The sequence below is a fragment of the Streptomyces sp. NPDC085481 genome (assembly GCF_044541845.1).
In the GTDB taxonomy this organism is placed as follows: Bacteria; Actinomycetota; Actinomycetes; order Streptomycetales; family Streptomycetaceae; genus Streptomyces.
This window is the reverse complement of record NZ_JBITTJ010000001.1, coordinates 845,451-959,657: the sequence shown is the minus strand read 5'-3', so window position 1 is coordinate 959,657 and position 114,207 is coordinate 845,451. Positions and strand designations below refer to the sequence as shown.

At 71.4% G+C, this 114,207-nt stretch carries 100 protein-coding genes and 4 tRNA genes (1 of these 104 cut by a window edge); 72 read left to right on the top strand and 32 right to left on the bottom strand.

Translation table 11 applies throughout. From position 1 onward, the window contains the following. Window positions 1-36: 36 nt before the first annotated feature. A complete protein-coding gene (locus tag ACIGEZ_RS04450) occupies window positions 37-1,098 on the bottom strand; it encodes a mechanosensitive ion channel family protein (RefSeq protein ID WP_399825519.1) in 1,062 nt (353 codons plus the stop codon). A gap of 250 nt (window positions 1,099-1,348) precedes the next feature. Between ACIGEZ_RS04450 and ACIGEZ_RS04445 the strand changes: the two genes are divergently transcribed. After that, on the top strand, window positions 1,349-1,912 hold the full coding sequence (locus tag ACIGEZ_RS04445) for an HNH endonuclease (RefSeq protein ID WP_399825516.1): 564 nt from the start codon (window positions 1,349-1,351) through the stop codon (window positions 1,910-1,912). 28 nt (window positions 1,913-1,940) lie between these two features. On the opposite strand, the gene ACIGEZ_RS04440 is transcribed toward ACIGEZ_RS04445, so the two are convergent. Then, window positions 1,941-4,973 (bottom strand): beta-N-acetylglucosaminidase domain-containing protein, encoded by a 3,033-nt coding sequence (locus ACIGEZ_RS04440; protein WP_399825513.1) that lies wholly within the window; start codon window positions 4,971-4,973, stop codon window positions 1,941-1,943. A 174-nt stretch (window positions 4,974-5,147) separates the two neighbouring features. Here ACIGEZ_RS04440 and ACIGEZ_RS04435 point away from each other — a divergent pair, with 174 nt between their 5' ends. The 3 genes from ACIGEZ_RS04435 (at window position 5,148) to ACIGEZ_RS04425 (ending at window position 7,808) form a co-directional block, all read left to right on the top strand. Then, the gene (locus tag ACIGEZ_RS04435) at window positions 5,148-5,369 is read left to right on the top strand and encodes a hypothetical protein (RefSeq protein ID WP_399826214.1); all 222 of its coding nucleotides are present in this window, start codon (window positions 5,148-5,150) and stop codon (window positions 5,367-5,369) included. A gap of 106 nt (window positions 5,370-5,475) precedes the next feature. Continuing rightward, window positions 5,476-7,560 (top strand): 4-alpha-glucanotransferase, encoded by a 2,085-nt coding sequence (gene malQ, locus ACIGEZ_RS04430; protein WP_399825510.1) that lies wholly within the window; start codon window positions 5,476-5,478, stop codon window positions 7,558-7,560. A gap of 20 nt (window positions 7,561-7,580) precedes the next feature. Beyond that, entirely contained in the window at window positions 7,581-7,808 is a 228-nt protein-coding gene (locus ACIGEZ_RS04425; protein ID WP_399825508.1) for a hypothetical protein, read from the top strand. A gap of 89 nt (window positions 7,809-7,897) precedes the next feature. On the opposite strand, the gene ACIGEZ_RS04420 is transcribed toward ACIGEZ_RS04425, so the two are convergent. Beyond that, on the bottom strand, window positions 7,898-8,419 hold the full coding sequence (locus tag ACIGEZ_RS04420) for a MarR family winged helix-turn-helix transcriptional regulator (RefSeq protein WP_399825506.1): 522 nt from the start codon (window positions 8,417-8,419) through the stop codon (window positions 7,898-7,900). 125 nt (window positions 8,420-8,544) lie between these two features. Here ACIGEZ_RS04420 and ACIGEZ_RS04415 point away from each other — a divergent pair, with 125 nt between their 5' ends. From ACIGEZ_RS04415 to ACIGEZ_RS04395, 5 genes are all read left to right on the top strand, one after another. Beyond that, window positions 8,545-9,495 carry an EamA family transporter gene (locus ACIGEZ_RS04415; protein WP_399825504.1) on the top strand — a complete coding sequence of 317 codons (951 nt, stop codon included), beginning with the start codon at window positions 8,545-8,547 and terminating at the stop codon, window positions 9,493-9,495. Between the two features lie 5 nt (window positions 9,496-9,500). Beyond that, entirely contained in the window at window positions 9,501-10,472 is a 972-nt protein-coding gene (locus tag ACIGEZ_RS04410) for a DMT family transporter (RefSeq protein WP_399825501.1), read from the top strand. Between the two features lie 10 nt (window positions 10,473-10,482). After that, window positions 10,483-11,403 (top strand): LysR family transcriptional regulator, encoded by a 921-nt coding sequence (locus ACIGEZ_RS04405; RefSeq protein ID WP_399825499.1) that lies wholly within the window; start codon window positions 10,483-10,485, stop codon window positions 11,401-11,403. A 60-nt stretch (window positions 11,404-11,463) separates the two neighbouring features. Continuing rightward, complete coding sequence (gene alc, locus ACIGEZ_RS04400; RefSeq protein ID WP_399825496.1) at window positions 11,464-12,615, top strand: allantoicase; 1,152 nt, start codon at window positions 11,464-11,466, stop codon at window positions 12,613-12,615. Between the two features lie 67 nt (window positions 12,616-12,682). After that, a complete protein-coding gene (locus tag ACIGEZ_RS04395) occupies window positions 12,683-14,404 on the top strand; it encodes an FG-GAP-like repeat-containing protein (protein ID WP_399825493.1) in 1,722 nt (573 codons plus the stop codon). Between the two features lie 104 nt (window positions 14,405-14,508). On the opposite strand, the gene pepN (ACIGEZ_RS04390) is transcribed toward ACIGEZ_RS04395, so the two are convergent. The 4 genes from pepN (ACIGEZ_RS04390) to ACIGEZ_RS04375 all read right to left on the bottom strand — a co-directional run bounded on the left by pepN (ACIGEZ_RS04390) (window position 14,509) and on the right by ACIGEZ_RS04375 (window position 22,494). Beyond that, entirely contained in the window at window positions 14,509-17,085 is a 2,577-nt protein-coding gene (pepN, locus tag ACIGEZ_RS04390; protein WP_399825491.1) for an aminopeptidase N, read from the bottom strand. A 140-nt stretch (window positions 17,086-17,225) separates the two neighbouring features. After that, complete coding sequence (locus ACIGEZ_RS04385; protein ID WP_399825488.1) at window positions 17,226-18,242, bottom strand: aspartate-semialdehyde dehydrogenase; 1,017 nt, start codon at window positions 18,240-18,242, stop codon at window positions 17,226-17,228. A 194-nt stretch (window positions 18,243-18,436) separates the two neighbouring features. Continuing rightward, window positions 18,437-21,763, bottom strand: coding sequence for a S8 family serine peptidase (locus ACIGEZ_RS04380; protein WP_399825486.1), 3,327 nt, complete (start codon window positions 21,761-21,763; stop codon window positions 18,437-18,439). A 188-nt stretch (window positions 21,764-21,951) separates the two neighbouring features. Then, window positions 21,952-22,494 (bottom strand): CGNR zinc finger domain-containing protein, encoded by a 543-nt coding sequence (locus ACIGEZ_RS04375; RefSeq protein WP_399825484.1) that lies wholly within the window; start codon window positions 22,492-22,494, stop codon window positions 21,952-21,954. Window positions 22,495-22,639: 145 nt separating this feature from the next. Here ACIGEZ_RS04375 and ACIGEZ_RS04370 point away from each other — a divergent pair, with 145 nt between their 5' ends. From ACIGEZ_RS04370 to ACIGEZ_RS04355, 4 genes are all read left to right on the top strand, one after another. Beyond that, the gene (locus ACIGEZ_RS04370; protein WP_399825481.1) at window positions 22,640-23,527 is read left to right on the top strand and encodes a pyridoxamine 5'-phosphate oxidase family protein; all 888 of its coding nucleotides are present in this window, start codon (window positions 22,640-22,642) and stop codon (window positions 23,525-23,527) included. A 55-nt stretch (window positions 23,528-23,582) separates the two neighbouring features. Then, on the top strand, window positions 23,583-24,098 hold the full coding sequence (locus ACIGEZ_RS04365; protein WP_399825478.1) for an HPP family protein: 516 nt from the start codon (window positions 23,583-23,585) through the stop codon (window positions 24,096-24,098). Window positions 24,099-24,120: 22 nt separating this feature from the next. Next, window positions 24,121-24,588, top strand: a complete 468-nt coding sequence (locus ACIGEZ_RS04360) for an NUDIX hydrolase (protein ID WP_399825476.1) — start codon at window positions 24,121-24,123, stop codon at window positions 24,586-24,588. Between the two features lie 106 nt (window positions 24,589-24,694). Next, the gene (locus ACIGEZ_RS04355; protein ID WP_399825474.1) at window positions 24,695-25,837 is read left to right on the top strand and encodes a serine hydrolase domain-containing protein; all 1,143 of its coding nucleotides are present in this window, start codon (window positions 24,695-24,697) and stop codon (window positions 25,835-25,837) included. 4 nt (window positions 25,838-25,841) lie between these two features. Here ACIGEZ_RS04355 and ACIGEZ_RS04350 read toward each other — a convergent pair whose 3' ends face one another. Both ACIGEZ_RS04350 and pepN (ACIGEZ_RS04345) read right to left on the bottom strand, forming a co-directional pair. Further along, entirely contained in the window at window positions 25,842-26,672 is an 831-nt protein-coding gene (locus ACIGEZ_RS04350; RefSeq protein ID WP_399826212.1) for a hypothetical protein, read from the bottom strand. 192 nt (window positions 26,673-26,864) lie between these two features. After that, the gene (gene pepN / locus ACIGEZ_RS04345; RefSeq protein WP_399825472.1) at window positions 26,865-29,411 is read right to left on the bottom strand and encodes an aminopeptidase N; all 2,547 of its coding nucleotides are present in this window, start codon (window positions 29,409-29,411) and stop codon (window positions 26,865-26,867) included. Window positions 29,412-29,544: 133 nt separating this feature from the next. Here pepN (ACIGEZ_RS04345) and ACIGEZ_RS04340 point away from each other — a divergent pair, with 133 nt between their 5' ends. Then, the gene (locus ACIGEZ_RS04340; RefSeq protein WP_399825470.1) at window positions 29,545-30,180 is read left to right on the top strand and encodes a DsbA family protein; all 636 of its coding nucleotides are present in this window, start codon (window positions 29,545-29,547) and stop codon (window positions 30,178-30,180) included. Window positions 30,181-30,298: 118 nt separating this feature from the next. On the opposite strand, the gene ACIGEZ_RS04335 is transcribed toward ACIGEZ_RS04340, so the two are convergent. From ACIGEZ_RS04335 to ACIGEZ_RS04325, 3 genes are all read right to left on the bottom strand, one after another. After that, window positions 30,299-30,943 carry a superoxide dismutase gene (locus ACIGEZ_RS04335; RefSeq protein ID WP_399825467.1) on the bottom strand — a complete coding sequence of 215 codons (645 nt, stop codon included), beginning with the start codon at window positions 30,941-30,943 and terminating at the stop codon, window positions 30,299-30,301. A 275-nt stretch (window positions 30,944-31,218) separates the two neighbouring features. Next, on the bottom strand, window positions 31,219-32,637 hold the full coding sequence (locus ACIGEZ_RS04330; RefSeq protein WP_399825464.1) for an amino acid permease: 1,419 nt from the start codon (window positions 32,635-32,637) through the stop codon (window positions 31,219-31,221). A 116-nt stretch (window positions 32,638-32,753) separates the two neighbouring features. Next, the gene (locus ACIGEZ_RS04325) at window positions 32,754-34,157 is read right to left on the bottom strand and encodes an amino acid permease (protein WP_399825461.1); all 1,404 of its coding nucleotides are present in this window, start codon (window positions 34,155-34,157) and stop codon (window positions 32,754-32,756) included. 263 nt (window positions 34,158-34,420) lie between these two features. Here ACIGEZ_RS04325 and ACIGEZ_RS04320 point away from each other — a divergent pair, with 263 nt between their 5' ends. After that, entirely contained in the window at window positions 34,421-35,014 is a 594-nt protein-coding gene (locus ACIGEZ_RS04320; protein WP_399825458.1) for a biotin transporter BioY, read from the top strand. Window positions 35,015-35,018: 4 nt separating this feature from the next. On the opposite strand, the gene ACIGEZ_RS04315 is transcribed toward ACIGEZ_RS04320, so the two are convergent. Both ACIGEZ_RS04315 and ACIGEZ_RS04310 read right to left on the bottom strand, forming a co-directional pair. Further along, the gene (locus ACIGEZ_RS04315) at window positions 35,019-36,326 is read right to left on the bottom strand and encodes an FAD-binding oxidoreductase (protein ID WP_399825455.1); all 1,308 of its coding nucleotides are present in this window, start codon (window positions 36,324-36,326) and stop codon (window positions 35,019-35,021) included. A gap of 80 nt (window positions 36,327-36,406) precedes the next feature. Continuing rightward, window positions 36,407-37,870: an amino acid permease gene (locus ACIGEZ_RS04310; RefSeq protein WP_399825452.1), complete on the bottom strand. Its 1,464-nt coding sequence runs from the start codon at window positions 37,868-37,870 to the stop codon at window positions 36,407-36,409. Between the two features lie 194 nt (window positions 37,871-38,064). On the opposite strand from ACIGEZ_RS04310, the gene ACIGEZ_RS04305 reads away from it, so the two are divergent. Next, window positions 38,065-38,559, top strand: coding sequence for a ribose-5-phosphate isomerase (locus ACIGEZ_RS04305; RefSeq protein ID WP_399825449.1), 495 nt, complete (start codon window positions 38,065-38,067; stop codon window positions 38,557-38,559). Beyond that, window positions 38,559-39,368 (top strand): Fpg/Nei family DNA glycosylase, encoded by an 810-nt coding sequence (locus ACIGEZ_RS04300; protein WP_399825446.1) that lies wholly within the window; start codon window positions 38,559-38,561, stop codon window positions 39,366-39,368. The genes ACIGEZ_RS04305 and ACIGEZ_RS04300 overlap by 1 nt, the downstream gene beginning before the upstream one ends. Window positions 39,369-39,414: 46 nt before the next feature. On the opposite strand, the gene ACIGEZ_RS04295 is transcribed toward ACIGEZ_RS04300, so the two are convergent. Next, window positions 39,415-40,644 carry a GNAT family N-acetyltransferase gene (locus ACIGEZ_RS04295; RefSeq protein WP_399825444.1) on the bottom strand — a complete coding sequence of 410 codons (1,230 nt, stop codon included), beginning with the start codon at window positions 40,642-40,644 and terminating at the stop codon, window positions 39,415-39,417. A gap of 107 nt (window positions 40,645-40,751) precedes the next feature. Here ACIGEZ_RS04295 and ACIGEZ_RS04290 point away from each other — a divergent pair, with 107 nt between their 5' ends. From ACIGEZ_RS04290 to ACIGEZ_RS04280, 3 genes are all read left to right on the top strand, one after another. Further along, window positions 40,752-41,897 (top strand): PP2C family protein-serine/threonine phosphatase, encoded by a 1,146-nt coding sequence (locus tag ACIGEZ_RS04290; protein WP_399825442.1) that lies wholly within the window; start codon window positions 40,752-40,754, stop codon window positions 41,895-41,897. Between the two features lie 53 nt (window positions 41,898-41,950). Further along, window positions 41,951-42,406 (top strand): HD domain-containing protein, encoded by a 456-nt coding sequence (locus ACIGEZ_RS04285; RefSeq protein WP_399825440.1) that lies wholly within the window; start codon window positions 41,951-41,953, stop codon window positions 42,404-42,406. A 182-nt stretch (window positions 42,407-42,588) separates the two neighbouring features. Next, window positions 42,589-42,783 carry a hypothetical protein gene (locus ACIGEZ_RS04280; RefSeq protein ID WP_147978023.1) on the top strand — a complete coding sequence of 65 codons (195 nt, stop codon included), beginning with the start codon at window positions 42,589-42,591 and terminating at the stop codon, window positions 42,781-42,783. A gap of 21 nt (window positions 42,784-42,804) precedes the next feature. Here the strand turns inward: ACIGEZ_RS04280 and ACIGEZ_RS04275 are convergent, their stop codons facing one another. Both ACIGEZ_RS04275 and ACIGEZ_RS04270 read right to left on the bottom strand, forming a co-directional pair. Continuing rightward, window positions 42,805-43,203 carry an amphi-Trp domain-containing protein gene (locus ACIGEZ_RS04275; RefSeq protein WP_399825436.1) on the bottom strand — a complete coding sequence of 133 codons (399 nt, stop codon included), beginning with the start codon at window positions 43,201-43,203 and terminating at the stop codon, window positions 42,805-42,807. Between the two features lie 143 nt (window positions 43,204-43,346). Continuing rightward, a tRNA-Gly gene (locus tag ACIGEZ_RS04270) sits at window positions 43,347-43,420 on the bottom strand. A gap of 133 nt (window positions 43,421-43,553) precedes the next feature. Between ACIGEZ_RS04270 and ACIGEZ_RS04265 the strand changes: the two genes are divergently transcribed. The 5 genes from ACIGEZ_RS04265 (at window position 43,554) to clpX (ending at window position 48,214) form a co-directional block, all read left to right on the top strand. After that, window positions 43,554-43,630 (top strand) — tRNA-Pro (locus ACIGEZ_RS04265). Between the two features lie 147 nt (window positions 43,631-43,777). Beyond that, complete coding sequence (gene tig / locus ACIGEZ_RS04260; RefSeq protein WP_399825433.1) at window positions 43,778-45,157, top strand: trigger factor; 1,380 nt, start codon at window positions 43,778-43,780, stop codon at window positions 45,155-45,157. 261 nt (window positions 45,158-45,418) lie between these two features. Further along, the gene (locus ACIGEZ_RS04255; RefSeq protein WP_399825430.1) at window positions 45,419-46,036 is read left to right on the top strand and encodes an ATP-dependent Clp protease proteolytic subunit; all 618 of its coding nucleotides are present in this window, start codon (window positions 45,419-45,421) and stop codon (window positions 46,034-46,036) included. A gap of 63 nt (window positions 46,037-46,099) precedes the next feature. Further along, window positions 46,100-46,762 carry an ATP-dependent Clp protease proteolytic subunit gene (locus tag ACIGEZ_RS04250; protein ID WP_345488304.1) on the top strand — a complete coding sequence of 221 codons (663 nt, stop codon included), beginning with the start codon at window positions 46,100-46,102 and terminating at the stop codon, window positions 46,760-46,762. 168 nt (window positions 46,763-46,930) lie between these two features. Beyond that, the gene (gene clpX, locus ACIGEZ_RS04245) at window positions 46,931-48,214 is read left to right on the top strand and encodes an ATP-dependent Clp protease ATP-binding subunit ClpX (RefSeq protein ID WP_399825428.1); all 1,284 of its coding nucleotides are present in this window, start codon (window positions 46,931-46,933) and stop codon (window positions 48,212-48,214) included. A gap of 69 nt (window positions 48,215-48,283) precedes the next feature. Here clpX and ACIGEZ_RS04240 read toward each other — a convergent pair whose 3' ends face one another. After that, complete coding sequence (locus ACIGEZ_RS04240) at window positions 48,284-49,252, bottom strand: hypothetical protein (RefSeq protein WP_399825427.1); 969 nt, start codon at window positions 49,250-49,252, stop codon at window positions 48,284-48,286. A 138-nt stretch (window positions 49,253-49,390) separates the two neighbouring features. Between ACIGEZ_RS04240 and ACIGEZ_RS04235 the strand changes: the two genes are divergently transcribed. Then, window positions 49,391-52,012, top strand: a complete 2,622-nt coding sequence (locus ACIGEZ_RS04235) for a valine--tRNA ligase (RefSeq protein ID WP_399825425.1) — start codon at window positions 49,391-49,393, stop codon at window positions 52,010-52,012. A gap of 153 nt (window positions 52,013-52,165) precedes the next feature. Further along, window positions 52,166-53,308, top strand: a complete 1,143-nt coding sequence (locus ACIGEZ_RS04230) for a sensor histidine kinase (protein WP_399825422.1) — start codon at window positions 52,166-52,168, stop codon at window positions 53,306-53,308. A gap of 26 nt (window positions 53,309-53,334) precedes the next feature. Here ACIGEZ_RS04230 and ACIGEZ_RS04225 read toward each other — a convergent pair whose 3' ends face one another. Then, on the bottom strand, window positions 53,335-54,357 hold the full coding sequence (locus ACIGEZ_RS04225) for a rod shape-determining protein (RefSeq protein ID WP_399825420.1): 1,023 nt from the start codon (window positions 54,355-54,357) through the stop codon (window positions 53,335-53,337). A 100-nt stretch (window positions 54,358-54,457) separates the two neighbouring features. On the opposite strand from ACIGEZ_RS04225, the gene ACIGEZ_RS04220 reads away from it, so the two are divergent. The 15 genes from ACIGEZ_RS04220 to ACIGEZ_RS04150 all read left to right on the top strand — a co-directional run bounded on the left by ACIGEZ_RS04220 (window position 54,458) and on the right by ACIGEZ_RS04150 (window position 68,713). Beyond that, the gene (locus ACIGEZ_RS04220; protein WP_399825418.1) at window positions 54,458-55,969 is read left to right on the top strand and encodes a bifunctional folylpolyglutamate synthase/dihydrofolate synthase; all 1,512 of its coding nucleotides are present in this window, start codon (window positions 54,458-54,460) and stop codon (window positions 55,967-55,969) included. Window positions 55,970-55,973: 4 nt separating this feature from the next. Next, on the top strand, window positions 55,974-56,336 hold the full coding sequence (locus ACIGEZ_RS04215; protein WP_399825416.1) for a DUF4233 domain-containing protein: 363 nt from the start codon (window positions 55,974-55,976) through the stop codon (window positions 56,334-56,336). 65 nt (window positions 56,337-56,401) lie between these two features. Then, on the top strand, window positions 56,402-56,815 hold the full coding sequence (ndk, locus tag ACIGEZ_RS04210) for a nucleoside-diphosphate kinase (RefSeq protein ID WP_399825413.1): 414 nt from the start codon (window positions 56,402-56,404) through the stop codon (window positions 56,813-56,815). Between the two features lie 292 nt (window positions 56,816-57,107). After that, on the top strand, window positions 57,108-58,127 hold the full coding sequence (locus tag ACIGEZ_RS04205) for a rod shape-determining protein (RefSeq protein ID WP_046905593.1): 1,020 nt from the start codon (window positions 57,108-57,110) through the stop codon (window positions 58,125-58,127). 92 nt (window positions 58,128-58,219) lie between these two features. Beyond that, window positions 58,220-59,212, top strand: coding sequence for a rod shape-determining protein MreC (mreC, locus tag ACIGEZ_RS04200; RefSeq protein ID WP_399825411.1), 993 nt, complete (start codon window positions 58,220-58,222; stop codon window positions 59,210-59,212). Beyond that, window positions 59,209-59,877 (top strand): rod shape-determining protein MreD, encoded by a 669-nt coding sequence (mreD, locus tag ACIGEZ_RS04195; protein WP_399825409.1) that lies wholly within the window; start codon window positions 59,209-59,211, stop codon window positions 59,875-59,877. The genes mreC and mreD overlap by 4 nt, the downstream gene beginning before the upstream one ends. A 19-nt stretch (window positions 59,878-59,896) precedes the next feature. After that, window positions 59,897-62,167 carry a penicillin-binding protein 2 gene (mrdA, locus tag ACIGEZ_RS04190; RefSeq protein ID WP_399825406.1) on the top strand — a complete coding sequence of 757 codons (2,271 nt, stop codon included), beginning with the start codon at window positions 59,897-59,899 and terminating at the stop codon, window positions 62,165-62,167. 4 nt (window positions 62,168-62,171) lie between these two features. Beyond that, on the top strand, window positions 62,172-63,371 hold the full coding sequence (rodA, locus tag ACIGEZ_RS04185; protein ID WP_399825404.1) for a rod shape-determining protein RodA: 1,200 nt from the start codon (window positions 62,172-62,174) through the stop codon (window positions 63,369-63,371). A 42-nt stretch (window positions 63,372-63,413) separates the two neighbouring features. After that, the gene (locus ACIGEZ_RS04180) at window positions 63,414-64,928 is read left to right on the top strand and encodes a CHAD domain-containing protein (RefSeq protein ID WP_399825402.1); all 1,515 of its coding nucleotides are present in this window, start codon (window positions 63,414-63,416) and stop codon (window positions 64,926-64,928) included. Between the two features lie 52 nt (window positions 64,929-64,980). Beyond that, window positions 64,981-66,909, top strand: a complete 1,929-nt coding sequence (locus ACIGEZ_RS04175) for a TIGR03960 family B12-binding radical SAM protein (protein ID WP_399825399.1) — start codon at window positions 64,981-64,983, stop codon at window positions 66,907-66,909. Window positions 66,910-66,911: 2 nt separating this feature from the next. Beyond that, on the top strand, window positions 66,912-67,100 hold the full coding sequence (locus ACIGEZ_RS04170) for a hypothetical protein (protein WP_399825396.1): 189 nt from the start codon (window positions 66,912-66,914) through the stop codon (window positions 67,098-67,100). A gap of 166 nt (window positions 67,101-67,266) precedes the next feature. Continuing rightward, window positions 67,267-67,401, top strand: a complete 135-nt coding sequence (locus ACIGEZ_RS04165; RefSeq protein ID WP_399825394.1) for a hypothetical protein — start codon at window positions 67,267-67,269, stop codon at window positions 67,399-67,401. Continuing rightward, a complete protein-coding gene (locus tag ACIGEZ_RS04160) occupies window positions 67,398-68,228 on the top strand; it encodes a helix-turn-helix domain-containing protein (protein ID WP_399825392.1) in 831 nt (276 codons plus the stop codon). Before ACIGEZ_RS04165 ends, ACIGEZ_RS04160 begins: the two co-directional genes overlap by 4 nt. Before the next feature lie 93 nt (window positions 68,229-68,321). Beyond that, window positions 68,322-68,510, top strand: coding sequence for a hypothetical protein (locus ACIGEZ_RS04155; protein ID WP_399825389.1), 189 nt, complete (start codon window positions 68,322-68,324; stop codon window positions 68,508-68,510). Beyond that, on the top strand, window positions 68,510-68,713 hold the full coding sequence (locus ACIGEZ_RS04150) for a hypothetical protein (RefSeq protein WP_399825387.1): 204 nt from the start codon (window positions 68,510-68,512) through the stop codon (window positions 68,711-68,713). Before ACIGEZ_RS04155 ends, ACIGEZ_RS04150 begins: the two co-directional genes overlap by 1 nt. Before the next feature lie 146 nt (window positions 68,714-68,859). Here the strand turns inward: ACIGEZ_RS04150 and ACIGEZ_RS04145 are convergent, their stop codons facing one another. Then, window positions 68,860-69,039 (bottom strand): helix-turn-helix domain-containing protein, encoded by a 180-nt coding sequence (locus ACIGEZ_RS04145; RefSeq protein ID WP_399825385.1) that lies wholly within the window; start codon window positions 69,037-69,039, stop codon window positions 68,860-68,862. A gap of 300 nt (window positions 69,040-69,339) precedes the next feature. Then, window positions 69,340-70,914 carry a recombinase family protein gene (locus ACIGEZ_RS04140; RefSeq protein ID WP_399825383.1) on the bottom strand — a complete coding sequence of 525 codons (1,575 nt, stop codon included), beginning with the start codon at window positions 70,912-70,914 and terminating at the stop codon, window positions 69,340-69,342. Window positions 70,915-71,108: 194 nt separating this feature from the next. Between ACIGEZ_RS04140 and ACIGEZ_RS04135 the strand changes: the two genes are divergently transcribed. The 7 genes from ACIGEZ_RS04135 (at window position 71,109) to obgE (ending at window position 80,126) form a co-directional block, all read left to right on the top strand. Beyond that, window positions 71,109-71,744, top strand: coding sequence for a hypothetical protein (locus tag ACIGEZ_RS04135; protein ID WP_399825380.1), 636 nt, complete (start codon window positions 71,109-71,111; stop codon window positions 71,742-71,744). A 231-nt stretch (window positions 71,745-71,975) separates the two neighbouring features. Beyond that, window positions 71,976-72,767 carry a TIGR03936 family radical SAM-associated protein gene (locus ACIGEZ_RS04130; RefSeq protein ID WP_399825377.1) on the top strand — a complete coding sequence of 264 codons (792 nt, stop codon included), beginning with the start codon at window positions 71,976-71,978 and terminating at the stop codon, window positions 72,765-72,767. Window positions 72,768-73,002: 235 nt separating this feature from the next. Continuing rightward, window positions 73,003-76,779, top strand: a complete 3,777-nt coding sequence (locus ACIGEZ_RS04125; protein ID WP_399825376.1) for an Rne/Rng family ribonuclease — start codon at window positions 73,003-73,005, stop codon at window positions 76,777-76,779. Between the two features lie 90 nt (window positions 76,780-76,869). Beyond that, on the top strand, window positions 76,870-77,802 hold the full coding sequence (gene galU, locus ACIGEZ_RS04120; protein WP_399825374.1) for a UTP--glucose-1-phosphate uridylyltransferase GalU: 933 nt from the start codon (window positions 76,870-76,872) through the stop codon (window positions 77,800-77,802). A gap of 185 nt (window positions 77,803-77,987) precedes the next feature. Further along, a complete protein-coding gene (rplU, locus tag ACIGEZ_RS04115; RefSeq protein ID WP_399825371.1) occupies window positions 77,988-78,308 on the top strand; it encodes a 50S ribosomal protein L21 in 321 nt (106 codons plus the stop codon). 14 nt (window positions 78,309-78,322) lie between these two features. Then, entirely contained in the window at window positions 78,323-78,577 is a 255-nt protein-coding gene (gene rpmA / locus ACIGEZ_RS04110) for a 50S ribosomal protein L27 (protein WP_030494090.1), read from the top strand. A gap of 106 nt (window positions 78,578-78,683) precedes the next feature. Continuing rightward, window positions 78,684-80,126, top strand: a complete 1,443-nt coding sequence (gene obgE / locus ACIGEZ_RS04105; protein ID WP_399825369.1) for a GTPase ObgE — start codon at window positions 78,684-78,686, stop codon at window positions 80,124-80,126. A 92-nt stretch (window positions 80,127-80,218) separates the two neighbouring features. On the opposite strand, the gene ACIGEZ_RS04100 is transcribed toward obgE, so the two are convergent. The 8 genes from ACIGEZ_RS04100 to rfbB form a co-directional block, all read right to left on the bottom strand. After that, window positions 80,219-81,769, bottom strand: a complete 1,551-nt coding sequence (locus ACIGEZ_RS04100; RefSeq protein WP_399825367.1) for a hypothetical protein — start codon at window positions 81,767-81,769, stop codon at window positions 80,219-80,221. A gap of 61 nt (window positions 81,770-81,830) precedes the next feature. Next, on the bottom strand, window positions 81,831-84,098 hold the full coding sequence (locus tag ACIGEZ_RS04095) for a CDP-glycerol glycerophosphotransferase family protein (RefSeq protein WP_399825365.1): 2,268 nt from the start codon (window positions 84,096-84,098) through the stop codon (window positions 81,831-81,833). Window positions 84,099-84,146: 48 nt separating this feature from the next. After that, window positions 84,147-85,055, bottom strand: coding sequence for a glycosyltransferase family 2 protein (locus ACIGEZ_RS04090; protein WP_399825363.1), 909 nt, complete (start codon window positions 85,053-85,055; stop codon window positions 84,147-84,149). After that, window positions 85,052-85,786: a glycosyltransferase family 2 protein gene (locus ACIGEZ_RS04085; protein WP_399825360.1), complete on the bottom strand. Its 735-nt coding sequence runs from the start codon at window positions 85,784-85,786 to the stop codon at window positions 85,052-85,054. Before ACIGEZ_RS04085 ends, ACIGEZ_RS04090 begins: the two co-directional genes overlap by 4 nt. After that, on the bottom strand, window positions 85,783-86,175 hold the full coding sequence (locus ACIGEZ_RS04080; protein WP_399825358.1) for a DUF2304 domain-containing protein: 393 nt from the start codon (window positions 86,173-86,175) through the stop codon (window positions 85,783-85,785). Before ACIGEZ_RS04080 ends, ACIGEZ_RS04085 begins: the two co-directional genes overlap by 4 nt. A gap of 152 nt (window positions 86,176-86,327) precedes the next feature. Continuing rightward, window positions 86,328-87,596: a lipopolysaccharide biosynthesis protein gene (locus ACIGEZ_RS04075; RefSeq protein WP_399825355.1), complete on the bottom strand. Its 1,269-nt coding sequence runs from the start codon at window positions 87,594-87,596 to the stop codon at window positions 86,328-86,330. Further along, window positions 87,593-88,474: a dTDP-4-dehydrorhamnose reductase gene (gene rfbD, locus ACIGEZ_RS04070; RefSeq protein ID WP_399825353.1), complete on the bottom strand. Its 882-nt coding sequence runs from the start codon at window positions 88,472-88,474 to the stop codon at window positions 87,593-87,595. Before rfbD ends, ACIGEZ_RS04075 begins: the two co-directional genes overlap by 4 nt. Continuing rightward, window positions 88,471-89,460, bottom strand: a complete 990-nt coding sequence (gene rfbB / locus ACIGEZ_RS04065; protein ID WP_399825351.1) for a dTDP-glucose 4,6-dehydratase — start codon at window positions 89,458-89,460, stop codon at window positions 88,471-88,473. The genes rfbD and rfbB overlap by 4 nt, the downstream gene beginning before the upstream one ends. 103 nt (window positions 89,461-89,563) lie before the next feature. Between rfbB and rfbA the strand changes: the two genes are divergently transcribed. From rfbA to ACIGEZ_RS04025, 8 genes are all read left to right on the top strand, one after another. After that, a complete protein-coding gene (gene rfbA, locus ACIGEZ_RS04060; RefSeq protein ID WP_399825349.1) occupies window positions 89,564-90,433 on the top strand; it encodes a glucose-1-phosphate thymidylyltransferase RfbA in 870 nt (289 codons plus the stop codon). A gap of 33 nt (window positions 90,434-90,466) precedes the next feature. After that, window positions 90,467-91,072 (top strand): dTDP-4-dehydrorhamnose 3,5-epimerase, encoded by a 606-nt coding sequence (gene rfbC, locus ACIGEZ_RS04055; RefSeq protein ID WP_399825347.1) that lies wholly within the window; start codon window positions 90,467-90,469, stop codon window positions 91,070-91,072. Between the two features lie 157 nt (window positions 91,073-91,229). Next, a complete protein-coding gene (gene galE, locus ACIGEZ_RS04050) occupies window positions 91,230-92,234 on the top strand; it encodes a UDP-glucose 4-epimerase GalE (RefSeq protein ID WP_399825345.1) in 1,005 nt (334 codons plus the stop codon). A gap of 68 nt (window positions 92,235-92,302) precedes the next feature. Beyond that, entirely contained in the window at window positions 92,303-93,439 is a 1,137-nt protein-coding gene (gene proB / locus ACIGEZ_RS04045; protein ID WP_399825342.1) for a glutamate 5-kinase, read from the top strand. Window positions 93,440-93,610: 171 nt separating this feature from the next. Further along, complete coding sequence (locus tag ACIGEZ_RS04040) at window positions 93,611-94,090, top strand: hypothetical protein (protein ID WP_399825340.1); 480 nt, start codon at window positions 93,611-93,613, stop codon at window positions 94,088-94,090. Between the two features lie 87 nt (window positions 94,091-94,177). Next, window positions 94,178-95,461 (top strand): glutamate-5-semialdehyde dehydrogenase, encoded by a 1,284-nt coding sequence (locus tag ACIGEZ_RS04035; RefSeq protein ID WP_399825337.1) that lies wholly within the window; start codon window positions 94,178-94,180, stop codon window positions 95,459-95,461. 77 nt (window positions 95,462-95,538) lie between these two features. Next, the gene (locus ACIGEZ_RS04030) at window positions 95,539-96,120 is read left to right on the top strand and encodes a hypothetical protein (protein ID WP_399825335.1); all 582 of its coding nucleotides are present in this window, start codon (window positions 95,539-95,541) and stop codon (window positions 96,118-96,120) included. Window positions 96,121-96,221: 101 nt separating this feature from the next. Next, window positions 96,222-97,298 carry a hypothetical protein gene (locus ACIGEZ_RS04025; protein ID WP_399825333.1) on the top strand — a complete coding sequence of 359 codons (1,077 nt, stop codon included), beginning with the start codon at window positions 96,222-96,224 and terminating at the stop codon, window positions 97,296-97,298. 50 nt (window positions 97,299-97,348) lie between these two features. Here ACIGEZ_RS04025 and ACIGEZ_RS04020 read toward each other — a convergent pair whose 3' ends face one another. Continuing rightward, window positions 97,349-98,506 (bottom strand): M48 family metallopeptidase, encoded by a 1,158-nt coding sequence (locus tag ACIGEZ_RS04020; RefSeq protein WP_399825331.1) that lies wholly within the window; start codon window positions 98,504-98,506, stop codon window positions 97,349-97,351. 127 nt (window positions 98,507-98,633) lie between these two features. Between ACIGEZ_RS04020 and ACIGEZ_RS04015 the strand changes: the two genes are divergently transcribed. From ACIGEZ_RS04015 to ACIGEZ_RS03985, 7 genes are all read left to right on the top strand, one after another. Further along, window positions 98,634-98,936: a hypothetical protein gene (locus ACIGEZ_RS04015; RefSeq protein WP_399825328.1), complete on the top strand. Its 303-nt coding sequence runs from the start codon at window positions 98,634-98,636 to the stop codon at window positions 98,934-98,936. A gap of 83 nt (window positions 98,937-99,019) precedes the next feature. Beyond that, complete coding sequence (locus tag ACIGEZ_RS04010) at window positions 99,020-99,184, top strand: hypothetical protein (RefSeq protein WP_399825326.1); 165 nt, start codon at window positions 99,020-99,022, stop codon at window positions 99,182-99,184. Window positions 99,185-99,237: 53 nt separating this feature from the next. After that, on the top strand, window positions 99,238-99,858 hold the full coding sequence (nadD, locus tag ACIGEZ_RS04005) for a nicotinate-nucleotide adenylyltransferase (protein ID WP_399825324.1): 621 nt from the start codon (window positions 99,238-99,240) through the stop codon (window positions 99,856-99,858). Window positions 99,859-99,877: 19 nt separating this feature from the next. After that, window positions 99,878-101,581 (top strand): LCP family protein, encoded by a 1,704-nt coding sequence (locus ACIGEZ_RS04000; RefSeq protein WP_399825322.1) that lies wholly within the window; start codon window positions 99,878-99,880, stop codon window positions 101,579-101,581. A gap of 80 nt (window positions 101,582-101,661) precedes the next feature. Then, window positions 101,662-102,099, top strand: coding sequence for a ribosome silencing factor (gene rsfS, locus ACIGEZ_RS03995; protein ID WP_399825320.1), 438 nt, complete (start codon window positions 101,662-101,664; stop codon window positions 102,097-102,099). After that, window positions 102,096-102,749 (top strand): histidine phosphatase family protein, encoded by a 654-nt coding sequence (locus ACIGEZ_RS03990; protein WP_399826209.1) that lies wholly within the window; start codon window positions 102,096-102,098, stop codon window positions 102,747-102,749. The genes rsfS and ACIGEZ_RS03990 overlap by 4 nt, the downstream gene beginning before the upstream one ends. 95 nt (window positions 102,750-102,844) lie before the next feature. Beyond that, a tRNA-Ala gene (locus ACIGEZ_RS03985) sits at window positions 102,845-102,917 on the top strand. A 63-nt stretch (window positions 102,918-102,980) separates the two neighbouring features. Here the strand turns inward: ACIGEZ_RS03985 and ACIGEZ_RS03980 are convergent. Continuing rightward, the gene (locus ACIGEZ_RS03980) at window positions 102,981-103,844 is read right to left on the bottom strand and encodes a helix-turn-helix transcriptional regulator (protein ID WP_399825317.1); all 864 of its coding nucleotides are present in this window, start codon (window positions 103,842-103,844) and stop codon (window positions 102,981-102,983) included. A gap of 101 nt (window positions 103,845-103,945) precedes the next feature. Between ACIGEZ_RS03980 and ACIGEZ_RS03975 the strand changes: the two genes are divergently transcribed. Then, window positions 103,946-105,379, top strand: coding sequence for an MFS transporter (locus ACIGEZ_RS03975; RefSeq protein WP_399825315.1), 1,434 nt, complete (start codon window positions 103,946-103,948; stop codon window positions 105,377-105,379). 160 nt (window positions 105,380-105,539) lie between these two features. Then, window positions 105,540-105,773, top strand: a complete 234-nt coding sequence (locus ACIGEZ_RS03970) for a hypothetical protein (protein ID WP_399825312.1) — start codon at window positions 105,540-105,542, stop codon at window positions 105,771-105,773. On the opposite strand, the gene ACIGEZ_RS03965 is transcribed toward ACIGEZ_RS03970, so the two are convergent. Then, window positions 105,752-107,011 carry a glycosyltransferase 87 family protein gene (locus tag ACIGEZ_RS03965; protein ID WP_399825310.1) on the bottom strand — a complete coding sequence of 420 codons (1,260 nt, stop codon included), beginning with the start codon at window positions 107,009-107,011 and terminating at the stop codon, window positions 105,752-105,754. The two genes, ACIGEZ_RS03970 and ACIGEZ_RS03965, sit on opposite strands and share 22 nt — an antisense overlap. A 134-nt stretch (window positions 107,012-107,145) precedes the next feature. On the opposite strand from ACIGEZ_RS03965, the gene ACIGEZ_RS03960 reads away from it, so the two are divergent. From ACIGEZ_RS03960 to ACIGEZ_RS03935, 6 genes are all read left to right on the top strand, one after another. Continuing rightward, window positions 107,146-107,218: transfer RNA gene (locus tag ACIGEZ_RS03960), tRNA-Ala, on the top strand. Between the two features lie 289 nt (window positions 107,219-107,507). Further along, entirely contained in the window at window positions 107,508-110,375 is a 2,868-nt protein-coding gene (leuS, locus tag ACIGEZ_RS03955) for a leucine--tRNA ligase (RefSeq protein WP_399825307.1), read from the top strand. A gap of 119 nt (window positions 110,376-110,494) precedes the next feature. Beyond that, on the top strand, window positions 110,495-111,262 hold the full coding sequence (locus ACIGEZ_RS03950) for a hypothetical protein (RefSeq protein ID WP_399825304.1): 768 nt from the start codon (window positions 110,495-110,497) through the stop codon (window positions 111,260-111,262). A gap of 53 nt (window positions 111,263-111,315) precedes the next feature. Further along, the gene (locus ACIGEZ_RS03945) at window positions 111,316-112,161 is read left to right on the top strand and encodes a DegV family protein (RefSeq protein WP_399825302.1); all 846 of its coding nucleotides are present in this window, start codon (window positions 111,316-111,318) and stop codon (window positions 112,159-112,161) included. Window positions 112,162-112,544: 383 nt separating this feature from the next. Next, entirely contained in the window at window positions 112,545-113,276 is a 732-nt protein-coding gene (locus tag ACIGEZ_RS03940) for a helix-hairpin-helix domain-containing protein (protein WP_399825299.1), read from the top strand. Next, window positions 113,273-114,207, top strand: partial view of a ComEC/Rec2 family competence protein gene (locus ACIGEZ_RS03935; RefSeq protein ID WP_399825297.1) — the 5' end (the start) only. The gene runs 1,537 nt beyond the window's last position; 935 of the gene's 2,472 nt are visible here — the first part of the coding sequence; it begins with the start codon at window positions 113,273-113,275; the stop codon falls past the right edge of the window. Before ACIGEZ_RS03940 ends, ACIGEZ_RS03935 begins: the two co-directional genes overlap by 4 nt.

Sequence of the window (114,207 nt, the reverse complement as noted above, 5' to 3'; positions counted from 1 at the left end):
TACCTGAGCGGGCGTCCTGTCAAACCGTCCCGGCCGCTACTTACTGAGGTCGGGCTTCGGTAGTGGTGTCGCAGCCGCCGACTGCGGGGAGGACGGGGAGGCGAAGGCCGAGGGGGCCGACATGCCGGCGGTCGGGTCCGCCGGGGAGGCGTCCGCCTGGGCCGGGACGCCGCCCACGATGCGGATGCCGGCCGCGTCGAGGGCCCGCTTGATGCGCCAGCGCAGCTCCCGCTCCACGCCGAGCGCCTTGCCCGGCATCGTCTTCGCCGAGACCCGGACGGTCATCGAGTCGATCAGGACCTCGTTGAGGCCGAGGATCTCCACCGGGCCCCACAGCCGCTCGTTCCACGGCTCTTCCTTGGACATGGACTCGGTCGCCTCGGTGATCACCGACTGCACCCGGTCCAGGTCCTCCGTCGGCCGGACCGTGACGTCCACGCCGGCCGTGGCCCAGCCCTGGCTGAGGTTGCCGATCCGCTTGATCTCGCCGTTGCGGACGTACCAGATCTCGCCGTCGACGCCGCGCAGCTTCGTCACCCGCAGGCCCACCTCGATCACCTCGCCGGAGGCCACCCCCGCGTCGATCGAGTCGCCCACGCCGTACTGGTCCTCCAGGATCATGAAGACCCCGGAGAGGAAGTCGGTGACGAGGTTGCGCGCGCCGAAGCCGATCGCGACACCGGCCACACCCGCCGAGGCCAGCAGCGGCGCCAGGTCGATCTTGAAGGCGCCCAGGATCATCAGCCCGGCCGTGCCCAGGATGAGGAACGAGGCCACCGAGCGCAGCACCGAGCCGATCGCCTCCGAGCGCTGCCTGCGCCGCTCGGCGTTGACGAGCAGTCCGCCCAGGGCCGTGCCCTCCACCGCCTGCGCCGAGCGGTTCATCCGCTCTATCAGCTTGGTGAGGGCCCGCCTGATCAGCATCCGAAGCGTCAGCGCCACGACCAGGATCAGCAGGATCCGCAGACCGGTGTTCAGCCAGGTGGACCAGTTCTGTTCCACCCAACCGGCGGCGTTCGTCGCCGTCTCGGCGGCCTCGTCCAGCGTCACCGGAACGGTTTGCGGGTCGTCGGCGGTCGGCGGGGCGGACCAGAGCACGGGGGGACCTCCAGGCGTGGTGTACGCAGTTCGTCCACACTAACGGGGGACAGGGTGTCCCCCGGTTGTCGTGTGCACAGGGAAAGACGGACCACGGCCGGGGAAGACTCCCGGATGCGTGCCGATGTGTTCGAGAACACCCCAAGGCCGTTACCCCCACGTGGTGGCGTTCCGACCAGGCATGAGGAGAGACTGAGAGCAGTTTCGTCCCGGCGCGAGCCACGCGCCGCCGGCGTCATAGGAGGCATCCGTGCCGCATGTCCTGGTCCTCAACGCGTCGTACGAGCCACTCGGCGTCGTACCGCTCCGCCGCGCGCTCGTCCTCGTCCTGGAGAACAAGGCACTCTGCCTCGAGGAGTCCGGCGCCTTCCTGCACAGCGAGAGCCGCGTCCTGGCCGCACCCAGTGTGGTCCGGCTGAAGCGGTTCGTGCGGGTCCCCTACCGGGGGCCCGTTCCCTTGACCCGCAGAGCACTCTTCGCCCGCGACGGTGGGCGCTGCATGTACTGCGGCGGCGTCGCAACCAGCGTCGACCACGTCATTCCGCGCAGCCGCGGGGGGACGCACGCCTGGGAGAACGTCGTGGCGGCCTGCCGCCGCTGCAACCACGTCAAGGCCGACCGGCACCTGCGCGAGCTGGGCTGGCGGCTGCGGCACCAACCCGCCCCGCCGACCGGACTGGCCTGGCGGATCATCGGGACCGGCCACCGCGACCCGCGGTGGCTGCCCTACCTCCAGCCATACGGCGCGGACGACGCACTGGCCCGGATCGACGCGGTCGTCACCACCCCTCAGGGGGCGGTACCGACGGGTTGATCCGGGCCTTGCGCGTTCCACGCGAGGATCACGGGGAGCCGGGCGCCGCGCCCTGCTCCCCCTCCGGCGTGTCCGCCGTCGGGTCCTGCGGCCCGGTCGAGGGGTCCGGGGCGTCCACCGCGTACGTCTCCACCGACCACAGCGAGTAGCCGTACCGCGTCGCCCGCGCGTCGCCCTGCACCCGCAGGAAGCGGGTGTCCGCCGCGTCCATGCGGACCGACTCGCGCCCGCCCCTGCCGTCGCGGACCGTGGCGGCCGTGCGCCAGGTGCGGCCGTCGGCGGAGACCTGGACCCGGTAGCGGGTCGCGTACGCGTCCTGCCAGTGCAGGACCACCTGCCCTATCCGGGCCGGTTCGGCCAGCTCCACCTGCCACCAGGCGCCGTCCTCGACGGGCGAGGACCAGCGGGTCGCCGGGTCGCCGTCGGTCGCGAGGTGGGCCGGGAAGTCGGGCGTCTCGTCACCGGAGGACGAGGCCGTGCCCGTACGCGCCAGGTCCGGGCCCGCCGTGCGCGGGAACGCCCGTACCGTCAGGATCCGCTCCTCGCCCGCGAACGACACCGGCACGGCGTAGGAGCCGGCCGGCGTGTCCGGTGCGACCGACACCTCCAGGGGGACGGTCGCGCGGGTGCCCCGCGGCACCACGGCCTCCTTCGGGAGGCGCACCGAGACGCCCTTCGGCGGCCTCGCGGCCAGCGGCGCGCGTACCTCGCCCGCGCGCCGCCCCTCCAGGGTGACGTCCACCCGCTGGGCCGGGCCGCCGATCTCCGCGTCGGTCTCGGCGCGTGCCAGGGCGAGCGCGGCGCGCGGCTCGTCGGCGAACCACGGCACCAGGGACCGCACCCGCGCGGGCGCGCCGCTCCAGACGATCCGCAGGGCCGTCGCCCGCAGCCCCTTCAGGTCCGTCTGCGTCCAGCCCGAGGCCGCGAGCGGGCCGAGCGGGCGCCAGCCCTCGCCGGGCACGTACGCCTCGAGGGTGCCGCCCGGCGAGCCGCCGGGCTCGGTCATCACCGTCAGCATCTCCAGCGGCCGCGAGCGGTCCAGCCGGACGGTGTACGCGTCCTGCGCGCGGTCCGCCGTGAGGCCCGGGCCGCGGTCCCGGTCGGCCCCCGTCCAGGCCGCCGACTCGGTCACCGCGCGGGTGACGAAGGCGTCGAGGACTCCCTTGCCGACCGTCACCGGGCTCGACCTCAGCTCCTCGCGCTGCCGCTCCAGGGCCAGCTGGGCCCGCCAGGCCCCGGCGCCGTCGCCGCGCGCCTGGGCGAGGAGCATGTCGACGGCCGTCTCGCCCGCCAGGCCGTACCGCGACAGCTGGGCGAGCCACGGCCCCGCCTCGTCGCCGAGCGCGCCGCCGGCCGTGCCGGCGAGGCGCCCGGGTGCCTCGCGCATCACGGTGAACGCGGCCCGCAGCTCGCGCGCCGCCTTCTCCCGTACGGACTTGTCGGGGCTGGTCCGGCTCGCCCAGAAGGCGGCGGCCAGCGGCTTCAGATAGGCCGACTCGCCGCCGGGGTCGATGAGCGAGGAGGCGTCGTTCCCCGCGAGCGCCCACAGCGCCTCGCGGGCCGCCGGGTCGGGTCCTGCCAGCTCGTCGACGGCGGCCCGCCAGGACTCCTGCGGCCGGTAGCCCCGCGGGTTCCAGGCGAAGTCCGCGGCCGTGAAGAGGGGCACGCGGGAAGCGGCGGGCTGCTCCATGGCGTTGGCGAGGAAGGCGGCCGAACCGGCGGCGACGGCCGGCTCGCGCCCCATGGCGGGGCCGAGGAAGAGGCGGTCCTGGGCGTAGTCGTTGACCGGGTAGTTGTCCATCGTGACCAGCGGGTGGTCGAGGGCCTTGCGGGCCCCGGCCAGGTCGTGCCCGGTGATCTTGCGCGGCACCGCGCCGACACCGGTCCAGGCGACCTCCACCCGCGCGTCGAGGGCGTCGGCGAGGGCCGTGCGGTAGTCGGTGGCGCCGTCCTGGTAGTACTCGGTCGGCATCAGCGACAGCGGCGGCGCGTCCGGGTGACGCTCGGCCAGGTGCGCGGCGACGGCGTTCGCCACCCGCGCGTGAGCGCGGGCGCCGGCCCCGGGGCCGCGCCCGAAGGTGTCGGCGTCGTCGGAGCAGTGCCACTCGCTGTAGCTGACGTCCTGGAACTGGACCTGGAAGGCGCGCACTCCGAGCGCCCACATGGCGTCGATCTTCTTGGTGAGCGCCTTCAGGTCGTCGTCGGACGACAGGCACATGGACTGGGCGGGTGCCACGGCCCAGGCGAGCGTCACGTGGTTGGCGCGGGCCCGCGCGGCGAGCTCGCGGAACGCGGCCCGCTCGGCGGCCGGGTAGGGCTCGCGCCACAGGGTCTGGCGGTACGGGTCGTCGCCGGGCGCGTACAGGTAGCGGTTCTGCTTGGTGCGGCCCATGAAGTCGAGCTGAGCCAGCCGCTGTTCCCGGCTCCAGGGGCGCCCGTAGAAGCCCTCGGTCAGTCCGCGTACGGCGGTGCCGGGCCAGTCGCGTACGGCGACGCCCGGGACGCTTCCGTCGGTGCGGATCAGCTGACGCAGTGTCTGGACGGCGTGGAACAGGCCGTCTTCACCGGTGCCGTCGAGCGCGACCGTGTCCCGGCCCTGGAGCCGGCCGGCCGCGAGCCGGTAGCCGCCGTACGGCAGGTCGCCCTGCTCGCCGAGCCGCAGGGCGCGCAGAGCCTGGGGCGCGCCGGCGGCCGGGCCGACGCGGATCACCGCGCCGCGGCCGGGCAGCGCCTCGTGGACGCTCCGCACGCCGGCCGTCCGCAGCAGCTCGCGCAGTGCCCCGAGGGCGTACGGGTCGGCGTCCGGGTCGGCGAGCAGCGTGACTTCGGGGCCGAGGGGCACGGTGCCGCCCGTGGCGGTCAGGGACTGGGGGCGGGGCCACACCGCCGGGGTCGCGGTCGTCGGCGCCTCGGGGGTGGTGAGGGGGGAGTGGGGTGTGAGGGGGGAGTGGGGTGTCAGGGGTGCGGCCTGGGCGGTGCCCGGGACGGCGCCGCCGAGGAGTCCGCCGATGACCGCGGCGGCGACGGCGGTAGCGGTCCGCCTCCTGCGTCCGAGGTGCACGGGGGCTCCCTTCGGTCCCGTGGGTAACAACTGGATTACGAGCCCACCACCTGGGCCGACGGAGTGTCAATGCGGGTGGTCGAACTGTCTGGTTTGCCCGGTGGCCTTTCGGCGAGGTGGCACCGATTCGCCGAATTCCGCCGGTAAAACGGGGAGCGATGGGTAGGGCTCCCCCTGCTGTTCCAGCTGTCGAGACGAACCGGAGATCCCGTGACCGTGACCGACCACGCCTGCAAACAGATACGGATTCCGAGGCAGGGCCCGCTCACCAGCGAGCCGCCCCTCGCCGACGCCGCACCCCTCACCAGCGAACCGCCCCTGACCCAGGCGGCCCCGCTGACCAGCGAACCCACCGCCCCCGGCACGGCGGGCGGCACGGAGTCACCCGGAGTGTGAACCGCCCCGCCCCGCCCCACCCGCCGTAGCCCTCGGGGCCCTCGTAGTCCTCGGAGCCCCGGTGTCCGCAGAGTCCGCAGAGTCCGCAGAGTCCTTGGAGGGTCGAGTGACCCTGGCCCGTCTCGCCGCCCTGCACGGCGTCGCCACCGAGTACGCCCCCTCCGAGGGCGTCACGGTCACCGTGCCCGACGCCACGGTGGTGGCCGTCCTGCGCGCCCTGGGCGTCGACGCCGCCACCCCGGAGGGGGTCGCCGTCGCGCTCGAAGCGGCCGAGCGTGCGGTCCGGGAGCGGCTGCTGCCGCCCACCGTCGTCCACTGGCAGGACGGGCCGCCCCGGCCGCCCCGGGGGCTGCCGCCGGGCACCCGGCTGCGGGTCACGACCGAGGACGGACGGACCGTCACCGGGACCGACTGGAGCGGCCTTCCGCTTGGCGTGCACCGGCTGGCCGCCCACGCCCCCGACGGGCGCGGCTCCAGCAGCACCCTGATCGTGGCCCCCGCACGCGTGCCGGGCCCCGGGACCCGCGCCTACGGCCTGCTCGTCCAGCTCTACTCCCTGCTGTCCACGCGCTCCTGGGGCATGGGGGACCTCGGCGACCTGCGGGAGCTCGCCGACTGGGCCGGCCGGACGCACGGCGCCGGCTTCCTCCAGGTCAACCCGCTGCACGCGGCCGTCCCCGGCGCGCCCACCGACCCGTCCCCGTACCGCCCCTCCTCGCGCCGCTTCCCCGACCCCGTGCACCTGCGGATCGAGGACGTCCCCGAGTACGGGTACGTCGACCCCGCCCGCCGCGAGGAGCTCGACGGGATCCTCGCGGAGGCGGCCGAACTGCGCGAACGGGTCCTCGGCAAGGGCGCGCTGATCGACCGGGACGCCGTGTGGGAGGCCAAGCGGCGCGCCCTGGAGCTGGTGCACACCGTGGAGCTCGCCCCCGGCCGCCGCGCCGCCTACCGCGACTTCCTCGCCGAGCGCGGCCGCGCCCTGGAGGACCACGCGACCTACCATGCCCTCGCCGAACGGCACGGCCACCACTGGCGCAGCTGGCCCGAGGAGCTGCGCGACCCGCGCGGGGCCGAGGCCGCGGTCCGCGCCGACGCCGCCCTCGCCGCACGGGTCGACTTCCACTGCCGGCTCGCCTGGCTGACGGACGGTCAGCTCGCCGCCGCCTCGCGCACCGCCCGGGAGGCCGGGATGGCGGTCGGGATCGTCCACGACCTGGCCGTCGGCGTCCACCCGGACGGATCCGACGCCTGGGCCCAGCAGCACGTCTTCGCCGCCGGCATGTCGGTCGGCGCCCCGCCCGACGCCTTCAACGCCCGTGGCCAGGACTGGGGCCTGCCGCCCTGGCGCCCCGACGCGCTGGCCGCCGCGGGCTACGCCCCGTACCGCGGTCTGCTGCGCGAGCTGCTCCGGCACGCGGGGGCGCTGCGGATCGACCACGTCATGGGCCTGTTCCGGCTCTGGTGGGTGCCCGAGGGCGGCGGGCCGACCCAGGGCACGTACGTCGGTTACGACTCCGAGGCGATGCTCGCCGTGCTCGTCCTGGAGGCCCACCGCGCGGGGGCCGCCGTCATCGGCGAGGACCTGGGCACGGTCGAGCCGGGGGTACGGGAGGCGCTGGCCCGGCGCGGGGTGCTCGGCACCTCCGTGCTCTGGTTCGAGCGGGACTGGGCCGGCACCGGCCGCCCGCTGCCGCCCGAGGAGTGGCGGGCCGACTGCGTGGCCACCGCCACCACCCACGACCTGCCGCCCACCGCCGCCCGGCTCTCCGGCGACCATGTGACGCTGCGCCACCGGCTCGGGCTGCTCGCCGGCGACCTGGAGCGCGAGCGGAGCCGGGACTCCGCCGAGACCACCGAGTGGCTGGGCCTGCTCCAGCGGCTCGGGCTGCTCCCGGAGGGGCCGGGCGACGAGGCGGCCGAGATCAGGGCCTTCCACCGCTTCCTGGCCGCCACCCCGGCCCGGATGGTGGGGGTGTGGCTGCCGGACGGGGTGGGCGACCGCAGGCCGCAGAACCTGCCGGGGACCTGGGACCAGTACCCCAACTGGCGGCTGCCGGTCGCGGGGCCCGACGGGCAGCCGCTCACCCTGGAGGAACTGGCCGCCTCGCCCCGCGTCCACGACCTGCTGCGGCTGCTCGCGCAGGAGGTCGGAGCCCGTACGGCACCCCCGGGCGCGCGGGCCGTTTAGGTGTTCGCTACTTTTGCACCGTGGACAAGAAGAACGCCCTGCGCGCCGGCGCCGTCGCGGCCGGTACGACGCTGATGATGCTGCTCATGTCGTCCCCCGCGCTCGCGCTCACCCGCGACGACGGTGACGACCCGGCCCCCAAGCTGAGTGTCGGCGAGACCCTCGGCCTGTTCGTGGCCGCCCCGCTGGTGCTGTTCCTGGTGATCGCGGGCCTGGTCATGGTGCTCGACCGGTCCAAGAAGGCCTGAGGCCGCACCCTTTCTCTCCGAGGGCGCCGCACGGTACGAGGTACCGTGCGGCGCCTTCGCATGTCTTCAGGCCGCGTCCAGGGCAGGATTCATGCCGTCGTCGCGAGCAGCCTGCGCAGCAGCCCCGCCAGCTGCTCCGCCTCCTCGGGCGTGAGCGCCGCCTCCAGGGCCGCACGCTGCCGGTCGAGCCCGGCGGCGACGGCCTGGTCCACGAGGGTGCGGCCCTCGTCGGTGAGGGTGACCCGCAGTCCGCGCCGGTCGTTCGGGTCGGGGCTGCGGGTGAGCAGCCCGGCCCGCTCCAGCTTGTCGAGCCGGCCCGTCATCCCGCCGGTCGTGATCATCAGCGTGGCGGTCAGTTCGCGCGGTGACAGGGTGTACGGCTCCCCTGACCGGCGCAGCGTCGCGAGGACGTCGAACTCGCCGAGCGACATCCCCCCGTACGGCGCGTACGCCTTGTCCACCTTGCCGCGCATGGCGTTGGCGAGCCGGTAGATCCGGCCGAAGACGGCCATCGGCAGCGTGTCCAGATCCGGGCGCACGGCGGCCCACTGGTCGGTGATGGCGTCGACGGCGTCGTGGGCGGGGCCCGGGCCGGGGGTGTGCTTCTCCATGACCTCAGTCTCCCCTCTCTGCTGACTCGATGGCAAGAAAGCCACTTGCAAGTAAGTAGCTTAGTGGTAAGTTAATTACCGGCAAGCCAGTCAGGGCTCGCCACACACCTCAGGGGGAACCTGCCATGTCCCGCAAGGCCGCCACGGTCGCACTGACCGCCCTCGCCCCGACCTCCTGGGGCTCCACCTACTTCGTCACCACGGAGTTCCTGCCGCCCGACCGGCCGCTGTTCACCGGCCTGATGCGCGCGCTGCCCGCCGGACTGGTGCTCCTCGCCCTCACCCGCAAGCTGCCGCAGGGCGCCTGGTGGTGGAAGTCCGCCGTCCTCGGTGCCCTGAACATCGGAGCCTTCTTCCCGCTCCTCTTCCTGGCCGCCTACCGTCTGCCCGGCGGCGTCGCCGCCGTCGTCGGCTCGGTCGGACCGCTCTTCGTCGTCGGCCTGGCCGCCCTCTTCCTGGGCGACAGGCCCACCGTGAAGGTGCTGCTCACCGCGATCGCCGCCGCCTTCGGTGTCAGTCTCGTGGTGCTCAAGGCCGGAGCCGCGCTCGACGCGGTCGGTGTGGTCGCCGGACTGCTCTCCTCCCTGTCGATGTCCGCGGGCACCGTCTTCACCAAGCGCTGGGGTCGCCCCGAGGGGGTCGGCGCCCTCGCCCTGACCGGCTGGCAGCTCACTGCGGGCGGCCTGATCGTCCTGCCCATCGCCTTCCTCGCCGAGGGCGCCCCGCCCGCCCTCACCGGCACCAACCTGGCCGGCTACGCCTACCTCGCCTTCGGCAACACCGCGATCTCCTACTTCCTCTGGTTCCGGGGCATCGAGCGGCTCAGCGCCTCCTCCGTCACCCTCCTCGGCCCGCTCTCGCCCCTCGCCGCCGCCGTCATCGGCTGGGCGGCGCTCGGCCAGGCGCTCGGCCCGGTGCAGCTGATGGGCATGGCGATCGCCTTCGGTGCCACGCTGGTGGGTCAGCTGAACCCGCGTGCTCCCAAGGCTGCCGCGGACGGAAGATCGTTCAGCTCTACTGAAAGGAACAGTCAGGAAGTTTCGATGGACGTGGAGGGTTCCGGGGTGCGACGTTAAGGCCCATGAGCCTGATCGCCGCACGTCACCCGACCGCCACGGATACCGACACCGCCACCACCGACACCGCCACCACCGACACCGCCACCACCGAGAGGCCGGCACCCGCCAAGCGGGGCGCCGGCCTCGGCGTGTTCCTCGCCCTGCTCGCCACCGTCGTCTGGTCCGGCAGCTTCGTCGCCGCCCGCGCCCTGCACGACACCGTCCCGCCCGTCCAGGCCGCCTTCTGGCGCTGGATCGTGGCGATCCTGGTCGTCACCCCCTTCGCCGCCCGCGCCACCTGGCGGCAGCGACACCTGATCCGCCGTCACCTCGGCTTCGTCGTCCTCGCCTCGCTGCTCGGCATCACCGTCTACAACACCCTCGTCAACCAGGCCGGACTCACCACCTCCGCCGGCAACATGGGCATGATCATGGCCACCTCGCCGGTGATCATGGCGCTGTACGAGCGGTTCGGCGGCGCCCGGCTCGGGGCCCGGCGCGTGACGGGCATGGTGATCGCCTGCGCCGGCGTGCTGCTCCTGGTCGGCAAGGGGGCGCTGCCGGCCCGGCTCGGCGCCGGCGACCTGTGGATGTTCGCGGCGGCGCTCAGCTTCGCCTCGTACAGCGCCCTGCTCAAGCGGCGCCCGGACGGACTCGGCGGGGTCGTCTTCCTCTACACGACCTTCGTCGCCGGCGCCCTGATGCTGCTTCCGGTGTACGTGTCCGACCTCGCGGCCCACGGCGGCTTCGAGCCCACCGCCGGCACCGTCGGCCCGCTCGTCTACGTCGGCGTCCTCTCCTCCGCCGTCGCCTTCTTCGCCTGGAACAAGGCCATCGGCCTGATCGGCGCCGCCCGCGCCGGCATCGTCTACTACCTCCAGCCGGTCTGCGTCGCCCTCCTGTCGTACGCCCTGCTCGGCGAGCGGCTCGGTGCCCTCGGCGTGGCCTGCATGGCGCTCATCCTCGGCGGAGTGGCCCTGAGTTCGGCCCGGTAGGTTGCGCTCCATGACCGAGTGGGACATCAAGAAGCTCCAGATCCTCCGCACCCTCCGCGACCGCGGCACCGTCACCGCGACCGCCCAGGCGCTGCTCATGACCCCCTCGGCCGTCTCGCAGCAGCTCACCAACCTGGCCAGGCAGCTCGGCGTCCAGCTCCTGGAGGCGCACGGGCGGCGGGTGCGGCTCACCGACGCCGCGCACCTGGTGCTGCGCCACGCCGAGGCGGTCTTCGCCCAGTTGGAGCGGGCCGAGGCCGAACTCGACGGGTATCTGCGGGGCGAGGCGGGACGGGTGCGGGTCGCGGCGTTCTCCACCGCCGTGCCCGCGCTGCTCGTCCCCGCCGTCCAGGCGCTGCGCACCGCCCACCCCGGGCTCGACGTCCGGGTGCGGGAGGCCGAGGCGGCGGAGGCGTACGACCTGCTCACCGCGGGCGACGTCGACCTGGCCCTGTCGCTCGCCGCCCACGCGCCCACCGCCCGCGACCCCAAGTTCACCCGGGTCCCGCTGCTCGCCGACCCGCTCGACGTTGCCCTGCCCGCCGGGCATCCGCTCGCCGAGGCACCCGGCCTCCGGCTCGCCGACCTCTCCGCCGAGGCCTGGATCTTCGGCGGCTCCGGGCCCTGGTCGGAGATCACCACGGCCGCCTGCGAGGCCGCCGGATTCGTGCCCGAGCAGGCGCACAGCGCGGCCGGCTGGACCGCGATCCTCGCCATGGTCGAGGCCGGCATGGGCGTGGCCCTGGTGCCCCGGATGGCCGCCGCCGAGCGCCGTACCGGGGTGGTCATGCGGGTGCTCTCGGCCGACCAGCCGCGCCGCCACGTCGTCGCGGCGGTACGGCGCGGGGCGGAGGAGGGGCCGGCCGTGGCGCGGGTCCTGGCGGCGCTCCGGCAGGCCGCGGTGCAGCGCGAGACCGTTCAGCAGAGCTGAAAAGGACCGTCGAAAACATTCGATGGACCTGTGTGGTCTACCGGCGGCACAGTCGACGCCATGAGCCTCCACGACACCGCATCCGCCCTCGCCCAGGACCTCGACCCGCACACCAACGACGCCGCGCCCTACGCCGGCGGCGACCCCTACGCCGACTACCGCGCCGGCGACTTCCCCTTCACCGAGCTCGTCGACCTCGCCGACCGCCGCCTGGGCGCCGGAGTGGTCGCGGCGAACGACGAGTTCTTCGCCGAGCGCGAGAACCTGCTCGTCCGTGAGCGCGCCGTCTTCGACCCCGAGCACTTCGGCCACAAGGGAAAGATCATGGACGGCTGGGAGACCCGGCGCCGCCGGGGTGCCGACGCCGGCCACCCCTTCCCCGCCCCCGAGGACCACGACTGGGCGATCGTCCGCCTCGGCGCCCCCGGCGTCATCCGCGGCATCGTCGTCGACACCGCCCACTTCCGCGGCAACTACCCGCAGCGCGTCTCGATCCAGGCCGCAGCCGTCGAGGGCTCCCCGAGCCCCGCCGAACTCCTCGACGCCACGTGGGAGGAGCTGGTGCCGCCCACCCCCGTACGCGGCCACGCCGCCAACGGCTTCACCGTCGACGCCGGACGCCGCTACACCCACGTACGGCTCTGCCAGCACCCCGACGGCGGCATCGCCCGCCTCCGCGTGCACGGCGAGGTCGTCCCCGACCCCGAGTGGCTGGCCGTGCTCGGCACCCTCGACCTGGTCTCCGTACTCAACGGCGGCGTGTACGAGGACGCCTCCGACCGCTTCTACTCCTCGCCCACCCAGATCATCCTGCCCGGCACCTCCCGCAAGATGGACGACGGCTGGGAGAACCGCCGCCGCCGGGTCCGCGGCACCAACGACTGGGTGCGCTTCCGGCTCGCCGCCCAGGGCGCCGTCCGGGCGGTGGAGATCGACACCGCGTACCTCAAGGGCAATTCGGCGGGCTGGATCGCCCTCCAGGGCTGCAACGGTGATCCCTCGGGAAGCGCGGAGTGGTTCGAGATCATCCCGCGCACCCGGCTCCAGCCCGACACCCTGCACCGCTTCGTGCTCCCGGCCCAGGCCGTCGTCACCCACGTCCGCCTCGACGCCTTCCCCGACGGCGGCATCGCCCGGATGAGGCTGCACGGCAGCCTCACGGAGCAGGGAGCGGCCGGACTGCGGGCCACGTACGCCCGCCTGACCGCCTGAGGGACCGCCCGACCGCCTGACGGACCGCCTGACAGGTACACGGAAACGATCACTAGGCTCTCGGGACATGAGACTCCTGTCCCGAACAGTCGCCGCGCTCGCGCTGCTGGCCGCCGCGGTACTCGCGACCGCGGGGCCGGCCGCCGCCGACGTCGTCGACCCCGCCACCGCGCCGTCCGTGCGGACCATCTCGTACAACGTGTGCGGCGCGTCCACCTGCCGGAGCGCCCTCGACCTGCCGACCTGGACCGCCAAGGTCAAGGAGCAGACGCTCGCCTGGGACACCGACGCCCTGATGCTCCAGGAGCTCTGCTTCGGCCAGTGGGCCGCGCTGCGCGACGCACTGCCCGGCTACACCGGCGTCTGGACCTCCACCACGACCGCCACCGGCTGCGACAAGTGGTCCACCGACACCCGCTTCGGGCTCGGCATCTTCGTCAAGGCCCCGGCGGTCGACCGCTACGCGGCCAACCTGACCGTCCCGGCCGGCCAGGAGGCCCGCTCGGTGCTGTGCGCCCGCGGCCCCGTCGACGGCCGGACCACGCTGGTCTGCAACACCCACCTCGCCCAGTACATAGAGCCCGACAACGGCTCCGCCGAGGCCCTCTCCCACGTCGACACCTGGGCCGCCGGGCTCCCCGTCATCTTCGGCGGCGACCTCAACGCCGGTACGACGCCGGGGTACGACCCGGTGCTCAACCCGATCCGCGCCGGCCTCCCCGGCACCGGCCCGTTCGCCGAGGCCGACGAGAACGACCACGAATGGTTCGCCCAGGCCGGCTGCGAGGCCGCAGCCACCGAGTGCCACTCCGGAGAGCCGACCGTCAACATCGGCACCACGAACGCCAAGAAGTTCGACCACGTCTTCCTGAGCGCCCGCGACTTCCACACCGTCCGCGCCGACGCCCTCGAGCCCGAGCCGGAGGGTACGGCCCCGCTCTCCGACCACCTGCTGCTGCGCGCCGCCGCCTACCCCGAGCCCCGGCCCGGCACCACCGTCGGCGGCGACCTGACCGGCGACGGCCGGGCCGACTTCCTCGCCGTCAAGGACGACGGCAACCTGCGGCTCTACTCCGGCACCGGCGGCGGCGGGCTCGCCGGCCTGCGCCAGATCGGCACCGGCGGCTGGGCCGGCGCCGCCGTCAGCCACCGCGGCGACTGGACCGGCGACGGCCGCGAGGACGTCGTCGCCCGCATCGGCGACGAGCTGTGGGTCTACCCGAACAAGGGCAGCGGCGAGCTCGGCCCCCGGATCGCCATGGGCGGCCGCCCCACCGGCTGGACGAACGCCACCCCGCTCGCCGCGGGCGACGTGGACGGCGACGGCCTGCCCGACGTCCTCGCCCGCAGCGTCACCGGCCTGTGGCTGCACCGCGGCGGCCCGGCCGTCGACGGCCGGCCGACCTTCGCCGCCAAGGCCGCCCTGAAGATCGGCGACGCCGAGTGGGCCGGCTACGACGTGATCCTGCCCGGCGACGTGACCGGCGACGGCAAGGCCGACGTCTGGGGCCGCGACCGCGCCACCGGCAAGCTCCAGCAGTACGCGAGCCAGGGCAGCCAGCACCTCGCCGTTCCGGTCGAGCTCACCGGCGGCCCGTGGACCCTCGCCGACCGCCGCCTCGCCGTCTCGGCCGGCGACGTCACCGGCGACGGCCTCGCGGACCTGTGGACCACCCGTACCGCCGGCACCGCCGAGAACCTGGAGTTCCTCCCCGGCACCGCCGGCGGCCTCGGCACCCCGGTCACCATCGGCACCGGCGGCTGGCAGTGGCTCACCAACCTGGGCTGACCCGCTGACCCGCTGACCCGCTGACACGCCGAAGGGCCCCCGGACCGTCAGTGGTCCGGGGGCCCCTTCCGTGCGCGATCAGTACGCGATCAGGCCGTCCGCGATCAGGCCGCCGCGGCGTCCGCCGCCTGCGCCTTCAGGGCGCGCTCGACGCCCGCGCGGCACTCCGTCACCATGCGGCGCAGCGCCGGGGCCGGGTCGTGCTCGGCGATCCAGGCGTCCGTGGCGTCCAGGGTGGCCTGCGAGACCTGGAGCGTCGGGTAGAGGCCGACCACGATCTGCTGCACGATCTCGTGGCTGCGGGTCTCCGAGACGCGCTTGATCGAGGCGAAGTACTTCGCCGTGTACGGGGCGAGCAGCTCACGCTGGTCGGACTGCACGAAGCCGCCGATCACGGCCTCCTGCACCGCGTTCGCGAGCGTGTCGGACTCCACGACCGAGGCCCAGGCCGCGGCCTTGGCGGCCTCGGTCGGCCGGGCCGCACGGGCCGTCGCCGCGTGCCGCTCGCCCGCCGCCGTACGGTCCCGCTCCAGCTCCGCCGCGATCTCCGGCTCGTCGAACCGGCCGGTCGCCGCGAGCCGCTGCACGAACGCCCAGCGCAGCTCGGTGTCGACGGCCAGACCGTCGATGACCACGCCGCCGTCGAGCAGCCCGGCCAGCAGGTCGAGCTCCGCGTCCTCACGGGCGGTCGCCGCGAAGGCCCGCGCCCACGCCAGCTGGTGGTCGCTGCCCGGCGCCGCCGCCCGCAGCTGCTCCTGCGCCGCCGCGCCCCAGCGGGCCAGGCCCTCGGCCCGCCACTCCGGCGCCGCGTAGAGGTCGAGGGCGGCCTTGACCTGGCCCTGGAGCGACTGGACCACGCCGATGTCGGACTCCTTGGTGATGCCGGAGAGCACCAGGTCCAGGTAGTCGCGGGTGGCCAGCTCGCCGTCGCGGGTCATGTCCCAGGCCGAGGCCCAGCACAGCGCCCGCGGCAGCGACTCGGTGAAGTCGCCCAGGTGCGCGGTGACGTTCTTCAGCGACACCTCGTCCAGGCGGACCTTGGCGTACGACAGGTCGTCGTCGTTGAGCAGCACGACCGCGGGCCGCTGCTTGCCGGCGAGCTGCGGCACGGCCGTCAGTTCGGCGGCCTCGATGTCCAGCTCGACCCGCTCGGTGCGGACCAGCTTGCCGCCCGCGTCCAGGTCGTAGAAGCCGATCGCGATCCGGTGCGGGCGCAGGATCGAGACGCCCTTGGCGCCGGCCGGCAGCGCCGGGGCCTCCTGGCGGACGGCGAAGGCGGTGATGGCGCCGTTCTCGTCGGTCTCGATCTCGGGCCGCAGGATGTTGATGCCCGCGGTCTCCAGCCACGCCTTCGACCAGGCCTTCAGGTCACGCCCGGAGGTCTCCTCCAGGGCGCCGAGCAGGTCGGTCAGACGGGTGTTGCCGAAGGCGTGCGCCTTGAAGTACGCCTGGACGCCCTTGAAGAACTCGTCCTGGCCGACGTACGCCACCAGCTGCTTCAGGACGGAGGCGCCCTTGGCGTAGGTGATGCCGTCGAAGTTGACGAGCACGTCCTCGAGGTCGTTGATCTCGGCCATGATCGGGTGCGTGGACGGCAGCTGGTCCTGGCGGTAGGCCCAGGTCTTCTCCGCGTTGGCGAAGGTGGTCCAGGCGTTCGGCCAGCGGGTGCCCTCGACGGAGGCCTGGCAGGCGACCGACGTGTAGGTGGCGAACGACTCGTTCAGCCACAGGTCGTTCCACCACTCCATGGTGACGAGGTCGCCGAACCACATGTGGGCGAGCTCGTGCAGGATCGTCTCCGCCCGGCGCTCGTACGCCGCGTCCGTCACCTTCGACCGGAACACGTACTGGTCGCGGATGGTGACCGCGCCCGCGTTCTCCATCGCGCCGGCGTTGAACTCCGGCACGAACAGCTGGTCGTACTTCGCGAACGGGTAGTCGTACGCGAACTTCTCCTGGAACCAGCCGAAGCCCTGGCGCGTGACGTCGAAGATGTGGTCCGCGTCGAGGAACTCGGCCAGCGACGGACGGCAGTAGATGCCGAGCGGCACGACCTGGCCGTCGGAGCCCTCGTAGGTGGAGTGCACCGAGTGGTACGGGCCGACGATCAGCGCGGTGATGTACGTGGAGATCCGCGGGGTCGGCTCGAAGACCCACACGTCGTCCTTGGGCTCCGGCGTGGGGGAGTTGGAGATGACCGACCAGCCGGACGGGGCCTTCACGGTGAACTGGAAGGTCGCCTTCAGGTCCGGCTGCTCGAAGGAGGCGAAGACGCGGCGGGCGTCCGGCACCTCGAACTGCGTGTACAGATAGGCCTGGCCGTCGACCGGGTCGACGAAGCGGTGCAGGCCCTCACCGGTGTTGGTGTACGCGCAGTCCGCGACGACCTTCAGCTCGTTGCGCCCCTGCTCGAGGTGGGGCAGCGCGATCCGCGAGTCCCGGAAGACGGCGGCGACGTCGAGGGCGTGCCCGTTGAGCACGACCTCGTGCACGGCGGGGGCGACGAGATCGATGAAGGTCTCGGCACCGGCCTCGGCGGAATCGAAGTGGACGGTGGTGACGGACCGGTAGGTGCCGCCCTCCTGCGCACCGGTGAGGTCGAGGTCGACCTCGTACGCGTCCACGGACAGCAGCTTCGCCCGCTGCTGCGCCTCTTCACGGGTCAGGTTTGTGCCAGGCACCCGGTCAACTCCTCGGTTTCGTGACGTTTGGCCCATCCTTCCACGGGGCGTGTCGGCAGCGCACCGGACATTTCCCAGGGCGAACAGGCGAGGGGCGGCCGTCCCACGGACGGCCGCCCCCCGGCGCCTGGCCGGAGGCCTCAGCCCTGCAGCTCGGCCGCCACCAGCTCCGCGATCTGCACGGCGTTCAGGGCCGCGCCCTTGCGCAGGTTGTCGTTGGAGAGGAAGAGCGCCAGGCCGTGGTCGACGGTCTCGTCGACGCGGATGCGGCCCACGTAGGAGGCGTCCTTGCCGGCCGCCTGCAGCGGCGTGGGGATCTCGGAGAGCTCGACGCCCTCGGCGTCCTTGAGCAGCTCGTAGGCGCGCTCGACGCTGATGGGACGCTCGAAGCGGGCGTTGACCTGGAGCGAGTGGCCGGAGAAGACCGGGACGCGCACACAGGTGCCGGAGACCTTGAGGCCGGGGATCTCCAGGATCTTGCGGGACTCGTTGCGGAGCTTCTGCTCCTCGTCGGTCTCGTGGGTGCCGTCGTCGACCAGGTTGCCGGCCAGCGGCACCACGTTGAAGGCGATGGGGCGGCGGTAGACGTTCGGCTCGGGGAAGGCGACGGCCTCGCCGTCGAAGGCGAGCTGGTCGGCCTGCTCGGCGACGGCGCACGCCTGGGTGCGCAGCTCCGCGACGCCGGCCACGCCCGAGCCGGAGACGGCCTGGTAGGTGGTGGCGACGAGGGCGACGAGGCCGGCCTCCTGGTGGAGCGGCTTGAGGACCGGCATGGCGGCCATCGTGGTGCAGTTCGGGTTGGCGATGATGCCCTTGGGGCGGTCCTTGATCGCGTGCGGGTTGACCTCGGACACGACCAGCGGGACCTCGGGGTCGCGGCGCCAGGCGGAGGAGTTGTCGATCACGACGGCGCCCTGGGAGGCGACCTTCTCGGCGAGGGCCTTGGAGGTGGCGCCGCCGGCGGAGAAGAGCACGATGTCCAGGCCGGTGTAGTCGGCGGTGGACGCGTCCTCGACCGTCACGCCGTCGACGACGGTGCCGGCGGACCGGGCGGAGGCGAAGAGCCGCAGCTCGTCGACCGGGAAGTTGCGCTCGGCCAGAATGCTGCGCATGACTGTGCCGACCTGACCGGTGGCTCCGACGATTCCGACCTTCACGGGGACTCCTCCGTACGTTTGTGCAGGCTGCTGCCGTCCATGATGCGTATGTCCCGGCCCGCCTTGTCCAATCCATTGTCCGAGGATCGGGACGGTTCCCGGATGATCAAGCGGAGGACGACAGGGACGACCAGGGAGACGACGAAGGGGCGGGCACCGGTTTCGGTGCCCGCCCCGCCGTTCGTCCGACGGTGTTACGGGGTGACCTTGCCGATCACCACGCTGCCGGTGCCCGCGGCGGTGCCGCGCGCGTTCAGCAGCTGGACCTCGCCGAAGAACTGCCGGCCCTCGGGGGCGGCGGCGTTGACCACGACCTCGGCGGCGACCTGGGCGGACGCGCCGTTGGCCAGCTGGACCTGCTGCGACTCGTCGACCTTCACGGAGCCGAGCGCGGACGAGTAGTACACGTCCTTGTAGTCGTAGCTGGTGCCACCGGCCGCCTGCACCGAGTAGCCGTCGATGACGACGGTGTAGGTGCCCGCGGCGGGCTTGACCAGGGAGACGGACTCCTCGGAGTCGCCGTCGGCCGACTGGCCGACCTGGGTGTCGCCGAGCATGACCGTGAGGTCGAGGTCGGCGGTCAGGTCGGAGGTGTTGCCGATGGCGATGTCGAGGCGCTCCACGCCCTCACCGATGGTGATGGTCTTGGTCTGCTGCTCGTGGTGCTGGATGGTCGACTTCTCGGTCTTCTGCGAGCCGAGCGGGCCGCCCTTCAGCCGTCCGTCGAGCGCGGCGAAGCCGTTGGTGACCTTCCACTCCACGGCGGCCGGGGTGCCGATCCTGGCCTCGGGGACCGTCTGGACCGTCGGGTCGAAGTCGGCGCCGAGCACGGACACGTTCAGCTTGAACGGGTTGTCCAGGTCCGGCGAGGTACGGCGGGACTCGACGATGATCTCCCAGACGCCCGGGATCGGGTTCGCGTAGGAGCGCAGGTCAGGACGGCAGGTGTTCGCCGGGTTGTAGTGCGGGTAGCACTGGTTGGTCGCCGTGTCCTCCAGGGCCACGCCGTACGGGTGCTGGGTGATGAACCGGGTCTGGCTCTTCTCCTTCAGCCCGCTGAGCGAGACCTCGAGGGTCTTGGCGCCCTTCGGCACGGTGACGAAGTACGACTTGGCGCTGTTGCGCTGCGTCGAGCCGGTGGCGGTGAAGCCGTAGCCGGGCGCGGTCAGGGGGCTGGAGACGACCGAGGTGGCGAGGATCTGCTTGTCCACGCCCTCGGTGCGCTCGTCGTCGGCCTCCAGGATGACGCTGTGCACGCCGGCGGTCTTCGGGCGGGCCTCCAGCCTGACGGTGACCGGCTTGTTCAGCGGCAGGTCGATCTCGTCGTCGCCGAGGATGCGGAAGGTGCCGTCGTTGTACTTCAGGTCCAGCTCGTGCTCGACGGGCCGGTTCGGGCCGCTCGTGCGCGTGACGGTGACGTCGTAGACCTTCTTCTGGCCGGCCTTGAGGCCGCCCTCGCGGTCGTACACGCCGGTGCCGGTGTGCGGGGCCGGGAAGATCACGGTGTCGACCGGGGCCTCGACCTTGTAGTCGTGGGCGGTGGCGCCGTCCTTGATCGACTCCCAGGCCTCCTCGATGTCCATGAGGCCGGCGCCCTGCTCGTGGGCCGCGACACCCGGGATCCGCTGCGCGGTCGAGGTGAGCGCGGTGCGCAGGGTGAGCGGGGAGAGCGCGATGTGCTTCTGCTTGGCGGCCGAGATCAGCAGCGCGCTCGCGCCCGCCGCCTGCGGCGAGGACATCGAGGTGCCGTTGAGCATGCCGTAGCCGGCGGGCAGCGTGTATCCGGACTCCGGGACGCCCGCGCCGGGCTGCCAGGTCGGGATGGTGTTCACGGCCGAGCCGGGGGCGGAGATGGTCGGGGTGAAGCCGCCGTCCTCACGCGGGCCGCGCGAGGAGAAGGGGAACATGGCGTACTTCTTCTCGACGGCGGAGCCGTAGTTGGCGGCCCAGGTCTCCTTGGAGACGGCCGCGCCGACCGACAGGACCTTGTCGGCCAGGCCGGGGTCGCCGATCGTGTTGATGCCGGGGCCCTCGTTGCCGGCCGAGATGACCAGCTGCACGCCGTACTCGTCGATCAGACGGGTGTAGAGGCGGGCGCGGACGTTGTCGCCGTCGTTCTGCAGCGGCAGGCCGCCGATCGACATGTTGACGATGTCGACGCCGCGCTTGGAGACGAGGTCGATCATGCCCTCGGTGAGGGCGGTGTTGGTGCAGCCGCCGGTCCAGGTGCAGGCACGCGCGGAGACGATCTTGGCGCCGGGCGCGGCGCCGTTCATCCGGCCGCCGAACAGGCCGTGGGCGGCGGTGATGCCGGCCACGTGGGTGCCGTGGGAGGACTCGACGAGGCCGACGTTGACGAAGTCGGCCTTCTTGCCGACCCAGTCGCCGCCCAGCGGGTCCATCGGGACGTCCTTGCGGATCTCCACGACGAACGGGACCTTCTCGACGACCTCGGTGGCCGGGTTGTCGGTGCCGAAGTAGCCGACCTGGTAGCCGTCCTTGTACGGCTTCATCGGCGCGTTGTTCGTGAAGTCGCCGTCCTGGTCGGTGTCCACGACGACGGTGCCGGCGGCGGCGTCGTACAGCATGCCGAAGCGGTCGGTGGTGTCGCCGTCGCGGTTGATGTCGCCCTTCGGGTCGCCGCCCGCGGTGACCGACTCGCTGAAGCGGCTCCACTGGTACGAGCCCGCGGGGGCCTTCCAGCTCTGGCCGCCGGCGGTGAAGACGGGCCCCGCGACCGGGGTGATCTGGGCGCGCCAGGTGCCGTCGCTCTCGGTGAGCGGGTCGGTGGCGGTGACCCAGTCGACGATCTTGCGCTCGCCGGTCGTGGTCTTCTGCAGGGCCGGGTGGCCGAGGTCGACACCGGAGTCGAGGATGCCGATGGTCACGCCGCGGCCGTCGGCCTTGGGGTGCTCCTTGACGAAGTCGACCGCACCGGTCTCGTGGGACGGGTTGTACGGGTTCTTCGCCGGGGTCTGCTTGCCGGGCGCCGGGTACGTCCTGGTGACGGTGGTGCCCTCGACGGCGCCGGTGGTGCCGGCGTCCGGGGTGGGGTCGTCGAGCTCGATCTCCGCCTGGAGGTCGACCGACTGGACCGAGGAGAGCTTGGTGGCGGCCTTGATGGCGGCGCCGGCCTTGCCGGTCGGCAGGGTGGCGCGGACGTAGCCGAGCTTGTCGTCCTGCTTGCCGACGGAGGCGCCGGGGACGGCGTCGAGCTGGCCCGCGACCTGCTCGGTGGCGCCGGGGGCGGTGGCGACGAGGACGGTGACGTTCTTCGCGCCGGTGGCCTCGGCCTCGGAGAGGCGCTGGGCGTCGGTGGTGCCGAGCTTGTCGTTCTCGTCGGCGGGCTTGGCGGTCTGCGCCGGGGAGGTGGTCGCCGGGTCGTCGGCGGCCAGCACCGGGGCGGCACCGGCCGCGACCAGGGCGGTCACGAGTCCGGCGGCGGCGGCGATGCGGGCCGCGCGTCTGGTCCCGGCGGTCGAGCGCCCGGGTATGGAGCTCTGGGTTTCGGGGGTGGTCATTTACATCCCTGTTTGTGAAAGAAGAGGGTCCGGATTCCGGTACCGGATGACCGCTCAGCCTTTCGCAAAGGACAGGGGTTTGGGGAGAGTTCATGGACGGCGGAATGCGTAGGTGGCATACATCCGCCACATCGCAGGATGCGCCATGAGGGACGAATCATCCCCAACGGGGGCGATGCGGCAGGGGATTAGTTGTCCTTTGTACGGGCATAGTGGCGCGAGGCCTTGGCCCGGTTGCCGCACAGCGCCATGGAGCACCAGCGTCGGGTGCCGTTCCGCGAGGTGTCGAAGAAGTGCAGGATGCACGCCTCGTGCGCGCACTTGCGGATCCGTTCCGGATTCGTGCGCAGCAGGTCGAGGTAGTCGCGCGCGGCGGTCCAGCCCGGACCCCAGGCCGGCTCGGCGAACTCCGGCCGCTCGCCCGGGCCTTCGGGGGTGAGGGTGGCCCGGATCCGGCCGTGGCCGAGGACCGCGTCGACCCGGGCGGTGGCGTCCGGGTCTCCCGGCCGGTCGACGAGGGCGGACAGCGCGTCGCGGGCGGCCAGGGTGTGGCGCAGGGTGGTCGCGTCGGCGGGGAAGCGCGCGTCGAGGCCGTTGGAGGCGAGCCAGACGGTGAGCCCGGCGGTGTCGGTGAGCAGGTCCTGGCGCACGCCGTCGGCCATCCAGCGGGTGTTGAGCAGATCCAGCGAGACGGGCTCGCCGGTGAGCGGCCGCGGGTCGGTGACGGTCATGGCGGACGCCCTCCTCGTTGGACTGTTTTCGGCCTAACCCCTCAAGAGTACGTGACCGGTTGCGCACAGCCTTGCCTAACCTCTAAAGTTGAAATGAGAGGTTAGCACTCCCCGTGTCCCCGCGCCGTACCTCCGGAGGATCCCCGTGACCACCGCGTACCACCCCGGCTCCCTCGCCGTGCAGGACCGCCTCGGGGTCCGGCAGACCGCCGAGCACGCCGGCCGCTCCATCGGCCCCGGCATCCGCCCCGTCGCCGCCGCCTTCCTGGAGGCGCAGCCGATGCTCGTGCTCGGCGCCGCGGACCCGGCCGGCCGGGTCTGGGCCAGCCTGCTCACCGGCCGCCCCGGCTTCACCCGGGCCACCGGCCCGCACACCGTCTCCGTCGCCGGCGGCGTCCCCGCCCGCGACCCGCTCGCCGCCGCCGTCACCGAGCCCGGCACCCCCGTCGGCACCCTGGCCCTCGACCCGCGCACCCGCCGCCGCATACGGCTCAACGGCACCGCCCGGCCGAGCGCCCGCGGCTTCCTCGTCGAGGCCGAGCAGGTCTTCTCCAACTGCCCGAAGTACCTCCAGAAGCGCGCCCTGTACGGCTTCGCCGAGGACCTCGGCCCGCAGACCGGTGCCGTGCGGCACGGCCGGGCGCTCACCCCCGACCAGGGGCGCCTGGTCCGTGCCGCCGACACCTTCTTCGTCGCCACCGCCGCCCCCGACGGTGTCGACGCCAGCCACCGCGGCGGCGCCCCCGGCTTCGTCGAGCTGGTCTCGCCGACCGAACTGCGCTGGCTCGACTACCCGGGCAACGCCATGTTCCTCACCCTCGGCAACCTGGAGGCGGACGGCCGCGCCGGCCTGCTCTTCCTCGACTGGCGCACCGGCACCACCCTCCAGCTCTCCGGCTGCGCCCACACCGAGTACGGCCCCGCGGGCCGCGCCGTCCGCTTCCGCCTGGACAGCGTCGCCGAGACCCGTGGCGCCAGCCCCCTGCGCTGGTCGGCCCCCGAGTACTCCCCGTCCAACCCCCCGCTCCACTGAACCGGACCGCTCCCGGCCCGCCACCGCTCCACCGAACCCACCCGAGGACCCGCCCGTGACGACCGCCCCGCCCGCCTCCGCCTCCGCCCCCGCCCGCGTCTCCGCGCCCGCCCGCCCCCGGCCCCGTGTGCTGCTGGCCTCCACCGCCGTCAGCGTCACCGCGCTGCTCCTGCTCGTCGCCGTCGGCTACGCCCTGCACGAGCCGCTGCTCATCCCGCCGCTCGCGGCGAGCATGGCCCTCGTGGCGGGCGCGCCCGACCTGCCGCTGGCCCAGCCCCGCTCGATCGTCGGCGGCCAGTTGCTCTCCGCCCTCACCGGCTTCGCCGTGCTCGCCGTCACCGGTCCGGGACTGTGGGGCGCCGCCGTCGCCGGCGGCCTCGCCCTCGGCGTGATGTCCGCCGCCCGCACCCCGCACTCGCCGGCCGCCGCGACCGCGGTGATCGTCACCCTCCAGAATCCGCCGTTCTGGACCTTCCTCGCCCTGCTCGCCCTCGCCTCCCTCCTCCTCGTCGCCACCGGCCTCGCCGGCGCCCGCCTCTCGGGCCGCCGCTACCCCGCGTACTGGATCTGAGAACAGGCCCTAACCTCCCTTCATGAAGACCGAGTTGAGGGTGGCGGCCTACGCCGTGTGCGTACGGGACGGTGAGGTGCTCCTCGCCCGCTGGGTGGATCGCGCCGGGGTGAAGCGGTGGACGCTGCCCGGCGGCGGCATGGACCACGGCGAACTGCCGGTGCAGACCGTCGTACGGGAGGTGGAGGAGGAGACGGGGTACGTCGCCGAGCCGACCGCACTGCTCGGTATCGACTCCATCCGCCGCGACTGGCTGCGCCGCCTCGCCGGGCCCGGCGACTGGCAGGGGCTGCGGATCATCTACGAGGCGCGGATCACCGGCGGCACCCTGCGCAACGAGGACTCCGGCTCCACCGACCTCGCCGCCTGGCACCCGCTGGAGTCGGTGCCCTCCCTCACCCGCGTCGAACTCGTCGACATCGGCCTCCAGCTCTGGCGCGACCGGCCCCCGCTGGGCCACTCGCCCCTGCACGATCCGGCGAACGGCTGAAAACGGCTCAACCGTCACGACCGGGCTCAACCCGCCGTCCGGCCCCCGCGGTCCCCTCCCGTGACCGAAGCAGAACACACGCAGTACGTACGTCAGGGGAGCTCGTATGTCAGCCGCACGCACCGCCCGCAACGTCGTCGCCGCCACCCTCGTGGCCGGTCTCGCCGCCACCGCCCTCGCCGCGCCCGCCGTCGCCGCCGCACCCCCGAAGGCGGGGCACGCGGCCACCCAGCAGGCCCTCGACAAGGCGGTGGCCGACGGCGTGCCCGGTGCCGTCGCCCAGGCCCGCGACGGGCAGGGCCGCTGGACCGGCACCGCGGGCGAGCGCAAGGGGAACGACCGTTTCCGGGTCGGCTCCATCACCAAGACCTTCACCGCCACCGTCCTGCTCCAGCTCCAGGCCGAGGGCCGGATCGACCTCGACGACCCGGTCGACACGTGGCTGCCCGGCGTGATCCGCGGCAACGGCCACGACGGCCGCAGGATCACCGTCCGCCAGCTGCTCAACCACACCAGCGGCATCTACAGCTACACCAACGACCCCGCCTTCCAGGAGCGGGTGTTCGGCCCCGGCTTCCTGGAGCACCGCTACGACGCCTGGACCCCGGGGCAGCTCGTCGCCGTCGCGATGGCCCACCCGGCCGAGTTCGAGCCCGGCACGGACTGGAACTACTCCAACACCAACTACGTCGTGGCCGGCATGATCATCGAGAAGGTCACCGGGCGCTCCTACGGCAAGGCGGTCGAGAACCGGATCATCAAGCCGCTCAAGCTGCGCGCCACCAGCGTCCCCGGCACCGACGCCCGGATGCCGAAGCCGCACTCTCCCGCGTACTCGAAACTGTCCCGGGAGGCGGTGGGGCCGACGTACGACGTGACCGCGCTGAACCCGAGCATCGCGGGTGCGGCCGGCGAGATCATCTCGGACGCGAACGATCTGCAGACCTTCTACCGCGCCCTGTTCAAGGGCCGGCTGCTGCCGAAGGCCGAGCTGGCGGAGATGACCGACAAGGTCCAGGTCGCCCCCGACCGGCCCGAACTGGGCTACGGGCTCGGGCTCTTCTGGGAGAAGCTGAGCTGCGGCAAGGAGGTCTGGGGCCACGGCGGCGGCATCCACGGCTCCTCCTCCCAGGCCCTGGTGACCCGGGACGGCGAGCACTCGCTCGCCGGGAACTTCAACGCCGACTGGACGGGCGACAGTCACACCCTCGTCGACGCCGAGTTCTGCGGCACCGGCCCGAAGAAGTAGCGGGTCAGCGGGGCAGGACGACGACGTAGGCGGCCGGCTGGCGGTCCGACGCGGCCATCAGGGCGGTACGGACCACGGTCGCCTGCTGGTCCATCGCCTCGCGCAGCTTGCGCGGGGTGATGTGCACGACGGTGATGCCGAGCCGCTCCAGGTGCTCGCGCTTGCGCGTGTACTCGGACCACAGCGCGTCGTCGTCCTGCCGCGGCGCCCGGGTGTCCAGCTCCACGGCGACCGACTGGTCCGGCCAGTAGGCGTCGACGCCGCCGAGGTGCGGGCCGCCCGGCAGCCGCAGGTCCACGTTCCACAGCGGGTCCGGCAGCGCGAACTCGCGCACCATCGCGTACAGCCGGTCCTCGGCGATCGACCGCCCCTCGGCGAGCAGCGCGTCCACCGCGTCCACCACGTGCGGGCGGGTGAGCAGCCGTGCCCGGTTCAACTCCCGTACGACCGCGGCCGGTTCACAGTGGCCGCCGCTCACGGCCTCGGTCAGCAGCCGGCGCACCACGCCCGGGTCGGAGAGCGCCGCGACCGCGTCGGAGAGCGCCCGGGGGACCGGGGCGACCGGCAGCGCGTCGAGCTCGACCGGCTGCGGCGGCTCGGCGGTGCGCACCACGCGCACGTGGCCGGTGGACCGCAGCCGCCGGGTGCGCGGCACCAGGACGTCGACCCGGTCGATCATGACGGGCGGGGGAGCGGAGGCGAAGCGGTGCAGGGAGAGCGCGGCGAGCCCGGTGATCATCGCGCCGGGGCCGGCGTGGGCCATGGCCTCGCGGAACCGTGCCTCGCCGGTGTGGGGGAGGGGGGAGAGGGGGGCGTTGGGGGTGTTGTGGTTCATGCCGACGGTGTTCCGCCGTACGAACGTCACCTAACCGCTGTTACGCGCCCGTCGACAAAGCGGGACAACACCGCACTAAAGTACGCGCGTTCGAGTGCCGATGAGTGCGAGCATTTCGCCCGCCCCGCGCCCGCCGCCGTCACGCACCGCGACCCCCGGCGGAGAAACCGCCAGGGGCCGCGGCGCGACCGGCTACTCAGCGCGACGGTCGCAGTCCTGCCCGCGCAGCGCCCGGGCCAGGTCGTCGCGCGCCTCCAGGACGAGACGGCGCAGCGCCGGGGCGGCCGACGCGTGCGCCGACAGCCACGCGTCCGTCGCGGCCAGGGTCTCCTCGCGGTCCTGGAGCCCCGGGAAGAGACCGCGCACCACGTCCATGGCGATCTGGATGGAACGCTCCCCCCAGATCCGCTCGATGGCGGCGAAGTACTTCTCCGCGTACGGCGCGATCAGATCGCGCTGCGAGGGCCGGCCGAAGCCCGCGATGGTCGCCTCCACCAGCGCGTTCGACAGCGCGTCCGACTCGACGACCTGCGCCCACGCCTGCGCCTTGACCGCCGCCGAGGGCCGCGCGGCCAGACAGCGCACCTGGTGGCGCTTGCCGGTGGCGGTGTCGTCCCGGGCCAGCTCCTCGCCGATCCGGGCCTCGTCGGCGTGGCCGTGCGTGGCCAGCGGCTCCAGGAACGACCAGCGCAGCTCCTGCTCCACGTCGAGCCCGTCGACGGCGGCCGTGCCGTCGAGCAGCCCCTGAAGGAGCTGGAGGTCGGCCTCGGACGAGGCCACCGCGGCGAAGAAGCGGGCCCAGGTCAGCTGGTGCTCGCTGCCCGGCTCGGCGAGCCGCAGCTCGCGCAGTCCGCCCTCGGCGAGCAGCCGTCCGCCCTCGGGCCGCCAGTCCGGCGCCGCGTAGTGGGTGACGGCGGACTGCGCCCAGGCGTGGACCATCTGGAGCACGCCGATGTCGGTCTCGCGGCCCGCGAAGTCGAGCACCACCCGGACGAAGTCGCGGGCCGGCATCAGGCCGTCGCGGGTCAGGTTCCACAGCGCGGACCAGCACAGGGCGCGTGCCAGCGGGTCGGTGATGTCGCCGAGGTGGGCGCGCAGCGTGGCGAGCGAGCCGTCGTCGAAGCGGATCTTGCAGTAGGTGAGGTCGTCGTCGTTGACCAGGACCAGGTCCGGCCTTTCCTGCCCGGCGAGCTCCTCGACGACCGTGCTCGCACCCATGAGGTCGGCCTCGGCCCGCGCGTACCGCACGAGCTCCCCGCCGGAGAGCCGGTAGAGGCCCACGGCGGCGCGGTGCGGGCGCAGCTCCTCGCCCTCCTGCACCACGGCGAGCTCGGTGATCCGGCCCTCCGCGTCGTAGGTGACGACCGGGGCCAGGGTGTTGACGCCGGAGGTCTGCAGCCAGGACTTGGCCCAGCCCTTCATGTCCCGGCCCGAGGTCTCCTCCAGGACGGTCAGCAGGTCCGCCAGGCGCGTGTTGCCGTAGGCGTGGCGCTTGAAGTAGCGGCGCGCGCCCTCGAGGAAGGCGTCCCGGCCCGCGTACGCGACGAGCTGCTTCAGGACCGAGGCGCCCTTGGCGTACGTGATGCCGTCGAAGTTCAGCTTGGCGTCCTCCAGGTCACGGATGTCGGCCGTGATCGGGTGGGTGGACGGCAGCTGGTCGGCCCGGTACGCCCACGCCTTGCGGTTGTTGGCGAAGGTCACCCAGCTGTTGGTGAAGCGGGTCGCCTCGGCCAGCGAGAAGGAGCCCATGAAGTCGGCGAAGGACTCCTTCAGCCACAGGTCGTCCCACCACACCATGGTGACCAGGTCGCCGAACCACATGTGGGCCATCTCGTGCAGGATCACGTTGGCCCGGCGCTCGTACGCAGCCTGCGTGACCTTGCCGCGGTAGATGTACTCCTCGCGGAAGGTGACCATGCCCGGGTTCTCCATCGCGCCGAGGTTGTACTCGGGGACGAAGGCCTGGTCGTACTTCCCGAAGGGGTACGGGTAGTCGAAGTTGTCGTGGAAGAAGTCGAAGCCCTGCTTGGTGATCAGGAAGACGTCGTCCGCGTCGAAGTGCTTCGCGAGCCCCTTGCGGCACATCGCGCCCAGCGGGATCTCGAGGTCCCCGCGCTGGTAGGTGTCCGTGACGTAGTGGTACGGACCGGCCACCACGCAGGTGATGTACGTGGAGATGGGCGCCGTCTCGGCGAACCGCCACACGCCCTCGGCGTCCTGCTCGCCCACGCCGTTGGACCACACGGTCCAGCCCTCGGGCGCGGTCACCTCGAAGCGGTAGGGCGCCTTGAGGTCGGGCTGCTCGAAGGTGGCGAAGACCCGGCGGGCGTCGGCCGGCTCGTACTGCGTGTAGAGGTAGACCTCGCCGTCCTCCGGGTCGACGAAGCGGTGCATGCCCTCGCCGGTCCGGCTGTAGGCGCACTGGGCGTCGACCACGAGCACGTTGTCGTCGGCCAGGCCGTCGAGCGCGATCCGCGCGCCGTCGAAGACGACCGCCGGATCGAGGGCGCGCCCGTTGAGGGTGACCGCGTTCACCGAGGGGGCGATCAGGTCGACGAACGTGCTGTCGCCCCGTCCCGTACGACGGAAGCGCAGGGTCGTCACCGAGCGGAAGGTGCGTACGCCCTCCCCGGACTCGCCGAGCGCCGAGCGCAGGTCGAGGGCGACCTCGTACCCGTCGACGGACAGCAGCTCGGCCCGCTCGCGGGCCTCGTCGCGGGACAGATTCTCACCGGGCACGGTCACTCCTTCGTGGCTCGTTCGAAACAGCACCGATCCTCCCATGTGCCCATGACCACGAGCGCACGGGAATGCCGGGGCCGGCCGGTCGCGTTCCCCCGAGGCGCACCCGATCGACCCATCGAGGAGAGACATGTCCGAGAGCAGGACCACCGCCGAGTTCTTCTTCGACCCGCTGTGCCCGTGGGCGTGGATGACCTCCCGCTGGATGGTGGAGGTGGAGAAGGTGCGCCCGGTCGACGTGCGCTGGAAGGTCATGAGCCTGGCCGTCCTCAACGAGAACCGTCTCGACGAGGTCCCGGCGGAGTACCGCGAGATGCTGGAGACCAAGGCCTGGGGCCCGGTGCGCGTGGTGACAGCGGCCCAGCAGCTGCACGGCGACGAGGTCGTCGGCAAGCTCTACACGGCGCTCGGCACCCGCTTCCACAACAAGGGCGAGGGCCCGACCCGCGAGGCGATCGTCGGCGCGCTGGCCGAGGTCGGCCTGCCGGAGTCGCTGGCCGACTTCGCCGACCAGGACACCTACGACACCCAGCTGCGCGCCTCCCACAAGGAGGGCATCGACAAGGTCGGCCAGGACGTCGGCACCCCGGTGATCGCCGTCCCCGGCGCGGACGGCGACGAGGTCGCCTTCTTCGGCCCGGTCGTCACCCCGACCCCGCGCGGCGAGGCGGCGGCCCGGCTGTGGGACGGCACGCTGCTCGTGGCGTCGACGCCCGGCTTCTACGAGATCAAGCGCACCCGGACGGAGGCGCCGAGCTTCGAGTAGCAGCCGCCCGCCCGGACGGAAGAACCCCCGCGATTCACGTCATCGCGGGGGTTCTTCTTTCATCCGCCTGCAGGTGAAGGTTGAGAAGACGATCACGAGCAGGACGACAGGGGGGCCGTCAGAACGAGATGAGCGGCACGCTGGCCTTGGCGGCCTGGTAGCGCTTGTTCACGTCCTGCCAGTTGACGACCTGCCACATGGCCTCGATGAAGTCGACCTTCTGGTTCTTGTACTGCAGGTAGAAGGCGTGCTCCCAGGCGTCGAAGACCAGGACCGGGATCGAGCCCTGGCCGACGTTGCCCTGGTGGTCGTAGACCTGCTCGACGATCAGCCGGCCGCTGATCGGCTCGTAGGCGAGGACGCCCCAGCCGGAGCCCTGGGTGGTCGCCGAGGCCTTGGTCAGCTGGGACTTGAACTTGGCGAAGGAGCCGAAGGACTCGGTGATCGCGTCGGCGAGCTCGCCGACCCCGTCGGCGGCCAGCGGCTCGCCGCCGCCGCCGTCCTTCGGGCTGTTCATGTTGTTCCAGTAGATGGAGTGCAGGATGTGGCCCGACAGGTGGAAGGCCAGGTTCTTCTCCAGGCCGTTGATGGAGCCCCACTGCTCCTTGTCGCGGGCCTCCTCCAGCTGCTCCAGGGTGTCGTTCGCCCCCTTGACGTACGCGGCGTGGTGCTTGTCGTGGTGCAGCTCGATGATCTGCGGGTTGATCACCGGCTCCAGCGCCGCGTAGTCGTACGGCAGCTCCGGAAGCGTGTAGATGGCCATGTGCCGAGCCCTTCGACTGACTGGTTATTGCAACCTATATGCAAGTGCAGGCTAACAGTAGATGCAGTCCAAGTTGATCAGCCCTTGGTCCTAGGTCCGTGTTGCCGCCCAGGTCCGTGTCGCCGCCCGGCCTGGCCGGGCGTGCTCCCTCACCTGCGGGTGTGACCCTCCCCCTGAAACTCGCAGCGGCCACCGCCCCGTTCACGCTCCGCACGACAGCAGCGCGCCCCGCCGAGCGAGAGCTCGACGGGGCGCGCGGTGTGTCAGGGGGCGGGTCAGGCCTCCTCGGACGCCTTCCCGCGCACCTTCTGCAGCACGAAGCCGACCGCCGCGAGCACCAGCGTCAGGGCGCCGGTCCAGTAGAGCTGCACCCGGGTGCCCTCCTCGCGGGCCATCAGGAAGAAGATGCCCGCCATGCCGGCGATGGCCACCCAGGTCAGCGCCGGGAACGCCCACATCTTCACGACCAGCTTCTCCGGCGCCTCGCGCTCGGTGCGCCGGCGCAGCACCAGTTGCGAGACCGCGATGAAGAACCAGACGACAAGGATGATCGCGCCGATGGTGTTGAGCAGCCAGATGAAGGCCTTGTCCGGCGACCAGTAGCTCAGCAGCACGCAGCCGAAGCCGAAGACCGAGGACACCAGCACCGCCGGACGCGGCACGCCGCCGTAGGTGCGGCCGAGCGCCTTCGGACCCTGGCGGCGGGCGACCAGGGAGCCGGCCATGCGGGAGGCGCCGTAGATGTTGGCGTTCATCGCCGAGAGCAGGGCGACCAGGACGACCACGTTCATGATCTGGCCGGTGGCCGGGATGCCCAGGTGGTCGAGGGTGGCGACGTACGGGCCCTTCTCGACGACCGCCTTGTCGCCCCACGGGACGAGGGTGACGATGACCGCCATCGAGCCGATGTAGAAGATCGCGATACGCCACATCGCCGTACGGACGGCCTTGGCGACGCCCTGTACGGGGTGCTCGGACTCGGCCGCGGCGATCGTGACGGTCTCCAGACCGCCGTACGCGAAGACGGAGGCGAGCAGACCGACGATCAGGCCCTCGGAGCCGTTGGGGAAGAAGCCGCCGTCGCCGGTGAGGTTGCCGGCGCCCGGGGCGTCGGTGCCCGGCAGGACGCCGACGATCGCGAGCACGCCGATGCCGAGGAAGAGGACGATCGCGCCGACCTTGAGCGCGGCGAACCAGAACTCGAACTCGCCGAAGTTCTTCACGGCGGCCAGGTTCGTGCCGCAGAACACCACCATGAACAGGGCCACCCAGGCCCACTCCGGGGTGCCCGGGAACCAGCCGGTCATGATGCCCGCGGCGCCGATGCCCTCCAGGCCGACGGCCACACAGAGCAGGAACCAGAAGGCCCAGCCCGCGGTGAAGCCGGCCCAGGGGCCGAGCGCCCGCTCGGCGTGGACGGAGAAGGAGCCGGAGGCCGGGTTCGCCGCCGACATCTCGCCCAGCATGCGCATCACGAGCATGACGAGCACGCCGGAGATCGCGTACGCGAGGACGATCGAGGGTCCGGCCGCGGCGATGCCGGCGCCGGAGCCGACGAAGAGCCCGGCGCCGATGACGCCGCCGAGGGCGATCATCGACAGATGGCGCTGCTTGAGGCCGTGGGACAGGCCCCCTGCGGGAGCGGCCGCGTCGTCCTTGCGGTCGGCCTGCGCGGGCGCGGTGGTCCGAGACATGAGCGAGCCCTGTTCGCTAGCTGAGACGGGGAGGGAGCCCACAGTCTGTGGGCCCACACCGCTCACAGGGAACGGATGTCCGCTATACGGGCACGACCTTCACACAAGGTGAAGATTCAGTTCCGGATCGTACGGCGTGTGCGCAGCTCGCGTACCCAGGCCACCAGCAGCACCGCCGCCGTCGCCCCGCCCGACCACAGCACCTGCGGCCGCGCGTCGTCGTCCACGAGCATCAGCACGAGCACCGCCGCCATCGCGGCGAGCGCCGCCCAGGTCAGCCACGGGAATCCCCACATCCGCAGGGTCAGCGTCCCGGGCGCCTCCCGCTCGATCCGGCGCCGCAGCCGCAGCTGCGAGACCGCGATCAGCGCCCACACGAACAGCAGGACCGCGCCGACCGCGTTCAGCATGTAGAGGAAGACGGAATCCGGCCACTTCAGATTGAGCAGGACGGAGACGAAGCCGAACGCCACCGAGGCGAGCACCGCCCGCCGCGGCACCCCTCCGCCCGCGACCCTCAGCAGGCCCTTCGGCGCCTCGCCGCGCTCGGCCAGCGAGAACACCATCCGCGAGGAGCCGTACAGATTGGCGTTCAGCGCCGACAGCAGCGCCACGAACACCACCACGTTCATGATCTGGCCGGCCGCCGGCACCCCGATCGCGTCGAGCACCGCCACGTACGGGGACTGCCCCGGCTTCATCGCGGTCCACGGCAGCAGGGTCACGATCACCAGCATGGAACCCACGTAGAAGAGGAGGATCCGCCACACCGCGCTGCGCACCGCCCGCGCGACATTGCGCGCCGGGTCGTCCGACTCGGCCGCCGCGATCGTGACGACCTCCAGACCGCCGAAGGCGAACACCACGGCCAGCACCCCGGAGACGACCCCCGCCCAGCCGTTGGGCAGGAAGCCGCCCTGACCGGTCAGGTTCGCCAGGCCGACCGGATCCGTGTCGGGCAGCAGGCCCGCGATCGCCAGCACGCCGAGCCCCAGGAAGAGCACGATCGCGCCGACCTTCAGCGCGGCGAACCAGAACTCGAACTCGCCGAAGTTCCTCACCGCCGCCAGATTGGCCGCGGTGAACACCAGCATGAAGACGAGCACCCAGCCCCACTGCGGGATCCACGGCACCCAGCCGTTGGCGATCCGCGCCGCGCCGGTCGCCTCCACCGCGAGCACGACCACCAGCAGGAACCAGTACAGCCAGCCCACCGAGAAGCCCGCCCAACGGCCCAGCGCCCGCTCCGCGTGCACCGAGAAGGCGCCAGAGGCCGGCATCGCCGCCGACATCTCGCCCAGCATCCGCATGACCAGCAGCGCGAGGGCGCCGGCGAGCAGATACGACACGACGATGCCGGGCCCGGCGACCGCGATCCCCGCGCCGGAGCCGACGAACAACCCGGCGCCGATCACCCCGCCGAGGCCCAGCATCGTCAGATGACGCTGCTTCAGCCCGTGGGACAGGGGCTCCGGTCCGGGCGCGAGGGCGGACTGAGGGGCGGGCGGGGCGTCGTGCATGTGGGGCTCGCGCTCTCGGACGGTTTATGGGGACCCCACAGTCTCTCCGGTGACCGTCTCCTGACGCAAAAGGGACCTCCGGGCAGGAGTTCCCAGTGACGAGCATCACGTGGCACGGGGCATGAAAGCCCGCCTTTGTTTGATCTCCACGAAGCGCCCAAGCTCCGCTTTGTCGGCGGCTGATGGTGATCGACCGTTCACTCCTGGCATACGGTCGAGCCTGATCGCCCCGTCCCCTGCCCCCGTCACCCAGCGGAGTACCGATGAGCACCGCCGTCGCCCCCGTCCGTTCCCTCCGCTCCGGGACGGTCCTCGCCGACCTCGTCCCCGCGAGCCGCGCCCGCGACATCGCGCTGGTCGTCGGCGGCGCCGCGCTGACCGGCCTCGCCGCGCAGTTGTCCGTGCCCGTCCCGGGCTCCCCGGTACCGGTCTCCGGCCAGACCTTCGCCGCCCTGCTCGTCGGCACCGCCCTCGGCGCCCGCCGCGGCTTCCTCTCCCTCGGCCTGTACGCCGTCGCCGGCATGGCGGGTCTGCCGTGGTTCGCCCAGGCCACCTCCGGGTGGGCCATGCCGTCCTTCGGCTACATCCTCGGCATGCTGCTCGCCGCCACCGTCGTCGGCGCCCTCGCCCGGCGCGGCGCCGACCGTTCGGTCCTGCGCACCGCGGGCACGATGGCGCTCGGCTCCGCGATCATCTACGCGGTCGGCGTGCCGTACCTGGCCCTGGCCACCGGCATGACCCTCGGCCAGGCCGTCGCCGCCGGCCTCACCCCGTTCCTGATCGGCGACGCCCTCAAGGCCGCCCTCGCGATGGGCGCCCTGCCGGCCGCCTGGAAGCTCCTCGGCCGCAAGGGCTGATCGCTCACCGCACCCCGAAGAGGTTCGCCGGGTCGAGTTCCGACTTGACCGCGGCGAGCCTCTTCCGCGTCTCCGGGTCGTACAGACCCTCCCGGCGCTCCCCGTCCCCGAAGGCGAAGTTCACCGCCCGGCCGAGGGTGCGCGGGGCCAGCGCCTCCTCGACCCGCGCGTGGAGCTCCCTGACCGGCGCCGGGCCGTCCGCGTCGAGCGGGTACAGCGCGCGCACCAGCCAGGCCGCCTCGCGATACGGGACGGCGCCCGGCCCCCCGGCCGCGAGCGCCCCGCCCAGGTGGTTGAGCTGCACCACCGCCATCCGCCCGGCCCCCGGCCCGGTCAGCTCCAGGACCCGGGTGAGCGCGTCCTCGTCCGCCGCGTCGAGCAGGATGCCGTCGCCCCAGTAGGCGTGCGGGAAGTCCGGGTCGCTGTGGATGGTGTGGCTCTCGGCGTACGGGAGTTCCCGCAGCGAGTCGGAGAGCGCCGGCCCCACCGCCCGCAGCGGCGCCACGAGCCGCTCGCCCCCGGCGGTGTCCCCGGCGTCTCCGGTGAACGCCACCCGCACCGAGAGCACGTACCGGCCGCGCAGGTGCGGCGGCAGGACCGGCAGGTCCGGGTAGACCAGGGCGGCGAGCGAGGAGGTCAGGGCGTTGGGCAGATCCCGGGCCCACCGGACGTAGGCCCGCAGCAGCTCGGCCGGGTCGACCACGGCGCCGTCGAAGGCGAGCGACCCGCCGTAGAGCCGGGCGACCGGCACCAGGTCCACCTCCACGGCGGTGACCACCCCGAGCCCGTGGCCGCCGCCGAGCAGCGCCCCGTACAGCTCGGGTTCGCTCGTACGGGTGACATGGCGCAGGGCGCCGTCCGCCGTCACCAGGTCGAGCGAACGGACGTGGTCGGCCGCCCAGCCGTACGTACGGCCGAGAATGCCCAGGCCGCCGCCGAGCAGGTAGCCGACCACGCCGACCCCGGGCGAGGAGCCGTTCAGCGGCGCGAGGCCGTGCGGGGCGGCCGCCTTGACCACCTCCCCCCAGCGCGCGCCGGCCGCCACCCGCGCGGTGCGGGCCACCGGGTCGATCACGACCTCGGCCATCCGCCGGGTGGTGATCAGCAGCCCGCCGTCGACCGGCCCGCCGAGCCCGTGCCCGGTGGACTGCACGGTGACCGGCAGCCCGTGCCCGGCGGCGTAGCGGACGGCGGCGCGGACGTCGTCGGGTCCTGTGGCGGCCACGACACGGGCGGGCCGCACGGTGAAGCCGGTCTGGAAGCCGGCGATCTCCTCGTCGTAGCCGCTGTCGCCAGGCGCGTACGCGTACATGGAAAGGCTCTCCGTTCCCGAGGTGGTCGGTGTGCGGAGAGCCTTTCGCGGATACCTGACAGCTTCCGTCAGGTATGGATTCAGATCTTGTCGACGAGCTCGGGCCGGCCGGAGGACTTCGCGAGCCGGTGCTTCACGAGCCCGATCGCGAGCACGAGCGCGGCCACCAGGAGCGAGAGCACGACCTGCTCACGGTTGCTGCCGCCGTCGTAGACCATGAAGCCGAGGACGAAGACGATCATGGCGGCGGTGGCGTAGGTCAGGTACGGGAACAGCCACATGCGCACGACCAGCTTCTCGGGCGACTCGCGCAGGATGATCCCGCGCATCTTCAGCTGGGTGACGCAGATGACCAGCCAGACGAAGAGGGCGACGGCGCCGGAGGAGTTCAGCAGGAAGGCGAAGACGGTGTCCGGCCACTTGTAGTTGAAGAACACCGCGACGAAGCCGAAGACCACGGAGGAGAGGATGGCGGCCGTCGGCACGCCCCGCTTGTTGGTCTTGGCGAAGGCCTTCGGCGCGTCACCGCGCTGGCCGAGCGAGAAGGCCATGCGGGAGGCGGTGTAGAGGCCCGAGTTCAGGCAGGACAGCACGGCGGTCAGCACGATCACGTTCATGATCTGGCCGGCGGCCGGGATGCCGATGGAGTCGAGGGCGGCGACGTACGAGCCCTTCTCGGTGATCGACTTGTCGTTCCACGGCAGCAGCGTGAGGACGACGAAGATCGAGCCCAGGTAGAAGACGCCGATCCGCCAGATGACGCTGTTGGTGGCCTTGGTGACGGCCTTCTGCGGGTTCTCGGACTCGCCGGCGGCGAGGGTGACGATCTCGCTGCCCATGAAGGAGAAGACGACCATCAGCACACCGGTGAGGATCGCGCCCGCACCCATCGGGAAGAATCCCCCGGCGTCGGTGAGGTGGGCGAAGCCCGCGCCCGGGTTGTCCGAGCCCGGCAGCACGCCGAAGACGGCGAGGAAGCCGATGACGACGAAGGCGGCGATGGCGACGACCTTGATGCCGGCGAACCAGAACTCGAACTCGCCGTACGAGGCGACGGAGCCCAGGTTGGTCGCGGTGAGCACCACCATCACGATGAGCGCCCAGCCCCACTGCGGCACGGCCGGGATCCAGCCTTCGAGGATCTTGGCGCCGGCGGTCGCCTCGACCGCGAGCACGACGACCCAGAAGAACCAGTACAGCCAGCCGATGGTGAAGCCGGCCCAGCGGCCGAGCGCCTGGTCGGCGTAGGCCGAGAAGGAGCCGGAGGACGGGCGGGCGGCGGCCATCTCGCCGAGCATCCGCATCACGAAGACGACCATCGCGCCGACCAGCGCGTAGGAGAGGAGGATCGCGGGGCCGGCCGCGGCGATTCCGGAGCCGGAACCGACGAAGAGTCCGGCGCCGATCACGCCGCCGATGGCGATCATCGACAGGTGGCGGTTCTTCAGCCCGGCCTTGAGGCCGTTGGCGCCGTCGGTAGGCTGCGATTCACCGGTGTTTCCGGTGACTCCGCCTTCCTTCGCCATGGTCGGCTGCGTGTTCATGAACGCTTCCTTCGGTGTGGGGGCTGCTCGGGTTACGAGCCGCTGACATGTAACCCGGAGACCGGCGAGTACGGAAGAGCTGATTCCGGATCGTGATTCAGGACATAAGGTCCGGACCAGAGGGGCCAAGGTCCGGGACCAAGGTCCCGACCCCGCTGACCGCTACCCCGCCTTCGCCATGCCACACTCGGACCATGCGCGTCTACCTCGGCTCCGACCATGCCGGCTACGAACTCAAGAACCATCTCGTCGAGTGGCTGAAGGCCCATGGCCACGAGCCCGTCGACTGCGGTCCCCACATCTACGACGCCCTGGACGACTACCCGCCGTTCTGCCTGCGCGCCGCCGAGAAGACGGCCGCGGACCCGGACAGCCTCGGCATCGTGATCGGCGGCTCCGGCAACGGCGAGCAGATCGCCGCGAACAAGGTCAAGGGCGTGCGCGCCGCGCTCGCCTGGAGCGAGCAGACCGCCGCGCTGGGCCGCGAGCACAACGACGCCAACGTGATCTCCATCGGCGGCCGCATGCACACCCGGGAAGAGGCGACCAAGTTCGTCGAGATCTTCCTGGCCACCCCGTACTCCGGTGACGAGCGCCACACCCGGCGCATCGACATGCTGAGCGCGTACGAGACCACCGGCGAGCTCCCCCCGATCCCGGCCCACCACCCGCAGGAGCCCACCGCCTGATGCCCGAAGGGCACACCATCCACCGGCTGGCCGCCGACTACCGGGAACGGTTCGGCGGCCGGCCTGTGCGCGTCTCCAGCCCCCAGGGCAAGTTCGCCGACTCCGCGGCCCTGCTCGACGGCACCGCGCTCGCCGTCACCGAGGCCCACGGCAAGCACCTCTTCCTGGGCTTCCCCGGCGACGAGTGGATCCACATCCACCTCGGCCTCTTCGGCAAGGTCGCCTTCGGTGACGCGCCCGCGCCGCCGCCCACCGACACGGTCCGGCTGCGCCTGGCCAACCCCGAGTCGTACGTGGACCTGCGCGGCCCGACGACCTGCACGCTGATCACCGACGCCGAGAAGCAGGCGATACACGACCGGCTGGGCCCGGACCCGCTGCGGGAGACCGACGGCCCCGACCGGGCCTGGCGCCGGATCTCGAAGTCCCGCACGACCATCGCCGCCCTGCTCATGGACCAGAAGGTCATCGCGGGCGTCGGCAACGTCTACCGGGCCGAGGTCCTCTTCCGGCACGGCATCGACCCGTACCGGGCGGGCAAGGACCTGACGGCGGGGGAGTGGACCGCGATCTGGGCGGACCTCGTGCTGCTGATGCGCGAGGGCGTCCGCCTCAACCGCATCGACACCGTCCGCCCCGAGCACACCCCCGAGGCGATGGGCCGCCCGCCGCGCGTCGACGACCACGGGGGCGAGGTCTACGTCTACCGCCGCGCCCACCAGCCCTGCCACATCTGCGGCACCGGGATCCGCACGGCCGGCCTGGCGGCCCGCAACCTCTTCTGGTGCCCGGGCTGCCAGAAGGCGTAGGCCGCGCCGCCCCACGGGGCGGCGCCCGTCCCCGCCTGTCCCGCGCCTAGAACCCGTGCGGCAGCCAGGGAGCGACAGGCGACCCGAAGGCCACCGACGCCTCCACCAGCGCCCCCTCCCGAACCTCCCGCACCCGCCCCGCCGCCGCGAGCGAGACCAACGACACCCCACCCAGGTACGCCGCCCCCAACTCCCGCACGGACAGCGCCAGATCCGGCGCATCCTCCGTCCGCACGCACACCGCGCCCTTGGTGTCCCCGGTCAGCCGCCAACGCCCCTCGTTCCACGGGCAGAACGCGTCCTCCACCTCGAAGACCACATCCACCGGCGCCTGGTACGTCCGCGCCTCGAGCGCGGCCCCCACCTCCACCACCCGCAGGTGCAGCGAGTCCCGCAGGCTCGGCGCGCAGCGCCGGACGTCCGTCACCAGGTGCTGCCACGCGTCGTCCACCGGGCGGCTGTGGATCTCCACCCGCGAGGTCAGGTCCACCGAGCACAGGAACCGCCACAGGGCCGCCTCCGCCGCCGGGTCGAGCCCCGCCAGCTGGTGCACCGCGACCGAACCGTTCGCGCCGGTGAACTCCCACTGCGGCTTGATCGCGTAGTGCGCGTACCCCACCACCTCGCCGCCCCGCTGCGCGAGCACGCACAGCCGCGGCGAGGCACCGTCCCGGTGCTCCGCCGGATCGAGCAGCCCGAGCCGCTCCCAGCCGGGCCGCCGCTGAAGCATTCCGGGCCGGGCGGGGACCAGCTTCGCGTACACCGCCTCGCAGGCGTCCAGGGCCTCCGACGGGGTGGAGAGCCGCAGCGCCACCTCGTCCGTGCCCGCCGGCACCCGCAGCCCCACCCGGGTCGTGTCGATCGTCGCCCGCGCCGTGAACGTCGACACGGCGTACCCGAACCGCCCGTAGATCGCCGGCTCCGAGGCGGTGAGCACCGCCAGCGGCTCGCCCCAGGACCGTACGTCCTCCAGCTGGCGCCGCATCATCGACGTGAGGATCCCGCGCCGCCGGTGCGTACCCGCCACGCTCACCATCGTCACGCCCGCGGCCGGCACCAGGGCCCCGCCCGGCACCGACAGCCGGAACGTGAACGCCCCCGCCGTTCCCACACACCGGTCCCCGTCCCACGCGCCGATGAACCGCTCGTGCTCGGTCAGGTCCTTCCAGAGCGTCCGCTCGTCCTCGAGCTCGGGAACGCCCCCGAACGCGAGTTCAAGGACGCGGAACCAGTCGTCCCACTCGGCCGGGTCGAGTACGCGCAGTTCAGTCGTCATATGCCATCGATATCAGCGCTTCGCAGACCGACGCGACCCGATTTCGAATGCAATGTCACCTGGGTCCCCCTGCACGAGCTCCGATCGGGTGGATAGGGTCCAGGCCAATGGGACGTCGCGGAGGAGTGGACTCGTACGCGGCCCGGATGCGCAAGAGCGCCCACCGGGCCCGCATCGCGCTGCGCCGATCCGGCGTCGACTACTTCCGCGGCGACGGCTCCGACTGGATCGCGCTCGCCGGTCTCCTGCTCACCGTGCCCGCCATCACCCTCGGCACCCTCGTCAACCCCGTCTGGTGCTCGCCCGTCGCGCTGGCCCTGCCGATCGTCGCCGGCGGGCTGCTGCTGCGCCCCGCCAGCCTCCTCGGCCTGTACGCGGCGGCCGCGGGCGCGCTCATCGTCGAGTCCCTCGTCCTCGGCCCGTACACCCAGGGCCCGGCCAGGGTCACCCCCGGCACCGTCCTGGTCGTCGCCGCCTGCGGGCTCTTCGGGCTGCTCATCGCCCAGTTCCGGGCCCGGGTCGGCGTGCCCTGGCGGCGCGGCGGCACCATGCTCTTCGACCTGCGCGAACGCATCCGGGTGCAGAGCGCGCTGCCCCGCCTCCCACAGGGCTGGCACCGCGAGATGGCGCTGCGCCCGGCCGGCGGCCAGTCCTTCTCCGGCGACTTCGTCGTCGCCGCCCGCACCCATGGCGGCCGCACCCTGGAGGTCCTGCTCACCGACGTCTCCGGCAAGGGCATGGACGCGGGCTCCCGCGCCCTGCTGCTCTCCGGAGCCTTCGGCGGCCTCCTCGGCTCCCTGCCCCCGCACGGCTTCCTGCCCGCAGCCAACGGATACCTCCTGCGCCAGGACTGGGACGAGGGCTTCGCCACCTCCATCCACCTCGTCCTCGACCTCGAGTCCGGCGACTACGAGCTCCTCTCCGCCGGCCACCTGCCCGCCCTCCAGCTCCACGCGGGCAGCGGCCGCTGGGAGGAGAAGGCCGCCGAGGGCCCCCTCCTGGGCGTCTACGACGGCGCCGAGTTCCACCCGGTCAAGGGCTCGCTGCGCCCCGGCGACGTCCTGATGCTGTTCACCGACGGCCTCGTCGAGAGCGCCGAGCGCGACATCGCCGAAGGCATCGACCGACTCACCGGCGAGGCCGACCGCTATGTCGCCGCCGGCTTCGAGGGCGCCGCCTGGCACCTGATCGAGGCCTGCGCCAAGGACGTCAACGACGACCGGGCCCTCCTGCTCATCAGCCGCCGGGGCTGACCCGCCCCGACGGGCCACCGCCCTGCCGCCGGGGCGGCACTACGCTGACCGCCATGACCGGCACCCCGTACCTCACCCTCGCCGAGATCGAGGCCCTCGCCGTCGCCGCCCACGCGGGCCAGACGGACAAGGCGGGCCGCCCCTACGCGGAGCACCTGAGGGCCGTGGCGGAGGGGGTACGGCTGCGCGGCGGCAGCGAGCGGCAGATCGCGGCGGCCTGGCTGCACGACGCGGTCGAGGACGACGCCCTGTCCGCCGCATGGCTGGCCTCGGCCGCCCTTCCGCAGGAGGTAAGGGACATGGTCCTCGCCCTCACCAAGCGCCCCGGCGAGGACCTGGAGAGCTACACCCGCCGCGTGCTGGCCACCCCGGGCGCCCTCCTGGTCAAGGAGGCCGACCTCGCCCACAACGCCGACCCGGACCGCCTCGCCGTACTCGACGCCCCGACCCGCGACCGCCTCACGGCCAAGTACGCCCGCGTCCGAGCCCTGCTGGGTCTCACCCCGTAGTACCGATCGCCCCATAGGAATGATCAAGACGAAATCCGTCACGTCGGCCTGATTTCGACGTCGACGATTCGCCACCCGCCCCCGGTGGGCAGGTAGTTGGTGGCACGATAGATGCGGCGGGGGTGTTCTGTGACGCGCGCTCCCGGGCGGCAAGGCGGGACCGACCGAGGGTGTGATCAGTTGTGGCCATTTCACTGTCTGTGGTGCTGCTTTTGGCGATCATCCTGGTGGTGCTGATCCGCGGCGGAAACCTCAAGGCCGGCCCGGCCGTGGTCGCGGTGCTCTTCGGCTTCTTCCTTGCCTCCACGGGCATGGCCGACGACATCCAGCGCTTCCTCGACTCGATAACGCAGACGGTCAGCTCCATCAAGTTCTGAGCCGGCGACCGCCCACCGGACTCAGCCGGGCTTCGCGGCGGAGCGCTTGGCCCGCCGGCTCCCGCCGGTGCCGGCGGCGCCCGACGCGGTCCTCGCGGAGGGCGTCTTCTTCGCGGAGGCAGCCTTACGGCTCCGGGCGGGCTTCGCGGCGCTCCCGGCCACCTCGTCCTCCGCTGCGACGGGCCTGCGCGGGCGACCCGTCTGCCACTTCAGCTCGATCTCCAGCTCGATCTCGCCGCCGCCGACCTCGAACTCCACCTCGCTGCTGAGCTCGTCGGGGATCCGCAGACTCAGCGTTCCTGAGCCCAGCTCGAGCTCGGCCTCCCCGCCTTCCCGCAGCGCGTCGGCGAGGGCCGCGAGCTGGTCGGCCGCCTCGAGACGGGACAGCGACCGCTTCTGCTCGAACTTCAGATCCTTCATGACGCCTCCGGTGCGACACGGGCAAGCAGGGGCAAAGGGGACAGCGCCATTCTCGTGCCCCGCGCCGCACCCGGCATCCCGCGCACACGGCCGCGGACACGACTCAGGCCCCGCGGACGGTGTCCGGCGGGGCCTGGGCCATATGGAGCGGGCGACGGGAATCGAACCCGCGTAGCTAGTTTGGAAGACTAGGGCTCTACCATTGAGCTACGCCCGCAAACGCGGCGCCGCAGGCCATGAGGGCCGCGGCACGGACAGCATCGTAGCGGGTCCCGGCAGGTCCCCGCACACCCCTCGAAAAGAGGGGGCGTCCCACCGTCCCCGTCCATGTACCCTACGTGTCGCACCGACGGGGTGTGGCGCAGCTTGGTAGCGCGTCCGCTTTGGGAGCGGAAGGCCGTGGGTTCAAATCCCGCCACCCCGACCAGCCATGATCACGTTGTGGGGCGCCTGCCGCTTGCGGTTACTATGCAAGCTGCGTGCCCGTGTGTCTCTCTGACCGGGCCGATCGGCAGGAACCGCCCCCTGGTGGTACCGCCGGAAACCAGGAATCAGCCACCAAGGAGACCGAACCGTGAAGAGCGCCGTGGAGACCCTGAACCCGACTCGGGTTCGGCTCACTGTCGAGGTGCCCTTCGAGGAGCTCAAGGACAGCCTCGACGCGGCGTACAAGAAGATCAACCAGCAGGTCACGGTCAAGGGCTTCCGTAAGGGCAAGATCCCCGCGCGTGTGATCGACCAGCGGTTCGGCCGTGGTGCGGTGCTGGAGGAGGCCGTCAACGACGCCCTCCCGAAGTTCTACACCGAGGCGGTCAACGAGGCCGAGGTCAACCCGCTGGGCCAGCCCGAGGTCGACATCACGGAGCTGAAGGACGGCGAGCTGCTGGCCTTCACCGCCGAGGTCGACGTCCGCCCGGCCATCGAGATCCCGGACTACTCCGGCATCGAGGTCGAGGTCGACGCCGTCGAGGTCACCGACGAGGACATCGAGAAGTCGGTGGAGCAGCTGCGCGAGCGCTTCGCCTCCACCAACCCGGTCGAGCGCGCCGCCGCCGAGGGCGACGTCATCACCATCGACCTCGAGGCCAAGGTCGACGGCGAGGTCCTGCCCGACGGTGTCGCCAGCGGTGTCTCGTACACCATCGGCTCCGGCGAGCTCCTCGACGGCATCGACGAGGCCGTCACCGGCCTCGAGGCCGGCGGCGAGGCCACCTTCACCTCGCAGCTGAAGGGCGGCTCCGCCGAGGGCAAGGACGCCGAGGTCACCGTCAAGGTCACCGCCGTCGCCGCCCGTGAGCTCCCCGGCCTCGACGACGACTTCGCGCAGCTCGCGTCGGAGTTCGACACGCTCGACGAGCTCAAGGCCGACAGCCGCAAGCGCCTCGAGAACATGAAGCAGTTCGACCAGGCCACCCAGGCCCAGGAGCGCGTCCTGGAGAAGCTCCTGGAGCTGGCGGAGATCCCCGTCCCCGAGAAGCTGCTCGAGGAGGAGGTCAACACCCGCAAGCACAACCTGGAGCACCACCAGCTCGGCCAGATGGGTCTGACCCTCGAGAAGTACCTGGAGTTCCAGGGCAAGACGGTCGAGGAGTTCGACGCCGAGACCAAGGAGCAGGCGGTCAAGGGCATCAAGACCCAGTTCCTGCTCGACGAGCTGGTCTCCAAGGAGGAGCTGAACGTGGACCAGGAGGAGCTCACCGAGCACCTCATGCGCCGCGCCGCCTCCTCCGGCATGTCCCCCGACCAGTTCGCCCAGGCCGTCGTCCAGGGCGGCCAGGTGCCGATGCTGGTCGGCGAGGTCGCCCGCGGCAAGGCGCTCGCGCTGGTCGTCGAGTCGGCCAAGGTCGTCGACACCAACGGCGTCGAGGTCGACCTGACCGACGAGGACGAGGAGCAGGCCACCGAGACGGTCGAGGCCGTCACCGGCGAGGCCGAGGTCTCCGAGGAGAAGTAAGCCCCACCAGGCTCACCGGGAGGCCCGCGCCTCGCGCTGAACCCCGCGCCACGGGCCCGGACGCACTGCTGTGCGCCGGGCCCGTGGACGTACTCCGGCCCGTTCATGCGCCGCCAACTACCTTGCGCTCCCAGCGAACAGTTCGGGAACCGGGATGGCGTTGTCCTACCTGCGCGTTAGGGTCCATGAATACGAGGGCAATGCCCTCAGAACGAGACGCTGAGACGGCCTGGGGGCCGTCGGAGACGAGCAGGTGGATACGTGACGAATCTGAAGCCTTACGCCGCGGGTGAGCCGTCCATCGGTGGTGGCCTCGGCGACCATGTCTACAACCGGCTGCTCGGCGAGCGCATCATCTTCCTCGGCCAGCAGGTCGACGACGAGATCGCCAACAAGATCACGGCGCAGATGCTCCTCCTGGCCGCCGACCCGGAGAAGGACATCTACCTCTACATCAACAGCCCCGGTGGCTCCGTGACGGCCGGCATGGCCATCTACGACACCATGCAGTACATCCCCAACGACGTCGTCACCATCGGTATGGGCATGGCGGCCTCGATGGGCCAGTTCCTGCTCACCGGCGGCACCGCCGGCAAGCGCTTCGCGCTGCCGAACACCGACGTCCTGATGCACCAGGGCTCGGCCGGCATCGGCGGCACGGCCTCGGACATCAAGATCCAGGCCGAGTACCTGCTCCGGACGAAGAAGCGCATGGCCGAGATCACCGCGCTGCACTCCGGCCAGACCGTCGAGGCGATCATCCGCGACGGTGACCGCGACCGCTGGTTCACCGCGGAGGAGGCCAAGAACTACGGCCTCATCGACGACATCATCACGCACGCCGCGGGCGTTCCCGGCGGCGGCGGCACGGGCGCCTGAGCCCGGTAGACCGCTGAAGAGCCCCAGCCCCCGCCGAACGCCACCAGGACGGTGAACACCCAGATGCAGAACAACCTCTCCCCGAGCGGCCTCTACACCGGCGCGCCGATGGACAACCGCTACGTCGTGCCCCGCTTCGTCGAGCGCACCTCGCAGGGCATCCGCGAGTACGACCCGTACGCGAAGCTCTTCGAGGAGCGCGTGATCTTCCTCGGCGTGCAGATCGACGACGCCTCCGCCAACGACGTCATGGCGCAGCTGCTGTGCCTGGAGTCGATGGACCCGGACCGCGACATCTCGATCTACATCAACAGCCCCGGTGGCTCCTTCACCGCGCTGACCGCCATCTACGACACGATGCAGTTCGTGAAGCCGGACATCCAGACGGTCTGCATGGGCCAGGCGGCCTCCGCCGCGGCCGTGCTGCTCGCCGCCGGCACCCCCGGCAAGCGGATGGCCCTGCCGAACGCCCGCGTGCTGATCCACCAGCCCTCCGGCGGCACCGGCCGTGAGCAGCTCTCCGACCTGGAGATCGCGGCCAACGAGATCCTGCGCATGCGCAGCCAGCTGGAGGAGATGCTGGCCAAGCACTCCTCGACGCCGATCGAGAAGATCCGCGACGACATCGAGCGCGACAAGATCCTGACCGCCGAGGACGCCCTCGCGTACGGCCTGATCGACCAGATCGTCTCGACCCGCAAGAGCACGGCCGCCGCGGCAGCCTGACGCTCGACCTTCCCTTGGCGCGGACGGCACGGCGGACGGCATGGCCGAATCCCGCCCATGCCAACCGTGCCAAGGGGGGCCCGAACGGGGGGCCCGGCAAGGTACCGTCGAATATGAGGCACCAGGAGTCGCTGAACCAAGCGCTCCCAGGCGAAGGGGAAGCACCTCGTGGCACGCATCGGTGATGGCGGCGATCTGCTCAAGTGCTCGTTCTGCGGAAAGAGCCAGAAGCAGGTGAAGAAGCTCATCGCGGGACCCGGTGTGTACATCTGCGACGAGTGCATCGACCTCTGCAACGAGATCATCGAGGAAGAACTCGCGGAGACGAGCGAGGTGCGCTGGGAGGAACTGCCCAAGCCCCGCGAGATCTACGAGTTCCTCGAGGGCTACGTGGTCGGCCAGGAGCCGGCCAAGAAGGCCCTGTCGGTCGCGGTGTACAACCACTACAAGCGCGTCCAGGCCGGCGAGAACGGCGGCGCGCAGGGCCGGGACGACGCCATCGAGCTGGCGAAGTCCAACATCCTGCTGCTGGGCCCCACGGGCTCGGGCAAGACCCTCCTCGCCCAGACCCTGGCCCGGATGCTGAACGTCCCGTTCGCCATCGCCGACGCCACCGCGCTGACGGAGGCGGGCTATGTCGGGGAGGACGTCGAGAACATCCTGCTCAAGCTGATCCAGGCGGCCGACTACGACGTCAAGAAGGCCGAGACCGGGATCATCTACATCGACGAGATCGACAAGGTCGCCCGTAAGAGCGAAAACCCGTCGATCACCCGCGATGTCTCGGGCGAGGGCGTGCAGCAGGCCCTCCTGAAGATCCTGGAAGGCACCACGGCCTCCGTCCCGCCGCAGGGCGGCCGGAAGCACCCGCACCAGGAGTTCATCCAGATCGACACGACGAACGTGCTCTTCATCGTGGGCGGCGCCTTCGCCGGCCTGGAGAAGATCATCGAGTCGCGGGCGGGAGCCAAGGGCATCGGCTTCGGCGCCACGATCCGCTCGAAGCGGGAGATCGAGGCGAGCGACCAGTTCCAGGAGGTCATGCCGGAGGACCTGGTGAAGTTCGGGATGATCCCCGAGTTCATCGGCCGCCTCCCGGTCATCACCTCGGTCCACAACCTGGACCGCGAGGCACTCCTGAAGATCCTCGTCGAGCCCCGCAACGCGCTGGTGAAGCAGTACCAGCGCCTCTTCGAACTCGACGGCGTGGAGCTGGACTTCGACCGCCCGGCCCTGGAGGCCATCGCCGACCAGGCCATCCTCCGCGGCACCGGCGCGCGCGGCCTGCGCGCCATCATGGAGGAGGTCCTCCAGTCGGTGATGTACGAGGTCCCGTCCCGCAAGGACGTGGCCCGTGTGGTCATCACGTCGGACGTCGTCCACAACAACGTGAACCCGACCCTGGTTCCGCGCATCGTGAAGACCGACGGCAGGCACGAGAAGTCCGCCTGAGCCGCAAGCACGAAGAAGGGGCGCCCCGCCGAACCGGCGGGGCGCCCCTTTCGTGTGTCACCCGTCAGCTTACGCCTTGACGCGAACTTCCTTGCGGAGCTTGGCGGTGGTGGCGGCGGCCTCCTCCGGCGGGGTGCCCTTGCCGCTCAGCAGCGAGGCCATGTCCATCGGGATCACGAAGCCGAGCGTGCTGTGGTCGGCCCACACGCACACCGACATGGTGAACTCCTTCGGGCCGGCGCCCGCCGCTTCCCCGGTGTCCGGCTTGGTCTTCATCTGCTGGCACTTCAGCACCGCGCCGCTCAGGTCGGCCGGCTTGTACTCCTGCGGCTCGCCGACGAGTTCGGCCTCGCCCTTCTTGTCCTTCGATGCCTCCGCCTTCATGCCCGCGAAGACGCCGTCCACGACCGCCTCGGGGTCGGCGATCTCACCGTAGACGCCGCCGAACTGGAGCAGCTTCCCACCCAGCGGGTTGGCCTCGTCCTTCACCTCGTAGGCGGCGTCGACCTTCTTGCCGTTCTTGACGCCGTTCTTCTCGGCGTCCTTCAGGAAGTCGTCGTCGTCCGACTTGCTGTTGTCCTCGGACTTCTTGTACTCGCCGAGGACTGTGGCCGGGGTGATCAGCTTGTGTGGGCCGTCGTCGGCCACCGAGGAGCCGCCGATGCCGCCCCCGCCGCCCAGCACGAAGTACGCGCCCACGCCGAGCGCCGCGACCACGGCGACGGCGCCGATGATCCAGCCGGCCTTGCCCTTCTTCGGGGCCGGCGGGGCCGGCGGGTAGCCGCCCGGGCCCTGCGGGCCGCCGTACTGGGGCTGCTGGCCGTATGGGCCGGGCTGCTGCGGCTGCGGGTAGCCGTACGGCTGCTGCTGCGGCGGGACACCCTGCGGGGCCTGCTGCGGGTAGCCGTAACCGGGCTGCGGCTGGCCGCCGTACGGACCGGGCTGCTGCGGCTGCTGGCCGTAGGGACCCGGCTGGCCGTACGGCCCGGGCTGCTGCGGCTGCTGGCCGCCGTACGGACCCGGCTGGTTGTAGCTCATGGACAGGTTCCCCTCACAAGATGTTTATGCCTGGCGAACATCCTGTCGGAAGCCTTGCGCCGGCGGGGCGGTGGGGGTCACACCGTTACCGAACAATCGAGTTTCAGGACCACCCCGCGGCACCCCTAAACTGGCCCCGTGACCGAGAACACTCAGCAGCAGACGACAGCCACCACCGAACTGCCGACCGCGTACGCCCCGGCCGAAGTAGAGGGGAAGCTGTACGAGCGCTGGGTAGAGCGGGGTTACTTCGAGGCGGACGAGAAGAGCGACAAGCCGCCGTACACGATCGTCATCCCGCCGCCGAACGTCACCGGTTCGCTCCACCTGGGCCACGCCTTCGAGCACACGCTCATCGACGCCCTGACCCGCCGCAAGCGGATGCAGGGCTACGAGACGCTGTGGCAGCCCGGCATGGACCACGCGGGCATCGCCACCCAGAACGTCGTCGAGCGGGAGCTCGCCAAGGAGGGCAAGTCCCGCCACGATCTGGGCCGTGAGGCGTTCGTCGAGCGGGTCTGGCAGTGGAAGGCCGAGTCCGGCGGACAGATCTCGGGCCAGATGAAGCGCCTCGGTGACGGCGTCGCCTGGTCCCGTGAGCGGTTCACCATGGACGAGGGCCTGTCCCAGGCCGTCCAGACCATCTTCAAGAAGCTCTACGACGACGAGCTGATCTACCGCGCCGAGCGCATCATCAACTGGTGCCCGCGCTGTCTGACCGCCATCTCCGACATCGAGGTCGAGTACCAGGACGACGACGGCGAGCTCGTCTCGATCCGCTACGGCGAGGGCGACGCGTCCATCGTCGTCGCCACCACCCGCGCCGAGACGATGCTCGGCGACACGGCCGTCGCCGTCCACCCGGACGACGAGCGCTACAAGCACATGGTCGGCACCGAGATCGAGCTGCCGCTGACCGGCCGCCGGATCCCGGTCGTCGCCGACGAGCACGTCGACCCCGAGTTCGGCACCGGCGCGGTCAAGGTGACCCCGGCCCACGACCCGAACGACTTCGAGATCGGCCAGCGCCACAACCTGCCGAACCTCGCCGTCATGGACGAGCGCGCGGTCATCACCGCCCACGGCCCCTTCCAGGGCCTGGACCGCCTGGAGGCCCGCTCCGCCATCGTCGCCGCGCTGCGCGCCGAGGGCCGGATCGTCGCCGAGAAGCGTCCGTACGTCCACTCCGTCGGCCACTGCTCGCGCTGCAAGACCACCATCGAGCCGCGCCTGTCGATGCAGTGGTGGGTCAAGGTCGGCCCGCTCGCGAAGGCCGCCGGCGACGCGGTCCGCGACGGCAAGGTCAAGATCCACCCACAGGAGATGGAGAAGCGGTACTTCGACTGGGTCGACAACCTGCACGACTGGTGCATCTCGCGTCAGCTGTGGTGGGGCCACCGCATCCCGGTCTGGTACGGCCCCGCCGGCGAGGTCGTCTGCGTGGGACCGGACGAGCAGCCGCCGAGCGGCGAGGGCTGGCACCAGGACACCGACGTCCTCGACACCTGGTTCTCCTCCGGCCTGTGGCCGTTCTCCACGCTCGGCTGGCCCGAGCAGACCGAGAGCCTGAAGAAGTTCTATCCGAACTCCGTCCTGGTCACCGGCTACGACATCCTCTTCTTCTGGGTCGCCCGGATGATGATGTTCGGTCTGTACGCGATGGACGGCACCCCGCCGTTCCACACCATCGCCCTGCACGGCATGGTCCGTGACCAGAACGGCAAGAAGATGTCGAAGTCCTTCGGCAACGTGGTCAACCCGCTGGACTGGATGGACGCCTACGGCTCCGACGCCGTCCGCTTCACCCTGGCCCGCGGCGCCAACCCGGGCGTCGACGTCCCGATCGGCGAGGACTGGGTCCAGGCCTCCAGCAAGTTCGCCAACAAGATCTGGAACGCCACGCGCTTCGCGCTGATGAACGGCGCGACGATCGAGGGCGAGCTGCCGGCCCCCGACCAGATGTCCGCCACGGACCGCTGGATCCTGTCGCGGCTCAACAAGACGGTCGCCGAGGTCGACGCGTTCTACGACGACTACCAGTTCTCGAAGCTTTCGGAGGCCCTCTACCACTTCGCGTGGGACGAGGTCTTCGACTGGTACGTCGAGCTGTCGAAGACGACCTTCTTCGCCGGCGGCGAGGGTGCCCGGGTCTCCGGCCGGGTCCTCGGCGAGGTCCTCGACGTCATGCTCCGCCTGCTGCACCCGGTGGTCCCCTTCGTCACCGAGACGCTGTGGACCACGCTGACCGGCGGCGAGTCCGTCGTGATCGCCGACTGGCCGAAGGACTCGGGCTTCCGTGACGAGGCCGCAGAGCGGGAGATCGCGCTGGTCCAGCGGGTCATCACCGAGGTCCGCCGCTTCCGCAAGGAGCAGGGCCTCCAGGACGCCCAGAAGGTGCCGGCCCGCCTCACCCTCGACGGCACCTCGCTGGCCGCGCACGAGGCCGCCATCCGCCAGATCCTCCGCCTCCAGCCGGAGGCCGAGGGCTTCGCCGCCACCGCCACCCTGCCGGTGGCCGGCGCGGAGGTCGCGCTCGACCTGTCGGGCACGATCGACATCGCCGCCGAGCGCAAGCGCCTCGCGAAGGACCTGGCCGCCGCCGAGAAGGAGAAGGCGCAGGCCAACGGGAAGCTCGGCAACGAGGCCTTCCTGGCGAAGGCGCCGGACAACGTGGTCGAGAAGATCCGTGGCCGGCTCGCCAAGGCGGACGAGGACATCGCCCGCATCCAGGCCCAGCTGGAGCGCTTGCCGCAGGCCTGAGCCCGAGCGGTGGAAGGGCCCGGTACCGTACGCGCGGTGCCGGGCCCTTCGCGTACGACGGAGATCGAAAATACGGGCAAAGTGCCCGATCTCACATCAGACGGGACTTCAGCTCTCCGGCGGCGGGACGAAGGACCCGGGATGATGGAAGGCATGCTCCGCCTTCCCACCCTCCCCGCGCTGCGCCGCTGCGTGGACCGGTGGGCCGTCTCGCCCCGAGCCATGGACGTCGTCGCCGCGCTGTTCGCCTTCGGTCTCATGGTCCTCGACGTGCCGGGGCTCGCCCGTGCCGACAACTCGCTGACCGGGGTCACCGCCACCCTCGTCCTCGCGACCGGCGCGGCCACCCTCGTGCTGCGGCGCAAGGTGCCGTGGATCCCGTTCGCCGTGGCGCTCTTCCTGATGGGCTGGCTGCACGAGCTGACGATGATCCAGTTCGCGCTGTACTCGCTGGGCCGTTTCCGGGGCCGGCGGTCCGCCGTCCTGGCCACCCTGCTCTACATCGGCGCCGCCTACGCCCTGTTCAGCATGCCCGGCTGGCCCGCCAGGCACGGCGAGACCCTCTCCGACTTCCTGAGCCTCGTCGTCCCGATCGGCGTCCTGGCCGCGGGCGTCGGCATCGCCGCGTACCGCCAGGACCTGGTGCTCGCCCTGGAGGTGCAGAAGCGTGCGGCCACGGCCCGGGAGGCCGTCCAGGAGGAGCGGATCTCGGTCGGCCGGGACGTCCACGACCTGGTGGGGCGCGAGCTGACCATGCTCGCGGTGCGGGCCGAGGTGCTCGCCGTACGGGCCAGGGGGGAGGCGCACCGGAAGGACTTCGACGAGCTCGCCGACACCGCCCGGCGCGCCCACCACATGCTCAACGAGACCATCGTGCGGCGCGCCGACGGGGCCGCCGCCACCCCCGGCCTGGAAGGGCTCGCGGCGCTGGCCGAGGAGAGCGAGCGGATGGGCAGCCCCGTGGACCTCACGGTCGCCGAGGAGGCCAAGGCGCTGTCGCCGCTGCGCCAGACGGCCGTGCACCGGGTGGTCCAGGAGTGCCTGACGAACGCGGCCAAGCACGCGCCGGGCCTGCCGGTGACCGTCACGATCACGGTCGAGGGCCCGGACCTGCTCATCGAGGTGCGCAACCCGCTCGCCGAGACCCCGCCGGACCGCGCCCCCGTCTCGACCGGCACCGGCCTGTTCTCCATGGACGAGCGGGTCACCAGCATGGGCGGCACGCTGAAGGCAGGCCGCGAGCACGGCGCGTACGTGGTGACGGCACTGCTCCCTGCGGGCCTGCACCACCGCTAGTCGGCTCACGGACCCCGACGGACCCCCTAGCGCACCCCCTCCGCCTTCCCCAGCACCCTCTGCAGCTCGTCGAAGTCCTCCACGCACCGACCCGAGCCGAGCGCCACGCAGTCCAGCGGGTTCTCGGCGACGAAGACCGGGATGCCCGTCGCCGAGGCCATCCGCAAGTCCAGGCCCGGCAGCAGCGCGCCCCCGCCCGTCAGCACGATGCCGTGCTCCATGACATCGCCGGACAGCTCCGGCGGGCACTCCTCCAGGGTGATCCGTACGGCCGCGATGATCGCCTCCACCGGCTCGTCCAGCGCCGCCCGCACCTCGGGCACGGTCAGCTCCACCGTCCGCGGCAGCCCGCTGACCTTCTCCCGGCCCCGTACGGTGAAGGCCGACCGCTCGAACTCCTCGCCGCCCGGCACCGGCCAGGCCGAGCCGATCGCGACCTTCACGTCCTCCGCGGTCCGCTCGCCGATGAGCAGCGAGTGCTCCTTGCGCACGAAATCCGCGACGGCCGTGTCCAGGCGGTCGCCGCCGACCCGCAGGGACTGGGCCGTGACGATCCCGCCCAGCGAGATCACCGCCACCTCCGTCGTGCCGCCGCCGATGTCGACGACCATCGAGCCGCGCGGGTCCGAGACCGGCAGGCCCGCCCCGATCGCCGCCGCCATCGGCTCCTCGACGAGATGGACCGCCCGCGCGCCCGCCGAGCGCGAGGCGTGCACGATGGCCCGCCGCTCGACCGGGGTGACCCCGCTGGGCACGCACACCACCATCCGGGTGCGCGGCCGCCGGCGGCCGGGGAGGGCCTTGCGGACGAAGTGCCGGATCATCTCCTCGGCCGCCTCGTAGTCGCTGATGACGCCGTCCTTGAGGGGGCGGATCGCGGTGATCGAGCCGGGGGTGCGGCCGATGGTCCGCTTCGCCTCCGCACCGACCGCGAGCGCCGTGCGCGAGCCCTCCTGGACCGCAACCACGGACGGTTCGTTGAGGACGATGCCCTGACCGCGGGCGTAGAGGAGGGTGTTCGCGGTGCCGAGATCGATGCCTATGTCCATGATCGCCAAGTTTGCCGGGCCGGTGCGGCGGACGGTGGGCCGAAAGTCCCGAAAGGGGTGGGTCCATGGTCCTGTCGGTACGCCTCCGTAGACTGGGGGCGTGAGCGAGCCCAGCGACCCGCGCGACCCGAGCGACGACCTGTTCGACGACATCGTCGACACCGAGACCGACAGAGACCCCGACCTGGCGGTGATCGAGGCCGGCAGCCGCACCCTGCGCGCGATGGCCGGTCCGCCCCAGGGCGACCCCGTGCCCTCCCGCCCCGCCGACCCGGAGGTCGACAAGGCGCTGCGTGAGGTCGAGACCGAGCTGTCCACCCGCTGGGGCGAGACCAAGCTGGAGCCGTCGGTCACGCGGATCGCGGCCCTGATGGACGTGCTCGGCGACCCGCAGCGCGCGTACCCCTCGATCCACATCACCGGCACCAACGGCAAGACCTCCACGGCCCGCATGATCGAGGCCCTGCTCGGCGCCTTCGACCTGCGCACCGGGCGGTACACCTCGCCGCACGTGCAGAGCATCACCGAGCGGATCAGCCTGGACGGCGCCCCGATCGACGCCGAGCGCTTCGTCGAGGCGTACCAGGACATCAAGCCGTACGTGGAGCTGGTCGACGCCCGCGAGGAGTACCGGCTCTCGTTCTTCGAGGTCCTCACCGGCATGGCGTACGCGGCCTTCGCCGACGCCCCGGTCGACGCGGCCGTCGTCGAGGTCGGCATGGGCGGCACCTGGGACGCCACCAACGTCATCGACGGCTCCGTCGCCGTCGTCACCCCGATCGACCTCGACCACACCGACCGGCTCGGCGGGACCACCGCCGAGATCGCCGGCGAGAAGTCCGGGATCATCAAGCAGGGCGCGACCGTGATCCTGGCCCAGCAGCCGGTCGACGCGGCCCAGGTGCTCCTGAAGAAGGCCGTCGAGACGGACGCGACCGTGGCCCGCGAGGGCATGGAGTTCGGCATCGTCTCCCGCGAGATCGCGGTCGGCGGCCAGCTGCTGACCCTGCGGGGCCTCGGCGGCGAGTACGAGGACGTCTTCCTGCCGCTGTACGGCGCCTACCAGGCGCACAACGCGGCCGTGGCGCTCGCCGCGGTCGAGGCGTTCTTCGGCATCGGCGCGCAGCACGCCCGCACCCTGGACATCGACACGGTGCGCCGGGCCTTCGCCCAGGTGGCCTCGCCCGGCCGCCTGGAGGTCGTGCGCTCCTCGCCGACGGTCATCCTGGACGCGGCGCACAACCCGCACGGCGCGCGGGCGACCGCCGAGGGCATCACGGAGTCCTTCGGCCTCTCCCGGCTCATCGGCGTCGTCTCCACCAGCTCCGACAAGGACGCCCGGGGTCTTCTGGAGGCCTTCGAGCCGATCTTCGCCGAGGTCGTCGTCACGGCGAACTCCAGCCCCCGGGCCACCGACGTCGACGCCCTCGCCGCGATCGCGGTCGAGGTCTTCGGCGAGGACCGGGTGGTCGTCGAGCCGCGCCTGGACGACGCCCTGGAGGCGGCGATCACGCTGGCCGAGGAGGAGGACGAGTACGCGGGGGCGGGTGTCCTCGTGACCGGTTCGATCTTCACGGTCGGCGACGCCCGGCTGCTGTTGAAGAGGGGCTGACCCGATGCGCGTGCTGTGTTCCTCGACGCTGATCGGCGAGTTCTTCGTGATCGGCTTCGCCGGTCTGGTCGCCATGAAGGACGACACCCTGGCGATGTCGACGGTCTGGACGGTCTGCGCGGTCGCCATGGCCCTGTCGGTGCTGCTGTGCGGGATGATCACCCGTCCGGGCGGCGTGCAGCTGGGCTGGGCCCTGCAGCTCGGGCTGATCGCCAGCGGCTTCTTCGTACCGATGATGTTCTTCCTGGGCGCGCTGTTCGCCGGGCTGTGGTGGGCCTCGGTGCACTACGGCCGGCGGATCGACGACATCAAGGCGTCCTGGGCAGCGGCCCAGGCGCAGGGATCCGCAGGGCCTGACGCTGCGTGATCGGGGCCGGTCCCGGCCCTGTAGCCTCGGAGGCCCGCACACCGTTGTCTGAAGGAGTTCCCACCGTGAGCCAGCGCACGCTCGTCCTGCTCAAGCCCGACGCCGTCCGCCGTGGCCTGATCGGCGAGATCATCGGCCGTATCGAGCGCAAGGCCGGCTGGACCATCGCGGCCCTGGAGATGCGCGAGCTGGACCAGGAGACGCTGGAGCAGCACTACGGCGAGCACAAGGGCAAGCCCTTCTACGAGCCGCTGATGGGCTTCATGGCCTCCGGTCCGGTCGTCGCGCTCGTCGTCGAGGGCGAGCGGGTCATCGAGGGCCTGCGCACGCTGGCCGGCCCGACCGACCCCATCGCCGCCGCCCCGGGCTCGATCCGCGGTGATTTCGGCACGATCGTCCGCGAGAACCTGATCCACGCCTCGGACTCCGAGGAGTCCGCCATCCGTGAGCTGAAGATCTTCTTCCCCGGCCTCTCCTGACCCGTCGCCTGACCCCTCGTCAGCCGATCAGCGCCACGCCCTGGGGCGACCGAAGGAATTCGGTCGCCCCCAGGCATATGAACGCCGAACCCGGGAACGGATCGCCGCGTCATTCCGTCACCTATACAGAGGTGGACTGAGGGACTCCGCCGCGCGGTATCCAGGTGGGCGGCACTACGATGGAAAACTCCACGCCGTACCACCTTCAGCCACCACCTCGCCGACCTGAGAAGCCGTCAACGCTCCGCTAGGGAAGGCCCGACGCATCCTCATGGGAAACAAGGGGAACTCAATGTCGTTCATCGGCCGTGACATGGCTGTCGACCTCGGGACCGCCAACACGCTGGTGTACGTCAGGGGTCGAGGCATCGTTCTGAACGAGCCGTCCGTCGTCGCGATCAACACCAACACCGGCGGCATCCTCGCGGTGGGTGCCGAGGCGAAGAAGATGATCGGCCGGACGCCCGGCAACATCGTCGCCGTACGCCCGCTCAAGGACGGCGTCATCGCCGACTTCGAGATCACGGAGCGGATGCTCCGCTACTTCATCCTGAAGATCCACAAGCGCCGCTACCTGGCCCGCCCCCGGGTTGTCGTCTGTGTGCCCTCCGGCATCACCGGAGTCGAGCGCCGCGCCGTCATCGAGGCCTCCACCCAGGCCGGCGCACGGCAGGTGCACATCATCGAGGAGCCCATGGCCGCGGCCATCGGCTCGGGCCTCCCGGTCCACGAGGCCACCGGCAACATGGTCGTCGACATCGGCGGCGGCACCACCGAGGTGGCCGTCATCTCCCTCGGCGGAATCGTCACGGCACAGTCCATCCGGGTGGCCGGCGACGAGCTTGACAACGCGATCATCCAGCACATCAAGAAGGAGTACTCGCTCCTCCTCGGTGAGCGCACCGCCGAGCAGATCAAGATCACCATCGGCTCCGCCTACGACCTCGACCAGGACGAGCACACCGAGATCCGCGGCCGCGACCTCGTCTCCGGCCTGCCCAAGACCGTGGTCATCTCCGCCGCCGAGGTCCGCAAGGCCATCGAGGAGCCGGTCAACGCCATCGTCGACGCCGTGAAGACCACCCTCGACAAGTGCCCGCCGGAGCTCTCCGGTGACGTCATGGACCGTGGCATCGTTCTCACCGGTGGAGGCGCCCTGCTGCGCGGCCTCGACGAGCGGCTGCGCCGGGAGACCGGCATGCCGATCCACATCGCCGAGGACCCGCTGGACTCGGTGGCGCTGGGCTCCGGCAAGTGCGTCGAGGAGTTCGAGGCACTCCAGCAGGTGCTCGACGCGCAGCCGCGCCGCTGACCGTACGCACGGCATCACCCCCACAACTCCATCACCCCCGGGCCCCGGCCCGGGGGCCCGTCACCAAACGAGGAAAGGCACGGCCGCCGCACGTGAGGGACACACGAGAGAGCCGGCTGCTCCTGGTGCTGCTGATCGCCATCGCGTTCGCATTGATCACGGTGGATATCCGAGGAGGCCAGGAGTCGCCGGTCGACGGTGCCCGACAGGCCGCGGCCGCGGTCTTCGGTCCCGTCGAGAACGGAGTCGCCACGGCGGTCGACCCGATCGGCAACGCGATAGGAGCGGTCCGCGACTCCGGGGAACGGCACAACCGGATCGCCGCCCTGGAGCAGGAGAACGCCGCCCTCAAGGCCAAGCTCGGCAGCGACGACCGCAACCGCAACCGGCTGCGCGAACTCGACGCCATGCTGAAGACCGCCGGCGCCGGCCAGTACGGCATCAAGGGCGCCGAGGTCATCGCCATAGGAGCCGCCCAGGGCTTCTCCTGGACCGTCACCATCGACGTCGGCGCCCGTGACGGCATCCGGCGCGACATGACCGTGCTCAACGGCTCCGGACTCGTCGGCCGGATCACCACCGTCGGGCCCTCCACGTCGACGGTGCTCCTCGCCAACGACCCCGACTTCACCGTGGGCACCCGCATGGAGAAGACCGACGAACTCGGCTTCGCCACCGGCCAGGGCGACCGACCGCTCCTGGTCCAGCTGCTCAACGGCAAGGCCAAGGTCAAGAACGGCGACCGTCTCGTCACCTTCGGCTCGCAGGCCGACAAGCCCTTCGTACCCGGCGTGCCGGTCGGCGAGGTCGTCCGCGTCGACCCCTCGGGCGGCGGACTGACCCGCAACGTCTACGTCCGCCCGTACGTCGGCTTCACCAAGCTCGACATCGTCGGCGTCGTCGTCCAGGCCCCGCGCACCGACCCGCGCGACATGGTCCTGCCGCAGAAGCCCAAGCCGGCGCCGACCGTCACCGTCACGGTCACCCCGACGCCCACCCCGACAGCCACGGACGGGCAGAAGCCGGGCCAGAACGAGCGGAAGCCGTCGGACCAGGGCTCGGACCAGGGGGAGGAAACGCCGTGAAGTTCAACCGCATCCTGCTGTCGGCCGCGCTGATCGTCGTCGCCCTGGTCGTCCAGGTCTGTGTGCTCGCCCGCCTCCAGCTCCCCGGCGCCGTCCCCGACCTGGTCCTGCTCACCGTCGTCGGCCTCGCCCTCGTCTACGGACACGTCACCGGCGCCCTCGTCGGCTTCACCTCCGGTCTGCTCGCCGACCTCGCCCCGCCCGCCGACCACGCCGCCGGCCGCTACGCCCTGGTGCTCTGCCTCGTCGGCTACCTCGTCGGCCTGGCCCGCCCCGAGAACGGCCGGCTGAAGTCCGCCAGCGGTCCCATGGCCGTGGTCGTCGTCGCCGCCATCGGCTCCACCCTGCTGTACGCGGGGGTCGGCGCCCTCGTCGGCGACACCGCCGCCCGCCATGTCGGGCTCGGCTTCCTGCTGTTCACCGCGGCGCTCTACGACCTGCTCCTCGCCCCGTTCACCGTGCCGCTCATCATGGCCCTGGCCCGGCGCGCGGACAACGACCCGCTCGCCGAGACCAGCGGGTCCAACGGGGCCGACCTCTCCTCCGGCTGGCTCTCCTCCGGCACCGGCCTGAGGATCGGCACCCAGCGCGGCGGGCTGCGCGTCAAGGCCGCCCGGTCCCGCGCCTCACGCGCCGGACGCATCAAGGGAGTCAAGCGACTGTGACCAAGGGGGCAGCGGCAGCATGAGCAACATCCCCGAGACCGGCCGGACCCCCCGGGTCCAGATCCGGCTCGTCGTCATCCAGGTCCTCGTCTTCTCCCTGCTCGCCACACTCGGCGGACGCCTCTGGTACCTCCAGATCCGCAACGGCAAGGAGTACACCGACGAGGCGAAGAACAACCACGTCCAGCAGGTCGTCCAGCCCGCCGTCCGCGGCTCCATCCTGGACGCCCGCGGCGTCCCGCTCGCCGACAACGAGACCCGGCTCGTGGTCTCCGCCTCGCGCACCGAGCTGATGAAGATGAAGGACGACGGCAAGGCCGTCCTCGCCCGGCTCGCCGGCGTCCTCGGCATGAAGCCCGAGGACGTCGTCAACAAGATCCGGCTCTGCGACTCCAAGACCCCCAAGCCCTGCTGGAACGGCTCCCCGTACCAGCCGATCCCGGTCACCGACGAGGCCACCACCCAGCAGGCCCTGCAGATCCGCGAGCGCGCCGAGGACTTCCCCGGCATCACCGCCGAACCCGCCGCCGTCCGCCGCTACCCGGCCCCCGGCAAGTCCCGCACCTCCCAGGTGCTGGGCTACCTCTCGCCCGTCACCGACGGGGAGATCGAGAAGGCCAAGGACAGCGACTCGCCGTACCTGCGATCCGACCAGGTCGGCCGCTCCGGCCTGGAGCGCACCTACGACAAGGAGTTGCGCGGCAAGGCCGGCGTCACCCGCTACGAGGTCGACAACCTCGGCAGGGTCATCGGCCAGGCCAAGAGCGACGAGGCCCAGCCCGGCGCCAACGTGGTGACCTCCATCGACGCCCGGGTGCAGGCGGTCGCCGAGTGGGAGCTGCACAACGCGATGGTCGAGGCCCGCAAGGTCCACGACAGGAACACCAGCGAGAACTACAAGGCCGACGCCGGCGCCGTCGTCGTCATGGAGGCCAAGACCGGCCGGATCGTCGCCATGGCCTCGCAGCCCGACTACGACCCCAACGCCTGGGTCGGCGGCATCTCCGCCAAGGACTACGCGGCCCTCACCGGCAAGGACTCCAACTTCCCGCTGCTCAACCGGGCCATCCAGGGCCAGGCCGCCCCCGGCTCCATCTTCAAGGTCGTCTCGACCGCCGCCGCCGTCAACGCGGGCTACGACTTCGACGGCCGCTACCCGTGCACCAGCTCGTACTCGATCGGCAACCAGGTCTTCAAGAACTTCGAGTCGCAGAACCACGGACCCATCAGCCTCGGCCGGGCCCTCGAGGTCTCCTGCGACACCGTCTTCTACGCCCTCGCCCACCAGCAGTGGCAGCGGGACGGCGGCATGAAGCCGAAGAAGAACCCCGGCGACTGGTTCTACAAGACCGCCCACCAGTTCGGCCTCGGCGCCGAGACCGGCATCGACCTCCCCAACGAGGTCACCGGCCGCGTCCCCGACCGCCAGTGGAAGCAGAAGTTCTGGGAGGCCAACAAGGACTGGTGGTGCAGGACCGGCAAGAAGGGCGGCACCTACGTCCAGCAGCTGTCGTACGAGAACTGCCTCGAAGGCAACCTCATGCGCGCCGGTGACTCCGTCAACTACTCCATCGGACAGGGCGACACCCTCGTCACCCCCATCCAGATGGCCACCATCTACGCTGCCATCTCCAACGGCGGCACCCTGTGGAACCCCACCGTGGGCAAGGCCGTCATCAGCGCCGACGGCAAGAAGGTCACGCACATCAAGCCGACCTCGCACGGCCGGCTCCCGTTCGACGCCAAGACCCGCGACCTGATAGACGACGCCCTCGCGGGAGTCGCCACCCGCGGTACCGCTGCCTGGCGCTTCGCCCAGGTCGGCTGGCCGCAGGACAAGATCCCGATGCACGCCAAGACGGGTACCGCGGAGGTCTACGGCAAGCAGACGACCTCCTGGTTCGCCACGTACACCAAGGACTACGCGATCGTCATGACGATCTCCCAGGGTGGTACGGGCTCCGGCGCCTCAGGCCCCGCCGTGCGCAACATCTACGACGCGCTCTACGGGCTCGACGACTCCGGCAAGCAGGACCTGAAGCGCGCCCTTCTGCCGCAGCCGCAGCAGGCCCTGCCGAAGATCGAGGCCGACGGCTCCATCGACGCCCCGAGGATCAAGCCGTACGACCCCGAGGCGCAGAAGGTCGACCCCGAGAAGCTGAACGCCGACGGGACCAAGCCGCCGGCCGACCCCGCCGACCCCGCCGATCCGGCCGATCCCGCCAAACCGGACCCGGGGGACGACCGGCAGGAACTCGCGGGCCCGCCCGCCACCCGGGGGAGGGACTGAACCGGTGACCGCACCCCACGGCTTCTCCGTCTCCCGCTACGCACCCGACCGCGGCGCGTTCGCAAGGCTCACCGCCCGCGACTCGGTGCTGCGCCGGCTCGACTGGCCGATCCTGCTGTCCGCGCTCGCCCTGTCGCTCATCGGCTCGCTGCTCGTCTGGTCCGCCACCCGCGGCCGCACCGAGCTCAACCAGGGCGACCCGTACTACTTCCTGTTCCGGCACGTCCTGAACACCGGCATCGGGCTCGCCCTGATGATCGGCACGATCTGGCTCGGCCACCGCACCCTGCGCGGGGCCGTGCCGATCCTCTACGGCATCTCGATCCTGCTGATCCTCGCCGTCCTCACCCCGCTCGGCGCGACCATCAACGGCGCGCACGCGTGGATCGTCATCGGCGGCGGCTTCTCGCTCCAGCCCAGCGAGTTCGTCAAGATCACGATCATCCTGATCATGGCGATGCTGCTCGCCGCCAAGGTCGACGCCGGCGACCAGCTCCACCCCGACCACGGCACCGTCGCCAAGGCCCTGGCCCTGGCCGCGCTCCCGATGGGCATCGTCATGCTGATGCCGGACCTCGGCTCCGTCATGGTCATGGCCGTCATCGTGCTCGGCGTGCTGCTCGCCTCCGGCGCCTCCAACCGCTGGGTCCTCGGCCTCATCGGAGCCGGCGTCACCGGCGCGGTCCTCGTCACCATGCTCGGCATGCTCGACGAGTACCAGATCAACCGCTTCGCCGCCTTCGCCAACCCCGACCTCGACCCGGCCGGCGTCGGCTACAACACCAACCAGGCCCGGATCGCCATCGGCTCCGGCGGCCTGCTCGGCGCCGGCCTCTTCAAGGGCTCCCAGACCACCGGCCAGTTCGTGCCCGAACAGCAGACCGACTTCGTCTTCACCGTCGCCGGCGAGGAGCTCGGCTTCGTCGGCGCGGGCCTCATCCTGGTCCTGCTCGGCGTCATCCTCTGGCGCGCCTGCCGGATAGCGCGCGAGACGACCGAGCTCTACGGCACCGTCGTGGCCGCCGGCATCATCGCCTGGTTCGCCTTCCAGTCCTTCGAGAACATCGGCATGACCCTCGGCATCATGCCGGTCGCCGGGCTGCCGCTGCCCTTCGTCTCGTACGGCGGCTCGTCGATGTTCGCGGTGTGGGTGGCGATCGGACTGCTCCAGTCGATCCGGGTGCAACGGCCGATGACAGCCTGAGGCCCACTCCCGCGGAGTTCACTTCCCGTCTAGATTCGATTCATGGCGGAGACGAAGCGTGAGATCGAGCGGAAGTACGAGGCCGATGACGAGGCCGCGGTCCCGGACCTCACCAAGGTCCGGGGCATCGCCGCCGTCCGGGACGAGGGCGTCATCGAACTCGACGCCGTCTACTACGACACGGCCGACCTCCGGCTCGCCGCCGACTCCCTCACGCTGCGCCGCCGCACCGGCGGCGACGACGCCGGCTGGCACCTGAAGTTCCCCGTCGCCTCCGGAATCCGCGACGAGATCAGAGCCCCGCTCTCGGAGACGCTCCCGCGCTCCCTGGCGGGGCTCCTGCGTTCCCGGGTCCGCGACGAGCCGCTGCTGCCCGTCGTCCGGCTCCGCTCCCGCCGCGACGTCCGCCACCTGGCCGCCGAGAACGGCAGCCTGCTCGCCGAACTCTCCGTGGACGCCGTCCACGCGGAGCGCCTCACCGGGGACGGCGCGGCCGCCTGGACCGAGATCGAGGTCGAACTCGCGGACGACGCCGACGAGGCGATCCTCGACGCGATCGACAAACGCCTCAAGAAGGCGGGCATCCGCCCGTCGGACTCGGCGTCGAAGCTGGCCAGGGCGCTGGCCGAGACCGGCGGCGGGCCCGCCGCGCAGGACTCGGGAGAGTCCGACGGCAGCGCGGGCGCCGCCGTCCTCGCGTACGTACGGGAGCAGGTCGAGGCCCTCGTCGCGCTCGACCCCGCCGTGCGGCGCGACCTGCCCGACTCGGTGCACCAGATGCGGGTCGCCTCGCGCCGGCTGCGCAGCGCCTTCAAGACGTACCGCAAGGTGCTCGACCGGGCCGTCACCGACCCGGTCGGCGAGGAGCTCAAGTGGCTCGCCGGCGAACTGGGCCACGCCCGCGACCAGGAGGTCCTCGACGAACGGCTGCGGGCCGGGCTGGACGCGCTGCCCCGCGAACTCCTGCTCGGGCCCGTCCGCGGCCGGCTCAGGACCTGGGACGCGGCCCGCAGCGGCGGCTCCCGGCGCCGTACCCTCGCCACCCTCGACTCCGCCCGCCATGTCGCCCTGCTCGACCGCCTCGACGCCCTGCTCGCCGACCCGCCGCTGCTCCCCGCCGCCCGCAAGGACGCCGCGAAGGTCCTGCCCAAGGCCGTCCTGCGCGACTACCGGCGGCTCGCCGACCGCGTCGACCACGCCCTCGCCCTCGACCCGGGAGAGGACCGCGACCACGCCCTGCACGACGCCCGCAAGGCCGCCAAGCGCGCCCGCTACGCGGGGGACGCCGCCGTGCCCACCCTCGGCAAGCCGGCCAAGAGGTTCGCCGGACGGGTGAAGGAGGTGCAGAGCTGCCTCGGCGACCACCAGGACAGCGTCGTCGCCCGCGCCGCCCTGCGCGACCTCGCGATCCAGGCCCACGCGGCCGGCGAGTCCGCCTTCACCTGGGGTGTTCTGCACGGCCGCGAGCACGAGGCCGCCGCCGCGCGGGAGCGCGAGCTGCCCGGGATCTGGGAGCGGGCCTCGGCGCCGGAAATCCGGGCGGCGCTGAGCCACTGAGCACCGGGGTACGCTTGAGAGTCGCCCCCCTGCCAGCTCACGAAGGTTCGAGATGTCTGCTGCCGAGTCTGTCTTCCCGCAGCTCGAAGCTCTGCTCCCGCACGTGCAGAAGCCGATTCAGTACGTCGGTGGAGAGCTGAACTCCACGGTCAAGCCGTGGGAGTCCGCCGACGTCCGCTGGGCGCTGATGTACCCGGACGCGTACGAGGTCGGTCTGCCCAACCAGGGCGTCATGATCCTCTACGAGGTACTGAACGAGCGTGAGGGCGTCCTCGCCGAGCGCACCTACAGCGTGTGGCCGGACCTCGAAGAGCTCATGCGCGAGCACGGCGTCCCGCAGTTCACCGTCGACTCCCACCGCCCGGTGAAGGAGTTCGACGTCTTCGGCCTGAGCTTCTCCACCGAGCTCGGCTACACCAACATGCTGACCGCCCTCGACCTGGCGGGCATCCCGCTGGAGTCGAAGGACCGGACCGTCGACCACCCGATCGTGCTCGCCGGCGGCCACGCGGCCTTCAACCCCGAGCCGATCGCCGACTTCATCGACGCGGCGATCATCGGCGACGGCGAGCAGGCCGTGCTCGACATGACCGAGATCATCCGCCAGTGGAAGGCCGAGGGCCGGCCGGGCGGCCGCGAGGAGGTCCTCTTCCGCCTCGCGAAGACCGGCAGCGTGTACATCCCGGCGTTCTACGACGTCGAGTACCTGCCGGACGGCCGTATCGGCCGGGTCGTCCCCAACAGGTCCGGTGTGCCGTGGCGCGTCTCCAAGCACACCGTCATGGACCTCGACGAGTGGCCCTACCCCAAGCAGCCGCTCGTCCCGCTCGCCGAGACCGTCCACGAGCGGATGTCCGTCGAGATCTTCCGCGGCTGCACCCGCGGCTGCCGCTTCTGCCAGGCCGGCATGATCACGCGCCCCGTGCGGGAGCGAAGCATCACCGGCATCGGCGAGATGGTGGACCGCGGCCTGAAGGCCACCGGCTTCGAGGAGGTCGGCCTGCTGTCGCTGTCCTCCGCGGACCACTCGGAGATCGGCGACATCGCGAAGGGCCTGGCCGACCGGTACACGGAGGACAAGATCGGTCTGTCCCTCCCGTCGACCCGCGTGGACGCCTTCAACGTCGACCTGGCGAACGAACTGACCCGTAACGGTCGCCGCTCCGGCCTGACGTTCGCGCCGGAGGGCGGCAGCGAGCGCATGCGCAAGGTCATCAACAAGATGGTCTCGGAGGAGGACCTGATCAGGACCGTCTCCACCGCGTACGGCAACGGCTGGCGCCAGGTGAAGCTGTACTTCATGTGCGGCCTGCCGACGGAGACCGACGAGGACGTCCTGCAGATCGCCGACATGGCGATGAACGTGATCGCCGAGGGCCGCAAGGTCTCCGGCCAGAACGACATCCGCTGCACCGTCTCCATCGGCGGCTTCGTGCCGAAGCCCCACACCCCCTTCCAGTGGGCCCCGCAGCTCTCCGCCGAGGAGACCGACGAGCGCCTGCAGAAGCTCCGCGACAAGATCCGCGGTGACAAGAAGTACGGCCGCTCGATCGGCTTCCGCTACCACGACGGCAAGCCCGGCATCGTCGAGGGCCTGCTCTCCCGCGGCGACCGCCGCATCGGCGCGGTCATCCGGGCGGTCTACGAGGACGGCGGCCGCTTCGACGGCTGGCGCGAGCACTTCTCGTACGACCGCTGGATGAGCTGCGCGGAGAAGACCCTCCCCGAGTTCGGTGTGGACGTCGCCTGGTACACCACCCGCGAGCGCACCTACGAGGAGGTCCTGCCCTGGGACCACCTGGACTCCGGTCTCGACAAGGACTGGCTCTGGGAGGACTGGCAGGACGCGCTCGACGAGACCGAGGTCGAGGACTGCCGCTGGACCCCGTGCTTCGACTGCGGTGTCTGCCCGCAGATGGACACGGCCATACAAATCGGGCCCACGGGCAAGAAGCTGCTCCCGCTCACGGTCAAGAAGTAGCTGTGACCAGCGGCGACGCCATCCAGCGGATGGCTGAGGCGCTTGCCGAAGTACCCGAGGCGGACCGCATCGAAGCCCTGCGAGGCCTCGGAGCGAAGGAGCGCGAGCAGGCTCCCCGCCCTGAGCGGCGCACGCCGCTTCCCGCCCATCGGCGTGACCCGGGCATCCTCTCGGCGGTCGAGTGGGTGTAGGCGAAGAGAGGCGTTCGGACGATCTGGTCCGGGCGCCTCTCGGCGTTCCTGGGGTCCTGTTTATGCGACAACGCGCATAGTCGCGTTTCCGCATAGACGGAGTGTCGGCCTCGCTCGTACGGTCGGTGGCGACCAGCCCGCAGAGGGCTCGTAAGAGGGGGTTCAGGTGCTCATGCACTACCACCCGGACGGCAGGCAGATCACCCGTGAACTGTACGAGGGCGACCCCGCTCCGTTCATCGAGTACCAGAGGATCGCCGTAGAGGCGTCTGTGCCCTTCCTGGAGTACATCCGTACGTGAGTGTCGAACCCGAGGATCTGGGCCAGTCAGGCGAGGAACTGGCGGCTCTGCTGAAGGCCGTACGCAAGCGGTCCGGGCTCACCGGAACCCGGATCGCTGCCCGCTGCACCATGTCCCAGTCCAAGATCAGCCGGATCGAGAACGGCAAGGTGCGACCGTCCCTCGTGGACGTGGAACAGTTCCTCCGTGCCTGCGACGCGCCCTCGGCGCTCGTCGCGCAGGTCATGGCGTTGGCCAGGCTGGCGAACACGGAGTGGCAGGGTGCCCGGGGCATGCGCCGCAAGGGCCTGGACAAGAAGCAGCTTGAGCTCGCCGGCCTCGAAGCGTCCTCGACCGAGTTCCGGTTCTTCCTGCTTTCGATGATCACGGGACTCTTCTCGACGCCCGAGTACATCCGCACCAGCCTCGCCCACATCCCCGGCGACCACTCCAAGACGATCGCCAAGAAGCTGGAGCGGCAACAGGTCCTCTACGACCGCTCGAAGCGGTTCACGTTCCTCCTCACCGAACAGGCCGTCCGCTGGCCCCTCGTCGGCCGCGACGCCCTCGCGGTCCAGACCGACCACCTGGTCTCGCTCACGCACCTCCCGAACGTCCGCCTCGGCGTCATCCCCCTGACCACGTCGACCGGCCCGGCACCGCTCAACACGTTCACGATCTACGACGACCGCATAGCCACCGTGGAGCTGTCGTCAGGGGTCATGGTCTTCTGTGATCCCCGGGACGTGATGGGCCACCTCGAAGAGTTCGGGCACCTGGAGACGCGGGCCCTGTTCGGCCAGGAAGCACGCACCTTCCTGGGGGAGTGTGCTGACGCCCTCCGGTGATCTTTAGTCCAGGACGCGCATGATCCGCCTACAGCGCCGCCGGTCCGTGAAGGATTCCGCACCGAACGCCAGGCGACAGCGAAAGGTGCGGACATGGCGACGGCACTGGACCGGGTGACGGACGAGTACGGGACCTACGCCCCGAAGGGCTCGACCTGCCTCGTCTGCAAGCAGGAGATCAAACGCCTGGAGCGCGTCCGGCGCGGCTACCTGCGCCCCGAGGGCGACGGGGCGGGCGACATGGCGCCGGTCTACCACCACAGCCCGAAGTGCCCGTCCTGATGGTCACGCGGCAGGACATCGGGCATCTCGTCCAGGACGGACACGGCCGCGCCGGAGTGCTGACGGACGTGATCCCGGACTACGAGGACCCCGCGAAGATGCCCGCCGACCGCAGGAAGCAGCGCATGGCGTTCGTGCGCCCCGAGGGCGGCGGCGTGGAGTGGCTGGCCCTCCCGAACGACGTCAGCCGCTTACAGCCCTGAGACTCCCGCCCCCGCCGTACGGACACCGACACGCGCGGCGGGGGCGGGTCACCAACAGGCCAGCGAAGGAGATCTGTGCTGGCCGTGTCGTTGCGGCCGTCAGGCGGCGTAGAGCCGGGGCCTGCCTGAACTCCTGCGCGCCTGCTTCAGGCGCTCTCTCCGAGGTGCCGGTACAGCGTGGCTCGGGAGACGCCGAGGGCCTTTGCGATGGCGCTGACGCTCTCGCCCTTGGCCTTCCTGGCACGGGCCACGCTGAGTACGTCCTCGTCCACCACGGACGGCCGGCCGCCAGTACGGCCCTGCGCCTTGGCCGCCGTGATGTTCAAAGGACTGGCGACTCCTGGCGGTGGCCGAGGGCGGCACGGAGCCGTGCCTCAGCGTCGGGTGGAAGTCGCGCAGTACCGTCCTGCGCTTCGGGATGTCCTCGACGTCCCTGCGAGCCCCTCGGGGTCGCGGCCCCTCACGGAGTGGCCAGCTCTACCGCCGCTGAACGGCGGGAGCTACGGTGTCCGCTCCCAGAAGGAGCGGGAGAGTCTTGCTACCCGGAGCCCGCGACGGCCGTCAAGTCGAACACCCCCGGGGCCCTGTGGTCGGGGCGCCCGGAGGCATACGTCTCTGCTCGCTCGTCAGAGCCGTGCGGCGAAGTCGTCGCCCTTGATGACCAGGCGTTCGCGGACGTCGCGCGGGATCTTCAGTCGCAGGTGTACGGACGGGGCGCGCACCCCCTTGACCTTCGTGCGGGTCACCTCGCATGTGACGCCCACGCGACGCAGGTCCTCGGCCATGGCCTCCATGCCGCCCGCTTCCCACATCTCCCGGAAGGTCTTGCCGTTGTGCACGAGGACCCAACGGTCTTGCGTGGTCTCGGGATCGATGGCGTTCAGCTCGTCCGTGAGTTTGTCGAGTGTCTTCTCCGCCCGCTCGCGAGTGAACCGTGTCTTCGAGAAGCGGCCTTCTGGTTCAAGCTCCGCCATGTAGTAGGAGATGGCGTCTTCGAGCCGCTTCACTTCGGCGCGTGCCTCGGCTCCCTTCGCGTACTCCCGGACCTGGACGGGGAAGTCGCCGAGGACGCGCAGCACGTCGCCCACGAGGACGTCGTACACGTCCTGCGGGTCAGGTGCGCCGAGCCCGCCGCCCTTGCACTTGCCGCAGCGCAGGTAGGTGTAGCTCCGGCCGTTGCTCATGTTCTTCTGCACGGTCATGTTGGTCGAACAGTCGACACAGATCAGGACTCCCAGGAACTGCGTCGCTCCGCCCGTCTGCCGGGTGGGCTGGTTCTTGCCCCGGCGGTCGAGTGCCGCTTGAAGGGTCTCGAACTCCTCCTGGGTGAAGATCGGAGGGCCGACTCGTATCGGCTTCCCGTCGTTGCCGAGGACGAGTCTGCTCCGTCGCTTCCCGCCCTGCTTGTTCTCCTCGACCCGGTACCCCATGAGCGCGGGGTTACGAAGGCGGCGAAGGAGAGTCGACGTCGTGAGTCCCGTCGACATGAGCCCGGAGCGGACGAGACAGCGGGCCATGCGTCGGGCGGAGACGCCCCGGAGCGCCATGCGTCGGGCCCAGTGCAGTGCCTTGTGCGCGCTCGGCTCGATGGCGAGTGCCGGCTTGCCGTCCACCTTCGTCGTGACGTAGCCGTACGTCGGTTTGCCCACGAGCCACGAGTCCTGCGTGCGCGCGTAGTCCCACAGTGACGTGACGCGGGTCGACGTGTTCGCCGCCTCGATCTCGGCGATGCCGCCGATGAGCGTGACCATGATCCGGCCCACGGTCGTGCTGAGGTCGATCGCGTCGTTCTTCGACACGAGGTTCTTCCCGTACCGCTCGCACCACTCGATCATCGTGGACAGGTCCGTCATGCGACGGATGAAGCGGTCGAGCTTCCAGAAGAGCAGAGCGTCGAACTCCGGAGCCCGGTTGTTGAGCCACTCCCCGAGCTCCTTCCGCTTCCACGGCGGAACCTTCGTCGCCGACACGTTGAGATCGGAGGCGACGCCGACGACGCGGTACCCCTTCTCTCTGGCCAGGAGACGCAGGTCGAGTTCCTGCCGCACCGGCGAGGTCGTGTCTTCCGTAAGTACGGACAGGCGGACGGAGAGAAGTGCGCGCGGGGCGTCCTCGGGGAGCAGGGCCTCCGCCCGCTTCAGGTCCTCCAGGAGGGCCAGGTCCGAGGCGGTCCACTCGCTCTCGATGTCGTACGTCTTCATGGTCGCGGAGCGTACAGGTTGGATGTGGAGCTGTCTTGCTATGCGCGCACATGGACACGCACATCCAGATCGGACCGACGGGCAAGAAGCTGCTGCCGCTGACGGTCGTGAACCAGTAGGCGTCGCCGCATAACGCCTTGGTGACGGCCCGGCGGAGGGGAAACCCTCCGCCGGGCCGTCACGTCGTTTCGGGCATGAACACGGAAAACCCGGGTTGTCTCACCGGGGTGGCGCGAGCCATCGCCCTGGTGATCGTCCTGCCGGTCCGGCTGGTCTGGGACGCCCTCGCCTATTGCCTGAAGCAGCTGTGGCGCTGGATCCTCGCCCCGATCGGCCGAACCCTCGGATGGCTGATCCACCACCTGATCGTGATCCCGTTGCGGTGGCTGTGGGAGTGGCTGCTCGTCCCGGTCGCCCGAGCCCTGTGGTGGCTGGTCGACCTGCTGGTCGTCACCCCGCTGACCTGGCTCTGGCGCTGGGTCCTGCGGCCCGTGGGCAAGGCCCTGTGGTGGGTCGTCGACCTGCTCGTCGTCACCCCGCTGACCTGGCTCTGGCGGTATGTGCTCGCGCCCGTCGGCCGCGTGATCGGAGCCGTCCTCGCCTGGGCCTGGGACATCGCAGGGCGGATCTCGCGAGCCGTGGGCCGGGCGGTCGGCTGGGTGCTGTGGAACGCGATCGGCCGGCCCCTGGCCTGGGTGTACCGGGTGATCCTCACCCCCGTCGGCCACTGGCTGCGCACCTGGGTGTGGGCTCCCGTCGCGGCCGTGGCGCGGGCCGTCCGCGCCGCCGCCCGGGAGGTGCGCCTCGCCCTCTTCGGCGGGTCCGGCTGACCGGCCCGGGGAACCGCAGGTGGCCCGGGCGCGTACTCTGGGTAGTACAACGAACGTCCCCGGCGCGGCGCCCGCACCCGAGATCTCCCCGCAGACGCGGGGGTGAGCCGGGCGGGACCCCCAGGACACACCCGCATTTTCGAGGGCGGTGCGCCTCCCGCGCCCGCCCCGCACCGAGGAGAAGAACCACTGGGCAAGCGACAGCCCGAAGGCCCGCCGCCCGCACCGGCAGTGCAGCGCATCCGACTGCGCTACACCAAGCGCGGCCGCCTCCGGTTCACCAGCCACCGAGACTTCCAGCGCGCTTTCGAGCGTGCGCTGCGCCGTGCCGAGGTGCCCATGGCGTACTCGGCAGGGTTCACCCCGCACCCCAAGGTGTCGTACGCCAACGCCGCCCCCACGGGTACGGGCTCCGAAGCCGAATTCCTGGAGATCGCCCTCACCGAGGCACGCGACCCGGAGACCCTGCGGGTCCTGCTCGACGCCTCCCTGCCGGACGGTCTCGACATCACCGACGCCGTCGAGGCCCGGACCTCCGGCCTCGCCGACCGGCTCACCGCCTCCGTGTGGGAGCTGCGGCTCGACGGCGTCGATGTCGAGGACGTACGGAAGGCCGTCGAGACGTTTCTCGCCGCCGAGACCGTGGAAGTACAGCGCAAGACCAAGAACGGCGTGCGTACCTTCGACACCCGCGAAGCCGTCGTCGCACTGACCGCGGCCGCCGCCCCGGGCGATCCCCAGGGTGATAGGCCGCTGGACAGCGCCTGTGCGATACTGCGGCTGGTTGTTCGGCACGTGACACCTGCCGTGCGACCCGACGACGTCCTGTCCGGTCTCCGAGCTGTGGCCGACCTGGCGCCGCCGGTCCCCGCTGCGGTGACCAGGCTGGCGCAGGGGCTCTTCGACGAGGAGTCCGGCACGGTGACCGACCCGCTCGCGCCCGACCGCGAGGCAGTCACGGCCGCATCAACCACGGCCGCCGCGACCGCCTCAGCGACGGCGCCGGGTGCAGGTACCGCGTAGGGAGCGGTCGTTGTAGCGCAGCCCTGGTACTCGGGAGCCACCTGGGTCGGGCAGCGCACTGACCAGGAGACTTTCGCCAGGCCGCACGCACAGTGCGTACGGAACCGGCGAGCCAGACATACAGCTCCCGTGCGGCGCCCGCGCCCCGGACGGCGGCACCGCGCTCGATGCGCGTACGTGCCGTCGGACCGGAACCAGACGCGGCGCCCGGGAGCGTGACGGGAGAACCGCCCGCATGCTCGAACAGCACGAAGAAAACGCGAACACCGCAGACAACGCGGACAACGCGGACAACAACGCACCCGGTGACAAGCTGCCGCCGCGCCGTCGGCGCCGTGCAGCCTCCCGGCCGGCCGGACCGCCGGTGACGGCGGAGACCGGCGAGGCCACCGCGGCCCCCGAGGCCACCGCGAGCGTCGAGACCGCCCCGGCCGCTTCGGCCGCCGACGAGCCGGCGCCCGCGCGCCCGCGCCGCCGCGCCACCCGTAAGGCCACCGCGCCCGCCGCCCCGGCCGAGACCCCGGCCGCCGTCGAGGCCGCCCCGGTGGTCGAGGAGGAGGCCGCCCCGGCCCCCCGTACCCGCCGCCGCGCCACCCGCGCGGTCACGTCCCCCGAGGCCCCGGCCGCCGAGGCCGCTCCGGCCGCCGTCGAGGCCGCCCCGGTGGTCGAGGAGGAGGCCGCTCCGGCCCCCCGTACCCGCCGTCGCGCCACCCGTAAGGCCGCCACGCCCGAGCCCGAGGCCCCGGCCACCGAGGCCGCCCCGGCGCCGGTCGAAGCCGCTCAGGTCGCCGAGGAGGAGGCCGCTCCGGCGCCCCGTACCCGGCGCCGGGCGACCCGTAAGGCTGCCGCGCCCGAGGTGACCGCCGACGCGGCCGCCGAGATCGCCGCGGCGACCTCCGGCGAGGCGCTGCCCGAGGACACCGTCGAGGAGATCGCCTCCCACGGTGCCGACGTCGCCGCCGCCGAGCAGGCCGCCACCCGTGGCCGCGGCCGCCGCCGCGTCACCTCGCCGCAGTTCACCGCCGAGTCCGAGGCCGCGGACGAGCCCCGTGCCCGCCGCGCCGCGCGCCCGGCCGTCGCCGTCTTCCAGGCCCCGGTCTTCGCCGAGCCCATGTTCCAGACCCCGGAGACCGTGGCCGCTGCCGCCGCCGCTGCCGCCGAGGCCGTGGAGGAGGAGCTCGAGGAGGAGGTCACCGAGGTCGAGGCCGAGGTCGAGACCGCTCCGGTCGCCGAGCGCGCCGAGACCGGCGCCCGCCGTCGCCGTCGCCGCCGTGGCGAGCCCGTCGCCGTCGAGCCCGTCCCGGCCACCGTCGCCGACGAGCCCGAGGTCGAGTCCACCCCCGAGGCGGAGCTCGCCCTCGACACCGAGGCGGAGGCCGAGGCCGAGGGCTCCGACGAGTACGAGGACCGTCCGTCCCGCCGTCGCCGCCGTGGCGGCCGTCGCCGTCGTCGCGGCGAGCTCGCCGAGGCCGAGGAGGCGGAGGAGACCGAGGAGGCCGAAGAGCTCCACGAGGAGACCGAGGCCGAGGAGGAAGAGGGCGAGGACGAGGGCGCCGCGGGCAGCAGCAGCTCCCGCCGTCGCCGGCGCCGTCGCCGTCGCAGTGGTGACGGGTCCGCCGAGGCCGAGGGCACCGAGGAGGACGGCGTCCGTACGGTCGTCAAGGTCCGCGAGCCCCGCGCCAAGGCCGAGCCGAGCGACGAGGTGCAGTCCATCAAGGGCTCGACCCGTCTGGAGGCCAAGAAGCAGCGCCGCCGCGAGGGCCGCGAGCAGGGCCGCCGCCGGGTCCCGATCATCACCGAGGCCGAGTTCCTGGCCCGCCGTGAGGCCGTCGAGCGCGTGATGGTCGTCCGCCAGAACGGCGAGCGCACCCAGATCGGCGTCATGGAAGACAACGTGCTCGTCGAGCACTACGTCAACAAGGAGCAGGCCACCTCCTACGTCGGCAACGTCTACCTGGGCAAGGTCCAGAACGTGTTGCCGTCCATGGAGGCCGCCTTCGTCGACATCGGCAAGGGCCGCAACGCCGTCCTGTACGCAGGCGAGGTCAACTTCGAGGCGCTCGGCATGGCCAACGGGCCGCGCCGCATCGAGTCCGCGCTCAAGTCCGGCCAGTCGGTCCTGGTCCAGGTCACCAAGGACCCGATCGGCCACAAGGGCGCGCGCCTGACCAGCCAGGTCTCCCTGCCCGGCCGTTACCTCGTGTACGTCCCCGAGGGCTCGATGACCGGCATCAGCCGCAAGCTCCCGGACACCGAGCGCGCGCGCCTGAAGACCATCCTCAAGAAGATCGTCCCCGAGGACGCGGGCGTCATCGTGCGCACCGCCGCCGAGGGCGCGAGCGAGGACGAGCTGCGCCGCGACGTCGAGCGTCTGCAGGCGCAGTGGGAGGACATCCAGAAGAAGGCGAAGAACGGCAACGCGCCGACCCTTCTCTACGGCGAGCCGGACATGACCGTCCGGGTCGTCCGCGACATCTTCAACGAGGACTTCTCCAAGGTCATCGTCAGCGGCGACGACGCGTGGGAGACCATCCACGGGTACGTCAACCACGTCGCCCCGGACCTGACCGACCGCCTGTCCAAGTGGACCAGCGAGGTCGACGTCTTCGCGACGTACCGGATCGACGAGCAGCTGATGAAGGCGCTGGACCGCAAGGTCTGGCTGCCGAGCGGCGGCTCGCTGGTGATCGACAAGACCGAGGCGATGATCGTCGTCGACGTCAACACCGGCAAGTTCACCGGCCAGGGCGGCAACCTCGAAGAGACCGTGACGAGGAACAACCTCGAGGCGGCCGAGGAGATCGTGCGCCAGCTGCGGCTGCGCGACCTGGGCGGCATCGTCGTCATCGACTTCATCGACATGGTCCTGGAGTCCAACCGCGACCTGGTGCTGCGCCGCCTCCTGGAGTGCCTGGGCCGGGACCGGACCAAGCACCAGGTGGCCGAGGTCACCTCGCTCGGCCTGGTGCAGATGACCCGCAAGCGGGTCGGCCAGGGCCTCCTGGAGTCCTTCTCGGAGACCTGCGTCCACTGCAACGGCCGCGGTGTCATCGTGCACATGGAGCAGCCGACCACCCATGGTGGCGGTGGCGGTGGCAAGCGCTCGAAGAAGCGCGGTCGAGGCGGCGCCGAGCACGTCCACGAGCACGAGCACGAGGCCGTCGAGACCCAGGCCGAGGCGGAAGCCGAGACCGAGGCCGAGGTCGCGGCGGAGTTCGCCGCCCCGGTGGCCGTCCCGGAGCCCTTCGCCCCGGACGAGGAGCTGTACAGCAGCGCCGCCGAGGCGGAGGCCGCCGCCACGCGCGGTCGTGGCCGCCGCCGGGCGACCCGCCGCGTGTCGGCCCCGGTGTCCTCGCCGGCCGTCACCGAGACGGAGACCTTCGAGGTCGTCGTCCCGGAGACGAAGCCGGCGGCCAAGGCGGAGACCCAGCCGGAGACCCGGCGGGAGACGAGGCCCGAGCCGCAGCCGGAGCCGGTCGCGGAGCCCGTTGCCGAGCCGGTCGCCGTGGAGGAGGCCGCCCCGGCGCCTCGTGGCCGCCGCCGTGCCACCCGTAAGGTGACGGCCCCGGTCGTCTCGACCGGGGAGCCGGTCGAGACGGTCGTCGCCGAGGAGTCCCCGGCCCCCGTGGCCGAGCCCGTCGCCGAGCCGGTCGCGGAGCCGGTCGCTGAGCCCGTCGCCGAGGAGGCTCCCGTGGCCGCCCCGCCGAAGGCCCGCCGCCGGGTGGTCCGCAAGGCCACCGCTCCCGCCGGCGCGCCGGCGGGTGCCGAGGAGGCCGCCGTGGTCGTGGTGGCTGCCGCCGCTCCGGCCGAGGCGCCCGCCGAGGCTCCCGCGGACGCCGACGTCGAGGCCGAGGCTCCCGCCGCGGCCAAGAAGACGGCCCGCAAGACGGCCAAGAAGGCCACCGCGAAGAAGGCCGCCACCAAGAAGACGGCGGCGGCCAAGAAGACGGCGGCGAAGAAGACCACCGCCAAGAAGGCCGCGAAGAAGACCGCCGCCCCCGCGCAGGACTGAGCCAGTCCCCGACGCAGTCCGTGTGGACCGTCCTCCCCCGAGGACGGTCCACGCGGTTTTGACCCCGATCGGAAACCAGGAACCAGCCCGATGAACAACACCCCCACCCCCCGCGTGCGCAAGGCCGTCATCCCCGCCGCCGGTCTCGGCACGCGCTTCCTTCCCGCCACGAAGGCGACGCCGAAGGAGATGCTGCCGGTCGTCGACAAGCCGGCCATCCAGTACGTGGTGGAGGAGGCGGTCTCGGCGGGTCTGTCGGACGTCCTGATGATCACCGGCCGGAACAAGCGTCCGCTCGAGGACCACTTCGACCGGAACTACGAGCTGGAGGAGGCGCTCACCCGTAAGGGTGACGACGAGCGCCTGGCGCGGGTCCAGGAGTCCAGCGAGCTCGCCACCATGCACTACGTGCGCCAGGGCGACCCGCGCGGCCTCGGCCACGCCGTCCTGTGCGCCGCTCCGCACGTCGGCGACGAGCCCTTCGCGGTGTTGCTCGGCGACGACCTGATCGACCCGCGCGACCCGCTGCTCGCCCGGATGCTTGAGGTCCTGGCCGAGCACGGCGGCAGCGTCGTCGCGCTCATGGAGGTCGACCCGGCGCAGATCCACCTCTACGGCTGCGCCGCCGTCGAGCCGACCGGCGACTCCGACGCCGTACGCATCACGGGCCTGGTCGAGAAGCCGGACCCGTCCGAGGCGCCGAGCAACTACGCCATCATCGGCCGTTACGTCCTCGACCCGGCCGTCTTCGACGTCCTGCGCGGTACCGAGCCGGGCCGCGGCGGCGAGATCCAGCTCACCGACGCCCTGCAGAAGATGGCGCTCGACGAGCAGCTCGGCGGCCCCGTCCACGGCGTCGTCTTCAAGGGGCGCCGCTACGACACCGGCGACCGCGGCGACTACCTGCGGGCCATCGTGCGCCTGGCCTGCGAGCGCGAGGACCTCGGTCCGGACTTCCGCGCCTGGCTCAAGGGCTTCGTCGCGGAGACCGAGGGCGAGACCGGCGGAACGTCCGGGATTTGACCCCCTGCGGTAGCCCCCCGTAACCTAGACCGTCGGCGTGTCTGATTGCGCGCCGCGCCTCTGAGCACCTCCCTCCCGGCCCGCCGGGAGAGGCCGCTCGTCCGATCCCGGATCGCCGCAGGCCCCTGGCCCGCGTGGGCGGCTGGCATCAGAGGTCCCGATTTCCGAGTGAGAGAGAGATCCGCGTGTACGCCATCGTGCGCAGCGGTGGTCGCCAGCACAAGGTTGCTGTCGGCGACATCGTTGAGGTTGACAAGATTTCCACCGCCAGTGTTGGCGACACGGTCGAGCTCTCGACCCTGCTCGTTGTCGACGGCGACGCCGTGACCAGCGACCCGTGGGTCCTGGCGGGCATCAAGGTCCAGGCCGAGGTCGTGGACCACCACAAGGGCGCCAAGATCGACATCCTGCGCTACAAGAACAAGACCGGCTACCGCCGTCGCCAGGGTCACCGTCAGCAGTACACGGCGATCAAGGTCACGTCCATCCCGACGGCCGCGAAGTAAAGAGGGACTGAGCAATGGCACACAAGAAGGGCGCATCGTCCACCCGGAACGGTCGCGATTCCAACGCCCAGCGGCTCGGCGTGAAGCGCTTCGGCGGTCAGGTCGTCAACGCGGGTGAGATCCTGGTCCGCCAGCGTGGCACCCACTTCCACCCGGGCTCGGGCGTCGGCCGCGGCGGCGACGACACCCTGTTCGCCCTGCAGGCCGGTTCGGTGCAGTTCGGCACCTTCCGTGGCCGCAAGGTCGTGAACATCGTTCCGGTCGCCTGATCGGACGCTTTGCGGAGGCGGACCTCACTTCCCGACAGGGAAGCGGGTCCGCCTTTCGCGTGTTAATAGATAGACATTCCACCCGTAAGTAACTGGAGGCACCACCATGACCACCTTCGTGGACCGCGTCGAGCTGCACGTCGCCGCGGGTAGCGGAGGCCACGGCTGCGCCTCCGTACACCGGGAGAAGTTCAAGCCGCTCGGCGGCCCCGACGGCGGCAACGGCGGCCGTGGCGGCGATGTGACCCTGGTCGTCGACCAGGCGGTCACCACGCTCCTCGACTACCACCACTCGCCGCACCGCAAGGCGACCAACGGTCAGCCCGGCGCCGGCGACAACCGCTCCGGCAAGGACGGCCAGGACCTCGTCCTGACCGTGCCCGACGGCACCGTCGTCCTCGACAAGCAGGGCAACGTGCTCGCCGACCTCGTCGGCCAGGGCACCACCTTCGTCGCGGGCCAGGGCGGCCGCGGCGGCCTCGGCAACGCCGCGCTGTCCTCTGCCCGCCGCAAGGCCCCCGGCTTCGCGCTCCTCGGCGAGCCCGGTGAGGCGCGGGACATCGTCCTGGAGCTGAAGACCGTCGCCGACGTGGCGCTGGTCGGCTACCCGAGCGCCGGCAAGTCCTCGCTGATCTCGGTCCTGTCGGCCGCCAAGCCGAAGATCGCGGACTACCCCTTCACGACGCTCGTCCCGAACCTCGGCGTGGTCACGGCCGGCTCGACCGTCTACACCATCGCGGACGTCCCCGGCCTCATCCCCGGCGCCAGCCAGGGCCGCGGCCTGGGCCTGGAGTTCCTGCGCCACGTCGAGCGCTGCTCGGTCCTCGTGCACGTCCTGGACACGGCGACGCTCGAGTCCGACCGCGACCCGGTCACCGACCTCGACGTCATCGAGGAGGAGCTGAAGCAGTACGGCGGCCTCGAGGACCGCCCGCGGATCGTCGTCCTCAACAAGATCGACATCCCGGACGGCCAGGACCTCGCGGACATGATCCGCCCGGACCTGGAGCAGCGCGGCTACCACGTCTTCGAGGTCTCCGCCGTCGCCCGTACGGGCCTGAAGGAGCTGTCGTACGCCCTGGCCGACATCGTCGCCAAGGCGCGCGCGGCCAAGCCGAAGGAGGAGGCGACCCGGATCGTCATCCGCCCGAAGGCGGTCGACGACGCCGGCTTCACCGTCACCTACGACGAGGCCGAGGACGTCTACCGCGTGCGCGGGGAGAAGCCCGAACGCTGGGTCCGCCAGACCGACTTCAACAACGACGAGGCCGTCGGCTACCTGGCCGACCGCCTCAACCGCCTGGGCGTCGAGGACGAGCTGATGAAGGCCGGCGCCCGCGCCGGCGACGGCGTCGCGATCGGCTCCGAGGACAACGCGGTCGTCTTCGACTGGGAGCCCACGATGATGGCCGGCGCCGAAATGCTCGGCCGCCGAGGCGAGGACCACCGCCTGGAGGCCCCGCGCCCGGCCGCCCAGCGCCGCCGCGACCGCGAGGCGGAGCGCGGGGACGCGGCCCAGCGGGAGTTCGACGAGTTCAACCCGTTCTAGCGGGTGGCGGGGCCCTTCGGGGCCCCGCTTCACCGCAGGGCATGCGAAAGGGCCCGTCCTTCTCGTTCGAGGAGGACGGGCCCTTTCGTGTGTCAGGCGACCGGGGCCGGCTCGGGGTCCGGGTCCTGGTTCGGTTCCTGCTGCTCGGACTCCTTGGCCTTGGTGGGCTCAGGGGTGTCCTGCCTGCCGAAGTGGGGCTTGGCGCGCAGCAGCGGGAGGGTCAGGATGCCGATGAAGATCGGGCCGATCATGTAGCGCCACAGCGGAGCCGGGTTCGCCGCCAGGACCGTCAGCTGGAGGCCCAGCGTGACCGCGAGCAGCGCCGTCGTGCCCTTCAGCTTGGTGCGGCGGCGGAAGAGCAGCACGATCGCGTACGTCGCGTAGCACCAGATCGCCCCGCGGAAGAGCAGCCACTGCAGCTGCGGCACCTTGAACGCGCGCCACGAGAAGTCCGCGACCTTGTGCAGCGGCTCCGACAGCGGGCGGATCTTCAGCTTCGGGCGGTACTCGCTGTGCTTGATGTCCTCGTTCCACTTGAGGTAGCTGAACAGCGTCTTCGAGGTCTGCGGGTCGCTCAGCAGCGTGTTCGCCCGCAGCTCCTTCGGACCGGGGAAGACCGCCCACGCGATGTGCGCACGGCACACCCGCGCACCGATGACCAGGTCCGGGGTCCGCTTCATGACCCGCTTCCACAGCGCCATGAGCTCGTCGTTGCGCTTGGCCGCGAGCGGCCGGTTCATCGGCGGCGACTCCATCGCCCAGTCGGCGTTGTAGCAGTTGGAAGCGCGGCCCTTCCAGTGGGACAGCGGCGCGATGGAGGACATCAGCGCCTTGTCCTCCTTGGTGAAGAAGCCCGGGCGCTGACCGTAGGCGACGGCGATGTCCGCGTAGAAGAAGGCGTACACCGCGTCCTTCGGCGGGGTCTTCACCCCGGCCGCCGGGTAGATCACGCTGGTCAGCAGCCCGAAGATCAGCACCGGCACCGCGGTCGCCGCCAGCACCCAGCGCCGCATCGACGGCAGCGCGATCAGCAGGATCGGCGCCGCCACGATGGCGACCAGCATGCCGTTGTTGCGGAAGAGCGCGAGCATCAGGAAGCCCAGGAAGAGCAGCCCGACCGTGCGGTAGAAGTCCTTGTCGCGGACGGACTGCCGCCCGCGGGCCCGCCGCGCGGCGAGCCGGCCCGCGGCGCCGAAGGCCAGGATCGCGCCGATGACGAACGGCACGTCCTTCCACACGAAGATGATGAAGACGGCCGTCGGCGGCAGCAGCGCCGGCACGACCGCGGCGATCGCCGCCCACCGCTGCCGTACACCCCACTCCCGCAGGGTGACGGCGCAGTACGCGAGCACCAGCGACGTCGCGACGGTCTGGGCCAGCGTCAGGATCCACAGATCACCCGTGGTGTTGAGCGCCAGCCACACCAGGGAGTCGTAGACCACCGAGTGGTTCGACTCCCAGTGGTTGGTGGTGACGTGCCACACGTAGGTGATCGAGTCGTAGCTCAGGGCGCCGGGGAAGAACGCCGCCCACCACAGCAGGAAGAGAATCTGCGTCGTGGCGAAGACCGCGAGGGGCAGTCGCCGCCGCTGCGGGACTCTCTCCCACTGCTTGCTGAGAAAGGCGTTGCGCGGGAGTTTCAACTCGGCTCCGCTGGGCTGTATCGAGGATGGACGGTCGTGACAGTCGAACAGACTAGTCGGTTCAGACAGTCTCTCGGTCACGCGGTCGGGTCACCTCGGGCAGCTCCTGCCCGGGACGCGGCGGTACGGGGCGCTCGCCGATCGGCAGCACCGGCGGCACCTCGTCCTGGCCGAGGAACACCCTGCGGACCACACGCTCGGCCGCCCGGCCGTCGTCGAACTCACAGAACGTCCTGCGGAACGCGGCGCGGGCCGCGTCCGACTCCGCGCCGTTCCACCGGCCGGAGGTGAAGACCTCGGTGAGCTCCGCCTCGCTCTGCACGGTCAGACCGGGGGAGTCGACGGTGATGTCGAAGTAGGTGCCGCGCGTGGTGCGGTACACCTCCCAGTCGTTCGCGTAGATCACGATCGGCCGGTCGAGGTTCGCGTAGTCGAACATCACCGACGAGTAGTCCGTGAGCAGGCAGTCCGCCGCGAGGTACAGCTCCTCGACCGAGGGGTGCGCGCTGACGTCGACGAGCTGGGCGCTGCCGCTCGAACCGGAGGCCAGCAGGCTCTGGTCGTAGAAGTAGTGCGCGCGGACCATCAGCGTGTAGTCGCTGCCGAGGGCCTCGGCGAACCGCTCGAGGTCCAGCATCTGCTTGGGGGCGTCGTGGTAGTCGCGGTGCGTCGGCGTGTAGAGGATCACCTTGGTGCCCTCGGCCACGCCGAGCTTCTTGCGGGCCGCGGCCACGTCCGCCGCCGAGGCGTTCACGAGCTGGTCGTTGCGCGGGTAGCCGTACTCCAGCGCCTCGTAGTACGAGGGGTAGGCACGGTCCCACGCGGCGGTGGAGAAGCTGTTGGACGTGAGGCTGTAGTCCCAGCGGTCCACGCGGTCCATCAGCCGGACCAGGTTCATGCCGCGGCGGCCGACCGGGTACTCCGCCAGGTCGACGCCCATGCGCTTGAGCGGGGTGCCGTGGTGCGTCTGGAGGTGGACCTGACCGGGGCGCTTGACCACGGACGGCGGGAAGTTCACGTTGTTGACGAAGTACTTGCCGCGCGCCATGACCTTCCAGAACCCGAGCGAGCCGGGGTGGACGGTGCGGACGCCCTTGGGCGGACGGCTGGTGGCGTCGTTCTTGAGGACCCACACCGCCTTCATGCCCGGGGCGAGTTCCTTCATCTTCTCGTGGATGGCCGCCGGGTTGCAGGAGTACGAGCCGTTCCAGTACGCCGCGAAGACCGCGACGTCCTGCTGGACCGGCAGCATCCGCTGCGTGCGGTAGTAGGCCTGGAGGACGCGCTTGCGCAGCTTCTTCTTGAGCTTCGCCGGCACGGACTTCTTGTTCTTGAGCGAGCGGACCGTCTTGCGGGCCTTGTCCCGGTGCTTCGCCGGGATCATCTGGCCCTTGGTCTTCGCGGCCGCCGGGTGGCCCTGCGGGCGGAGCCGGGCGTCGGCCTCGGCCCAGCGCTCGCGGAACTCGGCGCGCGCGTCGTCGGGGAGGCGGCCCGGGGAGACGTCGACCACGCGGAAGTGGTTGACCATCCGGTCGTACAGGACGCCCTGCCACTCGGCGAACTGGGGGTTGTCGGCAAGGAACTTGAAGACCAGGTCGTACTGGTCGAACACGTCGAAGTGCTTGCGGCTGGTGCTGTGCAGGATGCTGCCCTGACGCCGCTGGCGGTAGTAGACGCAGACGCGGTCGAGGACGGCGATGGTCTCCGCCGCGATCATGACCGGGTAGGTCCAGGGGGTGTCCTCGTAGTAGCCCGACGGGTACTCGAAGCCCCACTGCTCGATGAAGTCCCGGCGGTACGCCTTGTTCCACGCGACCTGGAGCAGGCTGAGCAGCTCCGGCTGGTCCTTCAGCGGGAAGGCACCGTGCGGGGCGGCCTTGGCCAGCACGTCGGCGCGGGCGTTCGGCGTGACGCGGCCGTCCCAGTGGGTGCGCGAGTAGTCGAAGACCACCAGGTCCGGGTCGCCGGTCTCCTCGATGCGGCGGGCGATGGCCTGGAGCGAGCCGGGCAGCATCGTGTCGTCGCTGTCGAGGAAGAGCAGGTACTTGCCCTTGGCGCGGGCCATGCCCGCGTTGCGGGCCCGCCCGAGTCCGACGTTCTGCTCCAGGTGCATCGCCACGACACGTGAGTCGGCCTTGGCGTAGTCGTCGATGATCTCGCCGCAACCGTCCGGCGAGCAGTCGTTGACGACCAGGAGCTCGTAGTCCCGGAACGACTGCTCAAGCACCGAGTCCAGACAGTCCCGCAGGAACGCCTGCACCTTGTAGGTGGGAACGATGATGCTGAACAGGGGAACTTCGGAACCGGAGGTGGATTGCGTCTGTGTCATCTCAATACCGTGGAATCTGACGTGGGAGACAGGGGCGTGACCGCCGGGTCAGCGCTGACTCGTGGACAGGGCGTAGCCGAGGAGCGTGCGTATGGTCTTCGACTGGCCGTGGCGCAGCGCTCCCGGAACCATGGTCAGCGCATGCAGCCGCATCGACAGGTGACGACGCGCGGCTCGGGCGGCCTTGGGCCAGCCGTGGACGTCCAGGTCGTCGGCGACCTCGTGGAAGAAGCGCACGGCCTCGCCGAAGCGGGCGCCGGAGACGGCCTCCGCCGAGGAGAGGCTGCCGGAGTGCCGGCGGTAGCGGAACGCCGGAGTCGGGTCGACGACCAGCTTCCCGCCGCGCTTGATCAGCTCGATGATCATCGCCAGGTCCTGGATGACCGACAGGTCCTCCCGGAAACTGACCTGCTTGACCGCGTCGGCGCGCCAGACGATGGAGGGGAAGTAGAGCCAGTTGCCGCCGAGCAGGTTGGCGGCGAGCGACTGCCCGGAGAGCACCAGTCGGCGGCCGGTGTCCTTCGGTGCGTACAGCCGCTTCTTGACCTCGTCGCCGAGGGTGGTGGACGGGTTGCCGTGCTCGTCGATGACCTCGACGCCCGGCTGGTAGATCGTCGCGCCGGGCACGGCCGCGATCGCGGCGCGCATCGTCTCGACGTAGTTCGGCAGCAGCAGGTCGTCGCTGCCGAGCATGCTGAAGTGCGTGGACTCCACCAGGTCCACGCACTTGCGGAAGTTCTTGGTGATGCCGAGGTTCTGCTCGTTGCGCATGTAGCGGATCCGGCTGTCGCCGAGGGAGGCGAACCACTCGGGTACGCCCTCCTCCTTGCCGTCGTCGACGACGGTCAGCCGCCAGTCCTTGTCGGTCTGGTCGAGCACGCTGCGCACCGCGGCCTGCATCAGCGCGGTGTCGCCGTAGTGCGGCAGCATGATGTCGAGGGTCTGCACCTCGGTCACTTGGTCTTCCCCTTGGGACCGAGGGCGGAGCGGCGGCTGAGGGCGAGCAGCAGGATCATGCCGATCCGGCCCAGGTAGAGCGTCGCCTTCCACGGCGACTGGCTCGGCGTGCCGGTGGCGCGCGGGCGCATGGCGACCGGCACCTGCTCGATCTTGTAGCCCGCCCGGACCACCGCGATGGTGGACTCCACCGTGTCGCCGAGGTACTCGACCGGGTACCAGTGCGCGAAGACGTCGATCAGGTCGCGGTTGGAGGCGCGGAAGCCGGAGGTGACGTCGGTGAGCTTGGTCTTCGCCATGCGCGAGAGCCAGAAGGCGAGCACGAGCATGGCCCACTTGCGCGGGCCGCGGGTCTCGTAGTCGCCGGTGCCGGCGAAGCGCGCGCCCATCACGAGGTCGGCGCCGGACTCCAGGCGCGTCAGGAGCTCGGGGACGTTGCGCGGGTCGTGCTGGCCGTCGGCGTCGACCTGGATGGCGACGTCGTAGCCGCGGTCGTGCGCGAAGCGGTAGCCGGCGCGCATCGCGCCGCCCACGCCGAGGTTGTACGGGAGCGTCATCACGGTCGCGCCCGCGGCACGGGCCACCGCGCTGGTGCCGTCGGCCGAGCCGTCGTCCACCACGAGGACGTCGACGCCGGGGAGGGTCGTGTAGACCTCCTTGATGACGTCGGCGACGCCCTCGGCCTCGTTCCACGCGGGCATGATGATCAGTACGCGCTTGCCGTCGATCACTTGTGGGCCCCCTGCCCGGCCGAATCGGCCGTCTCCCCGGACGGCGCGTGCTCCGCGACCTGCGCCCGCAGTTCCTGTACGTCGATGCGCAGCAGGGCCACTTCCTCCGAAAGAGTGCGGCCCTCCTCTTCGAGGTGACCCACTTCCCAGCTCAGCTGGAGGCAGACGATGAAGAGGAACGCGACACTGAGGAAGAGGAGCAGGCTGACACCCGATCGGACGCCCACCGTGCTGGCGACCCTGTCGAGGCCGCTCGGGAAGAAGCCGAGCGGGATGATCACCAGTCCGGTGAGCACCCAGAGGAACGCGTACTTCTCCTTGAGCTTGCGGCGACGCAGCAGCTCGATGATGCACGCAACGAGAAAGACTCCGGTGACCGAAGTCAGCATCCACAACTTCACGCCAGGCTCCGGTGTATCGGACGACTCATGGAAAGGGCCTGTCTACTCTTCCAAGGGTGGGCGGCTGGCGAAGGAGCCGCCGGATTGCAGTCCACTGTCCGCCGCGATGGTCACGGAGAGTGAGGGAATGGTGATCATTCCTATGAGTGCACCGAACGGTAGCCTACACGAGAGCGAAGAACGAGAGTCATGTAGGTGACCACCGCGAGCGACCCCACAGCGTAGGCGACTTCGACCCTCGTACGCAGCTCCAGCGGACTCAGCGTGACCGCCGCGAGAACGGCCGTTCCCACGATCCAGGCGACCAGCTGCTGACGCGCCGCCCCGCTGGTCAGCAGCGCCTGACCGAGCACCATCGCCAGCATGTACAGCATCGTGCCGAGCGACAGCCACGCGAAGTCCACCGGGCCGAGCACGTCCGGAGAGCCGAACAACACGGGCAGTAGCCACGGCCCGAGCGCGACCGCGCCGATACCGAAGGCCGCTCCGAGCCCCAGCGTCATCCCGGAGGCGCGCAGCAGCAGCCGGCGGTAGCCGCGTACGTCACCCTCGGCCTGCGCGGTCGACAGACCGGCGAGCAGGGAGGCCTGGAAGGCCCCGAAGGCGAACAGCGGGACCCGCGCCAGGACCAGCGCCGAGAGCAGCGCGGCCACCAGGGCGTTGTCGTCCGTCGCGATCAGCTTGGTGCTGATCACCGCGATGTTGACGAGCACCTGGGCGAGCAGCGTGGAACCGACGAGCAGCCCCAGGTGCTCGATGAGCTCCCGCCAGTGCGCCGTCGAACCCGCCTTGGCCCCACGGAACACCGGCGGCAGGGTGACCAGCACCGCGACCACCGGCGCCACCGTCATCACCGCGGCGAACGCGAACGCGGAGGTCACCCCCGCCAACGCCATGGCCGCCGACAGCACGACCCGCAGCAGACCGTCGAGGCCGAGCTGCAGCCCGTACGCCTCGAAGCGGCCGAGGCCGGCCAGTATCCCGCGGGTCACATGGGCGAAGGCCAGCGCCGCGAAGGCGCCGCCGAGCGCGAGGACAAGGCTCTCGTCCCCGTGGAAGAACAGGTCCGCGATCTGCCCGGCGAACAGCCCGAGCGGCAGCAGCACCGCCGCGAGCAGCCCGAACGAGAGCGCCGCCCCGCGCCGCAGCACGGGCAGCGCCCCGTCGCCTGCGACCACCCGGGCGGCGACCACCCGGGTGATCTCCTGCTCGACCGGGAAGAACAGACCCAGGCCGATGGAGGCGACCGCCGTCCACAGGACCGAGAAGCTCGCCATGTCGTCGACGGAGAGCGAGTGGCCCGCCGCCGCGAGATGGACGTAGTTGGCCCCGCCGAGCACCGCGGTGCCGACACCGACGAACGCGGTGCCGCGCGGCAGGGCCGTGGTGATGCGGTCGAGCAGACTCACGCGCCGGACCGTCCGCCCGGTGCCATCGTCTTCAGGGCCTCGGTGAGCTGGTCGCGCCAGTGCGGCTGCGCCGCCACGCCCGCCTCGGCCCACCGCTCGTGCGCGAGCACGCTGAAGGAGGGCCGGCGCGCCGGGCGTACGAACTTCTCGGACGTGGTCGGCCGCACCCGCTCCGGGTCGAGACCGGTCAGCTCGAAGGCCGCCCGTGCCAGGTCGAACCAGGTCGCCGTCTCGGACGCCGTGCCGTGGTAGACGCCCGCCGGGGCCTTGCCCGCGGCGGCCGCCTCGCCCAGGTCCCGCAGCTGGCGGGCCAGGGCGCGGGTCCAGGTCGGCTGGCCGCGCTGGTCGTCGACCACGTCGACGGTCTCGCGCTGCTCGGCCAGGCCCAGCATGGTCGACACGAAGTTCCGGCCGTGCGCCCCGTACAGCCAGGCGGTGCGCACCACGTAGCCGCGCTCGGGCAGCAGCTCGGTGACGGCGACCTCGCCGGCCAGCTTGCTGCGGCCGTAGGCGTTGACGGGGGAGGTGGGGGCGTCGTGCCGGTACGGCTCGGTGGCGTCGCCCGGGAAGACGTAGTCGGTGGAGACCTGCAGCAGCACCGCGCCGCTGTCGGCGCAGGCGGCCGCCAGGGCCCGCGGGCCGTCGCCGTTGATCCGGGTGGCCGCGGCCTCCTCGGTCTCGGCGCCGTCGACATCGGTCCAGGCGGCCGCGTTGACGACCACGTCATGGCCGGCGACCGCGGCCCGTACGGCCTCGGCGTCGGTGATGTCCAGCTCCTGACGGGTCAGCGCGGTGAACTCCGCGCCGTGCTCCGCGAGCACCTCGGAGAGGTCACGGCCGAGCATCCCGCCCGCACCGGTGATCAGCCAGCGGCTCATGCGGACAGCGCCGCCTTCGCCTTCAGCGGCTCCCACCAGGAGCGGTTGTCGCGGTACCACTGGACGGTGTCGGCCAGGCCCTGCGCGAAGGTGACCTGCGGCGTGTAGCCGAGCTCCTCCTGGATCTTGGCGATCGACAGGGAGTAGCGCAGGTCGTGGCCCTTGCGGTCCTCGACGTGCTCGACCATGTCCCAGCCGGCGCCGCAGGCGTCGAGCAGGAGACCGGTCAGCTCCTTGTTGGTGACCTCGGTGCCGCCGCCGATGTGGTAGACCTCACCGGCCCGGCCGCCGCGCAGCACCATCTCGATGCCACGGCAGTGGTCGGAGACGTGCAGCCAGTCGCGGATGTTCAGGCCCTCGCCGTACAGCGGCACCTTCTTCCCGTCCAGCAGGTTCGTGGTGAACAGCGGGATCATCTTCTCGGGGAAGTGGTACTGCCCGTAGTTGTTGGAGCAGCGCGTCACGACGACGTCCATGCCGTGCGTGCGGTGGTACGACAGGGCCAGCAGGTCCGAGCCCGCCTTGGAGGCCGAGTACGGGGAGTTCGGCGCGAGCGGCCAGTCCTCGGTCCACGAGCCCTCGGCGATCGAGCCGTAGACCTCGTCCGTGGAGACGTGGACGAAGCGGCCGACGCCGTGCCGCTTGGCGGCGTCGAGGAGGACCTGGGTGCCGAGCACGTTCGTCGTGACGAACGGCGAGGAGTCCAGGATCGAGCGGTCCACGTGGGACTCGGCCGCGAAGTGCACGACCGCGTCCTGGCCGCGCATGGCGTCGTCGACGACTCCGTAGTCACGGATGTCGCCGTGGACGAAGGTGTAGCCGGGCTTGTCCGCCACCGGGGCGAGGTTCGCCTCGTTGCCGGAATAGGTCAGGTTGTCCAGGACGGTGACCTGGGCACCCTCGCCCGAGGGCAGCTCTCCGGAGAGCAGTGCCCGCACGAACTGTGAACCGATGAACCCGGCGCCGCCGGTGACGAGAATCTTCATAAGGGCCACCATTCTATGGGCTGGGCTTCGTGCGCCGTTCCGTGGCCGTTCTCACGGCCGCGGTGGTGAGCCGCCCCGTGGGGCTGCCGTAGGCTGCGTGCCCATGCGTGGAATTTTGCTTGCCGGTGGTACCGGCTCCCGACTGTGGCCGATCACCCGAGCCGTGTCGAAGCAGCTGATGCCGGTCTTCGACAAGCCGATGATCTATTACCCCCTGTCGACCCTCGTGATGGCGGGTCTCCGGGACATTCTGATCATCACCGGCCCGGAGGAGCGCCCCCAGTTCGAGCGCCTCCTCGGCGACGGGTCCGATTTCGGGCTCAACATCCAGTTCGCCACTCAGGAACACCCCAACGGAATTGCCGAGGCATTCGTCATCGGCGAGGAATTCATCGGTGACGAGCCCGTCGCGCTGATCCTCGGCGACAACATCTTCCACGGTGTCGGCCTCGGCCGGCAGCTCGCGGACTACCGGCAGCCCGACGGCGGCGTCGTCTTCGCCCACGCCGTCTCCGACCCCACCGCCTACGGTGTCGTCGACTTCGACGAGAACGGCGTCGCCCGTTCCATCGAGGAGAAGCCGAAGAACCCCAAGTCCCGCTACGCGGTCCCGGGTCTCTACTTCTACGACAGCCGGGTCGTCGAGATCGCCAAGGGCCTCAAGCCCAGCGGCCGCGGCGAGCTGGAGATCACCGACGTCAACAAGTACTACCTCGACCGCGGCGAGCTGCAGGTCTCGGTCCTCGACCGCGGCACCGTCTGGCTCGACACCGGCACCTTCCAGTCCCTCGTCCAGGCCTCCGAGTACGTCCGCGTGGTCGAGGAACGCCAGGGCATGAAGATCGGCTGCCTCGAAGAGGCCGCCTGGCGCGCCGGGTTCATCGACGACGCGCAGCTGCGCGCGCTCGCCGAGCCGCTGACCAAGAGCGGCTACGGCGACTACCTGCTCAACCTGCTCGCGTACGAGTCCTGAGGCCCCCGGCCCCGAGAAAGGAAAGACCCTTCCATGAAGGTCAACCCCCTCGGCATCGAGGGCGCCTGGGAGTTCACCCCCCAGCAGCACGGCGACGCCCGCGGCCTGTTCCTCGAGTGGTACAAGGCGGAGGCGATCGCCGAGGCCGTCGGCCACCCGCTCGGCCTGAAGCAGGCCAACCTGTCGGTCTCGGCCGCCGGTGTCGTGCGCGGCATCCACTTCGCCGACGTCCCGCCCGGCCAGGCCAAGTACGTGACCTGCGTCCGCGGAGCGGTGCTCGACATCATCGTGGACGTACGGGTCGGCTCGCCGACCTTCGGCCGCTGGGAGGCCGTGCGCCTCGACGACAAGGACCGCAAGGCCGTCTACCTCTCCGAGGGCCTCGGCCACGGCTTCTGCGCGCTTACCGACGACGCGACCGTCACCTACCTCTGCTCCGAGGGATACGCGCCGCAGCGCGAGCGCACGGTCTACCCGCTGGACGCGGAGATCGGCATCGAGTGGCCGGTCGACGGCGAGCCCGAGCTGTCCGCGAAGGACGCCCAGGGCCCGACCCTCGCGCAGGCCCGCGAGGCCGGCATCCTGCCGGTGTACGAGGACTGCCTGGCGTTCCGGGCAGAGCTCGGCCGGCAGGGCTGAGCGTCCGGCCTCGGCTCGGCCGGCGGGACCGAGCCTTGCGTGGTCGGCTCGGCCGGCAGGGCTGAGCGTCCCGACTCGTGGCGGTGGCCCGGCGGTTCCCCTCGGGGGAAGTGCCGGGCCACCGCCGTTCTGCCCCCCTTCGCGTTAGGCTGCCCGAATGACGTGGCTCATCACCGGCGGCGCCGGCTACATCGGTTCCCATGTCGTCAAGTCCCTGGCCGAGGCCGGCGAGCGGGTGGTCGTCCTGGACGACCTCTCCACCGGCGACCCGGCCCGGGTGCCCGCGGGCGTACCGCTGGAGCGCGGCACCCTCCTGGACCGCCCCTTCGTCGACCGCGTGCTGCGCACGCACGCGGTCCGGGGGATCGTCCACCTCGCGGCGAAGAAGGCCGTCGGCGAATCCGTCGAACGCCCGCTCCTCTACTACCGCGAGAACGTCACCGGCCTGCAGATCCTGCTCGAAGCGGCCGTCGAGGCCGGCGTCGGCGCCTTCCTCTTCTCCTCCTCCGCCTCCGTGTACGGCATGCCCGACACCGACCTGGTCACCGAGGACACCCCCTGCGCGCCACTCAGCCCGTACGGTGAGACCAAGGTCACCGGCGAGTGGATGGTCCGCTCCGCCGGCCGGGCCCACGGCATGGCCACCGCCTGCCTGCGCTACTTCAACGTCGCCGGCACCGCCGTCCCCGAACTCGCCGACACCGGCGTCTTCAACCTCGTACCCATGGTCTTCGAGCGCCTCGACTCCGGACAGCCGCCGCTGATCTTCGGCGACGACTACCCGACCCCCGACGGCACCTGCGTCCGCGACTACATCCACGTCGCCGACCTCGCCGACGCCCACCTCGCCGCCGCCCGCCGGCTCACCGAGCTCGCCGCCGCGGGCGAGTTCCGCGACCTCACCCTGAACATCGGCCGCGGGGAGGGCGTTTCGGTACGGGAGATGATCGACCTCATCCGCGAGGTCACCGGCAGCGCCGTCGAGCCACAGGTCGTCGCCCGGCGGCCCGGCGACCCGGCGAAGGTGGTCGCCTCCGCCGAGCGGATCTCCACCGAACTGGGCTGGAAGGCCCGCCACGACGTCCGCGCCATGATCGCCTCGGCCTGGGACGCCCACACCCGGGAGCCCGTCCACCCGGCGCCGGTCCAGCCATCGGAATAGGCGGGCGGCCGCCGTCCCGACTCGCGTAGATTGCGCGACGGACAGCCGAGGCGAGCAGGACAGGCACGATGGGGTCGACGCAGGTGACAGAGGCAAGGCAGTACGTGACGGAAGCCCGCAGGATCGTGGTGAAGGTCGGCTCCTCCTCACTGACCACCGCGTCCGGCGGCCTCGACGCCGACCGGGTCGACGCCCTCGTCGACGTCCTCGCCAAGGTCCGCAGCGGCGGCGAGAAGGAGATCGTCCTGGTCTCCTCCGGCGCCATCGCCGCGGGCCTCGCCCCGCTCGGCCTCACCCGGCGGCCCAAGGACCTGGCCCGGCAGCAGGCCGCCGCCAGCGTCGGCCAGGGCCTGCTCGTCGCCCGCTACACCGCCTCCTTCGCGCGCTACGGCGTCCGCGTCGGCCAGGTGCTGCTCACCACCGACGACACCAGCCGCCGCGCCCACTACCGCAACGCCTACCGGACCCTCGACCAGCTGCTCGCCATGGGCGCCCTGCCGGTCGTCAACGAGAACGACACCGTCGCCACCGACGAGATCCGCTTCGGCGACAACGACCGGCTCGCCGCCCTTGTCGCCCACCTCGTCCGCGCCGACCTGCTCGTCCTGCTCTCCGACGTCGACGGGCTCTACGACGGCGACCCGTCCAAGCCCGGCACCTCGCGGATCGCCGAGGTCACCGGCCCCGCCGACATCGCCCACGTCGAGATCGGCTCGGCCGGCAAGGCGGGCGTCGGCACCGGCGGCATGGTCACCAAGGTCGAGGCCGCCCGGATCGCCGCCGCCGCCGGCATCCCCGTCGTCCTCACCTCGGCCGTCCGCGCCGCCGACGCCCTCGCCGGCCGCGACACCGGCACGTACTTCCACCGCACCGGCCGCCGCTCCGCCGACCGGCTGCTCTGGCTCGCGCACGCCTCCACCCCGCTGGGCGCGCTGACCCTCGACGACGGGGCCGTACGGGCCGTGGTCGACGGCAAGAAGTCGCTGCTCGCCGCCGGAATCGCCGCCGTCGAGGGCGAGTTCACGGCTGGCGACCCGGTCGAGCTGCGCGACACCGCGGGCCGCGCCGTCGCTCGCGGACTGGTCAACTTCGACGCCAAGGAGATCCCCCAGCTGCTCGGCCGCTCCACCCACGAGCTCGCCCGCGAGCTCGGTCCGGAGTACGAACGTGAGGTCGTCCACCGGGACGACCTGGTCGTCATGTGAACCGAAACGGCTGAAAGTCTGGTCATCCGGTAGGGACCTTTACCAAAACCGCCCCATGCGCCGCCCCGGGCTGGTCAACTTTGTCTCGGGGGCACGGAGAGGGCGGGGAACACCAGCACGCGCAGCACACGCAGCAGCAACGCAGCACAGGCATCACACAGGAGGCCGCCGGTGAGACGAGCGCGCCCAGGGGCCATGCCCCGCGGGACGGCCGAACGCGCCCTGACGAGCGTCGAGGCCGGAGCCGACTTCGACAAGGAATCCGAGTCAGCGCAGACACAGGCACCCGACCGGGAGGTGGAGGTGGAGGTGTCGAAGCTGTGGCACATCACCCTCAGCGTCTCCGGTGCGCAGGCCCCGCTGAAGGAGGTGCGCCGGGCCCTCGAGCAGCTGGCCCACGACCACCCCTTCCTGCTGACCAGCCGCTATGCCACCGACCACGCCGAGATCCGCTACTGGGAGGAGGCCCGCGACCTCCACGACGCCGCGGCCGTCGCCCTGCGACTGTGGGGCGAGCACCGGCAGAGCGCCAAGCTGCCGCCCTGGGAGATCGTCGGCCTGGAGGTCATCGACCGCGAGACCTACCACCTGCGCATCGCCGAGGGCTACGGCCCGCCGCCGGCGGCGCCGGTGGGCGTCCACCCGTACTGACGGCATCCGGCCACCGGGCGTCTCGCACTGCGGGACAGGGGATGGATACGTGAGGGATGTCCGCAGAGGTGCCAGTACCCTGCGGGCATGACCTCGCTCATGCCCTTCGACAACATGTCCCCGGTCGCCCAGGCCGCCTACCGGGCCCGCGCCGCGGCCGCCGAAATCGCGCCACTCCCGCGCGCGACGAAGGACGACGCCCTGCTGGCCGTCGCGGACGCCCTGGAGGTCCGCACGGCCGAGATCGTCGAGGCCAACGCCGAGGACGTCGCCCGCGCCCGCGAGGCCGGCACCAGCGAGAGCGTCATCGACCGGCTCACCCTCACCCCCGAACGGGTGCGGGCCATCGCCGCGGACGTCCGCCACGTGGCCGCTCTGCCCGACCCGGTCGGCGAGGTCGTCCGCGGCTCCACCCTCCCCAACGGCATCGACCTGCGCCAGGTCCGCGTCCCGCTCGGCGTCGTCGGCATCATCTACGAGGCCCGCCCCAACGTCACCGTCGACGCCGCCGCCCTCTGCCTCAAGTCCGGCAACGCCGTCCTGCTGCGCGGCTCGTCCTCCGCGTACTCCTCCAACACCGCCCTGGTGAAGGTCCTGCGCGACGCCGTCGGAGGGGCCGGCCTGCCCGCCGACGCCATCCAGCTCGTGCCCGGCGAGTCCCGCGACTCGGTCCGCGAGCTGATGCGCGCCCGCGGCCTCGTCGACGTCCTGATCCCGCGCGGCGGTGCCTCCCTGATCCGCACGGTCGTCGAGGAGTCCACCGTCCCGGTCATCGAGACCGGCACCGGCAACTGCCACGTCTACGTCGACGCCCAGGCCGACCTCGACATGGCCGTCGACATCCTGATCAACTCCAAGGCCCAGCGGGTCAGCGTCTGCAACGCCGCCGAGACCCTCCTGGTCCACCAGGACATCGCCGCCGAGTTCCTGCCGCGCGCGCTCTCCGCCCTGGCCGAGGCCGGCGTCACCGTGCACGCCGACGACCGCGTCCTCGCCCACGCCGAGGGCACCAAGGCCACCGTCGTCCCGGCCACCCCCGAGGACTGGGAGACCGAGTACCTCTCCTACGACATCGCCGCCGCCGTCGTCGACTCCCTCGACAAGGCCGTCGAGCACATCCGGCTCTGGTCCTCCGGTCACACCGAGGCCATCGTCACCACCTCCCAGGCCGCGGCCCGCCGCTTCACCCAGCTGGTCGACTCGACCACCGTCGCCGTCAACGCCTCCACGCGCTTCACGGACGGCGGACAGTTCGGCTTCGGCGCCGAGATCGGCATCTCCACCCAGAAGCTGCACGCCCGGGGCCCCATGGGCCTTCCGGAACTCACCTCCACCAAGTACATCGTGACCGGCGACGGTCACGTACGGTAACCGACGCCCTGCGGAGCGGGCAGGGACGGTTCGCGCTCTCCCTGCCCAAAACCCCCTCCCCGGTCTACTCTGAATCCGTGCCGGACGACGTGGGGGGCAGGCCGTTTCAGGACGGCGGGGACCCTGAGGACTCTGTCGACCGCGGAGGCGCCGAAGAGGATTTCGCCACCGTGGTCTTCGACGAGGACTTCGTCCGGGCCGCCGAGATCCACGAGCCGACCGCCGTAGAGCGCCTGCTCGCCGCCGCCCAGGCCCGCGCCGAGGCCGAGGCCGCCCGCGCAAGGGCCGTGGCGGGCCTCGCCGACGACGAGCTCTACGAGGACGGCCACGACCCGGCCGATTCCGGCCGCTTCCGCGAGGGCTACGACCCCGACACCGCCGACGACGACTTCGGCCCCTACGGCCCCCACGGTGGCGCTCTGCGCCCCTACCGCGGCAGCGCCCGCTGGCACCGTCCCGTCGCCTGGGTGCTCGCCCTGGTGATGGGCGTCGGCATGGTCGCCCTCGCGTTCAGCGCCGTCTACCGCGGCGCCTCCGCCAACCGGCAGGACCGGATCCCTCCGCCGGCCACCACCGGAGTCGACAAACCTCCCACCGTCCCGTCCGCGGCCCCGGTGCCCTCCGCGCCCCCGGTTCCGGCCGCTCCGGGCGCGCCCTGACCCGTTCGCCGCAGTCGTGCCGGAATTCTTCGGTCGGAATCTTCGGAAGTTGTCGTGTACCTGGGCGTTTACCGGAGCTTCCGCGGACCTACCCTGAAGGTATGGCAGGGCGTGGCGACCCGCCTGAGGGGACACCCGAGGGAGTCCCCGGCGGTGAGGACGAGTACCGATCCGTCGTCTTCGACGAGGCGTTCGTCCGTGCTGCCCGGCTCCAGGAGTTCTCCGCCCAGGAACGGATGGGGGAGCACGCCCAGGCCGTCCGCTCCCGCCCGGCCTGGGAGGGGAGAACCGCCTCCCGGCAGGCCCTGCTGCTCGTCCTGCTGATCCTGCTCGCCTTCGGCACCGCGGTCTATCTCGGCGTCCGCAACCCCTACCAGCCCCCCGTCGACCAGCGGGCCGACCCGCTGCGCACCACGGTGGTCCCGCTCGCCCCCCAGGGCCCGGTGACGGGCGGCGAACCCGACCGGCTCTTCTCCCACAGCCCCGCCGCCGAATACCGCAGCGGCGCCGCCGGCATCAACCTCCCCCTCGTCGCACGCACCCCCCATTTCTCCGAGAGCCAGGTCGTCACGGCCCTCAGCATCGCCAAGGACTACCTGGTCGCCTCCTCGCTCGAACCCGACGTCCTGACCGGCGTGACCGCCCGCCCCGTGCGCCTGCTCGTCGACCCGGACCAGCTGGAGCAGTTCGACCGGAGCGTCGAGTCGCCCAAGGACGACGGCCGCCACGCGGTCGCCGGCTGGCTGGTCCGCTTCGACCCCCACGAGGTGGCCCTCGCCGCCCCGAACGCCCGGGTCCAGGGCACCCTGCACTTCGCGGAGATCAACGCCGAGGTGCTCGAGGTCACGACGGACCACACCTTCACCTACGCCGTCCGCCCCGCCGCCTCGGGCACCGGCCCGCAGGCGCGGGCCTCGCTGTTTACCGTCCACCGCGAGCTGCGTTTCCGCTTCGACCGCGACGACCTGCGGATGCACCGCGCCGAGCTGGTCACCAGCACCGTCCAGGCCGGCCCGCAGGCCTGCGACGCCGACACCACCGGCTCGCTGCGTCCGCTGCTCGCGGGCGAGCGGGCCGAGCGGACCCGCCAGGCGGTCACCGACCCCTACGCCACGGGCCGGCCCACCACCTCCTCGCTCTGCGGCACGCTGGCCCCGAACGCTCAGCCCTCGCTCTGAGGAAACGCCCAGCCCTCGCTCTGACCGAGTGTTCAGCGCTCGCCGAGTGTTCAGCGCTCGCTCTGACCGCGCTCCCCGTCCGCGCCGTCCGCGCCGGGCTTGCCACCCTCGCCGCCTTCGCCGCTCTGCGCGCCCGTGGTGCCCTGGGCCGAGCCCGAGCCCTGGCCCGAGCCCTGACCGCCGCCGAACCGGCCGAACAGCTTGCCGCCCAGGTCGCCCGCGAGGTCCCCGGCGCCGCCGGCTATGTCGGTGACCAGCTTCATCAGCGGATCCTTGCTGGTCCGCACGGTCTCGGCGTAGTGCCGCCCCGACTCGCGCAAGGAGTCGGTCACCGAGGCGTCCTTGTCCTCGGAGCGCTTCGGGTAGTGCCCGTCCATGATCCGCTGGTAGTCGCGGGTCTCGGACCACTTCTTCAGCTCGGCCGCCCGGACGGTGGTGAACGGGTGCGAGCGCGGCATCACGTTGAGGATCTTCAGCACGGAGTCGCGCAGGTCGCCGCCCTTCTCGTACTCGTCGGCCTGGGCGAGGAAGGCGTCCACGTTCATCTCGTGCAGGTGGTTGCCGCCCGCGATCTTCATCAGCCCGCGCATCGAGGCCTGGAGGTCCTGGCCCACCAGCAGTCCGGCCCGGTCGGCGGACAGTTCCGACTTGCGGAACCACTCGCGCAGCGCCGTCACGATCGCCATGATCGCCACGTTCCCCAACGGGATCCAGGCGACCTTGAGCGCCAGGCTGGTGAGGAAGAGCAGGATCGTCCGGTACACGGAGTGGCCGGACAGTGCGTGGCCCACCTCGTGTCCGACGACCGCGCGCATCTCCTCCTCGTCGAGCAGCTCGACGAGCCCGGTGGTGACCACGATGATCGGCTCGTCCAGGCCGATGCACATCGCGTTCGGCTGCGGGTCCTGCGTGACGTACATCGGCGGGACCTTCTCCAGGTCCAGGATGTAACAGGCGTCCCGCAGCATGTCGTTGAGGTGGGCGAACTGCGCGTCGCTCACCCGCACGGAGTCGGAGAGGAACAGCAGCCGCAGGCTGCGCTCGGGCAGCAGCGCGCTCAGCGCCTTGAAGACGGTGTCGAAGCCGCTCAGCTTGCGCAGCGCGACCAGAGCAGAGCGGTCGGCCGGGTGCTCGTAGGCCCGCGAGGAGATACCGGCGAAGCGCTTGCGCTGCCTGCCCGGCAGGTTCTCCTTGTGGTTCTCGGTCATGGATGCCCCCTGTTCGTACGAGTCGGTGCTCGTCCCCCTGACGCAACCCAGACTAGGCGAGCGGGCTACCGTGTGGCGGAGCCTGTGGATAACTCGGGCACCGTGGACAACCGAGGAGCACGACGCCATGACGGACCCCGCGACCACCGCCGTCACCACCCTGCTCGCCACGACGGACCAGCCGGGCCTGGGCAACACGCTCCGCATCGTGCTGCTGGCCTCGATCGTGGGCGTCGCCCTGCTCGCCTGGTTGTTGCTGCGCGGCTACGGCGGAAACGCCGACGAAGCCCGCGACGCCCGCGAGGCCCGCGACGCCCGCGAGGCCGGCGAGGCCCGCGAGGCCGGCGATGCTCAGGACGCCGAGGGCGCCGGGCGTGACGGGGACAGCGCGACCGGTGCCGAAAAGCGCGCCGACGACGCCAACGCCTGAGTCGGCGTGAGCGCGCTGCGACGTCCCGCATACGATGTGCGCGAAGTCTCCGCTCCCATCCCCGATCGAAGGTCCTGCCGAAGATGAGCCTCCACGCCACTGCCGCCAACCTGGTCACGCTCGCCTCCGAGGGCGCCGAGCACGGCGGCAACCACGAAAGCCTCAGCCCGTACCTCACCGGTTTCGGTGCGCTCGGCGCGCTGCTCCTCCTGCTCTGGATCACCACCCGCTTCAACCGCGACCGCTGAGCCGAGAGGCCGCTGATCCGGCGTCCGCCGCCGTGCCAGTAGGCTCTGCACGCATGGGAGAGCAGGAAGTGCCTACTGGCGGCCGCGGCAAGCGCCGACTCGGCGTGATGGGCGGAACGTTTGATCCGATCCACCACGGACACCTGGTGGCCGCCAGCGAGGTGGCCGCCCTGTTCCACCTCGACGAGGTGGTGTTCGTGCCGACCGGGGAGCCCTGGCAGAAGAGCCACAAGGCCGTCTCGCCGGCCGAGGACCGCTATCTGATGACGGTCATCGCCACCGCGTCCAACCCGCAGTTCTCCGTCAGCCGCATCGACATCGACCGCGGCGGGGCGACGTACACCATCGACACACTGCGGGACCTGCGCTCCCTCAACAGCGACTCGGACCTCTTCTTCATCACCGGCGCCGACGCGCTGTCGCAGATCCTCACCTGGCGCGACGCCGAGGAACTCTTCGCGCTCGCCCACTTCATCGGCGTCACCCGTCCGGGCCATGACCTCACCGACGACGGTCTGCCCAAGGGCGGGGTCTCGCTGGTCGAGGTCCCCGCGCTCGCCATCTCCTCCACCGACTGCCGGGCGAGGGTCGCGCAGGGCGACCCGGTCTGGTATTTGGTCCCGGACGGTGTGGTGCGCTACATCGACAAGCGCCAGTTGTACCGCGGCGAGTGAGCCTCGGGGAGGGGCACCGGTGAACGATCAGCAGCACCCGTACGACCCGTACTATCCGCAGCCGCAGATCATCGGCTACGACGAGTACGGGCAGCCGGTGTACCAGCAGCAGGTCCCGCAGCAGCACTACGACCCGTACGCCCAGCAGCAGCCGGCCCAGGGCCAGCAGCAGCACTACGGCTACGACCCGTACGGGCAGCCGGTGCAGCAGCCCCAGCACCCGCAGCAGCCCCAGCAGCCCCAGCACGACCCGTACGCCCAGCAGCCCCCGTACGACTACACGGCGTACGACACGACGGGCCAGATGGGCCAGGTCGACCAGACCGGGCAGCAGTGGGCCGTCCGGACCGAGGTCGCCCCGCAGGTCCCGCCCCCCGCCCAGGCACCCGCCCGGGCCCCCGAGCCCGCTCCGCCCGCCGCCGTGCCCGGTCAGCGTCCCGCCCCGGACGGCGACGGTCGCGACTACCGCACCGAGCAGTTCTCGTTCATCGAGGAGCCCGACGAGGACTCCGAGGACGTCATCGACTGGCTCAAGTTCACCGAGAGCCGCTCCGAGCGCCGCGAGGAGGCCCGCCGCCGCGGCCGCAACCGCGTCGCCGCCCTCGTCGTGGTCCTCGTGCTCGCCGCGGTCGGCGGCGTCGGCTACCTCTGGTCGGCCGGCAAGCTCCCCGGCACGGGCGGCGACGAGCAGAAGCAGAACACCGCCACCGGACCGCAGAAGCGGGACACGATCGTCGTCCACCTGCACAACACCAAGGGCGGCGGCACCTCCACCGCCCTCCTCGTGGACAACTCCACCACCAAGCAGGGCACCACCGTCCTGCTCCCCAACGCGCTCGCCGTCGCCGACGACGAGGGCGCCACCACCACGCTCGCCAAGTCCGTCGAGGACGACGGCTCCAGCGGCACCCGCGAGGCCGTCGGCAACCTCCTGGGCACGAAGATCACCGGCACCTGGCGGCTCGACACCCCGTACCTGGAGAACCTCGTCGAGCTCGTCGGCAACATCGACATCACCACCGACACCGACATCCCCGACGCCAAGCCCGGCGCCGAGCCGCTGGTCAAGAAGGGCGAGAACCAGACCCTCAACGGCCGCGCCGCCGTCGCCTACGCCACCTACCGTGCGCCCGGCGAGGCCGAGGCCAAGCAGCTCCAGCGCTTCGGCCAGGTCATGTACGGGGTGCTGCGGAAGATCTCCGACGACCCCAAGGCCGCCACGGTCACCATCGAGTCCCTCGTCCAGATCCTCGACCCGTCGCTGCCCGAGAAGGACCTCGGCGCCTCGCTCGCGAAGCTCGCCGAACACGCCAAGGTCGGCGCCTACAAGACGGCGCTGCTGCCCGTCGAGGCCGACGGCTCGCTCAGCGAGGCCACCGGCGACAGCGTGGTCAAGGACATCCTCGGCGGCAAGGTCACCGCCCCCGAGCAGGGCGCGGCGACCCGGGTCGCGATCCGCGACGCCACCGGCAAGGACGCCACCGAGGCGGCCCGGGTGGTCCTGATCAACGGCGGTTACGCGGTGGTCGGCGGCGCCAAGGCCGGCACTGAGGAGAAGTCCCAGGTCGTCTACGGCGACGACGCCCAGAAGGCGACCGCCGCCGAGGTCGCCAAGACCCTGGGCCTGCCCGCCGGGTCCGTCACCAAGGGCAAGGCCACCGGAAACGCCGAGGTGACCGTGGTCCTGGGCGAGGATTACAAGATCCCCGGAGCCGAGCGATGACCTTCCGTTAATCCTTTTAGGGCCCGTCGGCGGTACGTGAGACCCTTGAGGTGTCTCAGACCGCCGACGAAAGCCTGCTTGTGACCGCCACGGATCGCTCCATCGAGCTCGTCAACGCCGCCGCCCAGGCGGCGGCCGACCGGCTCGCGCACGACATCATCGCGTACGACGTCAGCGATGTGCTGTCGATCACCGACGCATTCCTGCTCGCCTCCGCGCCCAACGACCGCCAGGTCAAGTCGATCGTCGACGAGATCGAGGAGCGCCTGAACAAGGACCTCGGCGCCAAGCCGGTCCGCCGGGAGGGCGACCGCGACGCCCGCTGGATCCTGCTCGACTACGTCGACATCGTCGTCCACGTCCAGCACAGCGAGGAGCGCGTCTTCTACGCCCTGGAGCGGCTGTGGAAGGACTGCCCCGAGCTGCCGCTGCCCGAGGACGCGAAGAACACCCGCGGCAAGGCGGAGGAGCACGCCCGGCTGATGGGCATCGACGGGGCGGACGGTGAGCTGAGCTGACCAGCGGCAAGGGCGGCACCGGCCGCCGCATCGTCCTGTGGCGGCACGGCCAGACGTCCTGGAACCTGGAGCGCCGCTTCCAGGGTTCCACGGACATCGAGCTGACCGAGACCGGCGTCGCCCAGGCGCGCCGGGCCGCCAGGCTGCTCGCGGCCCTGGATCCGGACGCGATCGTCGCCTCGGACCTGAAGCGTGCGGCGTCCACGGCCGCCGAGCTCTCCGCGATCACCGGGCACGTCGTGGCCCACGACTCCGCTCTGCGCGAGACCTATGCGGGGGAGTGGCAGGGGCTGACCCACGACGAGATCACCGCGCGCTTCGGCGAGCAGTACGCCGCGTGGAAGCGCGGCGAACCGGTGCGCCGTGGTGGCGGCGAGCTGGAGACCGAGGTGGCCGACCGGGCCGCCCCGGTGGTGCTCGGCCACGCCGAGAAGCTGCCGGAGAACGGCACGCTCGTCGTGGTCAGCCACGGCGGCACCATCCGTACCACCATCGGCCGGCTGCTCGGCCTGGAGGCCCGGCACTGGGAGAGCCTTGGCGGGCTCTCGAACTGCTGCTGGTCCGTCCTCGGCGAGGGCGCGCGCGGCTGGCGCCTCATGGAGCACAACGCGGGCACGCTGCCCGAGCCCGTTCTCGGCGACGACGACTGAGTCGCGCGAGCGGCCTCGCCGGATCCGATTTCACTTTCCGGCAGGTCACAGGCTAAAGTTCTTCTTGTTCGCAGCGCGGAGCGCGAAGAACACGAGGGGCTATAGCTCAGTTGGTAGAGCGCCTGCATGGCATGCAGGAGGTCAGGAGTTCAATTCTCCTTAGCTCCACAGTCACCGAATCCCGTCCCCATCAGGGGGCGGGATTCGTCGTTTCCCCCTCCGGTCGTCCCGTCACTTCCCGGCGGGCAGAAGGTCGATGGCCCGGCGGCTCTCCTCGTCGTTCGGTGTGTAGGTGACGATCCGGCACTCCGGCATCCCGTTGATCGACAGCGACACCGAGGTCATCCGTATCTCGCCCACCAGCTCGTGCCGGAAGGTCTTCACGCGGGTGCCCGGCGGCACTACGTCACCGCTGGCCCACAGCTCCGCGAAGTACGGGCTGGCCTCGGACAGCAGCCGGACGAACGACTCCCACGCGGGCTCGCCGACATGGCGGCCGTACGCGCCGCGCAGCTGGGCCACCATCAGCGGCAGCTCCAGATGCCTGTCGACCACCGGGCACTTGGGGTCGGGCATGGTGAACAGGGTCCACAGCACGTTGCGTATGCCCAGGGGGCCGCTGTCCGGTCCCCAGTCGTCCCGGAGGAACAGCAGGTCGTACGTCGCGTTCGTCGCCAGCACGTCGTACCGCGTGTTGTAGACCACGGCCGGGTGGGGCACCAGGGCGTCCAGGATGCCCTGGATCTCGGTGCTGACCGAGGCCACGTACTCGGTCGTCGTCTCCGGCTCGTACGGCACCTCGGCGAGGTGGTACAGATGCTCGCGCTCCGGCCGGTCCAGGCGCAGGGTGCGGGCCACCGCGTCGAGCACCTGGGACGAGGCGTTGATGGGGCGGCCCTGCTCCAGCCACGTGTACCACGTGACGCCGACACCGGAGAGCTGGGCCACCTCCTCCCGGCGCAGCCCCGGAGTGCGCCGTCTGAGCCCGGGCGGCATGCCCACGTCCGCGGGTGTCACCCGGGCCCGCCGGCCCCGTAAGAAGGCCGCCAGCTCCGGTCTGCGGCGTGCCCCGGTCGGTGCTGCCAAAGTCGTCACTCCCCCATGGTCGAGTCCCCGTGCCGCCGTTGCCAGGTGCTGTCGGTACCAGCATCGGCGGGCTCTCGTTACCCGTATCGGACCGGCGTCACGCTCCTCGTATGACGACGACCACAACACGTCCCGTACTCAGTAAAGCCGGTGGCACCGACAATCACCGCGGACCGCTGCTCGCCGTCGTGCTCGCCGCGCAGTTCATGGCGCTGCTCGACGTCTTCATCGTCAACGTCGCCGCCCCCACCATCCGCGTCGAACTCTCCGCGTCCGGCGCCGGACTTCAGCTCGTCGTCGCCGGATACGCGATCGCCTACGCGGTGTTGCTGATCACCGGCGCCCGCCTCGGCGACCTGCTCGGTCACCGGCGCATGTACCTCGCCGGCCTCGCCCTGTTCACCGTCGCCTCGCTCGCCTGCGGACTGGCCGCCGGCACCGGCCAGTTGATCGCCTTCCGGATCGTGCAGGGCGCCGGATCGGCGCTGATGATCCCCCAGGTGCTCAGCCTCGTCCAGCGCAACTTCACCGGTGAGGGCCGGGTACGGGCGCTCAGCGCCTACTCCGCCGTCCTCGCCACCGGTGCCGCCGCGGGCCAGGTCGTCGGCGGCATCCTGGTCAGCGCCGACCTCTTCGGCACCGGCTGGCGGCCGGTCTTCTTGGTCAACGTGCCCATCGGGCTCGTCCTGCTCGCCCTCGGCGCCAGGGTGCTGCCCCGCGACGCCCGGACCGAGGCCGAGCGGGCGCGCTCCCTCGACCTGGCGGGGCTGCTGCTGCTCGCCGGCTCCGTCTCGCTGCTCACCGTGCCGCTCGTCCTCGGTCAGGAGGCGGACTGGCCGCTGTGGACCTGGCTGTCGCTGGGCGGCTCCGTGCTCCTCCTCGCCGCCTTCGGCGGATACGAGGCACGCCTCTCCCGGCGCGGCGGCGCACCGCTCATCGCCCCGCGGGTGCTGCGCATCCCCGGCATCGGGCGGGCGGTCCTCCGGATCGCCGTGGTCATGGCCGTCAACGCCGGATTCCTGTTCACCCTCACCCTGCACTTCCAGGGCGGCCTCGGGCACAGCGCGCTGCGGGCCGGGCTCACCTTCGCGCCGTGCGCCGCCGTCTTCGGGGCCGTCGGCCTCACCTGGCGGCGCTGGCCGGCCCGCTGGCAGCCCTTCCTGGTCCCGGCCGGCTTCCTCCTGACCGCGGCCGCCTCGCTCGCCGTGGGCGGCGTCCTGAAGGGCGGCAGCGCGGGCGGCTGGGCGCTCCACCCCGCCCTGTTCGCCATGGGCGCCGGGCTCGCCCTGGCCTTCAGCCCCGCCCTGACCGGAGCGCTCGCGACCGTACGGCCCGAGGACGCGGCCGACGCCAGCGGACTGCTCGCCACCGTCACCCAGCTCGGCCAGCTGATCGGGGTCGCCACCTTCGGCAGCCTCTTCCTCAGCGGGGTGACCGGACCTGGGGCGCACACGTCGGCGAACGCGCTGTGGGTGTGCGCCCTCGCGCTGGCCGCGGCGGCGATCTTCGGCGCCTCCACGAGCCTGGTCGGGCGACGGCGCTGACCCCCTTGCGGGGCCATGGCAGAATCGGACCGCCGGAGGGGGACGTGGGTCCGGACGGGAGGGAGCGCGCATGGCCGTGGACGGTGCCGAGGAGACCGGAGCCGATGCCGTCGCGGAACCCTGTGTGGGCACGTCCTGCGGGCACAGCAGGAGCTGAGTGATGGGTGCACACAGGCGGAAGTGTGACTGGTGCGGCAGCGGTACGCCCATCGTCCGGGACATGGACCCGGTCAACACCGAGTTCCAGTACTGGTGTGAGGAATGCGCGCGGGCGCTGATCATAAAAGGCGACCCCATCGAGACCTACCGCGAGCTCGAGGGAGAGCCGATCTACGGCCGGCTCCTCGACGAGCACTGCACTCTGAAGCGCTTCTACTCCTTCGCGACGGCCTGAGGCTCCCGCTCCTCCGTGACGGCCCGGGCTGCCGGGGCCCGCCGCAGCGTGAGCGCGTAGCCGGCGAAGACCGCGGTCGCCGTCAGCGGATAGACGGCCGAGAGCAGCATCTGAGTGGCGTCCTGGTCCAGTTCGGGACGGCCCGGGTCGTGCGGCACCCACCACAGGGCGAACGAGGCGAAGGCCAGCGCCACCACTCCCGTCACCGGCCAGAGACGCCCGGCACGGTCGTACAGGAGGATCAGCAGCGGAACGCACCACACCCAGTGGTGGGACCAGGAGATCGGGCTGATCATCAGCGCCGTGAACGCGGTGACGATCACGGCCACCGCCTTGTCGCCCCGCACCGCGGCCCGTACCGCGAGGACCATCGCCGCGCCGCCGAGGAGGGCCGCCGCCGCGACCCACCACAGGCCCGGCGCGTCGGTGTGCATCAGCCGGGCCAGTACCCCGCTGACGGACTGGTTGGCGGTCTCCTCGGCGTGGCCGACCCGGCCGGTCTCGAAGAGGGTCTGGGTCCAGAACTTCGCGGAGTCGGCGGGCAGCGCCAGCGCCGTCGTCAGCGTCGTCGCGAGGAAGACCCCGGTCGCCGTCAGAGCCGTCCGCAGCCACTGGTTGAGGGTGGGGTTCCGGCGCCACAGGAGGAGGCCCGCGGCGAACAGCAGGACCACGAAGAGGCCCGGGGTGAGTTTCACGGCGGTGGCGAGCCCGATGCCCAGGCCGGCCCAGCGGCTGCCCTCGCGGCGGGTCAGGTCCCACAGCACCGCCACGGCTATGAGCAGGTTGATCTGGCCGTAACGCAGCGTCGTCCACACCGGCTCGCACCAGACCACGACCGCGGCGACCCACAGTGTCGTACGCCATAGATCGGCACGGGACAGCGTCGGGCGGACCAGCCGGAGCGACAGCTGGACCAGCGCCACCACCAGGAGCAGGTTCCCCGCGGTGCTGAGCGTCCGCATCAGTGGGACGCCCACCAGGGTCAGCGGCAGGAAGAGCACGGCGGCGAACGGCGGATAGGTCATGCCGAGGTTCGCCGACGTGGCACGCATCGCGTACAGGTCGCCTCCGGCCCGCAGTGTCTCGCCCTCGGCCCGGTAGACCATCACGTCGAGCATGTTCACGTGGGCCAGGCGTTGCGCCACCCAGAAGGCCGCGAACGACAGCAGACAGACCGCCGCGGCGGTGGCCAGGGGCCAGGGCCGGGCGCGGGTCGGGGAGAGCACGGAGACGGACACAGTCGGCGACCCTACCCGTCCGGTCGGACGGGCCCCGGGAAACGGATTTGGCGATCCGGCTGGGAGCCGGTTAATGTTCTGTCTGTCGCCGCGAGGGAAACGGAAACGAAAGCCGAAGCGGAGACGAAAAGCAAGGGGCTATAGCTCAGTTGGTAGAGCGCCTGCATGGCATGCAGGAGGTCAGGAGTTCAATTCTCCTTAGCTCCACAGAAGAGAAGCGGGCCACCCGGATCGGGTGGCCCGCTTCTTCGTGTGCCCTTGTGCGCCCGCGTTTCGCGTGCCACTGGCCGGAACGTCGATGCGGCCCGCTCGGGCCCTGCGGTACCCTGACGCCATGCGTGCCGTACGCCTTCTGCTTAGCGGGCCGCGCTGATCAGTCCCGACGGATGAAGATCCGGTCGGCATCGGCGCGGCGTCCCCTCCTGTGCGAGGGGATTTTTCATTTCGTGGCAGTTACCGGCAGTGGGCAGAGACGATCGATGGAGCTTCAAGGATCATGACCGAGATCAACACGGCTGCCGAGACGGCGGCCCCGCATCGCTACACGGCGGCCATGGCCGCCGACATCGAGGCACGCTGGCAGGACGCCTGGGACGCCGAGGGCACCTACGAGGCCCCCAACCCCACGGGCGACCTGGCCGGGGACGCGGCCACGGTCGACCGCCCCAAGAAGTTCATCATGGACATGTTCCCGTACCCCTCGGGCGCGGGCCTGCACGTCGGCCACCCGCTCGGCTACATCGCCACCGACGTCTTCGCCCGCCACGCGCGCATGACCGGGCACAACGTCCTGCACACCCTGGGCTTCGACGCCTTCGGCCTGCCGGCCGAGCAGTACGCCGTGCAGACCGGCACGCACCCGCGCGTGTCCACCGAGGCCAACATGGAGAACATGAAGGTCCAGCTGCGCCGGCTTGGCCTGGGCCACGACAAGCGCCGGTCGTTCGCCACGATCGACCCGGAGTACTACCGCTGGACCCAGTGGATCTTCACGCAGATCTTCGACTCCTGGTACGACGACGAGGCCAGGAAGGCCCGCCCGATCGCCGAGCTGGTCGAGCAGTTCGAGAACGGCACCCGTGAGGTCCCCGGAAGCCGTGACTGGAGCGCCCTGAGCGCCGCCGACCGCGCCGACGTCCTGGGCGAGTACCGCCTCGCGTACGCCTCCGACGCCCCGGTCAACTGGTGCCCCGGTCTGGGCACCGTCCTGGCCAACGAGGAGGTCACCGCCGACGGCCGCTCCGAGCGCGGCAACTTCCCCGTCTTCAAGGCCAAGCTGCGCCAGTGGAACATGCGCATCACCGCCTACGCGGACCGCCTGCTGGACGACCTGGACGCGCTGGACTGGCCCGAGGCCATCAAGCTGCAGCAGCGCAACTGGATCGGCCGCTCCGAGGGCGCCCGTGTCGACTTCCAGGTCGGCGACGCCGGCGCCATCACCGTCTTCACCACCCGCCAGGACACCCTGTTCGGCGCCACCTACATGGTGCTGGCCCCCGAGCACGACCTGGTCGAGAAGATCGTCCCGGGCGCCTGGCCCGAGGGCACGCACGATGTGTGGACCGGCGGTCACGCCACCCCCTCCGAGGCCGTCGACGCCTACCGCAAGCAGGCCGCCTCCAAGTCCGACGTCGAGCGCCAGGCCGAGGCCAAGGACAAGACCGGCGTCTTCACCGGCGCGTACGCGACCAACCCGGTCAGCGGCGAGCAGGTCCCGGTCTTCATCGCCGACTACGTCCTGATGGGCTACGGCACCGGCGCCATCATGGCGGTCCCGGCGCACGACGCCCGCGACTTCGCCTTCGCGCGCGCCTTCGAGCTGCCGATGCGCTGCGTCGTCGAGCCGAGCGACGACCGTGGCACCGACCCGGCCGCCTGGGACGACGCCTTCGGCTCGTACGAGGCGAAGCTGATCAACTCCGCCAACGAGGAGATCTCCCTGGACGGCCTGGGCGTCGTCGAGGCCAAGGAGAAGATCACCTCCTGGCTGGCCGACCGCGGCATCGGCGAGGGCACCGTCAACTTCCGCCTGCGCGACTGGCTGTTCAGCCGCCAGCGCTACTGGGGCGAGCCCTTCCCGATCGTCTACGACGAGGACGGCATCGCCCACCCGCTGCCCGAGTCGATGCTGCCGCTGGAGCTGCCGGAGGTCGAGGACTACTCGCCGCGCACCTTCGACCCGGACGACGCCGACACCCAGCCGGAGACCCCGCTGTCCCGCAACGAGGACTGGGTCAACGTCACGCTGGACCTGGGCGACGGTCCCAAGAAGTACCGCCGCGAGACCAACACCATGCCCAACTGGGCCGGTTCCTGCTGGTACGAGCTGCGCTACCTGGACCCGAACAACTCCGAGAAGCTGGTCGACCCGGCGATCGAGCAGTACTGGATGGGCCCGCGCGAGGGCATGCCCACCGGCGGCGTCGACCTGTACGTCGGCGGCGCCGAGCACGCCGTGCTGCACCTGCTGTACGCCCGCTTCTGGTCCAAGATGCTGTTCGACCTGGGCCACATCTCGTCGGCCGAGCCCTTCCACAAGCTGTACAACCAGGGCATGATCCAGGCCTTCGTCTACCGGGACTCCCGCGGCATCGCCGTCCCGGCGGCCGAGGTCGAGGAACGCGACGGAGCGTTCTGGTACCAGGGCGAGAAGGTCAGCCGCGTCCTGGGCAAGATGGGCAAGTCCCTGAAGAACGCGGTCACCCCGGACGAGATCTGCGCCGAGTACGGCGCCGACACCCTGCGCCTGTACGAGATGGCCATGGGCCCCCTGGACGTCTCCCGCCCGTGGGACACCCGCGCGGTGGTCGGCCAGTACCGGCTGCTGCAGCGACTGTGGCGCAACATCGTCGACGAGTCGACCGGCGAGGTCACCGTCGCCGACGAACCGGCCGACGAGGACACCCTGCGGGCCCTGCACAAGGCCATCGACGGGGTCTCCCAGGACATGGTCGCGATGCGCTTCAACACCGCCATCGCCAAGATCACCGAGCTGAACAACCACCTGACCAAGTCCGGTGGCGCGGTGTCCCGGCCGGTCGCCGAGCAGCTGGTGCTGCTGGTCGCCCCGCTGGCCCCGCACATCGCCGAGGAGCTGTGGCGCCGCCTGGGCCACACCGAGTCGGTCGTCCACCAGGACTTCCCGGTCGCCGACCCGGCGTACGTCGTCGACGAGACGGTGACCTGCGTCGTGCAGATCAAGGGCAAGGTCAAGGCGCGCCTGGAGGTCCCCCCGTCGATCAGCGACGCGGAGCTGGAGGCGCTGGCGCTGGGTGACGAGCACGTGGTCGCCGCGCTGGGCGGTGCGGAGATCCGCAAGGTGATCGTCCGCGCCCCGAAGCTCGTCAACATCGTCGCCGGCTGACACCCGGAGCTTCCCCTAGGGGGAGCGTGGGGGCAGGTTGAGGGTTCGAATGGAACCGTCGGCCTGCCCCTTCCGTTTACCGTGGAAGAACCACAACCCAGGCCGGAGGGGCGAGGCACATGGAAGCCGCGATCACGATCATGGCGCTGCTCTTCGTCGCCTTCGTGGCGCTCGGGGTCTATGCCACGGTGAAGGTCGCCAAGGCGGCCAAGCGCGGGGTCGACCGCACGATCGACCAGGCCCGGCGCACCGTCGAGGACACCACGCTGCGAGCCAGGAGCTTCGGCCAGACCGGCGTCGCGGGCGAGCTCGCCCAGCTGCGGCTGTCACTGCGCACCTCGATGCGGGCCACCCAGGACGCACTGCACGCGGGCGTCGCCGAGGACGCCTCCCTGAAGGAGTCCCTCGACCTCTTCCACCGGCTCAGCGCCCACGCGCGCGAGCTCGACGAGGACCTCAAGCGGCTGGAGCGCGAGCCCGACAAGGCTCGCCTCGCGGTGCAGCTCCCGGACCTCCGCCGGCGCACCGAGCAGATCACCCACTCCGCGGACGCCTTGCGCTGGGCCGCCCGGGACCGGGCCAGCCGGTTCGCCCAGGACGACCTGTCCTCGCTGAGCGCGCAGATCGACATGGAGGTGGGCGCGCTGCGCCACTGGACCGACAGCGGTCCCGCCGACACGGGTGCCGCGAGCGCGGAGCGGGGAGCGGGGACGGCCGGCTCCTCGTGGCCCGAGGCCGGGGCTCCGGCGGCGGGTGCCGAGCGCGGGCAGAGCTGGTCCGGGGCGGAGTCCGGGGCGGCGGAGCAGCCTCAGGCGATCACGGCACCCGACCCCCGGCAGACCGCGTACCCGTGGGAGAAGTCGGCCCGGCCGGAGACCACCACCTGAGAGGCGCGGGGGCGGGCTGCCGTGCGGCGGCGCAGCCGGGTAACCTCCCGCTCATGTCCCGGCATGTCGCGATCGTCACCGATTCCACGGCCTACCTGCCACCCCAGACGATGGAGCGGCACGCCATCACCGCCGTCCCGCTCACCGTCGTCATCGGCGACCGTGCGCTGGAGGAGGGCACCGAGATCTCGGCCCGCTCTCTCGCGGAGGCGCTGCAGAAGCGTCGCGCGGTGACCACCTCGCGGCCCGGGCCCGAGGTCTTCGCCGCGGCCTACCGCGCGGCCGCCGAGGCCGGTGCGCGCGGCATCGTCTCGCTGCACCTGTCCGCCGAGTTCTCCGGCACCTACGACGCCGCCGTGCTGGCCGCCAAGGACGCTCCCGTGCCCGTACGGGTCGTCGACACGCGCATGGTCGGGATGGCCCTCGGATTCTGCGCCCTGGCCGCCGCCGAGGTAGCCGACGCGGGCGGCTCGCTGGACGAGGCCGTCGCGGCCGCCGAGAAGCGCGCCGCGGGCACCTCCGCCTACTTCTACGTCGACACCCTCGACTACCTGCGCCGGGGCGGGCGCATCGGGGCGGCACAGGCGCTCCTCGGTTCCGCGCTGGCCGTGAAGCCGCTGCTCGAACTCGACGGCGGGCGGATCGAGCTGCGCGAGAAGGTGCGCACGGCGTCCAAGGCGATCGCTCGGCTCGAGGAGATCGCCGTCGAGCGGGCCGGGACCGGGACCGTCGACATCGCCGTCCACCACCTCTCCGCCCCCGACCGGGCCGCAGCACTGGCCGAGCGGCTGCGGGACCGCGTGCCGGGCATCGAGGACCTCCAGGTCACCGAGGTGGGCGCCGTGATCGGCGCGCACACGGGGCCGGGGCTGCTCGCGGTGGTCGTCTCGCCGCGCTGACGGGTCGTGGGTCGGCCTGATCACTCGTGTGAGTGAGGGAGTTGTCCACAACTGGGCTGTTGTCCACGGGAATTGCATGGTCACGGCGGATGGGTGGTGAATCCGCCTACCGTCATGCCATGACTCTTCGCACACACATCGCAACACGTCGTGGCTCAGCTACGAGCGGACCCGGCCGGCCGCCCGGCTCGGACGGGAGGGCCGGGGCACGTGCCCGGGGTACTCGGAGCCGCGGGAGGCATGCGGTCGGGGCGGTCCCCGCAGCGGTACGGAGCCGGGGCGAAGCCCTCTTCCCGTCGACGGCGCCGCCGCCCGTGGCTCCGGTGTCGCCGCCGGCCGAGGCGCCACCCGAGAGGCCTCGGGAGGCGCTGCTGGAAGCCTCCTTGGAGCGGGGGCGGGCGGGGCCGGTCGCGCCGGATGTGGGGCGCCGGCAGCGGCTGTGGCTCGCCCTGCGGGAGCGGCTTCCGCTGTGGGTGCAGTCGCGGTGCGGGCTCGAAGGGCGTTCGCTGGCGGCGCTCGCCGTGATCCTGGTGGTGGCCGCGGGGATCGCGGGCGTCTTCTTCTGGACGGGACGGCCGCAGCAGGTCCGGGCCCCCGAGGTGGTCGGCGCGGCCAGACCGCTGCCCGAGACCGGGGCGTTCCTGCCGCAGTCGGCCTCCCCGTCGCCGTCGGGGCCGTCGCCCATGGTCGTGATCGACGTCAGCGGCAAGGTGCGCAGGCCCGGGGTGCTCACCCTGCCCGCCGGGTCCCGGGTCGCCGACGCGCTGCGGGCGGCTGGAGGGATCCGCCCGGGCACGGACCTCACGGGGCTGAACCGGGCCCGGGTCCTCATGGACGGCGAGCAGGTCGTGGTCGGGCTGCCTGCGGCCGTGGGCGGCGCCGGCACGGGAGCGGGGGCGGCCGCGGGTGAGCCCGGCCCCTCGACTCCGCTGAGTCTCAACGCGGCGACCGTGGAGCAGCTCGACGGCCTGCCCGGGGTGGGTCCGGTGCTGGCCCGGCACATCGTGGAACACCGGGTCGAGCACGGCGGGTTCCGCTCCGTCGCCGAACTGCGGGAGGTGAACGGGATCGGCGACCGTCGGTTCGCGGACCTCGAACCGCTGGTCCGGCCATGAGCGAGCACGTCCGGGGCGATGCCGCGCGCGTGGCCTCGTGGGACGAGGGCCCGGCCGATCTGCGGCTGGTGCCGCCGGCGCTGGCCGCGTGGGGCGGGGCTGCCCTCGCGGTGGGCGTGACCGGCTGGTGGACGGTCGGCGGGGTGCTGGTCTGCTTGGCCGGTGCGGCGCTGGCCCTGCTGTCGGCCGCGCGGCGGGGGTTACGGGCGACCGCCTGCGCCGGAGTGCTGCTGTGCGCCGCCGCGGGGGCCGCGTCCGGTGGCCTGCACGCCGCCGATCTGCGCCGCGGCCCGGTCCCCGAACTCGCCCGCGCCTCCGGCCGGGTCGTGGTCGAGGTGGTGGTCACCGCCGATCCGCGGCTCACCCTGCCGGGGGTGCGTGGGAGCCGGGCGGCTCCGGTCTCCGTGGTCCTGGAGGGCGAGGTGGCCCGGGTCGAGGCGCGGGACCGTGCGGTGTACCGGACGAGGACGCCGGTCCTGGTGGTGGTGCCGGCGGGGGAGGGGCGCGCGGAGTGGCTGGGGCTGTTGCCGTCGACGCGGCTGCGCGTGGCGGGCAGGCTCGCCGTCCCCATGCGGCCGGGCGATCCGTTCGCCGCGGTGCTGCGGGCCGACGGTGCCGGGCCGCCCCACGTCACCGGGCCGCCGAGCGCGCTGCAGCGCAGGGCCGGGGAGCTGCGCGCGGGGCTGCGGCGGGCGACGGAGGGCCTGGCGCCCGACGCCAGGGCGTTGCTGCCGGGCCTGGTGGTGGGCGACACCTCGCGGATCGGACCCGAGTTGAAGGAGGCGTTCGAGGCCACCGATCTCACGCACCTGCTCGCAGTCTCCGGTTCGAATCTCACCGTCGTGTTGTTGCTGCTGATCGGCAGGCCCGGGACGGCACAGCGGATCGAGCGCGGTGGTCTGGCCCCCAGGCTCGGTATCCCGCTGCGGAC

What these genes read in the sequence shown, in the direction of transcription:
- ACIGEZ_RS04180 (WP_399825402.1), top strand. Translation starts at nt 63,414, where the DNA reads ATGGCGGAGACGAAGCGTGAGATCGAGCGGAAGTACGAGGCCGATGAC.
- leuS (WP_399825307.1), top strand. Translation starts at nt 107,508, where the DNA reads ATGACCGAGATCAACACGGCTGCCGAGACGGCGGCCCCGCATCGCTAC.
- ACIGEZ_RS04295 (WP_399825444.1), bottom strand. Translation starts at nt 40,644, where the DNA reads ATGACGACTGAACTGCGCGTACTCGACCCGGCCGAGTGGGACGACTGG.
- obgE (WP_399825369.1), top strand. Translation starts at nt 78,684, where the DNA reads ATGACCACCTTCGTGGACCGCGTCGAGCTGCACGTCGCCGCGGGTAGC.
- ACIGEZ_RS04300 (WP_399825446.1), top strand. Translation starts at nt 38,559, where the DNA reads ATGCCCGAAGGGCACACCATCCACCGGCTGGCCGCCGACTACCGGGAA.
- ACIGEZ_RS04320 (WP_399825458.1), top strand. Translation starts at nt 34,421, where the DNA reads ATGAGCACCGCCGTCGCCCCCGTCCGTTCCCTCCGCTCCGGGACGGTC.
- ACIGEZ_RS04025 (WP_399825333.1), top strand. Translation starts at nt 96,222, where the DNA reads ATGGCAGGGCGTGGCGACCCGCCTGAGGGGACACCCGAGGGAGTCCCC.
- ACIGEZ_RS04415 (WP_399825504.1), top strand. Translation starts at nt 8,545, where the DNA reads ATGTCCCGCAAGGCCGCCACGGTCGCACTGACCGCCCTCGCCCCGACC.
- ACIGEZ_RS04250 (WP_345488304.1), top strand. Translation starts at nt 46,100, where the DNA reads ATGCAGAACAACCTCTCCCCGAGCGGCCTCTACACCGGCGCGCCGATG.
- ACIGEZ_RS04015 (WP_399825328.1), top strand. Translation starts at nt 98,634, where the DNA reads ATGACGGACCCCGCGACCACCGCCGTCACCACCCTGCTCGCCACGACG.
- ACIGEZ_RS04335 (WP_399825467.1), bottom strand. Translation starts at nt 30,943, where the DNA reads ATGGCCATCTACACGCTTCCGGAGCTGCCGTACGACTACGCGGCGCTG.
- ACIGEZ_RS04355 (WP_399825474.1), top strand. Translation starts at nt 24,695, where the DNA reads ATGTCAGCCGCACGCACCGCCCGCAACGTCGTCGCCGCCACCCTCGTG.
- ACIGEZ_RS04135 (WP_399825380.1), top strand. Translation starts at nt 71,109, where the DNA reads ATGAACACGGAAAACCCGGGTTGTCTCACCGGGGTGGCGCGAGCCATC.
- ACIGEZ_RS03950 (WP_399825304.1), top strand. Translation starts at nt 110,495, where the DNA reads ATGGAAGCCGCGATCACGATCATGGCGCTGCTCTTCGTCGCCTTCGTG.
- mrdA (WP_399825406.1), top strand. Translation starts at nt 59,897, where the DNA reads ATGAGCAACATCCCCGAGACCGGCCGGACCCCCCGGGTCCAGATCCGG.
- ACIGEZ_RS04020 (WP_399825331.1), bottom strand. Translation starts at nt 98,506, where the DNA reads ATGACCGAGAACCACAAGGAGAACCTGCCGGGCAGGCAGCGCAAGCGC.
- ACIGEZ_RS04080 (WP_399825358.1), bottom strand. Translation starts at nt 86,175, where the DNA reads ATGCTGACTTCGGTCACCGGAGTCTTTCTCGTTGCGTGCATCATCGAG.
- rfbC (WP_399825347.1), top strand. Translation starts at nt 90,467, where the DNA reads ATGAAGGTCAACCCCCTCGGCATCGAGGGCGCCTGGGAGTTCACCCCC.
- ACIGEZ_RS04325 (WP_399825461.1), bottom strand. Translation starts at nt 34,157, where the DNA reads ATGCACGACGCCCCGCCCGCCCCTCAGTCCGCCCTCGCGCCCGGACCG.
- nadD (WP_399825324.1), top strand. Translation starts at nt 99,238, where the DNA reads ATGGGAGAGCAGGAAGTGCCTACTGGCGGCCGCGGCAAGCGCCGACTC.
- ACIGEZ_RS04405 (WP_399825499.1), top strand. Translation starts at nt 10,483, where the DNA reads ATGACCGAGTGGGACATCAAGAAGCTCCAGATCCTCCGCACCCTCCGC.
- galU (WP_399825374.1), top strand. Translation starts at nt 76,870, where the DNA reads ATGAACAACACCCCCACCCCCCGCGTGCGCAAGGCCGTCATCCCCGCC.
- rfbD (WP_399825353.1), bottom strand. Translation starts at nt 88,474, where the DNA reads ATGAGCCGCTGGCTGATCACCGGTGCGGGCGGGATGCTCGGCCGTGAC.
- ACIGEZ_RS04125 (WP_399825376.1), top strand. Translation starts at nt 73,003, where the DNA reads ATGCTCGAACAGCACGAAGAAAACGCGAACACCGCAGACAACGCGGAC.
- ACIGEZ_RS04035 (WP_399825337.1), top strand. Translation starts at nt 94,178, where the DNA reads ATGACCTCGCTCATGCCCTTCGACAACATGTCCCCGGTCGCCCAGGCC.
- ACIGEZ_RS04225 (WP_399825420.1), bottom strand. Translation starts at nt 54,357, where the DNA reads ATGGACATAGGCATCGATCTCGGCACCGCGAACACCCTCCTCTACGCC.
- ACIGEZ_RS04285 (WP_399825440.1), top strand. Translation starts at nt 41,951, where the DNA reads ATGACCGGCACCCCGTACCTCACCCTCGCCGAGATCGAGGCCCTCGCC.
- rfbB (WP_399825351.1), bottom strand. Translation starts at nt 89,460, where the DNA reads ATGAAGATTCTCGTCACCGGCGGCGCCGGGTTCATCGGTTCACAGTTC.
- ACIGEZ_RS04395 (WP_399825493.1), top strand. Translation starts at nt 12,683, where the DNA reads ATGAGACTCCTGTCCCGAACAGTCGCCGCGCTCGCGCTGCTGGCCGCC.
- ACIGEZ_RS04375 (WP_399825484.1), bottom strand. Translation starts at nt 22,494, where the DNA reads ATGACCGTCACCGACCCGCGGCCGCTCACCGGCGAGCCCGTCTCGCTG.
- ACIGEZ_RS04205 (WP_046905593.1), top strand. Translation starts at nt 57,108, where the DNA reads ATGTCGTTCATCGGCCGTGACATGGCTGTCGACCTCGGGACCGCCAAC.
- ACIGEZ_RS04140 (WP_399825383.1), bottom strand. Translation starts at nt 70,914, where the DNA reads ATGAAGACGTACGACATCGAGAGCGAGTGGACCGCCTCGGACCTGGCC.
- ACIGEZ_RS04330 (WP_399825464.1), bottom strand. Translation starts at nt 32,637, where the DNA reads ATGTCTCGGACCACCGCGCCCGCGCAGGCCGACCGCAAGGACGACGCG.
- ACIGEZ_RS04380 (WP_399825486.1), bottom strand. Translation starts at nt 21,763, where the DNA reads ATGACCACCCCCGAAACCCAGAGCTCCATACCCGGGCGCTCGACCGCC.
- ACIGEZ_RS04240 (WP_399825427.1), bottom strand. Translation starts at nt 49,252, where the DNA reads ATGAGCTACAACCAGCCGGGTCCGTACGGCGGCCAGCAGCCGCAGCAG.
- ACIGEZ_RS04410 (WP_399825501.1), top strand. Translation starts at nt 9,501, where the DNA reads ATGAGCCTGATCGCCGCACGTCACCCGACCGCCACGGATACCGACACC.
- ACIGEZ_RS04420 (WP_399825506.1), bottom strand. Translation starts at nt 8,419, where the DNA reads ATGGAGAAGCACACCCCCGGCCCGGGCCCCGCCCACGACGCCGTCGAC.
- ACIGEZ_RS04155 (WP_399825389.1), top strand. Translation starts at nt 68,322, where the DNA reads ATGGCGACGGCACTGGACCGGGTGACGGACGAGTACGGGACCTACGCC.
- galE (WP_399825345.1), top strand. Translation starts at nt 91,230, where the DNA reads ATGACGTGGCTCATCACCGGCGGCGCCGGCTACATCGGTTCCCATGTC.
- ACIGEZ_RS03945 (WP_399825302.1), top strand. Translation starts at nt 111,316, where the DNA reads ATGTCCCGGCATGTCGCGATCGTCACCGATTCCACGGCCTACCTGCCA.
- ACIGEZ_RS03975 (WP_399825315.1), top strand. Translation starts at nt 103,946, where the DNA reads ATGACGACGACCACAACACGTCCCGTACTCAGTAAAGCCGGTGGCACC.
- rfbA (WP_399825349.1), top strand. Translation starts at nt 89,564, where the DNA reads ATGCGTGGAATTTTGCTTGCCGGTGGTACCGGCTCCCGACTGTGGCCG.
- ACIGEZ_RS04215 (WP_399825416.1), top strand. Translation starts at nt 55,974, where the DNA reads ATGCGCGTGCTGTGTTCCTCGACGCTGATCGGCGAGTTCTTCGTGATC.
- ACIGEZ_RS04340 (WP_399825470.1), top strand. Translation starts at nt 29,545, where the DNA reads ATGTCCGAGAGCAGGACCACCGCCGAGTTCTTCTTCGACCCGCTGTGC.
- ACIGEZ_RS04010 (WP_399825326.1), top strand. Translation starts at nt 99,020, where the DNA reads ATGAGCCTCCACGCCACTGCCGCCAACCTGGTCACGCTCGCCTCCGAG.
- ACIGEZ_RS04290 (WP_399825442.1), top strand. Translation starts at nt 40,752, where the DNA reads ATGGGACGTCGCGGAGGAGTGGACTCGTACGCGGCCCGGATGCGCAAG.
- alc (WP_399825496.1), top strand. Translation starts at nt 11,464, where the DNA reads ATGAGCCTCCACGACACCGCATCCGCCCTCGCCCAGGACCTCGACCCG.
- ACIGEZ_RS04305 (WP_399825449.1), top strand. Translation starts at nt 38,065, where the DNA reads ATGCGCGTCTACCTCGGCTCCGACCATGCCGGCTACGAACTCAAGAAC.
- ACIGEZ_RS04275 (WP_399825436.1), bottom strand. Translation starts at nt 43,203, where the DNA reads ATGAAGGATCTGAAGTTCGAGCAGAAGCGGTCGCTGTCCCGTCTCGAG.
- ACIGEZ_RS04230 (WP_399825422.1), top strand. Translation starts at nt 52,166, where the DNA reads ATGCTCCGCCTTCCCACCCTCCCCGCGCTGCGCCGCTGCGTGGACCGG.
- ACIGEZ_RS04175 (WP_399825399.1), top strand. Translation starts at nt 64,981, where the DNA reads ATGTCTGCTGCCGAGTCTGTCTTCCCGCAGCTCGAAGCTCTGCTCCCG.
- rpmA (WP_030494090.1), top strand. Translation starts at nt 78,323, where the DNA reads ATGGCACACAAGAAGGGCGCATCGTCCACCCGGAACGGTCGCGATTCC.
- ACIGEZ_RS04315 (WP_399825455.1), bottom strand. Translation starts at nt 36,326, where the DNA reads ATGTACGCGTACGCGCCTGGCGACAGCGGCTACGACGAGGAGATCGCC.
- ACIGEZ_RS04310 (WP_399825452.1), bottom strand. Translation starts at nt 37,870, where the DNA reads ATGAACACGCAGCCGACCATGGCGAAGGAAGGCGGAGTCACCGGAAAC.
- ACIGEZ_RS04150 (WP_399825387.1), top strand. Translation starts at nt 68,510, where the DNA reads ATGGTCACGCGGCAGGACATCGGGCATCTCGTCCAGGACGGACACGGC.
- ACIGEZ_RS03970 (WP_399825312.1), top strand. Translation starts at nt 105,540, where the DNA reads ATGGGTGCACACAGGCGGAAGTGTGACTGGTGCGGCAGCGGTACGCCC.
- proB (WP_399825342.1), top strand. Translation starts at nt 92,303, where the DNA reads ATGGGGTCGACGCAGGTGACAGAGGCAAGGCAGTACGTGACGGAAGCC.
- ACIGEZ_RS04095 (WP_399825365.1), bottom strand. Translation starts at nt 84,098, where the DNA reads ATGACACAGACGCAATCCACCTCCGGTTCCGAAGTTCCCCTGTTCAGC.
- ACIGEZ_RS04350 (WP_399826212.1), bottom strand. Translation starts at nt 26,672, where the DNA reads ATGAACCACAACACCCCCAACGCCCCCCTCTCCCCCCTCCCCCACACC.
- ACIGEZ_RS04360 (WP_399825476.1), top strand. Translation starts at nt 24,121, where the DNA reads ATGAAGACCGAGTTGAGGGTGGCGGCCTACGCCGTGTGCGTACGGGAC.